This window comes from Promicromonospora sp. NPDC057138 (genome assembly GCF_042670845.1).
Taxonomy (GTDB): domain Bacteria; phylum Actinomycetota; class Actinomycetes; order Actinomycetales; family Cellulomonadaceae; genus Promicromonospora.
This window is the reverse complement of sequence record NZ_JBHUUX010000004.1, coordinates 1-115,343: the sequence shown is the minus strand read 5'-3', so window position 1 is coordinate 115,343 and position 115,343 is coordinate 1. Positions and strand designations below refer to the sequence as shown.

Here is a 115,343-nt window from a genome sequence, read left to right as displayed (position 1 = left end):
CGTACGTTGAGCATCGTTGAGCTCACAGAGCGTGCCGAGAACGCAAGGCACCCGGCGGTAGAACTGAGGGCAAGACAGGAGCTGTATGAGAGGTGCCACGCTAACCTCGCTCCCGAGTGCGTTCCGTTCCGGTCTCCGTCTCCGTCTCCGACAGCAAGTAGAGAAGGCTAGAGCGCGGGAGCACCTAGGGCTGGGGTACCCCAGGAACGGATCTACGACTAGCGGGGAGCTGCTGGTCCTGCTCAGCGGCTCGGTGGAGTACAGCTCACCCGCCTCGCCAACGGACTGGTACCGCAAGGCCACGCGGATTGCCTGGGGCAGTGCCTCGTCGAGCCGGGCCCGATGGCCGCTCCCCCAGCCCTGCGGTCCGGCGCCGCCTGGTGCTGGTCAGGCCCGCGCCTGCGCCGTCTCCAGCGCGGAGCGGTACTGCGCCGTCCACGGTGTCTCGCGCTGCTCGTCCGGCAGGCCCTCCAGCCCGGCGCGAAGGTTGTCCACCGCGTCCTGGGCTCGGCCCAGCTCGAGGTGTGCCAGGCCGAGCGGGAACCGCAGCCACGTGCTATTGAGCCAGTAGGCGAACGGGTCCGGCACAGCGCTCTCGGCCGCGGTGGTCAGATCGTCGGCGGCGTGCAGCACGCCCAGCGCACCGGCACGGTCGCCGAGCAGTGCAAGACCGTGCGCGTGTCGCAGCCCGGCGTCGATCCGGTGCAGGATCCCGGCCCCCGGGGTCTGCGCGGCGTGCTGGTAATGCGCCACCATCTGCGCCGGTCGGCCCTGCTGCCACGCGAGCGACCCGCGGAACCGGCGCGACTGCGACGCGAGCCCGCCGGCGCCCAGATCCTCGGCCCTGTCCGCGGACTGTGCGTACAACCGGTCGGCAGCCTCGTGCCGCCCGAGCTGCGCGCTCAACCACCCCACGAACTGCAGTGACTCGGCCACCACGAGCTCCAGCGCCGCTACATGCGGGCCGCGTGCCTCCCGTGCCACCCGCGCCAGCATCTGATGATGCGCGCTCGCGATCGGCCACAGCACCTCGGCGGGGACGGCGTCGTCCAGGTGTCGATGAGCGGCCAGCACACTGCCCAGAGATGCCACGGCCCCACCGTCCAGCGAACGTGGCGCGCGCCCGGCGTGAGCGGCCCGCTCCAGTTCGCCCGGTGTCGCACTGTCGTCCGGCATCGCCTCCGATGTCAGGGACGCCAGGCGCCCACCGGCGTCTAGGAGCGTGTCGAGGTGGGCGGCGTTCTCGGGCGACGGGTCCCGGCCCGCGTTCTCGTACAGCGACAGGAGCGACTTGGACAGGTGCGAGGCGGCGGACAGGTCACGCAGCGATATCGCGTGTGCCTCGCGGAGCCTTCGCAGCTCGGCACCGAACCGCGGATCGACGGGCGGCTTCATGCGGCGGCCTCGGCTCGGACTAGGGCGTCGCGGTACTCGGTGGCCCACTCCGCTCCCTGCCAGCGAGCGGGCAACGCCTCCAGTCCTGCGCGCAGGTTCTGCGCCGCATCGCCGGCGCGGTCCAGACCGAGATACGCCATACCCATCGGGATCCGCAGCCATGTCGGGGTCAGCCAGTAGGACGCCGGGTCGACCTCGTCCGCACCTGCGTTCGTGGTCATGTCGTTGGCCTGACCTAGCAGGTCGAGTGCCTGACGCTTCTCGCCCATGAGACCCAGCCCGTGGACCGTGTTGAGCATCGCGTCGACACGGTGCAGACGCGAAGCCCCGGGGACCTCGGCGGCGGTCTGGAACGCTCTGGTGATCCGAGCCGGTACACCACGCTGGCGTTCGAGGTATCCGCGAAAACCCCAGGCCTGGCAGGCGAGGTTCGGCACCCCGAGCTGGACGGCCTGGCTGGCGGACTCGGTCAGCAACCGCACCGCCTCGGCGTCGTGCCGGGCCTGGGCATGCAACCACCCGGTGAACTGGGTCCACTCAGCCGCCACGACCCGCAGCGCACGTGCGTGCTGTCCACGCGCCTCGGTCGCCAGACGCTGGACCTGGGCCAGGCCGGCGCTCACCGCAGGAAGCAGCAGTACCGGGTCGGCGTCGTCGTCGGCTCGCCGGTGCGCGGCCAGGGCTGCGGCGAGCGCGTCGACCGCCCGGGCATCGATCTGCCGAGGCGCCCGCACCGCGTGCCCGACCCGGTCCGCCGCTTCACCGCCTTCCTCGGCGGTTGTCGCGTGGGGTGTCTCGACCACCATGGCGGCGAGCCGCCCGCTGGCGTCCAGGGCGAGGTCGAGGGTCCGGGCCATCTCCGCGGACGGTCGCCGGCGCCCGGTCTCGTACTCCGACAGTGCCGACACCGACACGTGCGCGACCCGGTACAAGCCCTTCAAGGACAGCCCACGGGCATGGCGGAGCATGCGCATTCGCTCAGGAAACTGCGGGTCTACATACCGTGCCATCCAGCTCACCCCCCGTCGATGGCCGCCTTGCCCATCATTCCCTGATCATCGAACGACGTCACGCGTCCGCGCTGTTATCGGGCTGCCCATATGGCGTACCGGATGTGCGGGTCTCGGCCGCGATCCACGCCAGGTAGCGGTCCGACCCGGCCAGCACCGGAACCGCGAGCACCTCCGGCAAGTCGTACGGGTGGTGCTCCTTGGTGTTGATCAATGCTTCGATCTCGTCGTAGCGGTCCATGGTGGTCTTGCAGGTCACCCGCCACTCCTCGACGGTCTGAACAGCGCCGTCCCACCAGAATCGAGCCGTGACGGGACCCTCGACGTGCACGCTCGCCGCCAGACGCCGAGCAACCAGCAACTCGGCCAGCGCGTCGGCCAAGTCGCGCTCGTGGTACATCGTGACGACCTGGCAGAACTCCATATCAGCAGTCATGAACGCGACCCTACGGTTGGACTGGATCTGTCGGCGACGATGAACGACGCGAGCGGCGCCGCACTGAGTTTGTGGCTGAGATTCTCGCGGAATGACATCTAGTTGGCGGGTAGGAACAGCACGCTCAAGGTGTGGCCGCTGGCATGGCCGATCCGGTGCAACATCGAGATGGTGGGCTCCTGGGTGCCGCCTTCGAACGCTGAGATCGTGGACTGCTGTGTCCTCAGCGGTCGACGCCGATGTTCATCATGCGCCAGCCGTCGGGCAGTCGGGCGATGAGCTGTGCCTTGCCCTCTTCGTAGGTGTCGGCCATGACCTGGATCTCCTTGGCCGGCCCGGGAGAGGGCTGGCCGGACTCCAAGGGGATCGGTTCGATCCACGCGCTCATTCTCACGACAGCGCCTCTCCCCTCGCTGGCGACAGGACGGGCCGTGCCGGGTCATCGCTCGCCCAGAATATGCGCTCCGGGACTCCATCAGCCCGGGCTGCGGACAGGTACATGATCAAGCATAGAACATGTGTTCTACTGGTGATGTGCAAGGCGAGCGTCAGCGGGGAGAACTACTGGAGGCCGCGGACCGGTTCTGGCCGGGCGGGGTCATCCCCAGGAATCTGGGGCGCCCGCGACTGGCGCCAGCTCCGGTCGATACGCAGAGTGGGCTGCCGGTGATCGCTCGTATGGTCTGGGGCCGGGCCGAGGAGCTGATGCCGGCGCGGGCGGTCCGCTGGACGCCGACGGCGGTGCTGGTCAGGATCCAGGCTCCCGGTGCTGAGCCGGGGCAGCCGGAGGTGGTGGGTTGGCTCCGCGTTCCGGACGTGGCCAGCAGCATCCCGCCACGCCCGGCCGGGGGCTGGTACCACGGCAATGTGAACAGCCTGAACCTGCTTGAGGTCAAGCAGGAACGATGGCCGGCGTCCGGCCCGCTCAATGAGCGGCAACCCCGCCACGTCCCCGTCAAGCCGCAGGGGGACGTCCCGGTGATCGTGCGCCTGCTCTGGCACGAGCACGAGGAGCTTCTACCGGCCCAGGCGATCCGCTGGAGCGGCCAGTCGCTGGACGACTCCGCGATGGTGGTGATCAAGCCCCCACGCGGGCCCGCGGTCGCGGAGCTCGTCTGCTGGCTCGCACTGCGCGACGCATCCACCACGATCCCGAGACGCGCCCGAACGCCACTGCTGCACGGCCTGGGACGAGACGCGAGCCCGCAGGTGGCACAGAGCCGGCTAGCGGCTCAGTCGTGACCGGCGCAGCGCGGTCGCAGCGTGGACCCCGCGTCGAATCCGAACCCGGACCGTCTGACCACGGGCGCATCATCGGCGCCGGTCGCGAACGCTTCATGCGACAGGCCGCAGTCGCAGCACCCGTGTCGAAGTTGATCCCCAGGGCGCGTGGGCTCATGCGGCGGATGGTGCGCCGATCGGCAACTGACCACCCGGGACGGCGGAGCATCTTCGACAAGAAGATCATCGACCACCGTCTGTTAAGCCTCGTGGTGGAGGGTGATCAATCGGGCCGGGAGTTCTTCGATCGCGATCAGTTCTTGCTGCTGGTGGGCTAGGTCGCGGAGCACGACCCGGCGGTCCTGCCACTCTTCGTCGCCCACGATCACGGCGAACCGGGCCCCGCTGCGGTCCGCGCGGGTTAGCTCCTTGCCGAGCTTGCGCAGCTCCAGTGGGGTCGAGACGCGCACCGACGACTGCCGCAGGAGCCAAGCCACCTCGCGTGCGGCCGGGAACAGCTCCTCGGTGACCGGGATGACCGCAGCGTCGACCTGGGTGCGCGGCTCGGGCAGCAGGCCGTGGGTCTCCAGGAAGTCAGCGAGGGTCACGTCACCCATGCCGAACCCGATGCCGGGGATGCGCTGGGTCGTGAACAGGCCTGCGAGGTCGCTGTAGCGGCCGCCGCCGAACAGCGAGCGGTTGTTCTCCGGCGACAGGTCGAAGACCTCGAACACCGTGGACGTGTAGTACTGCAGTCCGCGCACGATGAGCGGGTCGAACACGAACAGGTCCTTCGCGTCGCCGTCCATCATCTGCACCAGAGGGGAACCCTCGCGCACGTCCTCAGGCAGGCGCGACAGGACCTCCGACCCCGACGCCAGGATCTCGGCGAGCTCGTCGAAACGAGGTCCCTCCATGCCAAACTCCTCGGCCTCGGCACGCAGCTTCTCCCGGGGCATCTTTTCCCACCGGTCGATCAGCGACATCGTCCGTGGCACCAGGTCTTGCGGGATCTTGGCGACGTCGCGCAGGATGCTGTCGAGCACCGCGCGATCGCCGGCGCGGAGTACCCACATGTCGCGGGTCGCGCCAAGCGACGACATGACCTCGTGGATCACCTCGAAGATCTCGATCTCGCAGGCGACGTTGTCGGAGCCGAAGATGTCGACGTTGAGCTGCCAGTGCTCCCGCAGGCGGCCGCGCTGGGGCCGCTCGTAGCGGTGGCAGTTGACGTGGCTGTACCACCGGACGGGCAACTGCAGGCTGTTGACGTTGCCGGCGATCATGCGGGCCACGGAGGGCGTCATCTCGGGGCGCAATGCCAGCCGGCGTCCGCCTCGGTCGGTCAGTGAATACAGTTGCTGATCGGCGATCTCCTGGCCCGATTTGGCCTCGTAGATCTCCGCGGATTCGAGGATCGGGCCGTCATATCGGGTGTATCCGTACCGCTCGACGGCGTCGAACATCGTGCCGAATATTTGCTGCCGGACGGACATCTCCGGAGGCAAAAAATCCCGCGTCCCGCGGTAGGGAGTGGTTGGCAGCATCTGGCTCACTAAACAGCCTTTCGTGACTATTCATAACGGCCCATCATCGTATCGAGGGTCCGGTGGGCAGTGTGGGACAACTCGGAATCTTCAACAACCCGGTATGAACACATCGGCGTGTACGACAGAAGACCGCTCGGGCCGAAGGCATGTGGTACCGCGCGTTCTTCGCCAGGGTGGTCCAGCCGGGCTTCTGCCGCGTGATCCTGCAAACGAAGGCCTCAGGCCGGTGCAGCTTCGGCCTCCCCGACTACGCCGAGATCACAGCCGGAAGCCACGACGGAGCCTTCGAGACGGTATCCGCGACGGCGACCGCGAGTTCCACGAAGAACTCGGGCCGGCGTTTTCATGCGGTTGGTGCGCCTATTCGCTCCTGACCACCCAGGTACGGCGAGAGTCAACGCGAGCGGCGGCGGTCTCCGGCCAACCTGGACCGTGCTGCTGACGACGGCCCCCGCAGTCAATGCTCCGCTCCTTCGGGTTGATCGGGCTGATCGATTCCAAAGAGCTCACGGACTGGTGAGAGGCCGTCGAGCGTGATCTCGGGGCGTAGTGCGCTGGGGCGCGCGTCCCAGAGCTCGCGGGTCATGCGGTAGTTGTTCTCGACGACGGGGCGCTCCTCGCGGGCGGTGATCCGGGACCCGTTCGTCGCGTACCCGAGGCGGCGGGAGACGGCGTTCGAGGCGGGGTTGTCGGTGTAGGCCTCGCTGACCATCTCGGCGGCATCGAGGCCTTCGAAGGCCAGATACAACGCCATGAGCCGCATCCTGGTGCCGATGCCTTGCCCGTGGTGTCGGAGCCCGAGCCAGGACCCGGTGTGTGCGGACCGGGTGACGTGGAAGTTCTTCGCCGAGATCTGTTGTTCTCCGACGATCTCGCCCTTGCGGAACACGGCCAGCGAGAGTACCCAGTCATCGGCTGCGGTTCGGCCCCGGTTCTTCCACTGGTGTGCGAGGACGTTTCGCTTGACTTCCTCGCCTGTGCCACGGGTCCAGGGCCACGAGAACGGCGTGGCGTCGGGGTCGTGCACACCGCCAGCGGCGAGGTCGGCTAATGCGAGCAGTTCGACATCGTCGGGCAGGCGCAGCTCCAGGTCATCCCACCGGACCCGCAGCCCGAACGTCGGAATGACGGCTTCCAGAGCGGGCCGGATCGAGTACATCCGCCAAGGCTAGGGACCGCGCGCGTTCCGCGGCGAGCGATTTGAGCCGCAGCGCGTTGCATGCGAGGCCGTTGGCAGGGCGCCGTACGTTGCGGGAGTGATCAAGGCGCCGTGCCGGGAGGATTGCGGTGGACGGCGTCGATAGCGTTAGGGCCTCGCCCTCCGCCGACCAGACTTCCACGTTGGAGCACCGAGATGACCCGCCTGAGCCAGTCCGTCGAACGCGCCATCCGCCTCTTGAACGAAGCGGACCTCAGCGACGACACGATCGTGCTCCAACTCCTCACCGAGACCTGCGATCGCCGGGCACTGGACCTGTCGGACCTTGCCCCAGAAGCGCAGGCCGAACTCATCCGCGAGCGTTCGAAGGAACTGCAGCCGTCCGCTGAAGCACTCGTGAGCCGAATCAACGAAGCACGGGACGAGGGCCGGCCTTTCGTCGCAAAGTTCGGCATCGACCCGACGGGCGCCGAGGTCCACCTCGGTCACGCCGTGCCGATGATGATACTGAGCCGGTTCCAGCGTATGGGGCACCAGGTCGTCTTCATCGTCGGCGACATGACTGCGAAGATCGGCGACCCCTCGGGCCGTTCAGACGAGCGGCCCGAACTGACCGACGAGATGATCGCGGCCAACCTGGTCACGTACCGCGAACAGGTGACTCCGTTCTTCGACTTCAGCCGGGCTCAGTTCAGGCACAACGGAGACTGGCTGCGCAAGGTCACGCTCGCGGAGATCATCGAGCTCACCGCGAAGATCCCCGTTGCGATGCCTCTGCAGCGCGAGGACTTCCGCAAGCGGCTCGACTCGGGCCAGGGCCTGTCCCTGGCTGAGCTCATGTACTCCGTCGTGATGGCTCTCGACTCGGTCGAGATCAACTGTGACCTCGAGATCGGTGGCATCGACCAGTTCCTCAATATGCAGATGGGGCGCAAGGTCATGGAAATCTCCGGCCAGAAGCCCGAACTGGTGGTGGCTACACCGCTCATCGAGGGCACGGACGGCACCGGGGCGAAGATGAGCAAGTCGAAGGGGAACTACGTCCCCCTGACGGCGACGGCCGAGGAGATCTTCGGAAAGATCATGTCCATCCCGGACCACCTGGTCGAGCCATACTTCCGCTCGCTCTCGGAGTGGAGTGACCGCGAGCTCACGATCGTCGCTGACAGGCTCGCTGCTGGGACGCTGCACCCGATGGACCTGAAGAAGGTCCTTGCAGGCGAGGTCGCCGCAGCGATCCACGGGGGCGACGCCGCGATGAAGGCACGTGCGGAGTTTGTCGCCCGGTTCTCCAAGCGAACGTTCGCAGAGGTCGACGAACTGCCGGTCGTGAGCGATGCGAGCCGGTCCGTTCTCGACGTGGTCAGGGGTCTTGGGTTCGCCAAGAGCAACTCGGATGTTCGCCGTGTGGCCGAGCAGAAGGGCCTACGGCTGGTCATCGAAGACGCCAATGAGCAGCGTCAGACCGTGCTAACGAGTTACGACATTCATGACCCTCTGGCGGTTGTAATCGGCCGGAGCGCGGAATCCAGTGAGGACTTGTACCTCAAGGTGGGGCGCAAGCTGGCCCGGATCACGCTCTGAAAGCCACCGATAGCGACGATTTACACCTGGCTGCCTGGGATGGGCGGCCCGCCTGATCGTTCGGCGGGACGCCGATGTCGTCAGTTACGCATGAAGCGCCAGCAAGCCTTTCGAAGTCAATTGGAACGAAGGAGCGACACGCGGCTAACTAGTGCCCGGACTCGCATCGATCAGGCTCTCCCGTAACTGATACAGAACACCAGGGCTGACGCCAATGGCGATGAGGTATGCCTCTATCGATCCAAACCGAGCCCGCAAGCTATGCAGGACCGCCGAGGCGGTCCCCGGCGGCGAGGACGTCGCTGCAGCTTCGCGGACGGCCGCTTGCGGGTCGTGTCCCCGGCTGGCGCAGAAGCGCGCGTACGCAGTGTTGCTCAGCGCGTAGTCGGCGTCGACGTCGTCGTCGCCGACGCCAAGCAGCGCCAGCAGAACCGCGGCGAGCACGCCGGTGCGGTCTTTACCCGCGCGGCAGTGGAAGACCATCGGCCGGCGTTGGGGGTCGGCGAGCAGGTCCAGCGTCTCGCGGATGCCGTTGCGACCGATATCGGCGATCTCCAGGTAGCGCTCGGTGAGAAACGCCTGGACGGTCGCGGCGGAGGTCGCCGCATCGTCCCATGGGTTGTAGGCCACCGGGCAGTGCGCGTAGGTGACGGCGGCGGCTGACTGGAACCTTCCGTGACCGCTTACCTCGGCGTCCGATCGCAGGTCCACGACGGTGCGGATGCCCATACCGGCGAGCGTGGTGGCCGGGACGCTGGCGAGCGAGTCGGCCCGGTAGATGAGGCCGGTGCGGACCCGGCCACGTGCGGTGGTGTACGCCCCGATGTCGCGGAAGTTGAAGACGGCTCCGGCCGTGTCGATCCAGCGGTCCCAGGCCGGAGGCTGGCTGTCTGCTGGCGGTGTGGTGCCTGTCATCGTGGCTCGGTGTAGAGGCGGTGGTGTGCGGCAAGTGTGGCGTCATGCTCGGCGGAGCGGATGTCGCGCAAGGCGTCGCGGTCGGTGGGCCATTCGTGCTGGCGCTGGGTGGCGTCCTGGAGCGCGGTGAGGATGCGGGCGCCTTGCTGGTAGTCGTCGACCCAGTCGAACCAGATCGGTTCTGGGACGACGCCTTCGTAGCGTCGCCACTGTTCGCGCAGGTGACCTACGTCGGCAGCGACGGGGACGATGCCGAGGTCGAAGGCGAGTTCGAGCTGGCCGGAATGGGTGCCCCAGCGGTAGGGCAGCACGAGCACGTCGGCCGACAGCAGGAAGTCGGCGATCTCGTCGTCGTGCGGAAACGGCGACAGGTGAAGACCGACTCGTTCGGGTCGGGTCAGGGCGGCGTTGACAACCGCGCCGAGGTCCCGGTTGGTGTCGAGTTCGATGGGGCTGACGGCCCTGGTCAGGATGCTGACCGTGGTCGGGCCGCTCAGGTTGCCGAACAGCAGGTTCGCCACGACGGGGAACATTGAACGGTTGGGCCGGAAGCCGCCGTACATGGCGAACCGGGTCGTCCCGATTGGTTCTTCGCGTCGGCTTGGTGTTTGCCAGCGTGGATCGCCCAAGGGCAGGACGTGCCCGTGCGGCAGGACGTTGACGTGCTGCTGCGATCCCAGCATCTGCCGGAGATCGGCCGCAGCGCCTTCGGTCAGGGTGATCAGGGCGATCTTGCGTTCGGTGAGCATGCGGAGCTGTCGGGCGTACGCGGCCTTGTCCGGGCTGAACATCGGCGTCACGTCGTGGATCGTGCACACGACCTGCTTGCCGTCACGCTCGCACCGGTCAAGGACGGCCTCGATGTCGGGCTCGGCGGCCAGCTCGAGAGAGTGGATGTGCAGGACGTCGAAGAAGTCGAAGGACGGCTGCTCGCGTAGCCACTGGAACGACATGTCCTGCGGCACGCGGCCTCCTTGAGCGGCGGTGGTGTTGTTGACGATGGCGATGCTCCCGCCGGCCAGCTTGCGCGCATAAGGCGTGCGGGCCGGCAGGTGCGTCACGCGAAGGTCGCCTGTGTTCAGGACCGGATCTCCACTCGTCCCACGGCCTCGCGTACCCGGGCCAGCAGTTCGATGGCGTCCGGGCGGGCCTTATCGGCACCTTCGACCAGAATGCGGTTGATCTTCGACTTGTCGGCCATCAGCTCGCGGTAGCGTTCCCGAGGCTCGGCGAGGAAGGCGTCGAGGGTCTCGAAGACGGTCTCCTTCAGTTCGCCCCAGGTCATCTCGCCGGCCGAAAGCGCCTTGTGTACGAGCCGGGTGTCGGCCGGGTCGGCGATCTCGCGGTAGATCTGGAACAGGCCCGAGGTCTCGGGGTCCTTGGGGTCGTGCGGGCCGCTCGAATCGGTGACATAGCGGCGGATCAGCTTGTGCAGCGGAGCACTCTCGGCGAACAGCGGCAGTGTGTTGCCGTAGGACTTGCTCATCTTGCGGCCGTCGCTGCCCGCGATCGACGCGGCCGTGGGGCTGAGCAGCAACTCCGGCACCTTCAGCACAGGGCCGTAGGTTCCGTTGAACTTCTGCGCGATGTCGCGGGTGGCCTCCACATGCTGTGACTGGTCCTTGCCGACCGGGACGACGTCGGAGGAGAACAGCAGGATGTCCGCGGCCATCAGCACCGGGTAGCCGTACAGGCCCATGTTGATCCCGGCGTCGACGTCGGTCTTGCCTTGGGCCTCCGCATCGGCGACGGCCGCCTTGTATGCGTGGGCGCGGTTCATCTGCCCCTTCGGGGTGACGCAGCTGAGCAGCCAATTCAGCTCGAACGTCTCGGGCAGGTCGGACTGACGGTAGATCGTGGATTTCTGTGGGTCCAGGCCCATCGCCAGCCACGCCGCGGCCACCTCGTAGGTGAGGCTGCGCAGCTCGGCGGGGTCCTTGATGACCGTCAGCGCGTGGTAGTCGGCGATGAAGTAGAACGAGTCGTACTCCTCGGTCAGCGCCAGTGCGGGCCGGATCGCGCCGATGTAGTTGGCGACGTGCGGGATGCCGGTCGGCTTGATGCCGGTGAGTGCGCGCTTCCTGGTCACAGTGAACTCCGCGTTGATGATCGGCGCTTTCGAGATCGTTTCGTGCGTGCGCCGCATGGCTGATTTGTCACCCGGATACTATCGGCTGAGACTGTCTCGGCATTGTCCGAAAGGCGAAGGCGCCTCATGCTGTCGTCGCCCACAGCTCGGCGTACGTCAGCAGGGTTTCGGCGTACCGCTGGCGGGCCTTTTGCCATGGTCGCGGGTCGCTGTCGCGGGCCTGGAAGCTGCGTCGGGCCTCGCTGACGGCGTCGGCGGTCCAGTCGCTGGCCAGCTCCATCATCTTGAGCAGGACGCCAGGGTGGGTGCGGTCGTCGCCGACGATCTTGTGCCGGATCGCGTCCAGGGGTTCGCCGAGGTTGATCGCGGAGTCGGGGATGCTCTTGGACATCTTCGGATAGCCGGCCAGGCCGGGAACTACGTCGAGGAAGACGGCGGCTGCTGCGGTGTCCGCCGGGAACAGCTGGCCGGGGTAGCGTTCGGCCGCCCGGGAGAGGACGAGCCGCGCAAGATCGGCGAAGTAATGCTCCTCGACGCCGGCGACCATGAGGACCCGGCTGTATCCCGCGCGGAGCGGGCCGAGGATGTCTGCGATGGTGTACAGGCCGTCGACCATGATGCCGAGCATCGATCCGCGCAGGCCGAGGTCCTGGTACAGCTCGTCGAGCGATTCGCGGTTGGCGCGAAAGTCGGCCTCGGTGAGCAGCTTGGCGATGAGCCCGGCCAGCACGAGGTTGTCGTGGTCCTGGTGGCCGCGCAGGGTGGTCGTGTCGCCGTTGAAGCCGACCGCCGTCAGGAAGCGCAGGATGCGGTCGCGAAGATGCTCAAGTGTGGGCCAGTCGACGTTGCGAGAGTTCCACGCGCCCAGGTCGGACACGATCAGCGTGGCGGGTAGCCGTGTGCGGTTCTGGAGCTGTTTGGTGGCCAGCATCGCGGACAGGGTGCCCACGGTGGGCGCGTTAGTGGGGCCGTACCCGGTGACGATCATGCTCTGCGTCGGCGGAACCTCGCTGAGCCGGTCGGCGGCGACGTGGCCGACGAACCGGGCCTGCAGGAAGTCGGTGTCTGCGCAGGCGGCTACGCGCAGATCTGCGCCGATGGGCGCAGTTCCTTCGGGGAGGAACCCGTCGAAGGTGGCCGGGTGGCTGGTGCCGGTGGCGGGGTTCATCAGGCGTGGGCCTCCATGCTGGCGTGGCGGATGTCGTTCAGGCGGTGCGTCGCGTCGCCGGATGCGATGTATTCGCGGCAGGCCGTCTCGGCGTCGGCCATTGCCATGCCGGTCAGCGAGAGCATCAGCGCGGCGTTGGCGACGACCAGGTCCACCGCGAGCTCCGGCGCGTCGTCGGCGAGGACGGCTTCGACGAATGTCGCAGCCGCCGTGGGGCTGGGCGGCTGGCGCAGGCGGGCGAGGTCATCGGGCAGGCCGTGGTCGGTGACTGCCGTTTCGGTGTCGGGGCCGTTGACGGTGGTGACGTGCGTGATGCCGAATGGCGCGTGTTCGTCGATGTTTCCCAGGGCCCCGACCTGTGTGCAGGCCACGGCAGCGCGGGCCGGGCCGATCATGCTGATGATGGAGGCTGCCAGAGCGGTGTTTGGCTCGGCGATGCCGAAGACGAGCGCGTCGAGTGCGACCGGCACGAACAGCCAGGGTGTGACGTGGCTGAGCGGGTGCAGGTGATGAAACCGTCCTTCGTAGCGTGGACCGTAGCTCTGGGCGACGAGGTGGTAGTCGAACACGCAGAACCCGGTCCGGTCGGCGTGCTCGGCCATCTCGTCGAAGGATCGGGGCAGGCGGATACCCAGGTGCTCTAGGACTTCGGCTGCGCCGGTGTTTGCCGACGTGGCACGACCGGCGGGTTTGACGACGGCGACTCCGGGGTGGCAGGCCGCCACCAGCGCCGCGGCGGTGCTGACGTTGAACGTCTTGAAGGTCTCCTTGCCGCTGCCGGTGATGGCGACCACCTGGTCGACGTTTGCCAGCTGGATCGGAGTTGAGAGCTGCCTGGCCAGCGCCGGGTCGTAGGACAGGATGGCGTCGATCAAGCCGAGCACTTCGTCGGGCTGAGGGCCGCCGGCGTGGGTGTGCACGCCAGCCAGCAGCGCTCCCCACGCGACGTCCGCGCCCGTGTAGTCCCCGGCCAGGATTGGCAGGAAGGCGTCGCGTGCCTCGGTCCGGGTCAGGTGGCCGCCGGCCTGTACGCGCATGATGGCCTCGGCGGTGAAGGCGGCAGAGGATCTAGACAAGGGTGGCCCGCCGATCGGCGATGTCGGCGGGCACGAGCCACCAGGAGCCCAGTTCGTCGTCGTTGTGGCGTGCGACGAGCTGCCCCGGCGTGGACGCGGCGAGATAGGAGCTGCTGGGAATGGCCGCCGCGTAGTGCTCGATGACGGTCGAGCCAAGTGCGGCCTTGGCCAATGACACCGCCCGCCCGCCCAGCATCTTGCCCGCTGTCGGTGCCGCGATCAGTGCCCGAGCTGTGTGGTCACCCAGCGTCCCGGCCCGGTTCCGGGTTCCGAGCACCTGGCCCAGTGGTTGCTCGCAGGCGGCCAGGACCATGTGTCTGCCCGCAGCGGTGCCGTCACTCAGTAATGACGCCAACGTGTGCGCGAAGATTTCCCCGGCGGTGACGGGGATCGGCTGAGCTGCGATGCACGGCGACAACCGGCAGAGCATGCGTAGGGTTCGATCGGCTTTGGCTCCGACGGCGCGTGGCACGATCGCTACGGTGAGCACGGTCACTCTCCCGTCCGCGTTCGCCGCCCGGCGGGCGGCGATCTTCCCGGCTACATACGCCGACAGCGGTGGTCTGCTTGCTTCGCCAATGCTGCCCAGATGAACCATGAGCGGTTCGCCGCCGATCGCCTCGGTGACTGCTCGCATGACCTCGACGCCGGCGCGGGAGCTTGCTTCGGCTTGCCGTGCCTCCGGTTCGCGGCCGGTGACTAGATTGATCACGGCGGTGATCGGGGGCCATCCGGCGGTGACCGAGCGCCAGGAGGCGGGCTTCGACCAGCGTGGGTCGGTGACGTCGACAGCGGCTGCACACTGGGGAGTGCCTGTGCGGGTGATGCCGAGAGTCGGGAACCCGAGCCGGGGCAGCGTGTCGGTCAGTATGTGGCCGAGCCGTCCGGCTGCGCCGAGAACCACGATGCTCGGTGCCGCGTTCGTGGCGTGGACGGTCGCGCTCATCAACGGGCTCCGGGGATGCTGAATTGGTCGCGGCCGAGCGGCGAGAAGTCGTACTGCTCGATCGGGCTGTGCCGGCGGTCCGGCAGCTCACGGTTGGTCTGCTCGACGCGGGTTAGCACGGCCTGGCTGGCGAACAGTGAGCTGATCGTGTCGACGCAGTACGCGCCGATCGCCGTGGTCGTCCACACTCCGGCCGCCAGCTCCAGCAGGCCTCGGTCGCGAAGCTCGTGCAGGACCGGGAACCGGTGTTCGGGCAGCTGCCCGAACCGCGTTTGGAATGCCTGGCGGTCGACGCCGGCCGAACGCAGCCCGAACATGACCGCCCGCCGGGACAGCTCGTCGTCGTCGAGCGTTGTGCCGCGCCAGACCGGCATCTGTCCGTCCTCGACGGCGGCGATGTAGCTGTCGATGTCGCAGAGGTTGTAGTACTGGGTGGAGCCCAGGTACCCGAATGCGCTGACGCCCAGCCCCAGCAGGTTGACGTCGTCGATCGCGTCGAACTTCAACTCCTGCTGCTGCGAATGGTGCTCGGCGCGCGAGTAGTACAAGACCGGCCCGCGGTGAAAGCCCTTCGCGCTCAGCAGTGCTTCGGCATGTACGTGCGCGGCCAGCCGCTGCCGCGCGTCGGGGAAGCGTTCGGGATGGCGTTCGTACAGCCGACTGATCGGATCGGTGATCTTGAAGAAGAGGGGGAAGATGTTGAACTTGCTGACTCCCGCGTCGAGCAGCCGGGTCAACGTCTGCGACCAGCTGGCAAGGGTCTCGTCGGGCAGCCCGTACATCAGGTCGACCGACACGTTGGTCATGCCCTCGTCGCGCAGAAGCTGGAGAAGATCAAAGACCTGTTGCCCGTCGTGTCCCCGGTTGAGGATCTTCAGCACGCCGTCGTCGAGGCTCTGCACGCCGAACGCGATCCGGTTGACCCCCGCCTCGCGCATCGCCGCGAGCTTGTCACGGGCCAAGTCGGGGTCCCGCACGATTTGCGGGTGCAGCTCGAAGGTGAACTCGGTGGCGGCGTCGATGACGAAGTTGTCGTGCAGCGCGGCGAACAGCATCCGCATCTCCGCCGCAGTCAGTGTCGATGGCGTCCCGCCACCGAAGTACACCGAGCGAGCCCGCCGCCGCGCGCCGAGCACGGACGCTGCCTGGCGCATCTCGGCCACGAGAGCCTGCAGGTAGGCGGCCACCCGGTCCTGTCCGGGCTTGATCTCCTTGGCGAAGTGGCAGAACGTGCACTTCTGCCGACAGAACGGGATGTGGACGTAGACGTTCAGCTCGTCGGTGACGTCGGCGAACACCGCTGCGGCCTCGACGGGCTGCATCGCCTTCAGCGGCGGGTAGGTGCCCGTCAGATAGGTCCCGGTGGGCGAGGGCAGGTACTCCGCCAGGCCCGAGGAGAGGGCCACGTCTGCATACTGCTCGGCGTCGTCCCGCGACAACGAGCGCGTCAAGGTCTCAAGATCCAGGTCGGTCATTTATCGCTCCCATCGGTGCCGCGACCGTGTCCACTTCAGCCAGCAACGGCTTGACTTCCGCCGCGAACCGCCGCATCGACTGGCGGGTCATCTCCAATGGCGCAGCGCCCAGACCGAAAACACCCACCACCTCTGTCGCGCCGGCTGTCTGCGCGAGCGAGGTCAGTTCCTGCAGGCACACCTCCGGCGGGCCGAACACGCAAAAGCCCGCCAGAACCTCGTCCACCGGCCTCACTGGCTGCTCTGGTTGCAGCGCCGCAGCCTGATCGCGGTACCAGGTGACATAGGGCAGCATCTCCGCCCGTGCCTGCTCGACCGTGTCGGCGACATGGACCGCGCGGAACACGGCTATCGGCTGCTGACCGGCATGCTGTGCCTGCCACAGGAGCCGCGACTGGGAGCCGATATCGGTCAGCCGGCCGCCCGAGCCCGCCAGCAGCAGCCCCCAGCCGTGATCGGCGGCGAACTGGAGAGTGGCCGGGTTGCCGGTCGTAGCCAGCCACAGCCCTTGCCTGTCTGGAAGCAGTTGTGTCGCATGCGTCCCGAACTGTTCGAGGTTGCGGTCGAAGACCTGTGCCGCCGAGTCCTTTGGCACACCGAACAACGCAAGGTCGCTGGCCGCAAAACCGCGACCGATGCCGAGTTGGAGCCGCCCCCCTGACAGCTGCGCGACCAGAGCACCGCGTTCGGCCACCGCGACCGGATGCTGAACCGTCAGGTTCGACACGGCGGTCCCGAGACCGATCGATCGGGTCACCCCGGCGGCGTACGCGGCCAGCGTCAGCGGATCGGTGCACAGATTCCACGGTGTGCCGTGGTGCTCTGCGAACCAGACCGCATCGAAGGCAAGCTCGTCGGCGAGCTGCGTGAGTTCCATGGTCTTCTCAATGACGCCGGCGGGCGCCTCACCTTCGCGGCGCGAGGCGAAAAGCTGCACGCTGACCTTCATCGCCGTACCCCGCAGCGGCTCGCCCCGGCGAAGGACGACCGCGCCCGAGATCGAGTCGAGTGTGCGACGCAACGGACCGGCGCCGCGCCTATGTCGCCCGCTTCATCCATCAGTGCTGGTCGTCGTACCTTGATCAGAGTCATGAGCCTATTTGCGCAATTTGTGCAGCGCCAGTCCATGACATCGATACAGACAGCCCTCGCTGTCTCATTCACCGGACTGACCGGCGGATTCACTGTGGGCCAGGCTCGATCTGGAACGGTGCGGCAACACCGACAGGCTGACCGGCGCGCCCTTACGACCCCGCGGACACAGCAGGGAGAGACCCCTACACCGATGACGAACGCCGACGAGGAAGCCCTTCAGCAAGCCCTGAGCCTCACCCGACGCACCGGCCTCATCCTCCGCGACCCGACCCCTCTGGACGGCGGTGCCACCGCACAATGCTGGACTGCGGCGATCACGTCCACCCAGCGCGTCGTGCTGAAGATCCAGGCGGGCGTCGACGACTTCCCCACCGTCGCCGAGAACATGGAAACGTTACGCGCACTGGCGCCGGACCTGCTGCCGCTCCCGAGACTGCTGGATTACGGCCTGCTGCCCGATTACGGGTGGTACACGGTGGCGCACGTCCTCCCCGGTAAACGTGCGCCGTCCCTGACACCTGCCCGGCTCGAAAGCGTGCTGTCGCTCAACCGGCGTCAAACACACCAGCGGCCAGCACGCGGCGTGGACTGGCCCGCACGGCTGCGCGATGCCCTCGACCCCGATGGCAGAGCCTGGACCAGGCTGGCCGCGTCCGGCAGCCACGGACAGGCGCTGCGCGATCTGGTCTTCGCCCGCCCGCCAGGGCCATGGGAGCTCGAGACGCGCGATCTCGTGTTGGGCGATCTCAACCTGCGCAACGTCCTGTTCGACGAAAACGGCGGCGATGCGGTCTCCGGGCTGGTCGACGTCGAGACGACGCTCGGCTTCGGCTGTCGATCCGTCGATCTTGCACCGCTGCTAGTGGACTGGCACCGCGCAGACATTCGCGCACGAGTCGACCCCGCGGCACCATTGCCCTGTCCGGCAGTTGCCGAACTGCTCAGACGAGAGATCGAGTCCATCGGTGGGCGGGCGCTGCTCACATGCGTGGTGACCCACCGCCTGGCGGAGGGAGCCAACTGGGCCCTCGATCATGGCCTGGTGTGGCAAATGCCGTACTGGTGCGCAGCTGCCCAGGATGTGCTCAGGCCGGAGGGCGACCGAACATCCCAGCCGTCCCCTGGCGGCGCAACAACGAGGTCAGGGCACACTCTCGCGGGGCCGGCGGCGAGGAGCACTGTGTGGCCCGACGCGTGCAGATGGTAGATGTTCTTCGAGTGAGTCTTCAGGGTCCGCTTGGTGGCCCCGCGGTAGCGAGCACGAAGTCGATCCGGTCGAGCACGTCCGGCATTAGCTCGCTCGTCTCGGTGGGTACTTGAGTAATCTCTGCGGTCAACAGTCGGCGCAGCGCTCGGGCTTCCGGCTCACTGAGGATGACCGGTCGATCTACCGGTGTCTCGTGTCGTGTCCGCTCCGCCAACGCCAACTGGTATAGCCGAGTAAGCGCGCCGTCCGTATTCAGCACGTCATCACAGCGCCTGGCGAAGTCGGCCGACGGAAAACGCCGTGCCAGCTCCACCTTGTTCACCATGCTCACGGTGGCGAAGATCTTCTGCCCCAACTGCTCCTGCGAAAGCCCGACGGCGAGCCGGCGCACACGCAACTCCGCGCCGAAGAAGTGACGCGCAGAGGCATATGGACTCAGTTCCGACAGCGGGGCGGCCACTAGCGCGCCCCGAGCGCAAGGGCCGGGCTGCGCATGAACTGCGCAAACCCGAACCAGCCGGATGAGTACGGCACCTGTGCTCCGATCGCCGCTGCTGGCCCATCGCAGCCGACGCAACGGCTGCGGGCATTGGGGTTGAGCGTCGCGGCAGCGCCGCCATTACGGAAGTAGCCGCCGACGGCGTCGTCCGCGTCGATCCGCTCCATGCCTGCGACGTGCACACTGTTGAGGAAGAGGTCTTCGCTCAGTGTGAACGGAAAGTCGGTCACGTTGAGCGAGACGATCGCCATACACGCCGGGTCCGGCGCACTGTCGAGCCGGACCCGAGCGCGGTGCCGCGGGACGGTGCTGGAGATGCCGAACAGGTTGACCGCGATCAGGACCACGTCCTCACGTGGGACACCTGTCGTGTCGGACAGTCTCTCGACGGCGCCGATGGTGAGGCGCTGCGCCTCGACGCCCTGCTTAGTGGTGTGCAAAGTACTCGCCCTTCGGTTCGGGTGGAACGGATGTGAGCGGCGCTTGCTGGACGACCTTTCGTGTGGCGGTTTCCGAGCCCGGCATTACGGTGCAGGACCCTCTGACTTCCCCGTCGCTGGTCCCACGACAACGCATGCGGCTCCGAGCGGCGTTCGTTGAGCAGGTTGCGGGCTACGGCCGTCGCGGCCTCGGCGGGTACGAGGACGAGCTTCGCCTCAAGCCGACGGACCGCATCGATGACCTGGCTGATGGTGAGTGCCTCACGGTCATCCGGCAGCACCTCAGCTAGGGCGAGCCCTTCCGCCTTGGCGTGGCTCGCCACGGTTTCCTCTTGCCGGGCAAGTGCACTCTTGTTGGCAGCAGCGAGGTAGCCGATGTCGACCGGGGCAGGAACGTTCACCTCGTCGCGCCTGACTGACGTCGAAAGACGTAGACGCGGACGCCCACGACCGTGTCTTCGGGCTGTGATCCGATCCTCGTCATCGGTCCCCCTGATCTTGTGGGCAGAACAGCCTGCCTGGTCGCGGCCTGCCGGTGCCGGCCCGCAACAAACGATCGTCGCCACGGTGTGCCCAGGAGTGACACATTCATGTGTCACCTGGGAAAAGACCCGTCGAACGGAGCGAGCGTCGTGACGTCTCCGACCCCCGTATGCGATGTCGAGGCGGCCTCGGCTCACATGCCCGTGACCCGATAAGGTCGCCACTATGAGCGCCGGTGTGTTGTACCTGGTGGTGTGTGCGGCCGGGGCGACTCGGCAGGTACCCTCGCGCTTCCTCCCGCTGATTGCGGAACGGGGTTGGGACGTCCACGTGCTCGCGACCGAGCGAGCTGCGTCGGCGTTTCCGGTGACCATGGCGGAGATCGCCGATGTGACCGGCCGGCCCGTGCGGACGGAATTCCATACTGCGGTCGGATACTCGCTGCCCGATCCCGACGCCGTGATCGTGGCGCCGGCGACGTACAACACGATCACGAAGTGGGCGCTCGGCATTGCCGACACCTACGTCCTGACCCGGCTCATCGAGCAGACCGGGCGCGGGGTGCCGATCGCCGTCGGCCCGTACATCAACGTCGCCTTCGCGAAGCACCCGACCTACGACGGATCGCTTGAAACGCTACGCCGTTGGGGCACTCAGGTCGTCATCGGTCCTGACGAACCGCACCAGTCCGGCGTCGGCGCCGCGAACACGTTCCCTTGGATCAGTCTGCTGGACGCTGTCGACCCCGGCGAGAACTGATCGGTGTCAGTTCACGGTCATCCAGGCGGTGAACCGAGCCAAGGGTTCGTTCGTGTGCCGGTGGGCACGCACGAGCATGCGAGTCACCTCACGTGTCGTCGGGTGGTGGCGAGTCTGCTGGGGCGCCAGCTCCCGGGAGCGCTGGAGGCACGCAAGCGACGCGTCGTACCTCCCTTGCCAGAGGTAAGCGCGCGCGAGGTCCATGAAGTGGTGAGCCGTCCGAGTGCGTGCGAACGTTGCGGGCACATCGAGGCCCTCGGCGAGCGTCAAGGCCCGTGGCCCGTCGCCGAGCTCGATGGCGGTCGCGACGTCGTGGAAGCCGGTGTTGGTCGGTCCGAACGCCAGGTTGCGCCACAGGTGGTCCGTGTCCTGTGGGAGCCGGTCGGTGATGGCACGGGCCTCAGTGATGTGCTGCGCGGCCAGGTCTGCATCGCCAGCGCGTGCGGCAAGGATCGCCGAGCGGAGGTGGAGGGATCCGGTCATCCGTAGCGCGTCAGCGTCGGTGCCCTCGGTGGCGAGGTCCGCTCGAGCACGTTCGGTCAGACGAAGCCCGACGTCGTAGGTGCCGTACCGGAGCATTGAGGAGGTCCGGGTGTGCACGGCGAGCGCCGCGACGAGCGGGCTGCCCCATCTGTCCCCCACCCAGGTGATCCGGGCCGCGGTGATTGTGGCAAGGTCGTCGTACCCGGTCGCGTGCAGGATGGACAGGGCCGGGTGAAGGACTGTCGCGGCTGCGTCGTGGAGGGTCTCCTGTTCGCTCGGAACGTCGGTCGCGTACAGGGCCGCGGTGATCTCCAGCAGCACAGCGGGGATCCGGCTCAGGGCTTCGACGTTCCGGTCTGCCTGGCGCAGGTGGGCGATCGCGACGGCCTCGATTATCAGCTGGTCCGCGGGTCTTGTCGGGGTCTCCAGATCGGGCGGCAGGTCCCAGTAGTTCAGCATGGCGCGCACCGCTGGAATCAGTTCGTGGATACGGTCGCGTCCAGGCCCCTCGCGGTCGTACGGCTGACCGTTCAGCACCGTGACGTCGACCCCGAGCGGTTTGGCGACCGCGGCGACCAGAACCGGTGTCGCGTCGCGAGCTCCCTGCTCGATCTTGCGCAGCAACGACACGGAAACCGACGCCTTCTGCGCCAGGGCTATCTGCGTCAGACCGCGCTGCTTGCGGTAGAACGCGATCCTCCGGCCGATCGAGTCCTCGTCTTCCATGCTTTCCGTCCTCATCGGGTGCCCTTACCCCTCCGAGTCTCGACCCACTGCACGACGCCGAGTGACACGCTTCTGTGTCACGTGCGGTCGCGCGATCCGGTCACACGACGCCGATCCAGGTGGAGAACCGTGCCAGGGGCTCGTTCGTGTGGCGGTGGGCGCGCACGAGCATGCGCGTGACTTCGTGGGTCGTGGGGTGGTGGCGGGTCTGCTGGGGCGCAAGCTCGCGGGCCTTGTTCAAGCTCGCGAGCGATCTGTCGTATTGGCCCTGCCAGAGGAACGCACGCGACAGGTCCATGTAGTGGTGTCCGGCACGGATCGCGGGTACGGCACCGGCCAGTCTGAGGGGCTCGGCACGCTGCAGGGCAGTTGGGCCGTCACCGAGCTCGACTGCGGCGGCGACGTCGTGGATGCCAGTGTTTCCCGGTCCGAAGGAGAGCTGGTGCCAACCGCCGTTGCTATCTGTCCCGAGCCGGGCCGATAGGTCTCGCGCCTCGACCAGGTGGGCTTCAACCTTCGCGGCGTCACCTGCTCTGGCCGCGAGAATCGATGAACGCAGGTGGAGGGCGCCAGCGACCGTGGTTGCGTCCGGCTGGGCCGGGTCGATGCCGTCCAGGTGCGGGGCGAGCAGGTGCAGGCCGATGTCGTAGGCCCCGCTGCGCAACATTGACGTGGTCCGGGCCCAGGCTGCGAGTGCGGCCATCAGCGGGTCGCTGGATTGCTGGGCAGCCCAGGCCAGACGGTCCTCCACCACTGTCGACAGGTCCTCGTAGCCCGTCTTGTAAGTCACCGAGTGCGCCGCGAACAGCAGGACGGTCAGCGCCTCGAAATACCGCTCGCGGACCGTTCCTTCGGCGTCGTGCAGGCCGACCGTCGCTTCCTGGAGCAGCCGCGGCAGCAGGGTCGCGACTTGGAGATGCTTCCCCGCTTGGCGGAGCCGCGAGACCTCACGCGCGTCGCGGGCGAGTGCTTCCCATGAGCGTGGTGCGTACTCCGGCGTCGGGGGCAGGTCCCAGTAGGCCAGCGCTCGCCGCAACGGCGGTATCAGCGCATGAATCCTGTCTGGACGCTTCCCATCGCGGTCGTACGGCTGGCCGGTGAGCATGGTGACGTCGATCTCGAGGACGTTGGCGATCGCGGCAACCAGCACAGGCGTCGCGTCGCGTGAACCTTGTTCGACCTTTCGCAGGAGGGAGGTGCTGACAGCGGCGCGCTGGGCGAGCGCAACCTGTGTCAGCCCACGAGCCTTGCGATGGTCGGCGATCCGGTCGCCGATTGTCGTCTCGTCCATGGCGGCTTACCTCGATCCAAGGATTCTGGCTGTCGGAGAGCCTACGCGGTCGCGCCCGGCATTCGGAACAGCTCGGGCCACCTTCGTTCGGCCTCGGCCCGGATGCACCCGGCGAGGTCCTCCCCTGGGAGTTCCGTGAGGATGCCGGCGACGCGGGCCGGCGTCGAGTCGATGCGGTAGTCGAGTGGGTCGTCCCCGGCGCCGGGGACGACGGCGGCGCCGAAGAGTTCTGCCGCCGGTCGGACCGCGCTAGTGAATGTGGCGTCCGAAGACGACACATTGAAGGTTCCGAGATGACGCTCGGCGGCAGCCGCATAAAGTGCGCGACCGGCTTGGTCACGGTGGAGCCAGCCGCGCCAGTGCGTCGGGTGCGGCACCGTGATCTGGGCTTGGTCGCTGGCCTCGTTCAGCCAGGTGGTCACCCTATCCTTGCGCAGCCCGCGCGGGTCCGGTCCATAGAGGGCACCAAACCGCAGCACCGCGGTCGCCACCCCGGCTGCCCCCAGGGCATCTTCACCGGCGGCCTTGATCCGCGCGTGCGGAGTGATGAGGCTCAGCGGCGTCCGTTCGGTGCATACATCGCCGCCCACGTTCCCGTACACCGTGCACGTGGAGACGTACGCGACGTGCGCCCTCGCCGGCAGAGCCGTGATCAGCTCGGTCAGACGAGCCGACTCATCGTGCTTCGCGCCGTCGAGAAGCCACACCACGCTCGGCTCGAATTCGCCCGGCAGCAGTGCAAGGAAATCCTGCCACGGGAGCGTGCCGGCGGAGCCGTCGCGAGACACGGTGACAGCGTCAGCCGCAATGGCCGTGACCGCCGAGCCGATGTAGCCCTGACCTCCGACGACGAACGTCGTCTCGCGCCGATTCACTCGCGATCGCACCCTCTCTTGGTCCGGACGCTCTTAGCCAGGTGTTCGGCACCGTAGCACCAACCTATCGGCTCGGTAGCGCTGTCCACGGTGTCACAGGACTGTGTCACTTTGCTCACGACCTGGCGCGATTGTCTAGGTAGCGGACCTCAGCGCGACGCATGGTCCTACGGATTTGGCACGAGGAGTAGCCCCTATGGCAATTGACCGCAACGCGACGCTGACGGCCGGTGGACTGAGCACGAAGCCGCCGCGTCAGGAGGCGACCAGGAGCCAGCCAGGCCCGCAAATGGTCGGGGCGAAGCCCGCTCGTCTCAGCTGCCGTGCGGGATGCCCGTTGGCACAGGTCGCGCCCTAGATCGCCCGACCGGTGACGTGCTGGAGAAACCGTCACCGGTCGGGTTCCCAGAAATCATGCAAGGAGGCCCGAGATGGGCACGCCAGAACCTCGACCCCCCGCTGCTATACCCGATCCGGTACCCGACCCGCGGCTACCACGCCGACCAGTATCCGGGCGACGTCCACCGCCGACGACCGATCGATTTGGTGACCTGGAGACGGGACCGACCAGCTCCTGGCGGAGACCGTTCTGGAGCAGATCTTGGTGGCGCTCGGACCCGGGCGTATCGCGCGTGCGGCGGTCGTCTGGGCGACCATGCTGGAGCTCGGTGACCTCCAGGACGGGGCGCGAGTCGCCCGCGGGCTCGGGCTGGGCCACGCGGTGGACCACTCGGCCCGAGCACGAGGCCACGGTCTGGTCGGGGCGCCCACCTGGGCGTGGAGGCCCAGGTCCAAGCCAGCCCGCGGAGCACTGCCGGGATTGTCCCGTTGCCGGCGGTCTTGCGCGCCGTGGACGAGGTCCTCGCAGGTACCGCGCCTTCGGGCGCTCAACAGCATGTGCGTCTCAGGTCAGGAGCATCGCGTGACTACACCCAGACCGACCGCCGTCGGCTACGTCAGCGCTCCCACCACCGGTGGCCTGCAGCAGCAGCGTGAACTCCTTGCTGGGTACGCCGCGCGTGAGGGCTTTGCGTTGTTACACGTTGTTGCGGACGCACGCGATGGCGTGACGCTCAGCGAACTGGTAGATCTTGCCGAGCGGCACGACGCCGTCCACGTCCTGGTGCCAGCGAGTAACCTTATGGCGGCGAGGCACCAGGCGGTCACCGATCTCCTGAAGCGGACCGACGCTGTCTGCACGGTCGTCTCCGGGTTGGCTGCCGGATTCGGCACCGTGCCTGGTCCGAGGCACGTGCGTCTGATGATCGCCCTCGACGTCGACGGGACCCTCACCGCCGAGGGTCGTCATGACGTCCCTGGCGAGACGGCGGAAGCGGTCGCGCAGGTCCGGGCCGCCGGACACGAGATCGTGATCGCCTCAGGCCGCTCTCTGGTCGGCCTCGTACCGATCATCCGCGCCCTTGAGCTGGAGACCGGCTGGATCGTGGCATCCAACGGTGCCGTCACTGCCCGTCTCGACCCACAAGCGCCCGGCGGGTACATCGTGCAGGACGCGCGCACGTTCGACATCGAGCCCGTGGCCCGGCTCGCGCTCGACCTGGTCCCCGAGGCGCGGCTCGGCGCGGAGGAGATCGGGGTGGGTTACCGCGTAACGGCGCGGTTCGGGCGCGGCCAGGTCAGCGGGGCGCAGCGGGTTGTCGGGCTCGATGAGCTGTTCGCCAAGCCCACGCCCCGTCTGATCCTCGCGGCTCCCGGCCTGGTCACTACGCTCGTGGAGCCGGTGCGTGCCCTAGGCCTGACCGCTAACACGGTCGGTGCCGACTGGATAGACGCGACGCCACCGGGCCTGTCCAAAGCGTCCGCCTTGGAGGAGATCCGCCAACGCCTGGATGTGTCGCCGGAGCGGACGGTGGCGGTGGGTGATGGTGGGAACGATCGGCCGATGTTCGAGTGGGCAGCTCGCGCCGTGGCGATGGGCAACGCGCCGGCGGCCGTCCGTGAGGCAGCCGACGAGACCACCGGGACGGTCGAAGAACAGGGCGTAGTCGACGTCCTGCAGTCCCTGCTGAATCCCCAGCTGGTAGCCCCTATCCCCGCCGAGGCGACGTCGTGAGCACCACCACCACAGCCCTGCCCGCCGCGTGCCCGGCTCGAAAGCTGGGGTAGGGGATGGCTAGGGATTCAGCGGCAGCACGTGAGCAGATCCGCGCCGAGCTCCAGGCGGTGAACGCGAGCGTGCCGCACGTCGTGGCGGAGTTACGCCGGCGTCTGGACCTGCGACCTCGGGTGGCGTGGCGGGCCGCGCTGAGCTGGCAGCAGTGGCGCCTGGTGATGGAGTACTTGGTCGCGAACCCGGGCGCCAAGCTGACCGAGTCGCGCGTGTCGGCGTTCGAGTCGTGGCCCTTTGCCGGAGCCAAGCCGCCGCTGGAGTACCTGTCCGGCCTGGCATTGACGTTCGGGCACGGGTGCACGCCCGCCGACCTGGTCGACGCCGCCGACCTGGCCCAGATGGAGCCCGCCGAACGTCACGCCGTGGCGCTGATGTCACGGGCTGGCGCGGCAGAACGAGCGGCCGAGCCTGACACGGGGCCGACGGCGGTCCTTGATCCAGAAGTGGCCGAGATCGAGCAGCAGCGGGCGTGGCTGTCCTCGATGCACGCCGACCGTCCGAAGCTCGACTACCTGGCTGACGCCGTCGGGCAGATCATCGGCCAGGTCGACCTGACCCCGGTCGCGCAGCTCGACGTGCGGGCGCGAACCTTGCGCCCCCACCTCCACCGGATGCTGCGCGAACCGCACCACCCGCCAGTTGCCCGCAGCCTCTACACGACGGCGACGTTCCTGTCCGGGGTGCAGGCGACCCTCGCGCTAGACCTCGGACACCTGGACTCGGGCCGCGCCTACGCGCGCGAGGCCTTCGACCTGGCCGAAGCGACCGGCGACCTCGACCTGATCGCATGGGCGCGGGCGGCGCAGAGCCTCGTGGAGTACTACGACGGGCAGTACCTGGACGCGCTAGCCCTGGCCGACGACGGACTTGCTCGCGCCCCGCGGGGTGTGCACGCGGTGCGGCTGGCGGTCAACGGGCGTGCGCGGGCTTTGGCGCGGATGGGCGATCGCGAAGGGGTGGAGCGCGCCGTCGACCACGGGTGGGCGGTGATCGAGGAGCATGCGAGGCCGGGGGTGGACCTGAGCGCGAGCATGGACGAGGGGATCTACTGCGAGGCGCGTACCGCTGGCAACGCGGCAACCGCCTATCTCGCCCTCGGCGACGCCGAGCGGGTTGAGCAGTACGCGACCCGCGCGTTGAAGACGTTCGACCGGCTTGGAGTGCGTTCCACGCAGGCGATGACCCGTCTCGACATCGCCACCGTTCTGCTGCAGCCGGGTTCCCGGGACCTGGAACGTGCCACCAAGCTGGTGACCGAGGTCGTGGAGATCACCGCGGCAGAGCGGAAATACCCGGTCGAGAAACGTACAGGGGAGTGGTTGGAGGCCGCTCAGCCGTGGCACGCTCTGCCTGCGGTCCGTGAAGTGCGCGAGCTCGTCGCGGCCCGCGCGCAGCCACATCGGACCGACTGAGGAGACGCATGACCGCCACGCCTGAGCAGACCAGCTTCGAGATCCGGTGGGCACGGTTCCAGGAGCTCGACAAGCTCACCGACCACTGGTGGTGGCGGCCGGGCTGGCACGTTGGGCGCAAGGCGTACACCTGGCACATCACCTTCGACAACGCGACCGCAGGCCCGCTTCACGACCTGGTCGACGAGATCCAACCGCACCTCGAGGGGCCAGGCTTGGATCCCATCCCCAAGCGGTGGCTGCACCTGACGATGCAGGGCGTCGGCTTCACCGACGAAGTCAGCGACGAGGACCTCACCGCGATAGCAGACGCCGCCACGGCACGATTGGCTCACGTCCTGGCGTTCGACATGACCCTCGGCCCTGCGGACGCCGACGCCGAGGGCACGGGACTGCTGATCACGCCATGGGCGGCCGTCGCCCAGGTCCGTGACGCGGTCCGTGCGGGCATCGGCGACGTCTGGGCGAACGTTCCCGAGGATGCCGACGGCTTCCGACCACACGTCTCCGTGGCCTACAGCAACGCGGCGCTCGAGGCAGGACTGGTCCGAGATCGGGTCGCCCGGCTGCGGGAGATTACCCCGGTGACCATCCCGATCACTTCGGTGCAGCTCATCCGGCTCAACCGTGACGAGAAGGTCTACGTCTGGGACGTCGTCAGGGACGTCCCGCTTGCCCCGGCCAGCTGACCCCCCCAGGAGGCCCGGCGCCGCTGCCCGCAGTGCGACCGTCGACCCGGGGGAACAGTCCCGGGGGTGAGGGACCACGATACGTGTGCACCACGGCACCTTTTGGTCTGTCCAGCTCCTCGTCCCTAGCGCGGATGAGGCCGGCGGGGTCATCTGGCACAGCCCGCCGGCAGGGACGACGTCGCCAATGCAGCCCGTCTCCGCTGCGCCCTGTAGTCAATGACGCCACGGAACTTCTACCTTACTGAAGCTCCGTGGCGTTCGCGCAGGTCAGAGCGCTTTCATCCCGATGCGCATATCTTCGATCTGCAGGGGGGTAACCGGGGCGGCGCCTGGCTGAGACTGGCGGCACGCAGCGCTATCGGAGCGCGCCGACAGTATCGGGGGAGCCGATCATGGCAGGCACGACAGACCGCGCCTTCCCAGAGCACCTCACTGTAGAGCCCGGCGCCATCGCTATACGCGAGGTGTTGCAGGCCGTGGCACAGATCCTGGAGCTGGGCAACATCGAGCGGGTGGCCAGCCTCTCGATCAAGGGAGACTCCGTTGCGATCCAGCCCTCCAAGCTCGACGACGGCGAGCACATCGCCCGCGCTCTCGGCATGACCGCAGCCCTAGACCACCCCACGGCACTACCCCCGATCACCGACTGGTCTGGCGACGTCGCCGGGCTCGAAGTCCACGTCCGCGCCGCGCTGCGAACCTCGGCCGGGCAGGAATGGTGAGTCCGACCATGAGCCCTGATGACGCGATGGCCGCCCTCGCCGTCCTGGGCGGCGGGACACTGGTCGACCTCGCTGGGGTGATCCTCCTGCCCGGTGCTATCGATCTGGGCGACGGCGACCTCGCCGACGCCCGCGTACTGACCGTGGTGGCCGCAGACGTCATCAGCGCCCGCCTGCTGGCCACCGACCTCAACCTGCGCCGCGGACCAGGCGGGACGACTTGGACCGGATTGGTCCACGGCCCTCGCGGATCGTCCATTCCGATCCAGTGCCGCGTCACCGTCCAGACGCCACCGGAGCTCGCCGCGATCCTTGGCGCTGCCCCAGGCCGTCAAGGAGACCGGTGATGGGGCCCTCTCCCACGAGCACCCTCCAGTTGTCGGACGGGGCGACCGCCACCGGACGTTTCGCGGCCGCGGCGGACGAGACCACGGGGACCATCGACGACCGCTGGGCCCCACCGGTCGTCCCTGCTGACCGGAGACCAGCCTTACCCACTACTTGAGCCGAGACCGGCTCCGAACCCGTACCAATCCATACCGAGGTAGAGCACCATGAACGCCACAGTTCCCGCCGCACACCTTGACCCCTGGGTACCCGGGCCACGCAGTGGCCAGCCGCTGTCGTTGGCGGACGGAGCACTCGGCGAGGCGCTGCTGGAGGTTGAGCTCGCGCTGACCGGCGTCGAGCGCTGGGACAAGATGTTCAAGGTCTACTCGCCGAAGTCGCTCCGAGCTAGAGATCTGCGCGGCGACGGCGCCATACCAGAGGGGCTGTTCTACGGCGCGCCAGCGGCAGCGTTCGTCCTGGACGCAGCCGGTGCCGACGGCGCAGCCCGCTATGTCAACGTGCTCAACGAGCTGGACAAGGTCGTAGACGCGGTGGCCCGGGAGCGCCTGACCGCCGCCCAGCACCGGCGCAAGGCCCAGGTCGCGGCCACGGCCGATGAGTTCGACCTGTTCAACGGCCTGATCGGTCTCGGCGTGCTGCTGTTACGCCGTGCACCGCACAGCCACACCCTGAGCCAGATCCTGACGCACCTCGTCGACCTCACCCAGGACCGGACCCTGGACGGAGTACGGGTACCGGGGTGGTGGAGCAGACCGGACGTTTTGGCACCGCACTACGGGCACGCGGAGCTCGGGATGGCCCGTGGCGCGGCCGGACTGCTGGCACTCCTCGCGCTCGCGGTGCGCGCCGGACGTCAGGCGGCTGTGCCGCAGGGCGCGTTCGAGAGTCTGGTCGGGTGGCTGGACGACTGGCGGCAGGACGGCCCGAACGGGTCGTGGTGGCCACAGCGGCTGACCCTGGACGAACTGCGCACAGGCCGGACGACGCAGACGGAGCCGACGGCTCCGACCTGGGCCGGGACGGTGGGGATCGCACGCGCGCTACAGATGGCCGCGATCGTCACCGGCAAGACGGACTGGCGCACGACAGCCGAGACGGTCATGGCTACTTCATTGAGCCCTCAGTCGCTTGGCCGACTGACCGACCCGGGCCTGCTCACCGGGACGGCAGGGGTGTATCAGACGGCATTCCGCGCCGCCCAGGACGCGTCCTCCTTTCTGCTGAAGCAACGCCTGTCCACTGCCGCCGAAGCCCTGGCCCGGACCGGTCGAGGCTGGGCGGAGAACACTGCGTTCCTGACCGGCCGGTCCGGGACTCGGCTAGCGAACCAGACCCTGCTGGGGCGCTTAGAGCCGGCCTCGGGCTGGGACCGGCTCCTGGTGATCGCATGGACCCACTCATGAACCCGCACGCCACCACGAACGCCATCGCGCTCCCGCGCACGGCAGCGCGCACCGAGACGCCGCCCGTGAACGCCTTGCCGATGAACACCGGGAGCGGCGCAGGGGAGGGTTCACTGCGGCTCGAGATCGTGTTCGCGAAGCCCGAGTCGATTGCCAGCCTTGGCGCGCATGTGGTGGGACCGAATCTCGATGTGGCGTGCGCTCTGGGCCAGGGGTCGTGGTGGTTCCTGCGCCGCGAGGACGGGTGGCATCTGCACTTGGATCGTGCCGGCCGTAGGCACGTGCCGCTAAGTCTGAACAAGCTCGTCGAGCGCGGCGTCGTGCAGTACTGGACGCAGGACACTTCCTGCCAGAGCAGTTCCGGGTCCGAACACGAAGCCCGTCCGGAGCCGGGAACTGGTTTTGGGGCTGTGTCCTGTGCGGGGATCGGGCCGGGGTCGGGGCTGGACCTGCATCGCGCGGACTCGCGTGGCAGCCTCGCCTACCTGCGCCAGCTGCACCCCATGCCGGAGGCCAGCCGTCCGCTGCTGCGCACCAGGCATGTCGTCGGAGTCCTGGCGCGTGCCGTCTGCCGCGCGGCCGGACTCGATCATGCGACGGCCGCCGACGTCTTGGACACCCTGGCACGCCGCAGCGCGGGTGGGCTGGACGAGTCGTCCCGGTTCCGGGCCCACGGCCTGGCCGAGGTCCTGACCTTGCTCTGGCGAGTCCCAGTGTCCAAGGCGCTGGGCAGTTCGATCACCCCGTGGGCCACCGACCTCGCCATGGCTGCCCGGAGCCTCGCCGCTGCCACCCGAGACGGTGACCTGCCCGCCGCTGAACACGCCCCGTATCTGCAAGGCCAGCTCGCCCGCGGCTTGGCGGCTCAGTGGGACCGGCTGGGCCTGCCAGCGACCGACCAGACCATCCTTGCCGTCGCGACCCGCGACGCGCTGCGGACCACGAGGCGGGCCTCATGACCACCACACCCACCACAGGTATCACAACCACCCGCATCACGGAGGCGTCGGCCACCGAAGCAGTGACGCCCGGCACTCAACGCCCAGCACACGTGGCGCGCGGCGAGGTCGCCTTCTGCTTTCCGCTGGTGGCGTGGCCTCGCCCGGCGTGCCCGCCCCTGCGCACTCGCCTCGACCAGGTCGCCAATGCCGCGCGCGCAGCGGTGGCGGCGACTGACCGGCAGGTCGCGGTACGGGAGGCCGGTCGGGCCCTGACGGAAGCCGCGGCGATCGCCCGGGACTGCGGCAAGCCCGACCTCGCGCAGCGGATCGGTGCCCGGCACATTGCGTTGTATACCGACCTGACCCGGCCCTTGACGAGCCAGGAGGCGAAGCAGGTGGTCGGATCGGCGACCAGCCTCGCGCGTGCGCACCTGCATACGGATCCAGATCGGGGTGTGGCGATGCTAGTCAGGATCCTGGACGCCACCCGCGGCAGGCTGGCGATCACGCTGGACAACCTGCCGAAGCCGCTGCCGCTACCGCTCGGCGACGTCGACAGTGCCCTGGACGAGCACCGCAAGCTGGTCGCTCTGGCACAGGCCCAGCTCATGGTCAGCGGCACCGTCGCGCTGGCCCGCGCCGGACGCTGGGCCGGCGCCGCCGAGCTGGCGCGCACCTACGGCGGGATCGGCAACCGCCTCTTGGAAGGACGCCAGGCCCTGATCATCTCCCGCCTCCTGGACCGGGATGGGAACGGCGCCCGCGCGCTGGTGGCCGGGTCCGACACGGTCAGCGACGCGGATCGCGACGTCGCGAGCTGCCTGACCGCGTTGTGCGCCGCCTCCGGGCTTCGGCACGAGGCTGCCAGCGCGATGGTCGACCGGTACCGGGCTGGTGCCGGCCTGGGTGAGCGGTACGCCTCCTACCGGGCCCGGTACGGCGCTGCGGTCGCGGTCATCGCCCGTGCAGACCAGCACCTGGCCGCCCCGGCGATCGCGGCCCAAGCCGCGACGGAAGCCCTGGAGTCGGGCGATGGGTACGCCGCACAGGAGGTCCTGCGCCATTCGGCCGTCACGGACGCGATCTCCGACGACGTCAGGGCTGGTCTGGACCAGGTCGTCAAGGCCGCCGGTCTGAGCGGGAACGCGTTGATCGGCCGCCTGCCGACCCGGCTGGAAGACGCCGTCGACCTCGCCACCCACGCCGTCAGGCCCGACCTATGAACGGCCCCGCGACCGACGATGCCTCCGGTAGCCGACCAAGCCACGAGGCAGGCACTGCCTCGCCCCACGAATCGCGGCTGCTCCAGGTGGGGATCTTTCTGCGGCGCATCGCCGCGATCCGCGACGTCAGTGCGCGCTGCGGCGTCCTCGTGGGCATGACCTCCCTTGAGCCAAGCGGCGTCGAGCAGGGCACGGTCCGGGTCGTCGAAGCGCACCTGCAGGTCCCGGACCCGACGGACGCTCGCTTTCTTGCTGCAGTCCTGTGGCCGGCCGCTGTCGAGCCCAGGATCGCCGAACGCTGGGTCTGGCGTGGGTGGATCGTCGGCGACAGCCCGCATACCCCGCTGTCGATCACCCTGAGCAGCGACTTGGACGCCACGCTGACCACACCGGGCGGTTCCGAGTGATCGGGCGGGGATCCGGCGCCGGGACCGATGACGCACCGGGATCCACTGGGAGCCGGAGCCGGCACGGCCTGCACAGCCGAGCGTTCAGCGACGAAAGGAACCGCTTGGGGCCCGCTGACGATGGACCAGCTCATCCTCGCGGTCGCCCTGCGGGACGCACTCCGCTCAAGGGGCCAGCCGCGATGATCTCGGTCCCGTGCCTGCGTGGCGACCGCGGAGGGCGGAACCGGACGGTGGGTGGTACATGAGAAACGAGCACCTACGGGCGAGGCGCGTGGCGATGCCGTCGCCATCGGGCTCGGGAGAGCCGATGTCGCGATCGGAGCTCGCGGCCCTGGTCAACGAGTACGTCCGTGCCCGGACCGGGCGCCCCGGTGGGCTGCGGGGGGTCGAGGTCGGACGGTACGAACGCGGAGAGGTCCGATGGCCGGGCAAGCTGTACCGCCAGGCGCTTCGGAGCATTCTGGGAGCTGAGTCAGACCAGGAACTCGGATTCGTCCGGACCCAGCGGGGTCCTTCGGCTGCGGTGGTGGAGTCGAACGACGAGCCAGAGGCGCGGCGGAACGACGCATCCGTGGTGGGCATTGCGCGTTTCGGTGAGCTGCTCACTGCTCGGGCGCTGATCCGCAGCAGCGGCCAGATTCTTGTGCTCCGCCCTGACCAGGCGGGATGGTCCTTGCTGCCTGGTGGGCGCATCGAGCCCGGGAACCCCGTCCAGAGCACGCTGGTCGGTCATGTGGCGCAGCAGACCGGTCTGCTGTCCACGATCATCGGGTTCGTCGGCGGCGTCGAGCACCACCACGCGCGGGCTGACGCTGCCGATCATGCGATCACGCTGGTGTTCGAGGCTCGGCTCAGCGACTCCCACAGCGCCGATCACACCGGGAACCGCGAGACAGAATGGGTCGCCGCCGACGACCTGGTCGGTCACGACCTACGTCCCGTCGCACTCAAAGAAGCGCTTATCGAGGGCTCGGGCGGACCGTTCTGGCGTGCCTGGACTCAATGACGCGGATCAGGCGACCCGGCTGCTCGCCACGAGACTCCCGGCCCGGCAGCCGGCCTGCTTTCCCGACCAGGAGACAGGTCGCTTGCATGGAGTCCGCTGCCTGTCGGGAATTCCGGGGGGCGAGCAGCCGACGGCAGGTTGCCGCCGTCGGCCGACCAGGCGCGAGGGGGGCGCCTACCTGTGCGGTGTGGTGACGGTGAAGCCTTGTTCGTTGCCGTAGCCGGCGATCGAGTCCTGCCAGTCGATGAGTCCGTCCGCGAGTGAGGTCGAGCCGGTGTAGGCCTGGCCGACGGTGTCGGGGTAGATGCTGTTGGCGTGGGCCTGGTAGGGCAGGTACTGCCAGCCGGGCAGGACGTGGGTGGCGGAGTCGGCCAGGACCCTGTTGATCTGCTGCCCGCCGAAGTAGTCGGGTTCCTGGGCCAGGAAGGCGGGGTCGGTCAGGTCTCGCATGGTGGCAGGGAATGCTCCGGCGTCCAGGCGGGTGGAGACGCCGTCGCCGATGTTCGCGTAATTCAGGAACGCGTACGCGAGCTCCTTGTTCGCGCTCGCCTCAGTGACCGCGAGGGCGGAGCCGCCGAGCTCGGCGGTCTGGTTGGCGCCTTCCGTCCATTGCGGCATGCGTGCTACGCGCCAGTCGCCGGAGGCTGGGGCGGCGCCGGTGGTGAGGTTGGCCGGCATCCACGCGCCGGTCACCAGCGCGGCGATCGTGCCGTCGCTCAGGCCCTGGAACCATTCGTCCGACCAGTCCGGGGTGCCGGCGACCAGCCCTTGGTCGATGAGCTGCTGCCACATGCCCGCGAACTTCAGTGTGCCGGGATCAGCCAGATCCACGGCTACGTTCGTGCCCTCGACCCGGAAGGAGTGGCCGCCGGCCTGCCAGATCATCGACGTGGTGAAGGTGCTGATCCCGTTGTCCGCCGTGATGTAGGTGTCCGGGTCGTGGGCGTGGATGGCCTTGGCGGCTCTGATGAACCCCTCCCAGGTGGTCGGTACGGCTACGCCGGCCTCGGTGAAGACGCGCTGGTTGTAGAACAGGGCCATCGGCCCGGAGTCCATCGGCAGGGCGTACACCGCCTCAGCGCCCTCCGTGGTGTCGCCGTCCGTGTCGCCCGCATCGGTGTGGCGGCCAGCTGGGGGTGAAGTGACGGCGTCCCAGGTGCCGGGGGAGAAGGTCCGGCTCAGGTCTGCGGCCCGTAGGGGGTCAGGTCGGCGAGCGAGTTCGTGATGGTGAACTGCGGTAGTGCGAAGTACTCGACCTGGGCGATGTCGGGTACGCCGGAGCCGGCAGTGATCGCGTTCTGCAAGGCGATGTAGTGCTCGTTGCCGGTGCCGACGTTGGCCGGCTCGACATCAACGTTCGGGTAGGCGGCCTCGAAGTCCTCGACGACCTGGCTCAGGGTGGGTTCCCAGGCCCACACCAGCAGCCGACCGCCCTCGGTCAGGACCTCGCCTGGCCCGCTGATATCGGCCGACGGGGCGCCGACCCCGCCGTTTCCGTCGAGCCCTGCACTGCACGCGGCCAGCGCCAGGAGCGCGGAGACGGCGGCCGCCGCAGCGGTCGCGGACTGTCGGTGACGAGTGGCGGGCATGGAGGGATTCCTCTCGGAAGTCGGGTGGGGAGGCCGCGCAGGCGGTCGCAGGGGCGTGCTCGTGCGGCCGCCCGTGCTGGGGTGTTCTGGCCTGGACCGGGCGGCATCCGGTCGGTCAGACGCCGACCAGAACGTGGTCGGTACGGTCGGGCAGGTGGGTCGGTTCGAAAGTGACCGGCAGGGTGGCGGCGGAACGGGCCCAGAGGCCGGGCACGAAGGGGAGGTCCTTGACCGGGACGTCCAGCTTCAGTGTGTGCAGCCCTCGCATGACCTCCGCGACGGCGGTCTTGGTGATGATGCGGGAGACGCGCGATGCGGGGCAGCGGTGCACGCCGGTGCCGAAGCCGAGGGTGGCGCGGGAGGTGGAGGCCTCCCACAAGTCGGCGCCTTCGTGCTCGGTCTTGGTGGCGTGCGCGACCGCGCACACGATCGCCTCGCCCTTGTGTAGCGCCCGCCCGCCGAGTTCGGTATCACCCGTGATGAACCTCGCGGGGGTGTGCCAGGTGGGGGACTGGTGGACCATGACGGTGTTCAGGGCCTCGTCCACACCGAGGCGGCCTCTGAGGGTGCGGGTGCCGAAGTCGCGGTCGCCTAGCAGGTGGACCAGGGTCATGGTGGTCCAGGCCACGGACATCTCGTGTCCGGCGGACTGAATCATCTGCGCGGTGTCCATAAGCTCGGTGTCGTCCAGGGCGTGCTCGTGGTGCACGATCGCCGAGAGCAGGTCGTCGCCCGGGTCCCTGCGCCGGATGGCGATCAGTTCTGCGAGCATCGTATTCAGGCCCACGAAAGCCGGCACGGCCGCTGGGGTGTTGGAGAAGATATCGGTGGCGTACTGGCGCATTCGGTCGGCCAGGTGAGCCGGCAACCCATACATCGCCGCCACCGCCAGAGACGGGACCGCTGCGGTGTAGGAGGCGACTAGGTCAGCGTGGCCCAGGGGTGCGATCTGGGCGAGCAGTGCCCGGCACGCGGCGCGTACATCGCGGACGAGCTTGGTCTCGTCGATCGCGGCGAACCCGTCGTCCACGACGTTCCGTAACCGCGCGCGCCGGTCGCCCTCGGTGTAGAAGGCGTTCTGGCGCGGGGAGAAGAACGCGTGCAGCCCCGTGCCAGGGGCCACGCGCCCGTCCTGGAAGGCCGCCCACTGCTGCACGTCCCGGCTGAAGATGGACCAGCTCATCAGGACCTGCTTGATGTCCTCGTAGTCGAGCACAAGCCAGGCCAGCACGCCGTCGGACAGCTCGACCGGGACGACCGGCCCCCACTGCGCCCGCCACGTGCGGTAGACCGCGTCAGGGTCGGGGGCCATGGTCGCGGCGGCAAGCATCGGCAGCCCGGGCCTGGGGTTGGCGGCCAGGTCGTCCAGGCGCTCATCAACGGTGCCGTACAACGTAAGTCTCCTCAAGAGCGGGACCAGGGCACACAAGACCCAGGCAGAAAGAAAAAGAGGGGAATTCACCGACCGGAGCCGGTAGCACTACAGGAGTGCCAGTGCACTCCGCCGCGGCGGGCGGCGGCCGTGTCCACCATCGATGGGGGCACGGCCGCCGACGGGGCGGTCAAGACGTGGCGGTGCCCAGTTGGACCGGGAGGCGGCCGTGGCCGTTGGTGATGAACCCCGGGTTGGCAGGGATGGTGCCCGGGTCCTCGGCCAATGCGAGGTCGGGGTATCGGCCGAACAATGCGGGCAGCGCGACTTTGGCTTCCAGGACCGCCAGGGGTGCGCCGAGGCAGTAGTGGGTGCCGTGCCCGAACCCGAGGTGGTCCTTGACTGTCCGGGTCGGGTCGAACGCGTCGGGCTGGTCGTACTTGCGCGGGTCACGGCCGGTGCCGGCGTAGGAGATCAGGATCGCGTCACCCTCGCCGATCTCGGCACCGCCGAGCTCGAAGTCCTTGGCGGCGAACCGCACGGGGAGGTTCGCGGCCGGGCCGGCCCAGCGCAGGGTCTCGTCGATCACGTCGTCCCAGGAGATCTCTCCGGCCAGGACCGCCGCGAGGTGCTGGGGGTGGGTCGACAGGGCCAGGACGGCCTGGTCGATCAGGTTGCCCGTGGTCTCGTAGCCCGCCACGATCATCAGCCGCACCGTCTCCAGCAGGACCTCGCGGGTGTAGGGCTCCTTCTTGTGCAGGCTCTTGACCAGGTCGCTGGTCAGGTCCACGCCCGGGTCGCTCTCCTTGCGGCCGACCATCGTCTCGATCGCCTGCAGCAGTGCCCCGAACCGGGCCTGCGCTTCGACCGGTGTGATGGCGGTGTCGAACAAGGCGTCCGCGCCACGGCGGAAAGTGTTGGCGAGGTCGTCCGGGACGCCCAGCAGCGCACCTATGGCTTCGATCGGTACCGGGAGGCAGAACTCGGCCCGCAGATCGACGACCCGCCCGGCAGCGTGGGCGGGTTCCAGGGTGTCCAGACGGTCGGCGACGATCTGCTCGATCCTCGGGGCCAGACGCGCGATCCTGCGGGGCGCGAACGCCGGCGCAGCCCAGGACTTCAGGTCACGATGCCGCGGCGGGTCGGCAGTGAACATGCCCGCACGCACGGCCCACATGAGCAGCGGCCAGTCCTCGGGGACACGCCCAGCGACGAAGTCGGCCCAGTGCGTCACGTCCTTGGACACCAAAGGGTTCCTGGTCCGGACCTTGAGCAGCTGGACGGCCTCGGGGTAGCCGAGCACCACCCACGCCAGCAGGCCGCCGGGCATCTCGACCCTCACCACCGGGCCCTCGGCCCGGAACCTCTCGATCTCGCCGAACACATCGGCCCCGGTCGGGTCCAGTACGTGGCGTGCCGGTGCAGCAGAAGTCATGGGCGTAACCGCACCAGCAGCCGCAGCGGGCCACAAGAGCGGGGCGTCGCACTCTGGCAATCTGCTGCGACGCATTCTGCAGAATGCGTCGCAGTTGACGCCCGCATTGGTCAATACGCCGACGTAGGGTCACAGACAAGCGAGCCCGGTGCCGCATTCACCTTGCTCAGGAACGGAAGCCAACCGGTTAACCATTGGAGTAAGCAGCGTGACACTGGGTGAGCCCTGGACCGCGGCCGACTATGTCGTAATCGACATTGAAGGCAACGGCGCACAGCCACCGGAGCTGGTCGAGCTCGCCGTCGTGCCCCTCCGAGGCGGTGTCATCGGCGACGTTCAGGCGTGGCTGGTGCAGCCGCCGACACCGATTACGTGGCGCGCCCGCCAGATCCACGGCATCAGCAACGACGACGTCGCGGGTGCACCGAGCATCAACGACATCGTGCCGGAGGTCCTTGGCGCTCTGGGTGATGCGATCCCGGTCGGGCACGCGGTGCATAACGACCTGGCTGTCCTGCGCCGGGTCCTGCCTGGTTGGGAGCCGCCGTTCGCGTTGGACACGCTCAGGCTCGCCCGTCACGCCCTCGGCTTGCCCTCCTACGGTCTAGGCGCGCTGGTCGAGCACTACCACCTGGCCTCCGGGCTGCCGGCCGGGATGAGGGCCCACCGGGCCGATTACGACGCCCTTGTCACCGCCAGGCTCCTGGTCGAGCTCGCGACCGCCCTCAACCCCAGGGGCGCGACTCTGGCTGAGTTCCGGCACGCCGCCGGCACGACGATCGCCACCACCGCCGTCGGCCCGACCCTGTTCGACCTGCTGTAGCCGGCGGGAGACCTGCCACCCCCCAAAGCTCCCGCCACCGCCACCGCCTCCGAGCGAGAGCGTGCTCGCCGTCCGAACGGCACGGAGCGGCGTACTGACCGATGAGCCACCTGCAACCTGACACCGACAAGGGGAACTGAGTGACCACCACCTGTTGCGTCGGCATGCGGACGAGCGTCGGTTGCTCGCGTGCCGCGCGCAGCGATGAGACTTCAGCCCGGCCGGGCGGCGCGTTGTCGAGATGCCGGTGACGCGGCGGTGCTAGAAAGCATCGGTGACCACGTTCCACAACCTGTCCTCAGTAGGCGACTCGCCGATCAGCGCCGCAGAAATCGAGGCAGCCTACGAGCAGCAGCGAGCCGATTTTGAGGTGTGGCGTGAGCGCACGGCCAGGGATCAGCAGGCCGAAGTCGATGCAGCGCTCACGGCTGGTGCTGAATTCCTCTTGAACCGGCCCGACTCCGGCGACAGGCGCGTACACACGTTGACCTGCCCGCATGTGCGGCGAAAGCTCGACCGTATGGCGGAGTGGGCAGAGGCCCGCTGGCACCCGCAAGGCGGCGTCTTTCCGAAGCCAGCCGATATTCAGGTGCTGACCCGGAAGGAACTCGAATCGCTCGGGAAGCGATACAAGCGCTGCCAGATCTGCGGACCTGACGTCGTGGAGGCGCCGAAGCGCAAGCGCCAGGACGCGATCTTGGCGATGAGCCTTGCCGAGCACCACGCTGGCATCCCGATCGAGGGTCCAAACGGCCAGGAGCTCGGTGACTTCATCAGTGCTGAGCCCCAGATCGTCGTGACCACATCGACTGGTACCCATGTGCTTCCCGCCCGTTCGACGGTGCGCTTGCGGTTCAACGACTAGAAGGAGGTCTCGTTGGCAGCCCTCCCACAGATCGTGTGCTTGTGCGGCTCGCCTCGGTTCGCTTAGGAGTTCCGCGCAGTGAATCGTGACCTCGCGCTCGCCGGGAGGATCGTCGTCGCACCCGCTGAGTTCGAGCACGCAAGCGACCAGTGATGGCGCGTCGAGCGATCTGTGCGAGTTGAGAGGCATCTCCCGCGCCCGCGCCCGCGCCCGCGAGTGTCAGTGGCGTACGGCACCATCCTCCTCATGGCTGCTGACTATGACCTCGACCGCCTCGGCGCGACAAAGTTCGAGAAACTTTGCCAGGCGCTCGCTCTGCGTGAGTTCGGGCCAGGTGTCGAGGTCTACGGGGCCGGACCCGATGGTGGGCGCGATGCCACGGTGCATGGCCTGACGAACTTCCCCTCGCCAGATGCGCCGTGGTCGGGCTACACGGTGATACAGGTGAAGTTCCGGGAGCATCCGCGCAACAACCCCGACGACGCGAACTGGTTGATTGAACAACTCGGCAGGGAGCTGAGGATGTGGGCTGACCCTGAAGCCAGCCGTGTTCGCCTGGGGGCGCCTCCCGACCACTTCATCATTGCGACCAACGTCGCGCTCACGCCCGCGTCGGGAGTAGGTGGAATCGACAAGGTCGATACAGCGATGACGAGACTCGTTGCAGACCTAGACCTACCGATCAGAGACTGGCAGGTCTGGCACCGAGACAAAATCTGGCGACTGCTGGACATCAACGCAGATGCGCGCAAGGTGCACCTACCTGACCTGCTACCCGGGGACGCACTGGCTGGCCTCTACGACCGGCTGTCCCAGCATGGGGCGCTCGGTGACACCGGCGCGGGCGGACTCCCGCGCGAGGTGAGGGATCTGTTCGGCAGGGATGCCGAGATCTTGGCGGGACGACATACCCTTGAGGATGACGGCGGCTCTGCGGGGCGGGCGATCGTAGTGACGGGGCCTCCAGGTATCGGGAAGAGCGCGGTTGCCCTGCGGATCTCGCGGCTCGCAGCCGACCGGTTTCCGGACGGCCAGTTCCACGTCGATCTCGCACTGATACGGGCCAGCGGTGGAACCGGAGATCTGACGCAGGCACTGCTGAGCACCTTGCGTCCCGAAGCTGAGATACTTGCGAACGATCGCGTTCAACAGGCCCACGCGCTGCGCAAGGTCCTGTCAACGAGCAGGGTCCTCATCCTCGTTGACGGCATCGCTTCAGAGGACGCCTTGCTGGACGTTCTCCGGATGGAGGGCCCATTCGCCCTGGTGTGCACCAGCCAGGCCCGGCTCGGTGGTCTGACCGCCTCGGTGCGTGCTATCGAGCTGGGCGCACTGCCAGTGGAGCATGGGCGAGAACTGGTCAGGTCGATCGTCGGTAATGGACGGCTGACCGACGCGCAGACCTCCGCGTTGGCTGAAGCATGCGGCGGGCATCCGCTTGCCCTGCAAGTCGCGGCGTCCCATCTCGTGCGCCGTCCGAAAGTCGACGCTGATCGCTATCTGCGCGAGATCACGACACCCGAGCGTGGTGTGCGGGTGTTGAGAGCGGGCCAGATGGCATTACAGCCCGTTCTCGAGCGCGCACTGGAATCGCTGCCTCCAGAACAGGAGCAGATGCTCCTCCAGCTCGGTGTCCTGCCACACATGTCAATCACCACGGACATCGCTGCAGCCGCGAGCGTCCCGCCCGACGAGCTCAAGCACTCCGACATCGATGACGCAGCAGAAGTCCTGGACTCGCTGTTCGAGTTAAGCCTCATCGAGCAGACAGCCGATGACCGGTACGTTCTTCATTCCATCCTGCACAGCTTCGCCAGGCTGAAGTCGGCAGGCCTCGAACAGGGGCAACAAGAGGCGATCGTTCGGCGATCATGCGTCATGCTCGCTGCCCGTGCGGACTGGCTAACTCGGTCGATCGGATTCCTGGACGCGCAGGCCACGGTTCCAGCGAGTGGCAACGCGACGGCCCTGCGCGAACTGGAAGCCGACCGCCCGGGAATGGTTGCCATGGTCCAGCGGGCATACGAGTTCAGGCTGTGGGGCGAATTGGTTCGTCTCGCGTCGAACGTGACAGCGTACCTGTGGAATGCCGGCGATCTGACCGCCCTGGATGCTGTCTACCAGCGCGTCCTTGAGGCTGGTGACCAGTTCGACAACCCCGAATGGAAGGCGACGGCACTTCATAACCTCGGCAATTTCGCGGCCCATCGCGGCGACAGCGCAACCGCGGCGGACTTGTATCAACAGTGTGCTGACGTGGCACGAGCAGCAGACGACCTGTACTTCCTATATCTGGCTCACACATCGGCAGGAACTCTCGCCGCCAACCTGGGTCGGCCGCACGAAGCGATCGAGTCATTACGCCAAGACCTGCCGTTCTGGCGGATCACCAAGAACGACTCGATGCTCGCGACCGTTCTAGGAAACATCGGGCGGTGCTACTTAAGGCTCGGGAGAATCAGCCAGGCGAGGGAGTACCTAGACAACAGCGCCCGGCTAGCACAGAAGGTCGCCCGCGCCGACATCGGGTCATCCAGTGCCTTGCTGATCCGCGTCGGGCGCACGGCCGAGGCAACCGAAGCAGTCCTACAAGACCTACAGCGAGCACGAGCCCTCGGGAACACGCTGCGGGAAGCAGAGGCCCTGACGGCGTTGTCGGATCTGGGGCCGGCCAACCAGCGCGGCACCGAATCGTCCCGGGCGCTGGAGGATGCGCTGACGATCTATCGCGACGCCGGCGACGTGCAAGGCCAGGTGGATGTCTTGATGCGGCTCGGTCAACAAGCATCGGCTCGTGGGAACCCGCAAGCGGCCATTGCACACCTTCTCGAGTCCGCAGACCTGGCACATCGGATCGGGAACGATGAAAGCGCCGCACTCATCCGGGCCCGCCTGGTCAAGTACCTCGGAGGCGCAAAGCACCACGACGAAGCAGAGCACCACATCACCCAGGCGCAACACATGGCCCGGAGCACCGGCAACCCACTGGTCGTTGCCGACGTTCAGCAGGTGAGCGCCGAATACCTCGGACACCTAGGCCAGCACCAGAAGGCCGTGGCCCTCTTGACCGAAGGTCTCGACCAGTTGGAAGCCGTCGACGACCAACGCGCCATCAACAGTCTCAAGGTCTCGCTTGCCGCGGCTCTGGTCGACGCCGGGCAGTGGCGCGAGAGTGAAGAACTCCTCACCGCGGTGACCGGGGCAGACCTGGATGCCACATCACCGAGCACCCGGATCGGGGCGCTACGCGCACGCGGCATCCTCTATTCGCGGCGCGCCCTCCACGTCGAAGCCGCCACCATCCTCAAGGCAGCGCTTGACGAAGCAGAGAGATCCGGAGACGAGCACAACACCTTCCACTGCCGGACAGCGCTCGCCGGTGCGCACGCGCGCAACAAAGAATGGGCCAAAGCACTGACGACCTACTCTGCCGCGGCCGAACTCGCCGCCGAGCTAGGGGACGTGCACGTGCTGACCACGACTCAGGGCATGGCCGCCATCTGCAGGATCAAGACGGGCACCGACGAGCACGCGACCCAGGACGCCATCCGCATCCTGAGCGTTGCCACCGACCTGAAAATGCGGCCGCTGGAACTGAGCCTGCACAACGCTCTCGGCGTCTATCACTCCCAGAAAGACGAACATGAAAAGGCGATCCCGAAGTACATGGAAGCAGCTGCCCTCGCACGCGAGCTCGACGACCCGAACGCACTCGCAGCAGCGACCCTGAACCTCGCACGATCCTACGCATTGGTGACAGACCACAGTGAGGCCATCAAGCACGCAAGAGAGGGCTTCCGGAGGCACCACGATCTCGGCAACTGGACGTCAGCCGCCCACGCGCTCCGGCTACTCGACGCGGTTCACCGTGACCTGTTCCCAGGGCGCGGAAACCCCGGGATCGCCGACCTGATGGGCACAGAACTGACCATCGACCCGCGTGTGGGAATCGCAGCGGACGCTCTCGCTCGATCAGGTGGTAGTGGTCCGCTGGACGAGGGCCCACTGCCCAGTTCAACCGTCGTTGGTGTGAGGAGAATCAATATCTCGGCGAGCGTCCGTGCGGCCATGCGCGGGGTCGATTTCGAGGTGATGATCGCAAGCCTGGCGCAGTCCCGGCAGCGCTGCGTGGTCTGCGGACTCCTGATCGACGAGCAAGGTGAGGGTGAGATCATCGTGATGAGCGACGCCACGTCCGAGGACCTGATCGTCCGCCTGTCACACCCCTCGTGCGCCGGTTCCCACGTCGTTCAGGTCGACGACGTCCACGGCGAACCGCTCACGTGGTGGCTTGAGGCGGAGTGCCTTTTCTTCGAGACCGACGAAGGAGAGGTAGCAGGCGTGGTCATCGATGCGCACAACGGCTTCGGTTCGCTCGACGGTGGACCCATCGAAGATCTCCTCCTCGGCCGCCTGCGGGAAGCCGGATTCATCAACCTTCGGTTCCAGGAGGACGAAGAGGCCGATCGATCACTGCCGTTGACGGGCCTGCCCACCTTCGATGAGGGTGAGGTCTGGGCTGAACTCAACGACAACGAACTTGTGGTCAGCAACTCGGCCGGTGACCTTCTGCCGAGCACGCCGCTCAACTTCACCCCCGACTGGTACGAGACGGCGGCTCGCGGGGAACTCATGCTGATGGTCGGGCGCAATCTACAGGGGATGGTCCAGCAGGACAGCACGTACCTGCGACGGGCGATCCGCGCCGACAACGTCGTTGGCGGCGTCTTATCGCTGAACGTCGTGCGGCCCAGGAGGAACGGACCCTGTCCCTGTGAAATGCGTCAGGGGAGCAAGTACAAGCACTGCTGTGAGAAGCGGACGACCGCAACTTCCGGCGTGGAATCCCGCGCCGTGCAGCACGACGGGACCCGGCGGGTACGCGAAGATAGCGCATTCACGGCTGGGTGATCAGGTTTCCTGATGAGGGCGAGTAGTCTTCGGCTCGGCCGTTCTGGTCGAGGATGCTTCAAGCGAAGCATTGGTCGAAGGCCTTGCACGGTCGCCCGAGCATGTCGAGCACGCTCGCCAGATGGAGTAGCTGCGCTCACGCCTGGGTTCGGCAACCCGGCGAGCCGTGCTGTCCCTGTGCCAGGACGCTCTCATTTGCAGGGGCAGGCGGGTCGACGGGCGTGATGATTGCCCGAGCGCTTGCTTGCCACTCGTCTTCGCAGGGCGGGCCCCCGGCGTCACGCCCGTACGGTGGTGAGCTCTGCCCAGTGAGTTGTGGCCCGGGGTGTGAGCATGGCGCGTTTCATCTGCCATGACGGGCCGGGCCGGAAGCCAGCGTAGCCGAGCCCGAGCGAGTCCTTGCCAGTCTTCTTCTGCACTCGGTCGATGAGGGTCGCGATGCCGGCGTCCTCGTGCGGGGAGCGGAAGATCTCGAAGGGGGGCTGAGCACCGGCGGGTGTGAGGTCGGTGAGGAGCAGTCCGGCACGTGCGTACCGGGCGCCCTCCACGATCTGGGGCAAGAGCCGGTGTGCCGCCCGGGTCAGCTCGACGGGGTCGGCGGTCGGGAACGGGAGGCGGACCGCGACCGTGGGGTGGTGCTTGTCTTGAGCCCAGTGGCTGGTGCCGGCGAACGAGGTCAGGGTGTGGGCGACCTGGGCGTGCTTGACCAGGCGGGTTGCGGCCTGCTGGGCGTAGATGCTCAGTGCCTGCCGCATGGTCACGGTGGAGGTGACTTTCTCGGAGAACGAGCGGGACACGATGATCTGCTGCTTCTTCCCGGTGTGGTCCTCCTCGGGCCCGATGCACGCGACCCCGCGCAGCTCCAAGGCGGTGCGCATGACGACGACGTTGAGTAATGCGCGGATGTGCGCCGGGTCGACGGTGGCCAGGTCCCAGACCGTCAGGACGCCGTGCCCGCCCAAGCGTCGCTCGAGGCGCGAGGCGATGCCCCAGACCTGAGAGACCGGCAGTGCCCGCATCAATCTCTCGCGCCAGGCAGGGTCGATGGCCGGCCACACGCACACGCCATCGAAGTCGTCGATCTTCTTCGCAGCCCGGTTCGCGAGCTTCGCCAGCGTGCGCGTCTCGGCGATCCCAACGCACACCGGCAAGCCGAGCAGGCTGCGCATCGCGTCCTTGATGTCGTGTCCGAGCCGGGTCATCGCGTCGGGGTCGGCTGCGGTGCGCCGGTCGACCGTGAGGAAGGCTTCGTCGATCGAGTACACGTCGAGGTCGTGGGTGAAGCGCTCCAGGACCTCCATCACGCGTCGGGACATGTCGCCGTAGAGCTCGTAGTTGCTCGACACCGCGACGACGCCCGACCGGGCCGCGGTGGGTCGCAGTTCGAACCAGGGCTTGCCCAGGTCGAGGCCGAGTGCCTTGGCCTCGCGGGAGGCCGCGACGACCATGCCGTCGTTGTTGGACAGCACGACCAGGGGCACGGCCTCCAGGGCGGGGTTGAAGACCCGCTCGAAGGACGCATAAGCGCTGTTGACGTCGACGTGCGCGATCATCTGCGCCCCCGCAGGTGGTGGATGCAGTAGGTGACCACTCCCCAGAGCTGCAGGTCGGACAGCTCGGGCATGGTGATGTCGGGGTGGTGGGCGTTCTCGGCACGGAGTACGACGCCTCGCGGGCCTAGTTCGAGGCGCTTGACGGTCAGCTCGCCGTCCAGGACGGCGACGACGACGTCGCCGTGGCGGGGTGTCTTGGACCGGTCGACGAGGAGCTCGTCGCCGTCGCTGATGCCGGCCTCGGTCATGGAGTCGCCGGCGGCGCGCACGATAAAGGTGGCGGCGCGGTCTTCCACGAGCATGTCGGTGAGGTCGATCGGGCCGTCGTAGTAGTCCTGGGCGGGGGAGGGGAATCCGCACGAGACGGAGACTGGCGCGACCCGGAGTGCGTTGGTGCTGGTGGGGCTGATGGTGGCGGTGCTGGTGGGGCGTGGCGAGAGGGCGTACATCACGCCTCCCAGACCGCACGACGGTAGTACATGTGTTCGATTGTATGTCGGGGGAGCCGAACGGTGGCAACGATGCTGGTCAGCGCCTGGCGTGCGGCGTGGTCGGCGCCGGGCGACGGTTGGACTATGTCGGCAACGTTGCCTCCCGGACTTGCGGGTCCGGTTCAGGTGGCCCTTGCTCGCGCCGTCGAGCAGATTCCGCATGCGGGCGCGCTGCCTGGCGGGTGCAGGTTCGAGCCCAAGTGGGACGGCTTTCGCCTGATTGTCACGTGCGACCAGCGTGGCGCGAACCTGTGGTCACGCCGCGGCACCAACCTGTCGACAACGTTTCCGGAGATCAGGTCGGCATGCGTCGACCAGCTCGCGCCCGGGACGGTGCTCGACGGCGAGGTGGTGATCTGGTCCTCCGGCCGTCTCGACTTCTCGTCTCTCCAGACACGCATGGGACGTGGTCCTCGCAGCGCCGCTGCGCACGCCGTCGGCCACCCCGCGTCCTATGCCGCGTTCGACGTCCTGGCGTGCGCCGGCCGTGACGTTCGGCCCTTACGGTTCGACGACCGTCGCGAGCTCCTGGAGCAGCTCGCCGCCATCTGGCGGCCGCCATTGAACCTCTCACCGGTCACTGGGGATCGGGAGGTCGCTATCGAGTGGTTCGAGACCTACTCGGTCGTGGGCATCGAAGGCCTCCTGGTCAAGGGCGGAGCCCAGCCCTACCCGGCTGGCCAGCGCGGCTGGCTCAAGATCAAGCATCGCGAGACTGTCGACGTCGTCTGTGGTGCGGTGATCGGCACACGATCAGCCCCGCAGGAGGTTGTCGCGGGGCTTTCGATCGACGGACGCCTGCGGATCGTGGGAAGGACCACGCCGCTGTCGCCGTCAGCCCGCCGTGCCCTAGCGCCGTGGCTCAGGCCGCCGGCTGGTGAGCATCCATGGCCGGCGCAGGTGCCACGGACCGCGCTGTCCCGCTTCAATGCCGCTCGGGGCGACGTCGTCGACATGACCCTGGTCGAGCCGATCGTGGTCGAGGTGAGCGCCGACGTGGGCTGGGACGGACAAAGCTTCCGCCACCTCCTGCGATTCGTGCGTGTCCGTCCTGACACCGAGGTGGGGAGCGTGGAACCGCCAGCGCCCTAGATCTTCCCGAACATGCGCTCGGCGTCGTGCTCGGGACGACGCTCGCGGCTGCTCTCGTTGCTGCGGACTACCGTGCGGTCTTCAGCCGCCACTCAACGCGTCCGGAGCACGATGTGGGCGTGCGGGCGCGGGTGCGTGGTGTTGGCGACGATCCCCTGGACGCGCTTAAGCGCAGTGCCCATAGGGCAGAAGCACTTGCTTCGGGTTCCGGAGCAATACCGGGTGATTGGCGTCGTTTACCTGGCGGATTGGTGAACTGCGGTGCGACGATCACAGTATGGACCGAGGGGGACCCCGCCAGGCTGCGGCGCGGCGTAGATCGAGAGCAGCCGCGTGACGAGCTATGACCAATGGTGCGAGCCGGTCAGGACGACGTTGGTCGGGTCCCACACTATTGGCGTTCTCGTGTCTGTCGACGATGCGGTCGGCGTCGGCTCTATCGCCGCAGACTTGCCTAGCCGCTACGCCGAGTCCGCGTCCCTGTCGCGTATCGCCGAGCGGCTCGGAAAGCCGCAGGTGTCGGAGTTCCTGAGGAAGAAGTTTCCCCAGAAACCAGGCGCACGCTCGGGTGACCTGGGCGAGATCCTCGCCAGCGCCTATCTCGAAGAGGACTGCGGGTACGTCGTTGGTCCCAGTCGTCTGATACACCGCGACCATCAGGATTGGGCGATGCGGGGTGACGACGTGCTGGGCGCCAGACTTGACTCCGGGACACGCGTACTGATCGTCAAGGGTGAGGCCAAGAGCCGCGCGCAAGCCCGAGCCTCAGTCGTCGCGGAAGCCCGACAGAGCCTTCAGCGGGAGGAAGGGCTGCCGTCGGCGCATTCGCTGACGCAGTTCGCAGAACGACTGCTGCACACGGTTGACGAGGAACTGGGCGATGCAATCCTCCAGGCTCTGCTCACGGAGGGTGTAAGGCCCGAAAGCGTCACCCATCTGATGTTCCTGTTCGCTGGCAACGACCCGAGCAACCATGTGGTGGCGGATCTAGCCGGCTACTCGGGAGAGATCCTGCAACGAGCAGTGATCCTGCGGGTGCAGGGTCATCAGGAGTTCATCCGCGCTGCATTCGAGCAGGCGATCGCCAATGGTGCGTGATCTCAGAGCGCTGTCGGAGGAACTCGGGGCGGCGGTCGCTCCCCAGTTCCGAGGCCGACTTCTCGCCAGGGGCCAGGCGCAGTCGATGATCCGCCGTGACGGGCTGCTGCCGCAGGGGGCGCCGTCATTCGACACTTTTCTGGACAACGACCTCCTTAACTACGGCTACTCCTTGATCTCGACCAGCCTGCGGATCCTCGAGGCCCCCGAACTGCAAGCACCGCTGCAGGCTGTCCTGGGCGACGGGGATAGCGACCACGTACGTGAAGGCCTTATCCACGCCTCATACGCGCTTGAGGCGGCAACCAGGAACGTCTCGGGTGCTGAGGAGTTCGCGTTTCATCGCTTGATAGCAGGTGTCGCCAGCCACTTGGCGGGCTATGCGGCACGCGCCTACTCGCTCGTTCAGACCGGCCGGCAGTCCGGCCGGCTGACGCCGATGGAGCAGACGCTCGCGGATCTGGTGATGCGCTCCCTGGACGACGTCGAGGAACGGACTCGACGGCTGAGGACGTCACCTGCGCTGACTGACGATGCGGTGCTGGCCGCACTCCTCGAACCCGCCGAGACCGCCCACGTGGCTGGTGGGGAGGACGACGATCCCGCGGAAGGCCTGGGTCCGGTCTCGCTCCTGCTGAGCGAGAACTACATGTCAGCGGTCTCTGCTGCCATGTTCGCGTTGGCACATCGCCAGTCGGAATTGTTGACGACGGCACTGAGCGATCTGGCGATAGGTGAGCGCGCGGCCTACGACATGAGAATGCCGGGACCATGGTGGGTCTACCGGCTCACTCGGCGGTTGCTGGGTGATCTGGCGCAGACCAGTATTGCTGCGCATCTGCCGACTCAGCCACCACCGGTGGCAGGGACGCCGATGGATATCGCAGACACCAGACGGGAAGGCCGGTGGCGCTATCTGCGCCGCACTTTCATTGCAAACCTGCTCGCCCGCAGTCGTTCGGAGATCGACCTGTGGCCTTCCCAGCTGCACGTGGTCGACCGGGTATTTGCCGGAAACGACGACCTCGTCGTTGCGCTACCGACGAGCGCGGGCAAGACACGGATCGCCGAATTATGCATCCTGTCGTGCCTGGCCCAGGGCCGACGTGTCGTGTACGTGACGCCGCTCCGGGCTCTGTCGGCCCAGACCGAGCAGGTGCTAGACCGTACGTTTGGGCCGCTCGGGGCCCGGGTTTCGTCGTTGTACGGGAGCATGGGCGTCAGCCACGTCGATGAGGATGTTCTCCTGTCGAGCCAGATCGTCGTTGCGACCCCGGAAAAGCTCGACTTCGCCCTCAGGACCGACCCAACCATCCTGGACGACGTCGGGTTGATCGTGCTCGACGAGGGCCACATGATCGGACCGACCGAGCGCGAAGTCCGATACGAAGCCCAGATCCAGCGACTACTGCGCCGCTCAGACGCCGCCTCCCGCCGAATCGTGTGTTTGTCGGCGGTGTTCCCCTCTGGCGATGACCTGGACGACTTCGTCGCCTGGATCACCGACGACGCCGCGGGCGGCCTGCATCGCGAACAGTGGCGTCCCACGCAACAACGGTTCGGTCTGGTGGAGTGGCGTGGTGATCACGCTCGGCTGTCGATCACTCTTGGCGAGGATCGGCCGTTCATCCCTCGGTACCTGGAAGCAGCAGCCGCTTCCCGCCCCCGACAGAAGCCCTTCCCCTCCGACCAGCGCGAGCTCGTCATCGCGACTGCGTGGCGCCTGGTCGGGGAGGGGCAGACGGTTCTGGTCTTCTGCCCCCAACGAAACTCGGTCGAGCCCTACGCTCGCGAGGTCCTCAAGCTCCATCGACAGGGTTTCATTGACTCGGTTCTGCCAGATGGAGTCGATCTATCCACCGCCCTGGTGGTTGGCGCTGAGTGGTTCGGGGCGGATCATCCGATCTTGAAATGTCTTGAGCTGGGTGTCGCGATTCATCATGGCGCATTGCCCGGACCATTCCGCCGTGAGGTCGAACGACTCCTGCACGAGGGGTTCGTCAAGGTCACGGTCGCCTCGCCGACTCTTGCGCAAGGCCTGAATCTCTCGGCCTCCGCGGTGCTGTTCCACGGGCTGCGCCGCGGCCGGACGATGTTGACTGGCTCGGAGTTCGCCAACGTGATTGGCCGGGCTGGCCGTGCCTTCGTCGACACTGAAGGACTCGTGCTGTATCCCCTGTTCGAGCCCAACAGACGTCGACGAGAAGGCCGACGGAGCGATTGGCTACAGCTATCCAATGGAGACGCCGGAAAAACGCTGCGGTCAGGGCTGATCGAGGTGAGCATCGCCCTCATCCAGCGTGTTGTCGCCACGCTCGGATCCAATCAAGTGCAGCACTTCCTCGACTATCTCACCGGCGGCTGGGACTGGACGCTGCCCGTGGTGCAGGGTGAGGCGCCGGCGCTGCAACAGGAGGCAGCCGCAGACTGGCAATCGAACCTGGCCCTGCTCGACGCAGGCATCCTCAGCATCGTCGGTGACGACGATGCCGACCCGGACGAGATCACTCAGCTGATCGCCGACGTACTCAAGGACTCCTTGTGGGAACGGCAACTCCGACGCCTTGACGCGGACCTCGCTAGCGCACTGCGAGAGACAGCTACCACCCGGGCCCGGTTCATCTGGGCTTCCTCGACAGCAGCACAGCGACGCGGCTGGTATTTGGCAGGCCTGGGCGCTAACGCCGGCCGAGAACTCGGCGGAGTGTCTAGCATTATCGTTGAACTGACCGACCAGGCCGAAACAGCAATCGCCGAAGGAGACGACGCGACCGCGACCGTCCGTCTTGAGCAGATCGCCTCCACGGTCTTCTCTCTAGCTACCTTCCAGCCCGAGTCCCCATTGGAAAACTGGCGAGACGTGCTCGCGCATTGGGTCAACGGCGGACCACTGGGGGAATTGGAATCGGATGGGCCGGGTGCTCGGGTCGCCGTTGCCCAATTCATCGAGTCGAATCTGATCTACAAGTTGGTGTGGGGAATGGAAGCGGCTCGCGTCTATGAGACGGCACAGGGCAACCTTGTGGCCGCGGACCTGGATGGATCGGCAACGACAGCGGTCGAAACCGGCACTCTGATGGCCCCAGCCTCGATCTTGATCCGTGCTGGATTCGATCACCGTGTCGCTGCCATCGTCGCTGTTCAGGAGACCGCGGTGGAGTTCGACTCGGTGGCGTCAATGCGGGAGTGGATCGCTCAGCTCAGTCCTGTGCTAACGAGTCTGCCGAGCTGGCCAACTCCTGGGTCTCACGAGGCGTGGTTGCAGTTCACCCGCCGCACCGCCCGAACCTTGCGCCGTCGATGGCGACAGCAGAAGGTGCAGCTCCACAACGTCGTCTGGACCGCTGCCGGACCACCGGTCGACAGCTGGCTGCGGGTGACGGACGGCTCGAGCGGAACAGTCGATCTCTGGTCTCCGAGCAACGACTTTCTGGGCACCGCTGGGATTGCGCTCAACCCAGCCAGGGTGGGCATACTTCACGCGCGATGGCTCCCTGACGGACCAGGCGTCGAGTTGAGCTACCGAGGGCCGGGCGATCTCTTCCTCGATTGACATACGGTTGACATGGCGCTGCGCCTGTCGGGTGTATGGCTGGTGGTGGTGGATCGAGGACTTGACCCGCACCCGTTTTTACCCTCCTTTGCGTACACGGCGCTGGCGCCGTGGCTCAGGCCGCCGGCTCGTGAGCATCCATGGCCGGCGCAGGTGCCACGGGCTGCGCTGTCCCGCTTCAATGCCGCTCGGGGCGAGGTCGTCGACCTGACCCTGGTCGAGCCGATCGTGGTCGAGGTGAGCGCTGACGTGGGCTGGGACGGACAAAGCTTTCGCCACCTCCTGCGATTCGTGCGTGCACGTCCTGAGTTGCATCCGATGGAGGTCTCGCCGCCCTCAAGGACCACCTGAAACACCCTGTGCAGACCGAGCCTCCCGGCCACTGGAGCGATTCCCGATGCTCCGTTGACACCACTCGGGCGGCCCTCGCCGCGTCGGCCGTCCTCGGCCGGCGATTTCGAACCCCATCTGGTCTGGCGTTGCTCGGGTATGTCGCTCCGCTGGTCGAGCGTGACGATCTGCGAGCTCGTGTTGCTGATGCTGCATGTGGTGAAGAGTCCGGAGTGTCCGCGATCGGGGGTGTCTTTCGCATAGGCTCCATGCGGGCGAAAAGCGCTCATGTCGGACAGGTGGGGGTGGGGCGTGATGAGGCCGTCTGATTGGTCGCCGGTGGGGTTGGACTCGGATCCGACGCCGGGGGATCCGGTGCTGGTCCTCTCGGGTGGGCAGGAGTATCTGGAGGTCGCTGATTCGATCGACAACGCCGCCTCGGCGATGTCGCGTCTTGATGTGGCGGGGACGATCTCGCAGGCTGTGGATTCGCTGATGGAGGCCAAGGAAGACACCATCGGTGAGATCCGTAAGGCGCATTCGCGGTATCTGGCCGCGGGTGAGGCACTTGTCGGGTACGCCAGCTCTCTGGAGCGGGCGCAGTCCGAGACGCTGGCCGCCCTGGAGCAGGCCAGGACGGCGCAGGACGAGGCGCAGTCGGCGTCGGGATCACAGAGCAGGTGGCAGGAGCTGGCCGATTCGGCGAAGGACGATGCGGAGAAGGCGGAGTACCAGCGGCAGGCTGATCAGGCCGGCAATGACGCCGAACAGGCGTCCTCCACGATCAGCACGGCGCGGGGCACGGTGGAGTCGGCTGTGTCGGACCGGGACCGGGCCGCAGAACATGCGGTCGACCGGATCGAGGACATCACCAGCTCGGATGATCTGAATGATGGTTGGTGGGACAACTGGGGTTCCAAGCTCGTTGCCGCGATCGCCGATATCGCGGACATGATCTCCACCATCGCGGGGATCCTGGCGATCATCGTGGCGTTCATCCCGGTCGTGGGCGCGGCGCTGGCGGGGGTGCTGATCGTCATAGCGGCGGTGGCGGCGATAGTCAGTGCGGTCGCGAATATCACGCTGGCCGCGACGGGTGAGCGGTCCTGGGCCGAGGCGGGGATCGCGATCGCCGGTGCCGCGTTGTCGGTGATCGGGCTGGGTGGTGCGGCGAAGGCTGCGATGGGGTTGTCGAAGGGGTTGGCGAAGGGTGCGTTCAAGCAGGGGTTGAAGAAGGGGTGGTGCAAGTTCGGGTTCGGCCAGTGCTTCGTCGCCGGGACCCTGATCCACACCCCGGACGGCGAGCGTCCGATCGAGGACATCCGGGTGGGGGACAAGGTCTGGGCCCGGAACCTGGATACCGGGATGGACGAGCTGCAAATAGTTGAGCAGACGTTCGTAAGGCAGACCAACGCGCTGTTCCACCTCACGATCAACGGTTCGGTTGTGTCCACGACCGCGGAGCACCCGTTCATGGTCGAGGGCCGTGGCTGGCTCGACGCAGCGTTCCTCCACGTGGGTGACACCCTCGTCACCCCGGACGGGACGGTGACCGTCGATGCGATCGAGGTCGAGACCCGTGCCGAGGTGGACGTGGAGACGGTCTACAACTTCCACGTCGAGACCCACCACAACTACTTCGTCTATGCCGGCGACACACCCGTTCTCGTCCACAACGCGGTGCACGCGAAGGCCCTGAAGCCGAACAGTACGTACAAGATCAATGGCGGGACCTACAAGGTTGACGACCTCGGCCGGCCCTCCGGGATCGATGCAAAGCTCACCAAGAGTTCTATCGGCGGCAAGACCGATCCTCAGGTCGACCCGTTGGGGTACGTCAGTGGCACGCACCAGAGAGGTCACCTGCACGGGGCACAGCTCGGAGGGCCGAACGACCACGCTGCCAACTTCGTGTCGCAGTTCGACCGGTCGAACAGCCCGTGGCAGCGCGCCATCGAACGCGAGGTACGGAAGGTCGTCGAGGGTGGGGAAGACGTGGCCTACAAGGTCACACCTCAGTACGATGGCGACGCCGTGGTCCCATCGCAGATCCACTTCGGCGCCGATGGTTCCAACGGCTACAAGCTGGACTACACCCTCGACAATCTGCCGGACATGCCGCTGCTCTCCGACGAGGTGGCAGCGGGCAACCTCCCGAAGAACGCGGACGGTTTTCGGTTCGGGAACAGGAGCTGACCATGAGCCTCGAAGACCTGATCGACGCCGGACGCCTCACCCCTCGCGAAGAGCCCTTCGACTGGAACGGTGCCGAGAGCCGGCTCCAGATCCAGATCCCCGAGGACTACCGCAGACTGGTCGACGCCGGAGGAAGCGGGCTGTGGTTCGACTACATCCGGGTGTTCGCGCCAGACGAGCGCTACCTGAGCCGGAACCTGCTCGACTCGGACGGCGTCTTCCGGGATCTCCTGATCTTCTGGGAGGACGATCCCGACACCAGGCCCGCCGACCTGCCGGAGGGCGACGCGCGACTGACCGCGTGGGCGAACACAGCGAACGGCGAGATGCTGTTCTGGCGCACCGAGCCCGGCGCCAGTCCTGATGCATATCCGATCTACGTCGAGAACGCGGACGGCGAGGAATGGGAGCGGTTCGACATGACGACCACCGACTTCCTCACGGGGGTGCTCAACGGAGACATCAGTAGCGAACACTTCTCTGACACCTTCCTGCGCGTCGACCAGGTGTTCCAGCCGTACCCGGACCTGTAACCGAACGACGCCGGCCCGTGTGGCGCCGCCCAACGGCCCCCGGGGTCGTGGGTTCACGGCCCGGCGGCATCCCCAGATCGCAACAGTTGTCGAGCACGGCAGGACTCGTAGCCGCTGCCGGGCGTCGGATCGATCGCCTTCGCCGGGTGACACTCCGCACAACCTCGGCTGGGGGGCTCTCGTTCTGGACGTTGCCCACGGCCGTGCTCAACCGTGATGGGCGCGAGGCGCGGTTCGTTCACGTGCAGGCGTTCTTCACCCCACCGATGATGCGGTCCGCGACCGAGATGGAGCGCACGAGCGCCAGCCGAGGCCCTGGCCCTGAGCCCTCGCGCTCACCGGGCACGGCTCGCCATGTGCTCACGTCGGCCCAGCTGGTGCACTCGAGGAGCGCCGACCGACGTCGCCGGCAACGTCGGGAATCGCACGGTTCTGCGGTTCTCGTCGCAAAGTGCGCACCCGCCTGGATTATTCGGGTGTCATGTTTGTGGGGCCGTTTCGCGGTGGCGCGAGGTCGGGACCGGGGCCTGAAAACCGCCCCGGTGAGGAACTCCTGGCGGCGGTGGCGGGGCGTACCGTTCCCGTATGGACAGTTCGCCATTGCGAGGGGTCGTGAGCGTTGTCGTCGCCGCTGCCGCCTTGGCGCTGTTCGCTGCCTGCGGATTCGGATCGCCAACCGCCGTGACGACAGACGACGTACGAGAGCAATGCTCGGATACGGAAGGCTGGGACGAATTCGTTACCGTGACCGAGTCGTCGGTCACGATCAGCGCGACCGACGCCGAGATGGAAGCCCATATGGCCGAGAAAGTCGATGCGTGCGTTGGCTACGCGACGGGAGCCCCGAAAGACGAGATCGTTGATGCGTTCAGTTCGGAACCCGGTCCCACCTTCGAGTACGAGTGGGACGGGCGCACCGTGCAGGGCGCCGGCTGGAAACTCAACATGAGCAGGGATGCAAGCGGCATGATCATCAGGTACTCCCCGACCGCGCGTTGATGAGGCAGCCGACTGGGGCATGACCCGCGCGCCGAAATCCGCAGGGATCGCCAGCGCCGCGCGACGGCTTCAGGACGACAAGGGCCCGTGAGCTCGCGGCCGCCGTGTACGGGGTGCAGTGGCGCTCCTGGCCCACGCCCGCACGTGGACCAGATCGCGAAGGTCGTCGAGCAGGTCGAGGCCTTGGAGGGGCGTTCGGCGTGAACAAGCAGCGCCAGGCGGCCGCCGAGACGTGCACGGAACGTCGACGACTTCGTTCACCGCTGCAGGAAAGGCGAGCAATTCGCGGGAGCTGGCGGGTTACCCGAACGACACGCCGCACGACACACCGTTGACTCAGATCACTTGACGGACGTGTTCACCGGGCCCAGACGCACGATTCGCCGCTCTGGTGGACCGAATGGCCGGGATTCAACACGGTCAGCCTCAACCACAGCGGGGCGATTATCGACTATTGCCCTGAGCCTGACCTGGATCGTTCGCATGTTGGTAGCGACCTCTACCGCGGCCAGGTCTTTCGCCGTAGAGGTCGGCGCCGTCCAGGCGTGCACGTTCGTGCGTCGTCAGAAGGGGCAAGAGTCCGGCAGCCGGCAGCACGTCCCGAGGCGATTCCGGCAGGCGCGTCTTCAACGACGAGGCAAGCGGCAGGGTCGACGCCGAGCTGTCGCCCGTCACGCTGGGAACCTGAGGGATCTGCGAGCTGCCCTTCAGCATCCCAGGTTCGACGTCGAGGACGTATGCGATCCGTAACAGGACCGCATACCAGCCTCTACCCCAGGCTCTCCGGCGAGCACCACGCGGCCACGCGGATGTGGCTACGGTGAAGAGAGCGGATGGATGTCGCCCAAGGCGTCATCCAGCGCTCAACTCCACCTCAAGGTCGTGCTGGATATGCAAGTTGATCCAGAACTGCGCACTCCCCCAAAGCAGCGGCCAAGACGGAACGAGTGAGCTTACCGGTCAATCGTCGTCGTCATTGGCCAAAATGTGAATGAGCTCATCAGCCGATAAGGTTCCGCTCTTGAAGTTCTCACGATTGGCAAGAACTTCGCTTAGCGGGATTACCCCATCATTCACGGCGTCCTCCAGCCGGCTGTACTCATACTCTGTCATTCCCCAATCGTCATGGACGTTGGTCATCTCTTTCCTCTCGTGTTACATGCGGTCCTTGATGCAAGTGAGACTTGGTACCTACTACGCGGCCTTGCCACCTGATGTTGTCTGAAAGCGGAGTTCGGCAGAGTTGCGATCCAACGGAATAGCGTCCCGCTCGACCTTGGAGACCCAGCTTGACGAAGGGCCGACAAGGCCGGCGAAGGCCTGCTGGCTGATCCCGCGAGCCACCCGAGCCCGCGCGACTCGCTCACCGATCGTCAACTCTGTAGGGATGTCCATCGGGACCGTCCCCTCTCTCCTGCGACTGGCACACCTCGACCACAGGGCCTGACGTCGATGCCGAACTGGCAGAAAAATCCCACCTCTGGCGTCCCACGGTATCTAGCGTTATCGCCGCTGACCAGGGACACCACAACAGGGATCGAGTCAGGAGGCTCGCATGACGCTGAGTACCCGTACCGCTCAGGTCCGACGAGACCATCTGGCGGCACGCCGTCGGACGGTCGTACTCAGCCAGGAAGCGCTGGCCGCGCGGCTCGGAGTCCAGCGCACCACGGTCACTCGATGGGAGAGCGGCGCCACGACGCCGATGGCCTGGGTGCGACCGGGGCTTGCCGAGGCGCTTGGCGTCTCCTCGCTGACCCTCGATGCCATGTTCACTGCTCAGCCGTCGCCGCCACCAGCCACGGGCCTAGCGAACGTCATCGCCACGATCGACTCGATCTTTGCAACAGGAGCGCCAGGTGTCAGCCAGGTGGCCGTGGGGCACGGCGGAGTATGGATCGAGCCGGGCAACGGGCGAATCCGACATCGTGTCGTGAACGGCCCGGCGCCGTAGTCAGTCCCGATCGGCCTCCGCACGCATTCACCAGGTAGTCCGCCGAGTTGGCGGTGCCTCAGCCGTTTGTGTGACTGCCTGAGCGCGGCAGAATGGGTCGTCTCTTCGACACAGGCACCGGCTTCCGCTGCCGAGCGGTCTGGCCCGGGTCTCCTCCCAAGGGCGTTCAGCGGCCACGGCCGAACGGGTCATGCGCCAGAACCTCCGTTTGCCGTGTGCAACCGACAACCTGTCGGAGAGGAAATGGAACGTCGGTGGCAATGCCCGAGGTCGATCCGTCTTCAAAGGGCACACCCAGAAGACCAACAAGGACAGGATCTCCAGACGATGGTGGACTCCGACCCGGATCGTACGGGGACGGTCGTTTCCGGAATCGGCCGGGCCGTAGTGGGAGATGCCGTGACGCGGGTCGATGTGCCTGCCGCCGCCGGCGAACTCGCGACTCGAGCGGACGCTGGGGCTCGTGGGGGTCAGCGAGAATTGCCGTTCGCCTTCCACATCGCTCGCTCCGGACCGCGGTAGACGATTGTGAATCCGAGGTCGGCGGCGAGCGAGGCCCACTTCTTCGATGCGGCAAGCTGTTGGACGCGATCAATGCGAGTGCCGTTGACGAGGGCATCGAGGAGGACGGTTTCGAAGGCGGCGGCTTCGACAAACTTCACGGATTTGGTGAAGCCGCACAGCAGCTCAGCTCCGGTGGTGTCGAGGAACTTGCGGAGCCGTGGCTCCCCGACATCGAGCACCCTGCAGCCGCCGAAATAGATCTTGCGTCCGGTGCATCGCCCCGCGAGAAGCTGGGCAAGTTCGTCGACCGTGAGCTCGTGCCCCTCACCGAGGTGGAGCCTCTGGGAGCTGCCGTGCGTGGCGAAGTAACCCACGGAGTACGACGCGAACCGTCGACCTCGCCAGCGTTCGATGTAGTACCGGAACTCCTCGGCCGTCGCGACGTCGCGGTGGACGTATCGAATCAGCTCCAGGCCTAGGAGCTCGAGGATGTTCTTGACCGACGCGTTCACGCGCAGGTCGCCGTCCCATTGGCCCTCGATGCAGAAGATCCCGCCTGGTTGTCCTGCCAAGAGTCCTCCTCGATCGGCGCCAGGACGATCCTGCCGGGTCGAGGTGCACGGTGGGAGCGTCTCGAGGGTGATCTTGCGCGGGATACGGGGTGTGCAACGTCGCCAACGTGTAGCCAAAGACCGTGCAGATAGAGCCGCGCCGAGCGCACCGCCGCAATGGGGTTGGGCTGCTCTCTCCGACATCACCCAGGTGACATTCCGACCCACCGCCGCGCCAGCCACCGATCCCCGTGATCAGGTCCGATATCCTCACGTTCGAAGCCGTTGCAGATCGCGCCAGCCTCCAGACGGCGGTAGACCTGGGAGGACGCCGCAAGCAGGGGTTGCAGGACGGAGTACGACGCCTAGGGGGCCGCAGCGAAGCATGAGGACGTCTCACAATGTCGCCTGACTCCCCGAATTGGATCCCGCTGGGCCCGTCAGCGACTCCCAAGGAGCAGGAGGCGCTCGATCGCCTCCGGGAGACGCTGCCCGACGACGGCCTCACGACCGCCTGGACCAACCTCACCTTCATCGACGACTCCGGCCGCATCGCCGAGGTCGATGCCCTGATCCTCACCCCGGCTGGCTTCTTTGTGGCCGAGCTGAAGGGCTGGCACGGAACCATCCGCGGCACGTCTCAGCGTTGGCAGCACGGTCCGCGCAACGTGGAGAACCCGCTGCTCCTGACGGACCGCAAGGCCAAGCGCCTGGCGAGCCTGCTCAAGTCGTACGCTCCGGCGGCGCAGAAGAAGTATGTGCCCTTCGCGCAGCCGCTCGTGATCCTGCATGGCGAGGGCTCGACGGTTGACCTGGACCAGTACGGACGCACCGGCGTTGTCGTGCTTGACACGTACAAGGTGAGGGCCAAGCCGCCCCTGCCCAGGTTGTCCGAGTACCTCGCGGCACAGCCGAGCCATCACATCCTGGACCTCCAGCGCATCAAGACCGTTCGAACACTGTGCAAGAAGGCGGACTTCCAGAAGGCACAGAAGACCCGGATGGTGGGCGACTTTGCGGTCGAGGACTCCACTCCGATCGCGCAGGGCCCGGACTGGCAGGATGTCCTGGTCAATCTGCCCGAGCCCTTGAACCTAAAGCGCCGCCTCCGCCTGTTCGACGTCGTACCGAAGGCGCCCAAGTCGGAGCGGCAGCGCGTCGAACAACTCGCCCTGCGCGAGTTCCAGCTCACCCAGGGCCTCAAGCACCCGGGCATCACTGTCCCCACCGACTTCAAGAAGACCGACGACGGTCCTGCCCTGGTCTTCGAGTACGACGAGAACGAGATCCCGCTTGAGGAGTACCTCGCCGGGCCGGGCAAGGAACTCACCCTGGACCAGCGCGTCGCCCTGACCGACAAGCTCGGCGAGATCCTCCGCTACGCCCACGGCCGTCGCCTGCTGCACCGTGCGCTGTCCCCGCAGCGGGTTTGGGTCCGTGAGACCAAGGGCGAGCCAAACCTCACGGTTCGCGACTGGTATGCAGGGCAGAGGGATCGCGATACCTCCGGTACCTCTCGCTGGACGACCATCGGCGGTGGTGTCGCCGACATCATGGGCATTCAGAACCAGGACGACTGGATCTGGCTCGCCCCCGAGGCACGCGGCTCCGTCCAGGAGGTGCCCGGCCTTCCGTTGGATGTCTATGGATACGGCGCCCTTACCTTCCTCATCCTGACGGGGAAGCCGCCCGCCACCACCTTCCAGGCACTCGAAGAGGTGCACGCCACGGGCGCGCTCGACCCGCGCCGTGTCACCACTGGCCTGCCCGACCTGCTGGCCGACGTCGTCGTCCATGCCACACAGGTCGTCGAGACCGAACGCCCGGCGAGCATCGAGGACGTACTCCTCGAACTGCGGATCGCCTGGGACGACGTCCGAAAGCCGGAAACGCAGGTCGAGCCCACCGCTGCGGATGCTCTGGACGCCCAGGCCGGGGATCTGGTCGCCGACCGTTTCGAGGTCGTCGCCCGCCGTGGCGAGGGGTCCTCCGGGGTGGCGCTCGGAGTCCGCGACTACGACGCCGACGATGGCACCCCCGAACGCATCCTCAAGGTCGCCCGCAACGACGGCGCTGGCCGTCGCCTCCAGGTCGAGGCGGAGGTGCTGGGCGCCCTGGACCACCCGCGGGTGGTCCGCCTCGTCGAGAGCCTGACGATCGACGGCCGCCGCGCGCTCCTGCTGTCCGACGCCGGCCGGGAGACCCTCGCAGGTCGTCTCGCAGCCGAAGGGCGCGCGACCCTGGGCGAGCTGCAGCAGTTCGGCGGCGACCTGATCGAGGCGATGGCGTACCTGGACGGCAAGGGTCTTTCGCACCGCGACATCAAGCCCGCCAACCTGGGCATCTCGCAGGACCCGAGCACCCGCAAGCGTCGCATCACACTGTTCGACTTCTCGCTCGCCCAGGAGCCCGCCGAGAACCTCACTGCCGGCACGCCCGGATACCTCGACCCCTATCTGGGCGCCGGTCGCCGCAGGCGCTTCGACCGCGCTGCCGAGATGTGGGCGGTCTCGGCCACTCTGTTCGAGATGGCAACGGGTGTGCCGCCCTGGTGGGGCGCCGGCCTGAGCGTTCCGGCTACGGCGTCCGAGCGGCCAGTGGTGGAGCCCACCAGCTTCGAGCCCGCGGTCGCGAACCAGCTGGCCGAGTTCTTCTCCTGTGTCCTGTCGCCGGATGCCAAGGAGCGGTTCGCTACGTTTGACGAGCTGGACCAGGCGTGGCAGGACGTCTTTGACTCCCTGCCTGATGCCGAGGACGCCCGCGAGCAGGACGACGCCCGCGCGTCGTCGGCTACCTTGACTACCCAGCTGGCCGAGGCCGGGCTGAGTGCCCGTGCTCTGTCCGGCCTGGCTCGTCTCGATGTGGTCACAGTAGGCGACCTGCTGGGCAAGCACCCCGTGGAGATCAACCAGGTCCGCGGCCTGGGGGAGCGGTACCGCAAGGAGATCCAGCGACGGGTGAAGCAGTGGCGTGTCACGCTTCGTCCGGCTAGCGGGGTGTCCGATGACGACCACCTGGGCGTTGAGCGCGTTGTCCGCACCCTGGTGGGCATGCTCGACACCGACGTGCAGCCCCTGGTCCGATCGGGCCTCGGGCTCGGCACCGGTGAGAGCGCGAGGCCTGGTCGTTGGCCGCAGACCCGTGAGCTTGGCGTGGCGGTGGCTCAGGTCGCGCGTGTTCTGACCGACGCTGCGGCCGTCTGGGCGGGCAACACCGCCCTACGAGAGGCCGAGCGCGAGGTCGGCGAGATCCTTGCCGCAAACGCCCGCGTTATGACCGTCCCTGAGCTGGCCCAGGCGCTGGTCGCGCGCCGCGGGTCCACACTTTCCGACGATGCCGAGCGACTCCGCTACGGCACCGCCCTCGTAGCGGCAGTACACGTGCTGGACGAGCGCAGCCCCGACCCGTGCTTGGACCTGCGCCGCCGGACGTCCGGAACCCGTACCTCGGAGAGCCCCGGGTTCAAGTCCCGTCGCCCAGACCTCCTCATGCTCATCGATACAGCCGACCCGCTCGACTCGGGTGACCAGTACCCACCTGTCGACGCCCTATTCGAGGTGGTCAGCGACCTGTCTCGCGCGGCGGAAGACATGGTCGGCAAGGGCAACGGGACGGGCGTCGTGCCGCAGGTCCGAGCCGCTACCACCTTGCGGGAGATCGCGGCCGAGCTGCCCGACTGGGACATCAGCACCCAGCGCCTGCTGCGCCTTTCTGCTGAGGCCGGCTCCCAGGTTGGCATTTCAGGATTTGAGGAGCTCTACCCCAGGGCGATGGAGCCACTGGAGGCGGTTCGCCTGGTGCTGCGCGGCAAGCCCGGCCGCGCGTTCCGCGCCGAATCCGTCCGCGCCGCAGTCCGAGCCCGCTTCCCGCAACTCACCACCGACCTGCCGCGCAACCTCGACCCCTTGATCCACGATGTCTTCCCCGACCTGGTGCTGCGCGACGGCGTCTACGAACCCCGCAGCACCGTGTTCGGTGCCTCCCCGACAGCCACGCCGCTCGGCGGCGGCATCGGTTCCGCCGCCGCGGAGCAGCTCCGCCAGCGGCTCGTCGACTCCCTCGCCGCACATCGCGCCCTCACCCTCGGCGTGCCGCGCAAGCACTATGGTGACGCGGCCCGCGCACTCGCCGATGGGTTCGGCGTCGAGGTGGTCGACGTCGCCGACCTGGTGGTCCGCGCCGGTCGCGACCTGGCCCAGCAGATGGGCGCCCAGTGGCCGGGGCTGCTCGGCGTTGACGCCGCCGAGAAGGGTTCGCCGCAGCGTGAACGCCTAGCCCGCTTCGTTGCACAGGCCACCACGCCCGCTTGGGAGCAGACTATCGCCAGACCCGAGCCGTTGCTGCTGGTCAACGCAGGCCCGCTGCAGCGCTACGGCCTGGGCAGGCTGCTCTCGTTGCTGCTCGACATCGGCACCCGACGGCCCGCAGCACGGTGGCTGCTGGTCGCGTCACCGGACGCGGACGGCCTTCCGCATGGACCCGGCGGAGTGCTCGACCTGCCACGCGACCTGAAACTTCTGACCCCGACGACCTCCGGAGCACGCCAGTGATCAGCTCGACCGCGCTGCTGAAGGACCTCAAGGCCCAGCTCAAGGCAGTGCAGGAGGACCTGCAGCACGGGGCAGGCGACAGCACCACAACCTGGGGTGGCCGCCTGCAGCGGCAGTACCACGAGGCGTTCAAGCGGGAGCGCACCGGCCTGACATGGGCCGAATGGAGCCGCAACGAAGTGGAACAGGCAGCCGTCGCGTGGATCCTGACGACCACGTTCGTACGGTTCTGCGAGGACAACGACCTCCTGGTCGGCGCCACGCTGGACGGGCTGCCGGTAGCGGTGGGCTGGATTGCCGGGCCCGGCGACCGCACCGACCGGGCAGCCGAGAACCAGACCGCGTTCTTCCGTACTAACCCCACTCTGAACCTTCGGTACTGGCTGCAGGAAGCCTTCGGTGTGCTCGCCGCCCAGCCCGCCGGAGCCGCGCTGGTGGACCGGAAGCACAACGCGGTGTGGAGCGCCGAAATCAGCCAGTGGGCTGCGTCAGGCCTGATCGACTTCTGGCGCCGCACCGACACAGCCGGGAACCTGGTGCATGACTTCACCGATCCTGACCTGGACACCCGCTTCCTGGGCGACCTATACCAGGACCTGTCCGACCACGCGCGTGACACCTACGCTCTGCTACAGACCCCCGACTTTATCGAGGGGTTCATCCTCGACCGCACCCTCACACCCGCACTGCGGGAGGTGTCGCTGGGCGAACTGCGCCTCATCGACCCGACCTGCGGCTCAGGCCACTTCCTCCTCGGGGCGTTCCGCCGGCTCGACGAGGCGTGGGCCGCGGACGCGCCCGGCCTCGACGCCAAAGAACGTGTGCGCCGTGCCATGGACTCGCTTCACGGCGTGGACCTCAACCCGTTCGCCATAGCCATCGCCCGCTTCCGGCTCACCGTGGCGGGCATGCTCACCCAGGGCGAACGCAGCCTTGTCGGCCTCGCGCCCATGGGCTTTCACCTGGCCATCGGCGACTCGCTGCTCGGCGAGCAGGGCGGCGCACCCGAGGGCCAGCGCCTGTTCGACCACGGCACGCTCGACCTGGGCATCGACGGCACGCTGGACGACGCCGCCAAGGACCGCGACGTGGCAGACGCGGAGGCCGGGTACCAGTACGACGCCGAGGACCTCGGCGAGTACACCGGCATCCTGACCCCGGGGCGCTATCACGTAGTGGTGGGGAACCCGCCGTACATCACAGTCAAGGACAAGGTGCTCAACGCGGCGTACCGCAAGGCCTACAAGACAGCGCACATGAAGTATCAGCTCACTGTCCCGTTCATGGAGCTGTTCTTCCGGCTCGCGGTGAAAGGGCAGCCCGGCCGGTCGGCCGGGCACGTGGGCCAGATCACCGGCAACGGGTTCATGAAGCGTGAGTTCGGCAAGAAGCTTGTCGAAGACCTATTTGCCGGCTACCACCAGGACAACCCCGTGGACCTTACTGAGGTGATCGATACCGCAGGTGTTCCCGTGCCAGGCCATAACACGCCAACGGTGATCCTGGTTGGCCGACGGCGGAACCCGGTCGGAGGTACCGTGCGCGCCGTGCTCGGCGTGCGCGGCGAGCCTGGCCAGCCCGTCGACCCGGCTGAGGGGTTGGTTTGGTCGGAGATCTCTGGTCACGTTGACGACAGCGAGTACGACGGCACGTATGTGACGGTCACTGACCTCAGGCGCGACGCCCTCAAGAAGCATCCGTGGTCGCTGAGCGGAGGAGGCGCAGGTGCGGCGATGGAAGCTCTCGCCGCTTCGAGCGATAACTCACTTGGCCTAGGCGTCGTCCGGATCGGCTTCTTTGGAGTCATGGGGGCCGACGATGCCTTTACGATGGTTCCGGGAGTCCCGGAACGCTTGGGTGCGGACGACTCGTTTCGAGACCTGACAATCGGAGATGAGGTTCGCGATTTCGTCATCCTGCCCGGTGATCGAGCGTTCTTTCCGTACACGAGCGATCATGACCTCGAAGGGCTCGATTCATACCCAGAAATGGCACAACGTTTGTGGAGTCTGCGAACTGAACTCGGCAATCGAGCTACGTTCTCGAAGCAGACATACTTCGCCGAGGGTCGGCCATGGTACGAATGGCACCAGCTCCCTAAAGATGAGGGTGCTAATCCTTGGGCGATCACGTTTGCAGAGGTTGCTACCCACAACCACTTTGCGGTGGACCGGGGTGGGAAGGTGTTCAAGCAGACGGCGCCGGTGATCAAGTTGTCAGAGTCGGCAAACGAGCAGGACCACCTTGAGCTGTTGGGAGTGCTGAACAGTTCGACGGCGTGCTTCTGGCTCAAGCAGGTGAGCCACAACAAGGGCAGTGGAGCCGATGCAAGGGGAGGGCGTCAGACCTCGGCACCGTGGGAGGATTTCTACCAGTTCGGGTCGACCAAACTTCTGCAGTTCCCGCTTCCATCCACGTTGCCCGGCGCTCGTGGTCACCTGCTGGACACGCTGGGCCAGAGCCTGACTGTTTCGGCCCCGCGAACTGTGGTCACGGAGGTGACAGCGGACGACCCCACCTGGTCTGGAGACCCGGGCTGGCTCGAGTCCCGCTTGGACAAAGCGCGTGAGGAGTGGCAATCGCTCCGAGAGCGGATGGTATTCGAGCAGGAGGAACTGGACTGGGAGGTCTATCGCCTCTACGGGCTGATCGACGAGGATCTGACTTACGTGGGCGCTCGGTCTGAGGCAGATCGTCGGTTGGTCCTTGGCCAGCGGGCCTTCGAGATCGCGCTCGCGCGGAAAGTCGAGGCAGGCGAGGATGAGATCGCCTGGTTCGACCGTCATGGCTCGGTGCCGATCGCGGATCTGCCCTTGCATTGGCCGGTGGATTACAGGGCGCTGGTGGAGCGCCGTCTGGCCCTGATCGAGTCCGACCCGACGATCCGCCTGCTGGAGAAGCCAGAGTTCAAGCGGCGTTGGGCTACGACTCCGTGGGCCAAGCAGCGCGACGAGGCGCTCCGGACGGCGATCCTGGATCGGCTGGAAGGTCGGGACCTGTGGCGGGACGCGGATGGTCAGCCGGTCACGCGGTCGGTGGCGGAGCTGACCGACCTAGTGGCCGGCGACGGTGTGCTGCGTGAGCTGGCGATTGCCCTGACCGGCGCGGCGACGCAGGACCTGGCGAAGCTGTTGACCGCGCTCGCCCCGGGTGAGGCGGTGCCGTACCTGGCCGCATATCGCTACAAGCCGTCGGGCCTCGTGAAGTTCCGGGCGTGGCAGCAGGTATGGGACCTGCAGCGGCGCGAGGACGCGGGCGCGCAGGTGGAGATCCCGGTGCCGCCCAAGTACGTGTCGGCTGACTTCAGGCCTGGCGTGTGGACCCACCGGGGCAAGTTGGACGTGCCCAAGGAGCGGTTCGTCCTGTACCCGGGCGTCGGGCGTCGGGGTGACACCACGCCGGTCCTGGGCTGGGCTGGGTGGGACCACCGTGACCAGGCGTTCGCCCTGGGCGGGGAGATCGCCCGGCAGCACGAGCTCGGCGTCGGCGATGAGGAACTCTTGCCGCTGCTGGGCGGGCTGGTCGAGCTGGAGCCATGGTTGCGGCAGTGGCACAGCGAGGTGGACCCGGTGTTCAACGCGAGCCCTGCCGACCTGGTCGCTGGCCTGCTGGACGAGGAGCTGGCCCGCCTGGAGACCACCCGCGAAGCGGTCACCGCCTGGGCGCCGCCCGTCGGATCGCGCGGACGTAAGAAGGCCTGACCCATGAACATCCGCCAGGGAGAGAGTCCTGTGACCGCCACGACCATGCTGCGCGACGCCATCCACATTCCGGAGACTGTGCAGGACTCGGACTTCGTGATGAAGATCCACGAGGGCGTGCCGGCCGCTGAGCAGACGCTGCGCGACTACGTGGTGACGTCGGCAATCGCCGACAAGTTCCACGACGGGCTCACACTCGTCGAGTCGGCGCTGGCCAAGGGCACTTCGCAGGGAGCGTTCGTGCACGGCTCGTTCGGTGCCGGCAAATCGCACTACATGGCGGTGATGCACCTGCTGCTCACTGGGAACCCGACGGCCCGGGCGAAGGAAGAGCTAGGCGACGTCGTTGGACGGCACGGGGATCTGCTGGGCAAGAAGCTGTTCGCCGTCGACTACCACCTGGTGGGGGCGGACACCTTGGAGGGCGCGCTGTTCTCCGGGTACAGGGATGCGATGGTGGCACGGCACCCGGAGGCGGAGGTGCCGCAGTTGCAGGTGTCGGACGCCCTATTCACAGACGCCGACCGCCTGCGCGTGCAACTTGGTGACGAGGCGTTCTTCGCGCCGCTCGGGCTCGAGGCGACGGTCACGGCACAGGCGGCGCCCGCCCCCGACCCGTTCGGCGCGTTCGAGGCGACCACGGACCCAGCCGCCACGTATGAGGCGGCGAGAACGGCACCGCCGGCGGACAGCACACGGCAGATGGTTGTGGCGCGGCTGGTGGAGTACTACTTCACGGGGTACGCCACGGCCGGTGCGTGGCTGGACATGTCCAGTGGGCTCAGGGTCATGACCCAGCATGCCAAGAACCTGGGGTACGACGGCGTCGTCCTGTTCCTGGACGAGCTGGTGCTGTGGCTGGCCGGGCACCTGCGCAACACGGAGAAGATCCAGAACGAGACGTCCAAAGTCGCCAAGCTGGTGGAGACAGGGACGGGCAGCCTTCCGGTGCCGGTGGTGTCGTTCGTGGCACGGCAGCGGGCGCTGAAGGACTTCCTGGGTGGCGGCGCTGTCGGCGCGGAGCAGGTGGCGCTAGACGACCACTTCCAATGGTGGGAGGACCGGTTCACCAAGATCGAGCTGCCGGCCGCGGCATTGCCGCAGATCATTCACAAGCGCCTATTACTGCCGACGAGTGACGCGGGCCGTGACGCCTTAAGCGCAGCACTGAGCGCGGTGAAAGCGAACCGGCGGGCATGGAACCACCTGCTCACGGACGAGGCGGGGTCGCAGGGCGGCGACTTCGAGATGGTGTACCCGTTCTCGCCGGCGATCGTGGACGCGATGGTGGCTCTGTCCGCGATCATGCGGCGGGAGCGCACGGCAATCAAGATCATGGTGCAGCTGCTGCAGCGCAACCGTGACCAGCTGACCGTGGGCGACGTGATTCCGCTGGGCGACCTATTCGACGTGGTCGTGATGGCCGGTGAGGACCCGCTGACCCCGGACATGAAGAAGCTGTTCACAGCGGCACGGTCGTACTACAAGGACAAGGTGCTGCCCTACCTGATGGCCAAGCACCAGGTTGCGGACGAGGCGGCGCTCCAGAGGCTCGGGCGGGACGAGCCGTTCCGCCGCGACGATCGCATTGCGAAGTCCTTGCTGGTGGCGGCGCTTGCGCCTGGGGCGGCGTCGCTCAAGGATCTGACCGCGAGCCGCATCGCGGCGCTCAACCACGGGACCATCCGGTCGCCGTTCCCGGGCCGAGAAGGTGCGCAGGTCGCCGGCCTGGTGCGGGAGTGGAGTGCCCAGTGGGGCGGCATAACTGTGGGAGAGACGGACGACCCGGTGATTTCGCTCCAGCTGTCGGGCGTGGACGTCGACGCGCTGCTCAGCTACGTGGAGACGCAGGACGGGTTCGGAGCCCGGCAGAACCTCCTGCGGGACATGATCGTGGCCGAAATCGGAGCCAAGGAGTCCGCGACGCTGGGCGGGGGCCAGTACTCGCTGTCGCACGTGTGGCGCGGGCAGCGTCGCGAGGTGGACGTGGTTTTCGGCAACATCCGCGATGCCAAGGACCTCACCACCGAGGCGTTCCGAGCCGTGGACGGTCGATGGAAGCTGGTGGTCGACTTCCCGTACGACCGGGACGAGAACCAGAGCCCTGCGTCGGACGAGGAGCGGCTCTACACACTGCGGAGCGACGACTTGGTCACCGACACCATCGCGTGGTTGCCGCATTTCCTGACCCAGGCCAAGCAAAACGACCTGGGCAAGCTGGTACAGCTCAAGTACATCCTGACCGGCAGCCGGTTCGACCAGTACTCCACGAGCCTGGCCGTGCCCGAGCGGGAGCCCGCGCGGAGGCAGATGGTCGTCCAGCAGAACGCGCTCTGCGAGAACATCCGGGCCGCGTTGCGGCAGGCGTACGGCATCGACAAGGCCGACACCGCGGTGCGGCAGCACAACTCGGGTGGCAAGTTCGCCACGCTGGCAGAAGGGTTCGACCCGACCAAGCCCGCGGCGGCGACGCTGCTGCAGGCGGTCAACGGCGTGCTCGGTGCGGCATTGACCGCCCGGTATCCGACCCACCCGCAGATCGACCGGCCCGAGGAGGAGGTGCGACGCCCGGAGCTGGCAACGGTGCTTGAGCTGGCGCGACGCGCCGTCGCCTCGTCCGACGGTCGGGTGGACCCCGTCGACAAGGCCACGCTGACCAAGGTGCGGCGGGTGGTCGGGGCGTTCGGTGTGGGCAACCTGAACGAGTCCACGTACGTGCTGAATCGGCAGCACTTCCACTGGTCTGACGAATTCACCAAGGCCGCGAGCGGCGAGGCCACCGTGGCGGGCCTGCGCGCTGCGCTAGCCGGGCACGGCATGACCTCCGACACGCAGGACTTGCTGATCCTCGCGTGGGCAGCATTGGAGGACCGGGAGTGGTTCCGCTACGGGAACAGGCTCCCCGAACCGACGCTCGGCACGCTCGCGGGCGACCTGGAACTGCGCGAGCCCGTGCTGCCCACGCAGGGCGAGTGGGAAACGGCGCTGCGGCGCGCCAAGGCGCTGTTCGATGTCGGTGCCGACGAGTACCACCTGTCCAGTGCCGCAGTGGGTCGACTCGCGAAGGCCGTCGGGGCCAAGGCCGTTGGGCTGAAGGAGGGTGCAGACCTGCTGGTCGCCCAGCTGACCGCGCACCGGGACGTGCTGGGTCTGGATGACGTCGCGCCTCGCTGGGCGTCCGCGGTGCGAGGGCGCGACCTGCTGGCCGCCTTGGTGTCGGACTCGAACCCAGTGGGGTTGGTGCAGACGCTCGCGGAGTTCTCGCTGCCCGACGAGCTAGGCGCGCTGGCGAGATCTACCGCGACCGCCGGGCAGGTCGGTCACGCGGTGCGCGGAGCCAACTGGGGACTTCTTGACCAGCTGCCCCAGCTCGGGGGTTCTGACGGCGATGCGGCGTGGACCGCGCTTCAGACCGTCGCCCGTTCCGACCAGTCGCAGAATGACCTGACCACCGCCCTCACCCAGGCGCAGGCGGCCGTGACCACAACCCTTGTGCACCGCAAGCCACAGGTGGACCCCGACGAGATCGAGCGGAAGCGCCGCGAGGCAGAAACGCGAGCTCAGGAGCACACGGCGCGCGAGGCAGAGGCTCAGCGCCTGCGACAAGAGGAGGCCGAGCAGCGACGCCTGCGCCAGGACGCCGAACTCAAGCAGCGTGCGGCAGAGGCGGCGGCCTCGGCCGCGACAGCCGAGCTGGAGAAGCTGCGTCAGAAGCACGAGGAACGAGAGCGTCATGCTGCCGACGACGTCGCGCGGCGTTCTTCCGACAAGTCCGTGGCGCTGACCAAGGTGGTCCACGTGCAGGAGCTCAGCCAGAAGCTGGTCGACGAGGTCACCAAGCCCGTCGCCGGCAAGACGCTGCGCGTCACCTGGCGGTGGGAGTGAGCACGGGGCGTACGGCGGGCGCGGCCCCGCGTGCCGTCGTCGTCTCCAAGGCCCTGGTCCAGGCCCGGGCCAACGCACTGGTTCGCCGGGGAGGCGGCGCACGGGTCCTGGTGCTGCGCGCCCTGCCTGAGTGGGAGCACGGAGATCTCGAGGCGGACGGCAGAACCATCCGGGTACTGGCTGGCGTGTCCCAGCTGGCGATCCTGGACGCCTACGAGTCGCTGCCGCAAGACCAGAACCTGATCGTCCTGACAGACCGCCCCACAGAGGACCTGGGCGACGTCGTCTTTGCCCGCGCCCTGACCCACGACATCCTCATGCCCGACGAATGGGCCGCGATCCCCGGCCTGTTCCCGGGCGCCAAGGAAGTCAGCCTCGACCTTCGCCGCTACGAATGGGCGGCGAGCGCCCTGCTGGACCATGAGCCGCCCGGGGGCTGGCCGGCGGCGTCGGGCAAGATCGCCGTCTCCGCCGAGCACGCCCTGAGCGCACTGCTCGCCCGCCTGGTGCGTCTCGATCCAGGAACGCCCCTGGACGAGGTGCTGCTCCTGATGACGCTGGGCTCCAAGGAATCGCGGGCGTCGTGGGCCGCCGTCGACGGAAAGATCCGCAAGGGTCTGACCCGATGGGCCCAGACCGAGCTCGGTACCGCGGCGGCCTTCGCCCTGCGCGTGGCGGCGGCGTCCGAGTTGGTGGCGCCGGCCGCTGTCGCGCTCGCTGTCGACGTGCTCTGGCCGGAAGAGGACGGTGCGGCCGCGCAGGAGCAGGTCGCCGCCCGGGCACGGGTTGAGAAGTACCTCGGCGGGTACGCGCTCAGCGCTGCCGAGGCGCGCGCCGTGGTGCAGGTGGCGCACACCGCCGTGCTCCGGCTGTCGCTCGACGACCACCGCGCGGCCCGCGACCTCCCGGTGCTGCTCGAGATGGCGCAGGCGCTGCTCGGCGACTTGCGGTGGCCGGCGGGTGCCGAACGCTCCACTGTGCTGCCCGCCGGGTACGCCGCCCGTGCTCGACACTTGGCCGCAGCTCTGGAGGGCACGGCCTCGGCACCTGTCGAGGCAGCGCTCGCGGATCTCCTGGCCCACCGCGACGCCGAGAACGGCCGCGCTGAGGCGCCCCGCATGGCGGTGCGGCTGCACCGCTGGCTGGCCACCAAGGAAGTCGCGACCGACAGCCTCGGTGCGGACCTGCGCCGCCAAATGGACGATGGCGCGTGGGTTGACGCCGCGTTGGGGGTTGTCTGGTCGGCGTCGGACGATCCCGAGGTGCGCGACGCGTACCGCAGGTTGATCGAGAACGTGCGCACCCGCCGCCGGGCACGGGACGAGCTGGCGGCACGACGACTTGACGAGACGGACGTGGAGCTCGCCTTGGGCGCCGGGCTGACCGGGGCTGTACCGGTGGAGCGTCTTCTGCGCGCAGTGGTTGCGCCGTGGCGTGCCACGAACCGCGTGCTGCTGGTGGTGCTGGACGGGATGAGTGCTGCGATCGCTGCCGACCTGGCCGACGAGGTGACGCGCTACCGCCTTGCCGAGTGGGTGCCGACCACGAGCCGACGGCGAGTACCTGCGCTAGCCGCGCTGCCATCGTCGACCGGTGTCTCGCGGACGAGCCTGTTCACCGGGCAGGTGCGGTCGGGGGACGGGGCGGTGGAGAAGGCGGGTCTGGCCAAGTCCTTCCCGGGATCGGTCCTGTTCCACAAGGGGGACTTGCGGGCCGAGGGCGGCGCGCGACTTCCCGAACCCGTCATAACCGCGATGGGAAACACGAAGGTTCCCGTGGTGGGCGTGGTGATCAACGCGATCGACGACGCGACACACAAGAACGACACCTCGGCCGAGTCGTGGACGATCGCGCGACTGGCGCCGCTCGCGGCCCTGCTGGAGCTTGCGGCGCTGCACGGTCGCGCTGTGGTTCTGACGTCGGATCACGGCCACGTGGTTGAGAGGGCGACCGTGAACGCGCCACCGACGGGTGCTGAGTCGCGGTGGCGGCCCATGGCGAACGGGACCGCGGTCGGGCCGGGGGAGGTGATGGTGTCAGGGCGGCGCGTCGTGGCCGGCGACGACGGCGAGGCTGGCGACCAGGCGATCCTGCTCTGGCGAGACGACCTGCGGCACGGGCGGGTTCAGGCCGGCTACCACGGAGGGGCGTCGCTCGCCGAGATCACGATTCCAGCGCTGGTGTTCCAAGGCGTGTCCCGGACCGATGGGCCCGAAGGGTGGAGCATGGCGCCACCGCAGGTGCCTGTGTGGTGGAACGACCCAGTAACTGAGCCTTCCCAGCCCAAGTCCGCCGTTAAGCCGAAGTCGCGGGCGACGAGGAAGCGCGTCACGGGTGACGCGGTGCACGCGAATGGGCTCGGGCAGGACGCGTTGTTCGAGGTAGCCCCCGACGCGATTCATATTCCGCCAGCGCGCGCCGGCGAGGACCTGGCCACCGCTGTGCTGTCGAGCCCGGTGTATGTCGAGGAGCGGCGGATTGCCGGCAAAGCAGCAGCGGACGACGCCATCGTGGGCGCCATGCTGCGCGCTCTGCTCGAGCGGGATGGGCGGGCCCACCGAGACACGCTCGCCGCCGCGGTCGGCATCGCTGCCGCTGAGATCGCGGGTGTCCTGGCGGCCGTACGGCGGGTGCTGAACGTGGACGGCTATGCGGTGCTCGCCACCGACGACGGTGGCGAGACGGTGCGACTCGACGAGTTGCTGCTGCGGGATCAGTTCGAGGTGTGAGTTACGGGTGGGCAATTAGCTGAGGGCGCGTTGCGCGAAGGGGAGCTGGCCTGGCCGCACGTGGCGGCGCTACAGGGTGGGCCTCGGCCCAGCTGCGCGAGGCATTGGGCTCTGCCCCTGGGCTTGAGGGGCCTGCTCACGATCGCCCGAGCGCGCTGTCCGGTGTGCGAGCTGCACCTGTCCGCCGAACAGGTCGACGTACTGAACTTGAAGGGCATGACGACGCTCAAGAGGCGGCCGCGGAGGCGTACGTCCCTGACCGCTTGGACGAGTGGTAGAAGTCTCTAGAGGGAAGCGGGGCAGTGCAGTCGCATCTTGCAGATGGTAACTCTGCAATTGTGACCCATCACGTGGGGGCGGGTGCGGTGCGGGAAGCAGAGTTCAGCTAGTTCGGTGGACTATGGCGTGTCAAATGCGGTGAGGATCGTCTCGATGATTGCACGGACACCGGTCCAGTCCTGGTTGGTCGCAGCGCGCGGGTTGTTGAGTGCAAGTGTGACCTTTTTCCGAAATGCGGTTTGGATGCGACGTTTGATCTGATCATCGATTGCGCCTTGGTAGGCCTTTAGGCTCTTTACGTATCCGGTCCACTGAACTGGCGCCAGCCGTCCGTGTTCCTCAAGAAGCTCGCGGCCCAGGTACATCTCAAGTATTCCTGCCTTGCGGTTGACGTCCATGAAAACCGGGTCGTTGCTCTGTGGCCCAAGAGTTGGATAGTCGGAAAGCAGGGGAAGATCTGGGTAGTGGCGGACGCGGTAGCTGTTTGGAAGTCGACCCGTCTTGAGCTTTTTTAATGCGTCGTGGGCGGCGGTGTCGTTATCGGCCAGTGCCAGGACTCGATTCGCGACCCCGGCGGCTTCGAACGACGTCACAAGTTTGGCGAGACTTGCAGCGCCTCCTTCAGGGCGATTTGAAAAGTCCATGAAGCGGACGAACCCCACAAGATGAGGATGTGTCACTGAAAGCGCGAGGCTGAGCAGGGACGCATCAGTTGACCCCTCTGTGAGGACGATCAGTGGTGCATCGGTGGCCACGCGAGCTGTCCGGTCCTGACGTTCGAGGTCCGTGATCGGCGTGGTTGGGTCTAGGAGTCCCCAGGTCTTAAGGTCGCTGAGTTCGTAACGGATCTCCATAGAGTCGTCGTCGACAGCGTCGAGGGCCAACCGCATTACAATCCAAGCATCGAGGCGGATAAATGGATCGGGCTCTTCGTATAGCTCGAACTCTGGCAGATCGGTGCTGTTGGCGAATCTGCGTAGTTCCTCAGTGATCGCTTCTGTGCTATACGGGTCTGACTGCATGTCTGGATCGCTGTTATGTGCGTGGACGGCCCCTTCCAGTTCGGTCAGGGCACGAGCCTTGGTGACGCCGTGAACTTGGAGCCGGTCCAGAATTGCCCGTACAGAAGATGCAAAGTGGAACTCGCTCTCAGCATCGGAGTGGACTTCGTTCTGAGTAAATAACGCTGCGGCCGCGGGTAAGTAGCTCTCCCGGACGGTCAGGAGATTGAGGTGGTCGTTGATGGCGATCCAGGTGTGTGCCGACACGGGACCATTATCAGCGTGCGAGGGGCTTCGGGGGAGACGATCGCATCTGGTGCGTCTGTGCGACGTCGTGGACCTTGGAGGGCCACCCTGAAGTGCCGAAAGCCGTGGCACCACACGTCGACACACTGGGAGCACTCCAAACGCTCCAGCGCGCTGAGGTTGCGCGATGCGAGGTCCAGTCGGGCTTCGTGATCGCGGCAGTCTAGGAGGTCACCTAGTACGGAGCGGATGAGATCACTCAGGTTCTGGCCGCGGCCGCGCAAGAGCCGCACGCTGATCCTTGGTGATGTCGTCGAGCGTGGGTAGGAGGGCGCCACTAGGTTCGGCACGTGACGACTCCTGAAGGGGCTGAGCCCGTACAGCCACCCGTTGGCCCCGAAGGCGTGCTGGTCATCGAGGGTTCACAACTACAACTCCGCGACATCGTGCTCAACCTCGACGGCAGCCCACCTCCGGCACTGCGCGTCCTGCTCTCTTGGGAGATCTGGCCGATGTGGCTCCGCGTCGCAATCGAGCACGAGGCTGCCGCGCGCAGGTTCCGGGCGAAGCTTCTCCAAGCAGATGGCCCTGATAGCGACCAGTTGCGCGCTGACTTGCTCGCTTCCGAGACACGAGCGTGCATGGTTGCGATCACGGCTTCGGCGTTCGCTTTCGAGGCGATGGCGCTGTCGGCGGCTGCGAAGGCGGGGCTAGCCAGCGGAATTGGCAGTCGGACGAGCGCTGCCAAGCGTGTCGCCGAGATGCTAAAGCAGTGCTTCGCCATTCCGCCCGACCAGTTCAAGGCTTGGCGCGCGGGGCTTCAGCAGCTGTTCACAGCGCGGAACCAGGCGGTGCATGCAGACACTGGCTTCCATGAACCACTCCGACACCCGGCGCTCCGTGCAGGCGTACCCCGCCCTGCCCACGTGTACCGGCTTGAGAACGCCCAAACTGCGGTGGAGGGCGCTCTGGCTTGCGCGCTGGCGTTTAGTAAGGTTCCGCGAACTACGCGAGGCAAGGCGTTCCGCCGGGCGGTAGCGGCGTGGACAGGAATGGCCGATGAGCTTCGCGACCTGCGCGACTCACTGAAGTAGTCCGCCGCGGGCGACGGCGGGTCCGGCATCGGCATGTGAACCGGGGCGTTCGGCAGCGGGTCAGGCCGGCGTCTCGGGCAGGGTCGCGCCGTAGAGCCTGGTCATGCGCTCCGCGAGGGGCAGGGCGAGCAGAGCGACTGTGTCCGAGTGCTCGTCGTCGGTGCGCCGGAGCCGGTCGGCCCCGACGTCGGTGTACCAGTCGGACATGACCTGCACGGCCGGTGCCGGCCCATCGCGCAGCAGGAGGTCGAGCGGGTCGTCGTCGTGCACGAGGTCGTGCAGCCAGAAGGTGCTCGCTGTCGCGAGATGTCGGTTCGCGACCGGGTGATCGGGCCAGGCAGCCAAGGCCGCGCCGATGTCACCGGTCAGGGCGGCGAACGTTGCGAAGGCGTTGGTGACGCTGTGATGCGGATCGGGTGTGGTGATCAGGTCCGCCCACCAGGCGGCGATGAACTCTGCGATCACCTCCGGTTGCGGCGCAGGCCAACCGCGCCAGTCAAAGCGTGCCAGGCAGTGTTGATCCGCCCAGAAGGTGTGGACCGTCCCGTCGGCCATGGCGCGCGCGAGCTGGGGCAGGATTCGACGGACCATCGCCTCGTGGTCCTCGAGGATGCCCAGTGACTCGTACGCCAGCAAACCGAGCGTGACTGGGTCGATCTGCGCACCGGAGACTTCTAGCTCCGGCACGCCGTCGTCGCCGTAGCAGTGCGTGCATGGGTTGTCCGCGGCGCAGGTGAAGGCGCCGAACACGCGGTCGACGTCGTCCAGCGCTCTCTGAAGACGCGGTGTCATGGCGCGAATCCTGCCAGGCGCTCACGGCTAACACTGCCCCGGAGGGATTGCTGCACGGACATGTGACAGGTCGACCAGTCACCTGTCCGTGCAGCAGTCCCGTGCGCTCACCGGATGAGTCAAAGGAGGTACTCGAGTGCTTGGGCGAGCGGCTCGTCGCCCAGTTCGGGAGTCCACGTGACGACCCGGACGCGCCTTTGATGACTGCTGCCTTCGCCAATCTCCATCCATTGAGGCACGTCGGTGTTGGTCACGACCAGCAGGTACTCGAGTCCGTCGACCGTTCCGACAGGGCCGAAGAGGCGAGACGCGAGGCGGTCGATCGATTCCAGCAGGAACCCCGGCTCGACGATGCCACCACGGATGTATCGCGTGTCGACAGCAATGGTTCCGTTCACAACCACATCAACGACTTCGTGCCCCACGACGACGCTTCTCGTGAGCCGGCGAAGGGCCGCGACAGCTGACTGCTCGAACCGGTATCCCTTCGTGATAGTCACGACCCGCCGCGGAACACGTGGTGATTCGCTCGCGGCCTCTTCGAGGATGCCGGCAGCAACATCCGTCATGTGACCACCCTGAGCGGACGCCGAATCGGTGCCTGCATTGCGCATCACTACTCGGAAGACGGCCTTGCTGAACTCTGCCTCGTTGTCGCCAACTTTCAGTCGGTGGAGGGTCTGCCCGCTGACCGCCAGGTAGGCGAAGACCGCTCCGGTCAGGATGAGTGCCGCACTTCCAACACCGTTCGTGTTGACGAAGACTGACCATGAACCGGCAGCGAGGCAGGTGCCAGCGACAACGCCTGCCAGAGTTCGGGATCGCGCACCCAGGCCCTCACGCGGGCTTTCATCAGCACTCATCGGCCGCATTTTGCCGCAGAAGTCGGATCGGAGCGAGGAATGTGTACGTCACGGCTACCGTCGGTTCGGCACGCTCTGACCTGCGGGTCCGCGTGCGCGACGCTAGGGTGGGTGACGATCCAGCAGGGTGTGCTTTCCATTGGGCGCTGATGGGAATCGAAGCGCTACATGGGTCATTTCAGCGCTGAGCGGCAGGGTATGACTTATTCGTGCAGCAGTCCTGAGGCGTTGACCTGCGCCTTCACGTGACTGCCTGTCGACGGCTGCCCGCAAGGTGGTCGCTTGGCCACTCGGCACTGACCGAAGTAGGTTGCCGAGCGTTTGGCTGGTCGCGGCTAGCGTTCAGGGTCTCGGGGACATGTCGGCGAGCATCGCGTCGAGTCGCTCCTCTTCGTATGTGCCGTCCTCACCGGGCAGCCATGGGGCCACCATGCCGGGTCCGAATCCCTGCTTGATCTCGGTGACGATCTCGCCGGCGATCTGCTTGCCGGCGCCGTCGCGATCGGTGCTCAGAAGCATGCGGGATCCGCTGGCCGCGATGGCGGCCAGCACGGCCCACGCCGCGGTCGAGGGCCGCCCGTACAGACAGACCAAGGGCGGGGAGTAGACGCCGAGGCGGTCGGCGGCGGCCTCAATCACCGACGGGTTCTCGAACACCCGCACCACCGTGAGCTCGTGCCGCAAGGCGGGAGGCAGGCGACACCCGTCGCGTGTCAGCCGCGCGGTGATCCACACCGGTTCACCGGCGACGCCGGTGATGTGGGCGAGGTTCGGGTTGGGTCCCTCCAGCGGCAGGTTGAGCACCAAGACAGTCGAGGAGACTTGGTCGCACAAGACACCGGCGCGCTCCCATGCGGCCCGCCACGGGCGAGCGCGTAGTGCACCCTTGGCCGCCGCTACCGCGGCAGCGACACGGCCCGAACCGGTGGGGTCGTCCTGGTCGTCGGCTCGGTGGTTGTCGCCGCGAATATTGTCGTCGCCGTTGTTGTCGAGGTAGGCGAGCGTCGCGGCCAGGATCCGTGCGGCCGCTCGCCCGGTGGCACGGTCTCGGTCGAGCGCGTGCGGGTCGCCCAGTTCCTTGCCCGCCAGTTCGGCCAGGCCGATCGTCCCGATCCGGGTCGCTGGCAGACCGGGCGGGTGCGGCATCATGCGCCATGCCGTGGCCACGGCACGGGCCACAGGGAGCCGGTCGGTGCCCAGCCAACGGTTCCCGACGGCATGGTCGGCTACGGGACGGGGGATGCCTGCCTGGGTTAGGAGATCGCTCGCGTCGGCGCGCACCTGTTGCCGCGTCTCGGCTGCCTGTCGGTTCTCGGCGGGCCGGTTGCGCAGGGGTCCGCCGACCGCGACGAGCAGCGCGTCCAGGTCGACGCCCGCGTCGGCCAGCTTGGCCCGCAGGAGGCCGAGCTTCACTGGGTCGTCGGTGGCTTCCCAGTTCAGGCCGAGCATCCGGCCGACGTCGGTACGGTGCTCGGGTGCCACTGGAAGCACGCTGCGGCCACCAGTCTTGCCGGACTCGACCTTCTTGCGTGCTCCGGCCAGGAGTGCCGCGGCTCCGGGCAGCCGCGACCAGTCCATGATCGAGCTTGGCACGGTCACGTCGGCCGTCGGCAGGCCGTTGGTCTCATGGTTCACGTCCACAGGGCCTCACCCTCCATCACGCCGTCGTGCCGGTCGTCGTTCGCGATGTGGTTTCCCGTCTGACCGTCCAGGTCCGTGGTGGACCAGGTTTGTTCGGCCATCTCGATCCGCTCGGTGGTGCCGCCGGCGAAGAGCCACAGACCCAGGTCCACGCCGGGTATCGGTGCGGGGGCACGGTTGACAGTCCAGACCGCAGCGCACGGGACCTCGCGGGAGGCCACCAGGGCCTTGGGCCCGGCCAGGACGAAGTCGAACTCGAACTCGACCAGCATGGCCAGCAGGCTGGAGCTGTTCTCCTGGTCGAGACCGTCGAAGGCCTCGTCGAGCCAGAGCGGGCGCGGCGCGATGCGTGAGGTCTGGAAGAGCGTTGCCAGGGTGGCCAGCAGTGGTTGGAGCATCGTCATGACTTTGGCGCCCCCGGAGTCCTGGGAGTGCCGGGCAGCGGTCAGCTCATTCCACCGTTGCGATGCGCCTTCCTTCGCGCTGGCCAGGACTCGCCATTCGGTCACGACCGCGAACCAGTTGCGGTAGTCGAGCTTGTCGACCAGGAGTGCCTTCCAGTCCTGTCCGGAGGCGTGACCCTCCTCCTGCGCGGCGCGGATCTGTGTGGCCAGGAACGTCTGGACCTGGTCTTGGACCACGGGGGAGTCGATACCGTCGTTCAGGAGCCGCTGCAGGACCTGGAAGCCGCCCACGTGCTCAGGGACGGGCTTGCGCTGCAGACGAACGACCGTACGGGTGGTGCCGGTCGGGTGCTTGTCCAGAACGGTGTTGACGTCGGTGATCAGCCTGGCGGTCTCCTTCACCTTGGCCCGCAGGTGGTCGACGAACGTCGAGGCGAGCAACTCCTGCATCACCTCGTGCATCTTCTCGTCGTGCATCGCGCCCAGCTCGGCGGCCCGGTTCTCCAGCTCACGCACGGCGGCGACCGGTTCGACCGTGGTGCCCGAGGCATCGACACGGACCCGGACCTGAGGCAGGCCGGTTGCCTCGTCGTGATCGACGCTCGCTGACCGGCCCCCGGTGCGGTCCAGGGTGTTGTTCAGCGTCATCAGGCCTGGACCAGACAACCGGTCGCGCAGCACGCCGAGAATCCTCTCGCGATCCTCGCCCCCGGACTGCTTGCCTGAGTCCGGCCAGCCGCGGGGTGCCTTGCGGGAGGTGCGCAGGGCCCGCGCGTGTCCGACGGCACTTGTCAGGGTGCGCGACTCGTCGGCCACATCGATCCCGCGGGCGGCGGCGAGTCCGGCATCGACCGTGACCCACCACCCGGTGAGCTTCTCCGTTCGGGTCTGTTCCGCCGCCAGCCGCCGCTCGTCGACGGCCTCCAGATCCGTGGTCGCTTTCGTCGCGACCCCGGTCAGGTCTCGGATCTTGGTGTTGAGATCGTCGAGTTCCTTCTCGAGCTCGTCGAGGCGGCTGCGGAGCCGGGCTTCCTGGTCGAGCTGCTCCTGGTGGGTGGTGGTCAGGTTGGCCTTGGCCGTGTCCAGCTCGATCTGCAGCATCTCGCACCGTTCAGCATCTTCAACGGCCACGGCCTCCGCCTCCTGGGCGGCCTCCTCGAGCCGGTCGACGGTCGCCTCCCTCTCGGTAACGTCGACCTGTTCCCGTTCCCGGGTCGCGATGCGCTGCAGAAGCCGCTCGACGTGGTGGCGCGTGTCGTTCAACGCGATCTCGGTCTCGCGCAGCCGGTTCACCACGAGGGTGTGCTCGGCGGCGTAGGCCACCAGCGCGGTGTGCGCCTGGTTCATCTCTGCCTCGATCGCTCGCGCCTTCGCTGCCTGGGTGCGCAGCTCTTCGTCGGCCTTGTCCAGCTCGCTAACCGCCGAGGAGAGGTCACGGGCCGCGGTGACCAGATCGACGTCGTCAGGTGCCTGAGCGGTCACGGTCGCGTACTTCTGCGCCAGGGCGCGATGCCGCTCTTCGTCCCGGCCGTGCTGCGCAGCCAGGTTGCGCTCCTGCCCAGCCTGCTCCCGCAGAGCCGCGACCGTGCGTGCGCGGGCCTGTGCTCGTGCCGACGCACCAAGCAGGCTCGCCCCCTCCACCGGGACCGGCGCACGCCCCGAGGTCAGCGGCGTGACCCAGGACCCGTCCACCCCGACAAGAACTCCGGCCCCGGCGCGGGGGGACGACCCCAAGGCGCCAGGTCGGCCGCCCGCGAGGCCGACAGGTCCATAGTCGCCTGAGGCGGGTCGATACCGGACCACGTCCAGGACACTCCGTGCGGTCACGGCCAGCTCCGCGAGCGGCTGCCCGTCGTGCGCCTTCTCGGCGAGCCCGAGCGCATTACCGAGGGTGCTGACGTGCTCGCTACGTTCCTGTGTCGGGTTCGACATCGTGACGACGTGGTCTTCGCCGTCGCGGCCGGGCGCCCAGATACCGTCTGGAGTCACCCACGCGTCCAGGAGCCCTGCGCCGGCCAGCGCCGCTTCGAGGCCGGCCACCTCCTGGTCCGTGAGGTGCGGCAGCGGGTCCAGCAGCTCCCATAGCGGCGCTCCATCCGGCCCGGAAGCGGGCCGGGGCCGCCGCCGCCACAGCCCGGGCTCGACCGGTACCGGTTCGGGCCTGGCTTCCTCGTTGTCGGCCTGCTCGTCCAAGTCTCGGGCCCAGGCCAGAGCCGCCTTGGCGTCGTTGCTCGCCGTGACCGCGGCCGCGTTGACCGGTTCAAGCGCAGGAGTGAGCCACTGGTCGCCGACCAGGTGACGCAGCACCTGGACGGGCCGTGGCCCGGTGCAGGCTGCCTGGACCGCATCGAGCCACCGCTCTCGTACCTCGACCGGTGGGGCCATGATCCCTTGGTGCTCCGCTAGGCCGGTGGCCCAGGCTTCCAGGTCGTCGGAGAGGGACTGTTCTGCGTTCTCGTACTGGTTCTGCGCGGTGGTGTGCTCCGTCTTGCGCTGCGCGAACCGGGCGTCGGACTCGGCCAGGGACGCCTGGGCACGTTCGTGGAGCTCGGTCTTCTTGCCCAGCCTGTCGTCCAGGGCTTGGGCATGGTGAACGTCCCGGAGGCGTTGGTCCACGCCGGCCTCGAGCCGCTCCGTGTCCCGCTGGTCGACCCAGGCGCGCGCATCCGGCAGCCCTGCCTCGAGACCGGTCTCGGCGGTCAGGTCGGCCTGTTCGGCCAAGCGTCGATCGGCCTCGGCCAGCACACCTCTGGCGGTGTCCAGCTCGTCGGCGGACCGTGTTGCTGTCTCCCGGGCCTTGACCGCCGCTGGGCCGGTACGTCTGCTGGCTGTCTGAGCGGTCTGGAGCAGTTCGGTCAGGCTGGTGACGTCCTTGCCGGCGGCGTCCGCGTCCCGGTACTTCGTGCTCTTGATGAGCTGTGTGTGCTGCGCCCGTACCCGTGTTCGTTCGGCCTTGGTGTTGGTCTCGTGGCCCAGTGCGTCGTCGTACTGGCTCCTGGCCTCGTCCGCGGTCTGCTGGGCTCGGTTGCGTTCACGGGTGACGTCGTCGACGGCGGTGACGGCCGCGACCAGTTCGTCGGCGGCCCGTCGAAGCACGGCGTCGGCCCATGGATTCCACACGGCCTGCAGGTAGGCCTTGACCGCCTCCTGAGCTTCCCGGGCGTCGTCCCGGTCCCGGGCGAGCTGACCGAGCTGGTCCCACCCGTCGGCCAGCTCATGGATCTCGGAGGTCTCCAAGGGTGGGAGCGACTCGCGGATCCGGTCCACCACCCAGCCAGGGTCCAGCTGGTTCCCGAGCTTGGGAGTGCGCAGGGTCTTGAGGAGCTCGATCACGATCTTCAGGCGGGAAGGGTCGGAGAATCCGAACAGGGAGGTCGCGACCTTGTTTTTGTAGTCCGTGCCGTCCTTGCATGGGACCAGGCCGGGCATGATCATCGTCGGCTGGACGACCGCCTGTCCCTGCACGAGCGTCAACCCCGCCCGGACTCGTTCAGGTCCCTGGTGGGTGACCCAGGTGGGATCGACCTGCTGGGTGGTCCGGCGGCCCTGGACGAACAGCAGGGTCGTGAAGTACTCCGGGCCGGTTTCCGTCAGGCGCCCGTACTCCACCCAGGTCCAGCCGCGGTTGAGCTGCTGGGTCACGGGCCGGCGGTCCTTGGGGTCCTCGGTCGGGATCAGGTAGTAGCGGAAGGACCGCTTGGAGTTGCCGAACGTGTCGACGTAGCGTGGAGACAGGTCCCCGGTGAGCATCGTCAGCGACGTCATCGCCATCATCGTCGACTTGCCCTGCTCGTTCTTCCCGATGAACTGGGCACGACCGTCGGCGCTCCAGTACTCCGCGACGTCGAACTCCCACATGTTCACCACGCCGGCGCGCAGCTGCTGCCACCGCCGCCTGCCGGGCTCGGGCAGCCCACCGGTCAGAGCTGCCTGGCGCCAGTTGCGTAGGGTCGCCTCGTCCAGGTGCGGGTCGAGGGCCACCGTCGTGCCGTCCTGGGCTGTAAACGTCTCCGCGTGGCCTGCCTGAGTGGGGCTGGTGGTCGATGGGCTGGTCATGCGGGTTCTCCATCAGGCTCGGTCGACGCCGCGTGGTCGGACGAGGCTCGGCGGCTGTCCGGCGTCAGGGAAGCGTCGTAGGCGTCGTCGCCGGTGGCGTCATGGGCGGGGTGGGTGAACAGGTCGTCTTGGTGCGTTGCCGGGCTGGGTTCGATGAGCTCGGGGTCGCGGTAGCGGCCCATGACCGGAGACAGGCGCCACGACCCGTCCGGCCCGGTGCGCAGCATGCCGAGCCATCGCAGGACCTCCTCGGCCGCCGTGCGTGTCTCGGCGGGACGGCCTTGGAGATCTTTGCGGAACAGGTGGCCCTTCCAGTCCAGGAGGTCCTCGACGATGTGGTCGACGTCGCGGGTGTCCAGGTGGACGAACCCGTCCGCGTCGCGGTGCCCATCGCGGCCGGCCTTGTCGGCGATCATGAGTGCGGCCCAGGATTCCGTCTTGTGCGTGGGCCAGTCGACGGTGGCCGGGCAGTCGACTTCGGTGCTGATCCAGACCAGGCCCTCCGACCGGGCCTCGATCGACCCGCCGATCAGGCCCAGGACGGTCTCGGCACGCAGGCCACGCTGCACCCGCGCGAGCTCCGCCTCGTCCGGGAGCAGGTCCCCGTACAGCAGAGCGGGCGTCTCCACCAGGGCCCGCAGATGCCGCACGACACGGGTGGCCTGCCGTTGCGTCTCCCAGATGGCGGCGGGCGACTCCTCATCCTGGCCGGGATCCTCGGCCGGCTCAGACTCTGGTGGCTCTGCCGCATCTAATGCGCTGTTCCAGGCCGTGGTCCCGAAGCGCTGGGCGCGGACCTGGGGGGCCTGTGCGAGCTGGTCCTCCTGGTAGGCCGCGAGCGTGATCGTCCCCGGGGTGACGAACAGCAATAGCGCATCCCGGTCCACGTCATAACCAGCGCCGATCCCGGTACGGCTGTCGGTCCATTCCTGCAGGTCCGCGACCAGCGTGGCCCGCTTGCGCAGGATCCCCCAGTGCTCCAGCTGTTCCGCAGCCTTGGCAAGAGCACGGCGTTCGGTCAGGCGGTCGGGGTCATACGGCGTCAACGCGCGGTCGGTGCTCCGGGTGATCTCGGCGACGATCTCCGACAGGCGCACGAGCGTGACTCCACCCTCGACCTCCTCGCACGCAGCCGCCAGCAACGTGGTCAAGGTGAGCACCCGCCGTGAAGGCAGATCCAGGCGAGGCGGCGGTGCAGAAACCGTCCCCATGACCGGGTTGCGCACCAACCGCACCGCGTCACCCATGCGGGTGCGCTGATAGTCCAGGCGTCTGCAGTAGCCATCGATCTGCTTGGCGTACCGCTGGATGTCACGGAACAACGGACGGTCCACGTGCGCCGACACCAGTGGGCGGACCAGGAACCTCAGGAACGTCAGCCGGGCCGGGATGTCCTCGCTCGATGTCGTCCTGTTCGGTGCGGGGGCATACCCCGTCACCGGTGCGCCAGCGATGTCGTCACTCATCTCCTGCTCCCACCTGGCCCCGACCGCTGCCGACCGTGAGGACCTCCGCCAGCAGACCGTGCAAAGTGGAGTCGGGGCCCGGTGGCGCGTCGTTGGTCAGGCCCAGCGTGTCGATCCGCAGGACCGTGACGATCAGGTCCGGGTAGACCAAGCGGCCCGCGGGGATCTCGATGATCGCGTCAGGTGTCCCAGCGGCCGGGACAGTAGCGACCAGGTCCCACAGGTCGTCGCCGGTACGCGCATGCACCGCGGTCCCCGGAGCAAGGGGTCCCGCGTGCTCCCGGCGTGCGTGGGCCAGGGCGAAGTCGATGTTCTGGATGAACTCCACCAGATACTCCGCGACCCGATCGGACAGGTTCGACCACCGCGACAGGGGCCGCCCCGACAGCTCGAGGAGTTGTTCCACGGCGCGTGCCTCGTCCACGGCTGCCGCCGCGGCAGCTTGCCGCGCGGCCAGCTTGCCGGCAGACCTGTCGAACATCCGCGACGGTGCGCCTCGGGCGGCCCGCGGGCCTTGCCGGCGAAGCCTTGCCTCGATCGGTGAGGGATCGGCGTCCCAGAACGACATCGACTCCGCACCTAGGCCGGGGTGGGGCGTCGAGAACCCGAGGTGACGCGCGGAGAACAGGCCGGTGTAGGTAGTCCACGTCCGCCAGAGATCGTCCTGGTCGACGGCGCCGTCCAACCGCTCGGCCAGATCGAGGAGCTCGGCCCTGCGCGACACGTGGCCCCCGAATCCCGCCAGCACGCGCTTACCGCGTACTAGGGGGACGATGGTGTCGCGGATCTGCCGTCGCAGCGAGGCTCCCTGGCTGGTCGGACCGTCGAACCAGGTCAGTATCCGGCCCAGGCCATTGGCCGTCTCGGCCATCGCCCGCGCGACGGCTTCCTCGGAGGCATCGACGCCGACCAGGTGCAGGGCGACGCGCCGGTGCGCCCGCTCCTCCACCGCGAGCACCGCGGTCGCGTCACGCACGATGTCGCCCGAGTAGATGTCGATCCCCGCGCCCCACATATTCACGTACCCCGAGAGGGTTTCGTCCAGTGCTGCGATCTTCGTCGCGTCCGGAGTCCCGGACAGGGCAGCAGCCAGGCGTGCCTGCCAGCCGGTGGCCGCGTCGGACATGTTCTGCATCGTCGGGAAGATCACAGCCCACGCCTCCGCCGCAGCCTTCGCGTCCGTTCCGATGGACGAGGCCAGGGTCTGAAGCTGTGCTGCGATGACCGGCGGTGCGAGCGTGGCCGCGATGGCCGACGCATTCGTGGTCCCCAGGGCAAGCACCGCCCGGTGCAGCTGGGCTGCCTCCTCCGAGAGCTGGTACCGGCCGCGGTGACGTGTGAAGTCCTCGTCGGACCGCACCCGGTCCTCCCACGCGAGAATGACACCCCACGCTGCCAACCGGGTCAGCCGATCATCCAGCCTCAACACCTCCGGGTCCTGCACAGCAGCGAGGGTTCCTTCGTCACCTGAGAGGTGCTCGGCAAGACGAGCACGCACGAGCGTCTCGAGCTGGTCGTGCGGGATGCCGCTGAGGTACTGCGGTTGGTTCTCCAGCATCACATCGACGATCAGCCGGTAGACCGGCGCCAGGCGTTCCGACGTCAGGTAGCTAGCGACCGTCATCGCACCGGGCAGGCCGATGACGTTCCACAGGTCTTCGAGCGGGCCTGTGGGCGGTTCGACGGAATCTTGAGCTGACATATCGACTCCCTACGGCGTGCGTCTAACGACGGCGTACGTGCCCGGGTTGATGCACGGCATCAAAACACGAGCTACTGACACTCGAACCGGGCCCCGGACGTTGTGGCCCACGTGATCCTCAGAACAGCCGCAGGAGACAGACCGTCTGAATTTCACGAACGTGATATTCGGCCGTGTTCCCAGGGGTCATGACGCGAGGGGCCTGGCTCAGCGCTGCGCGGCGCCCGGCTCCGCAACGGGCAGCACTCCTGCTTCAGGCCACGGCCGGATGACGGTCGGGATGTCGGTGGTGGGCGGCACCATCCGACGCATCCCTGAGGAGCGAAACATCAGGGGATGTGTCGGTGGATGAAGGGCCGCCAGAGGCGGTCACGATCGAGGCGGGACTGCTGCACGGATAGGTGACACCGAACGCGTGGATCCGAGTAGGGTCGATGCGATTGTGTACTACTGCCCGGCACCTGGCAGCGCGGCCCCTCTGGCCTGCGGATCCGCGTGCGCGAGGCTAGGATCGGTGACGATCCAGCAAGGTGTGCTTTCCATTGGGTGCTGATGGGAACCGAAGCGCTACACACCCGGAGTGCCTCGGGGTGTTCGCGACAGGGCGGTCGCGCTGACGCCGACTGCGGCGGCCGATTACCGGCCATGATCGAAGTTCATCCGCTCGGTGAACTGTCGGCGCAGATGCACGCGCTTCTCCTACGCAAGAGTTTGATACGAGCCGTCTGCCCGGTGCTCGGCGCAGGCCCGTTCCTCGCGCATGCCATCGAAGCGCACGCCGGGTGAATTCATGGGCGATCTCTGTCGCGCCCGGTTCAGTCAAGCAGGCCGTGTGGTTGCCGCGTGCCACGATGAGCTCCGCGAGTCCTAACCAGATATTGCCGGCGGAACACACTGTGAGGTGCAGCATCGATGCTTTTCGACCCTCCGAACCAGCCAGGTAGCACACGCGCTGACTTGAGCAGGTCGCGCGATCGCGAGCCGCTCTGCACCACCAAGCAACGCCTAATCGAGTTCGTCGAGGGCTGTTCGCCAGGCGGGCGCGCCCACCGCGACGAGCGCGGCGCAGCACAGCTCGGAGCGGAGGTGTGGCTCTAGTGCGTCTCACTCGTGTCGCTGTGACCAACCACAGTCGCCTCAAGGACCTCCAACTTGAGGTTCGTGAACACATGGTCCTCGTCGGCCCCAACGACGTCGGTAAGTCCTCGCTCCTTCGTTGCATTGACCTGGTCCTCGGCGCGAGCACCGCGCAGCTCTATTCCAAGATCGCTATCGACGACCTTCGCGATCCGGACCAGCCGTTCATCGTCGAAGCCGACCTGGCAAACTTCTCGGCCGACGAGCAAGCACTGTTCGCAGACGAGATCACCGTCGCCACAGGCAATGCCACGAGCCTGACGATCCGCCTCGAAGCCACCTTCGACGCTAATCAGACGCTCTCGATCGACAGGACGGCCCCGGGCGCCGGGACTGGCCGCCAGCTCTCTCGGAATCAACTCCTCGGCATCGGATGGAAGCTGCTCGGAGCAACGGATGGCTCCCGAGACATCCGCAGCGACCGACGAACGGTGCTGGACGACATACTCAAGGAGATCGACCTCGGTGCAGAAAAGGCGACCTTCGACGAACTGATCGCGAAGCTCGGTGAAGGGCTCAAGGACTCGACCATCCTCGACGGAATCCGCGGAGATCTCGCCGGACAGTTGACGAGAGCCCTGCCGGAGGCCGTCGGCAAAGACGATCTGCAGTTCATTCCCAGTGCGTCAGCCGACGACGACGTTCTGAGCGGCGTGCAACTGCAGGTGATGAAGGCTGGCGTATCCCGTGCGTTGAGCGAGCAGTCCGACGGCATGCGTGCCCTCTATGCCATCGCGCTCTACGACCTGGTTTCTGGCACCGCGAACATGGTGGGCATCGACGAGCCCGAGATCCATCTGCATCCCACCAGCCAGCGCAGCCTCGCTCGACTACTTCAAGCAGGCAGGAACCAGAAGCTCCTAGCGACACATTCGTCTGACATCGTCAGCGCCTTCCCGGCAGAGTGCGTCGTGGCAGTCCGAGTCGGCGGCACCGTCGTTCAGCCGGCCAAGCAGTTCCTCAGTGCCGACCAGCGCATGGTGGTGCGCTGGTGGGTACGCGACAAGCTGGAGCCGCTCACGGCCCGAAGGGTAGTCGCTGTCGAGGGCATCTCAGACCGCATCGTGCTGGAACGCGCAGCCGGGCTGACAACACGGGATCTCGACCGCCTGGGCGTCTCTGTCGTCGAAACAGGCGGGTCTGGGGATATGGGGGCGATCTGGCAGCTCTTCGGACCGCAAGGCTTCAACGTCCCCATGTCCCTGCTGATTGACCGCGACGCGGTATCGGACACAGCCACCAAACTCGGGTTTGCCGAGGCTGACCTCAACAGCCACTCAATCTGGATCTCCGAGAGAGACCTGGAGGAGGAGTACACAACCGCCATCGGTCCAGATGTACTGTGGCCGGCGCTTGACCAGTCCGGCCTGTTCACCCCGAACGAGTTGACGAACTGTGCCATGACCGGCCCGTCGGCTACGCGCACCGCCGATGACGTTGCGGCGTTCTGTCGCCGGAACTCGAAGTACAAGGCGCGAGCGGCGATGGTCGTTGCGAAACTTCTCGACGAACCGACCACGCGGAAGATCAAGAGCATCGAGGATCTGCTGGGCGAGATCGAGAAGGCGTGATGATCGAGCCCACTCCCGTTCAGGCGCAGATCCGCGACCACGAGGGCTTGTCGTTGCTTGTTGTTGCACCAGCTGGTTGCGGCAAGACAGAGGCACTCGCCCTGCGGGCACACGGCTTGATAGCGCGCGGCGCGGTGGCGGCGCCACGGCGCGTTCTGGTAACCACCTTCTCGAATCGTGCGCGGGACAATGCTCGCGACCGGCTACGAGCGCACATACCAGGGCAGGCCATGCGCGAGCTCGTCACCGTGTCCAACTTCCACGGATTGGCCGCTCGACTCTTTCGCGCGCACGCCAACGTCATCGGTCTCGACCCTCAGATGACGCTCCCAGAGAGCGACTGGGTCGCGGAGCAATGCCTAGCCAGAAAACTCAGTTTCGACATGACGAGGGACGTCCAGGTCCGACTGCGTGAGGTCAAGCAACGGCCCCTGGATGACGGCGCGGTCGACCAGACCCTCCAGCAAGGTGGCAACACGATCGCCCTTCAGATTGAACGACAGCGCATCGCAGAAGTGCGACTGACCTACGACGATCTGCCGCGTGTCGCCGAACTGATACTGGCCAACGACGAGGTTGCCAATCTGTACCGCAACCACTTCTCGTCGGTGATCGTGGACGAGTTCCAGGACCTCACGCCGCAGCAACTCCGGATCGTCAGCCGCATCGGCTTCGGCAAGACCACCTACGCAGGCGACCTTGCCCAAGGCATCTACAGCTTCGCGGGCGCCAAACCGAACGAGATCCATGCTGCGCTTCTCGCAGAGTGCGCAGACACGGTCGAATTCTCGCAGTCACACCGCTCGTCACCGGCAGTGCTGGCAATGGTCAATTCCTTGAGCAAACTCACCGGTGGGCAGACGCTAACTGCCGCGGATGCGGCCTCATGGCCCGGCGGAGGACTCGCTGGGGGTGTCCGCTTCCCGGACGTGGATGCCGAGGCCGCCTGGGTCCTGTCCTTCTGTGAACGGATCCTGAGCAATGCTCCAGGTCAGCGGATTGGAATCGTAGCCCGGACAAAGGCGAGACGACGGTTCGTCGATGCTGTTGTCGAGTCGAGCCAGCTCCCGTCTCATCGATGGGAGGACGGGGTGCTCGACACCAACACCGCCAGCATCATGAAGACGATGCTCAGGCACCTGTCAGTGGTGGATTACCAGTCGGCAGGCGACCAACTCCAGTACCTCCGCCGAGCGGCCGGACTCGACACCGTGCAGGACCCCGACGACCGCACAGCATTGTTCAACGCCCTCACCTGGTGCGCTGACCTGCTTGGCGAGGGAAATACGCCAACTGCGATCCGTGGGCGCATACGCGTGGGCGACGACTCGACGCTCCTGAACCTTGCCGGAGTGCACCTACTGACCGGGCATGCGGGCAAGGGCCAGCAGTTCGACTGGATCGTGACTGTTGGCCTGGAGGAAGACACACTCCCGGACTTCCGGCAGAAAGGCTCCGCGGAGGCCCTCGCCGAAGAAGCGAGAATCCTCTCCGTGATGATGTCTCGCGCCCGTCACGGTGTGGTGCTGACCGTGAGCAAGACGGTACCAACCTGGAGTGGAGCGATACGCAATCGTGAGTTGTCGCAGTTCTGGACAGCCTTGAATGCTGGCAGCTGGATCAAGAGGGGCGCGATCGACGACTGGCTCGATGCTGCCGACTGGCGAGCAGTGCAGGATCGGTAGGACCCGCCAGGGTCCACTCTGGCCATCGGGTCAGGGGAACCGCGAGCCTCGCATGGCACAGACGGATTCCGCCGTACCTCACCGTCCTACTGCTTGGACGCGGATGTCTTGGTTTCCTTCCGAGCATCGACCAGGACCAGCTTGATACGCCTGCGCTTGTCGTGCTCGATCTGGGCGATCGTCTCCTTGACTCGCTTGATGCGGGGCTCTGCGAAGTCCTCGTCGTAGTGCCCTACGCATAGGTAGACGCCGTGGTCGAGTTGTTCGGTCTTGAGGTACTGGGGTAGCTGTGTCTCGGCGCCCTGGAAGAATCTGCTGCTGCGGATGACTTTGACCTCGAGCAGCGCGCGGTCCTGCCAGCCCTTGGAGAACTTGAAGTCGACCGGACCGCGTCCACGGTTGACCTCTTGACTGATGTCGACGTCGGCAGTCCGGCAGGCTTCGGTCCACATAGCGCCTGCGATGGCCTGGATCACGTTCTCCTTCTGCGGGTTGTTCCCGGCCCATAGAGCTCGCCAGAGGTCGGTGTGCTCTACAGCGTGCTTGAACCGGCTTGCGAGTGTCTCCACGAACTGGGGGAACTCGCCCTTCGAGCCGGGCAGCTCCGAGACGGACATGGGGTCTTGCTTACCCGTGGCTTCGCCGATCTCACGCCAATAGACCAAGCCTTTGGGATCGATCTCGACGTCGTAGGGCAGGTGGGGCATCTGATCGACCAACCGGATGTACTCGGCCGCTTTGTCCGGGTGCCGGCGGGCGAATCTCCTAGCGAGCTCGCGTCGCTCGGTCAGGTTCAGGCCTTGGGCGATCTCGTAGGCGAAGTCTTGACGGAGGAGCTCGGCGTCGTCGGTCTCGGCCCACTTCCAAAAGTCCTCGGGTGTTGCTACGGGGATCTCCTTGAGAAACCGTTCGGGTGCGAGCAGGACTCCGCCGCCCTCAGGTGACTCGGGGAGCAGGATCTTCGCGTTGGGGGACCAACGTGCCCGCTGCTTTTCCCAGCCGGGGTGCTTGACCTTGACGCGGTTCATCGGGATCTCGAGCTCTGTTGCTTCTTGCTGCGTGTAGGTGATGAAGCGGTGCTTGAGGATGTTGCACAGGATGTCGCTGATGTGGTCCAGGCCGATACCGCCGGCGAACAGGTTGAACCCCACGATCGAGGCAAGGTCTGCGACGTGGCCGTGCTGACGGGCAAGGTCGAGCACCTCGACCATCATGCGGGCGACTTTTTTGCCGGTGCCTGAGCCGCGGGGTGTCCCCATTGAAAGTCCCAGGCAGAACTCGTTGGGCTCGGGGAACGTCAGGAGGGAGATGGCCTTGCGGTAGGCGAGCGAGCCTCGGTTTCCGCCGGACTGCTCGACGAGCTGGGCTGCGGTGTCGAAGAAGTCGACGACTTCCTGTCTGGCGTCTGCCCAGTGCGGGTCTCTGTCGTCGAACACAAGGAACGGGTCGACGTACAGAGGCGTGTCCTGGTCCAGGAGCGGGTCGAACCAGGCGCTCGTGGGCGTGTGGGCAACACCGAACTGCTTGCTGAACCTCATCCTGTCCGCCTTCGTCTCGTCAAGCTGGCTTCGTGTGGCCTCGCTGTGAGGTGGAGCAAGCACTCGCTGGTGGGATCTACCTCGCACGGCTGCCCCGAGCGCGCGAAGTGGCCTCTAGCCGTGGCCGATGAGCGGAAGGACTGACCGAGCCCAGTGGGGGTCCTCGATCGGGGCGACCTGCGCGCCGTCGTCGCGGAGCGCTGATGACTGCGTGCCGAACGGGCAACTGTTGGACGTTGTCGATCCGGCGTCTGAACTGATCCTCTTCACCGGTGGGGTGGCTGGCTCGCTGGGCAGCCAGCCACCCGGCCCGACTAGGCCGCGGCCTGATGGATCAGGACGTAGGCGAGGTACATGCCGGCCTGGTCGAGATAGGCGTCGTACGGTGTCAGGTCGCGACCGTGGCTGGAGCGGATGAGCTCAGGGCGGTGGACGTCAACGTAAGTGATGGTTGCCTGGGGGTGACGGCGCTGCAGGACACGCATGACGGCATCGGGCAGCGGGTCGGGCAGCGCAGCGCTGTTCAGGTGGGTGTACACCACCTCGAGCTCACCGTCAGGGTGACGTTCGGCGAAGCTAGCGGGGATCTTCACGCTGAGCCCGCCGATCTCGACGGCCAGTGTCGGCACCGGGACGCACGTCCCGCCATCCCAGCGGGGAATGACCTGCTCCCACCCCCGCGCGACAGCGGCGTAGTGGGCCTTCTTGCTCGCCGTGGCGTTCTCCGCCGCGGCCCAGACTGCCCGCCCGTCCCGGCTGGTGCGCCGGTCGTTGACCAGCGCGGGACGCATGGGCTTCCAGAAGTCAGTGCGCGGGTCGTACTGGGTGCCGACCTGTGCCGCGAGCCGGCGGGCGACGACCCCAGCACGCTGGGGTGGTGCGCCGAGATACTTCGTGAAGCCGCTGATGTACAGCGTGGGTTCGGCCACGTTCGTGGCTCCTTCCGTCGTGGGACGGAGCCGGGTTCAAGAGGCCGTCATGCGGGCAGCCTCAATCATGCGAGGATGGCCGTGAGGGGACTCAAACTCTCCCGGTATCTTCGCGCCGACTCTTCGGTTGTGGGTACCGGTCGGCGGGTCGGATGCTCGAACATCCGGCCCGCCGAACCACTTTGACCTGCAAATAGGTCAACAACACCCTTTGACGAACGCTCATGGAGAGCGTCCGCGAACCAGTGTAGGTCGCACCACCGACACCCACTGGTAGCTCCTCGGGTCAGTCGCGTCGGCCGTGCAACACGGTGCAACACTTTGAATCATTGCCACGCGCGCAAATCGGATTTGCACGGACAAAATGGTGTGTCTGTGTCGGATGAGTGTGACTTGACGTAACGGCGTGTCTCGTCACGTCGGCGTGTCGGATTCGAACCTGTTCAATGGTGCGGGTGGCGCGCGAGCAGACGTTGACGGTGGGACAGCACAAGGTTCTTGAGTGGATCGGAGCCGGGTGCCCGGCCGGCACATATGACGACGATGGATATGCCCATCGGATCAGTGCCCGAGCACTGCAGTCACGTGGCCTGGTCGTTATCAAGGGCCGAGGCGCCACGTGGTCGGCGACGATCACGGACAGCGGCATTGCGTACTTGGCCGCGCCTGAGGTGGCCGAGGTCGCGCCGGTGCGCGCACCGAGGAAGCGGGTGCCGAGACCGGTGAAGGCATCCCGCCCCGCCGCGCCAGGGCCAGCCTGCGAGCCCGATCCCGTCGATACATCCGGTCTCGACGTCTCGACGCCAGAGCCTATGGATCAGGAGCCGGTGCCCGAACCTGGGTTGGACGCGGCAAGTGCCCTGATCGCTCGCGTCATGGCTGAAGGCCGGGTCGAGTATGACGAGAAGAACGACGAGGTCGGTTACGAGCGGCTGGTGGCTGAGTCGATGCGCTCACCAGCCAGACCGTTCGGCAAGAAACTTGAGACGGTTTGGATCGGTGGGTACTGGGACGGTCGGCGGGCGGTCCAGCTGACCGAGCACTTCCCTGACCATGTACAGGCACGTCCGGTGCCGGTCTCGCAGCGGGTGAGCCAATACGACTCCGCGGTGAAGGCGTTTCTGAAGAGCAAGGATTGGCAGTTCGTCTCGGCCGAGCATCTGACTCGTGCCGGGCATGTCTTGCAGGCGATCGCTGTCGAGGCAAAGCGACGCGGGTACCGAGTGCTGTCAACGGGCTCGGCCCGGGGGCGTGGCCAGAGTGGTTGGTCGCCGAGGAAGGCGCGCTTGGTCGTTGAGATCCGTGGCCAGGAGTACGGGATGGATCTGCGGGAGAAGCCTCGCCCGGGTGCGGCGAAGTTGCCGCCGCGCAATTACAGCAAGCCGCCGCGGCTGCCGGAATGGATGGAACGCCGCAGGTATGAGTTCCTACCTTCGGGTGTGTTCGAACTGAACATCGAGGGCGGTTTTGGTGGCGGTCGAACCCAGACCTTCCGGGACGGCAAGAAGGCCCGTTTGGAGGACCTGCTCCCGGAGGTGTTGCGGGAGATGGAGATCCGAGTCCTGGAAACCGAATGGCGCGAGCAGGAGGCTGAACGAGCGAAGCAAGCCCGTAGAGCACGGTGGGAGGCAGCAGTCGAACGGGGCCGTCGGGACTTTCACGAGGCTCAGCGCAGCAAGGTCCTTCTCGACCAGCTGGACGCGTGGCAACGGCATCACGCGCTGGGCGAGTACCTGGCGGCGATGGCTGAGAAGATCGACCAGCTCGAGGGTGAGGAACGCGCCGCAGCTGAAGAATGGCTGGTCTGGTCTCAGCAGCGCGCCCAGCGGCTTGATCCGCTCAACGGCACGCTCGCCGTGCCGAGGTTCCCGGATCCGACGAGCGATGAGCTCAAGCCGTTCCTGAAGGGGTGGAGCCCGTATGGACCCGAGTACTGATCTTCTGAACACCTGACATGACCGTCACTACCAACTCGGTCCCGTCAGGCGACCCCGCACGCCTGCATTCACGAGGTCGTCGCGGTGCAGCGCAGCAGTATCCGGCGTTTCGTTGGACCGGCCCGCAGGAACCGCTGCCCGGTACCCGGGCGGTGTTTCTGTACCTGCGGCTCTCGCGGGCGCACGGGGATGGGCGGGACGCGATCGAGCGGCAGCGCATCGATGTGACCCGCATGCTCGCTGCCGAGGGTGGGTGGACGGTGATGGGGGAGTACGTCGACCGCGACTCGGCCAGCGCCTATGCCCGCAGCGAGCGGCAGGGTTGGCGTGCGCTGAACGCGGGGATCGGGTCGGGCCGGGTGCGGGCGGTCGCCTTCTGGAAGCTGGACCGGACGCTGCGGGTCGCGGCTCGCTGCCTGGAGTGGGTCGCGATGTGCCACCAGCAGGGCGTGCACCTGCACTCGCATCAGGACTCCAGCGACGAGCTCAACAGTGTGACTGCTGCGGCGAAGCTGTCCACGGGGGTCAAAGCGCTGCTGGCCGAGGCGGAGACCGACACGATGAGCGAGCGGCAGCGTGCCGCGAAGCGGCATGCTGCGCAGGCCGGGTTCACCAACGGGGGTCCGCGTCCGTTCGGGTGGCAGCCGGGGCCGCGCGTGGTGGACGGGGCCGGCCGGACCGGGCGGCGGCTGGAACCGCACCCGGTCGAGCACGCTGCCCTCAAGGACGCCGTCGGTCTGGTCCTGGCGGGTGCGGGCCTGCGGCAGATCGCCATGCACTGGCAGGACCGGCACGGCATCACGGGGCGTGACGGTGCGCTGGTCAGTGAGCAGAAAGTGCGCTCAGCGCTGACCTCTGTGCGGATGGTGGGCTACCGGCAGCACCAACTACCTCCCCACCAGCGTGGCGTGCGGATCGACCCACTGGAGCACATCGCCCGCGGGGCCGATGGTGGGCCCGTGATCAGTCAGGAGCCCGTCTGCGATCTGGCAACCTGGCGCCGGGTCCAAGAGACCCTGCGATCCCGAGGCACCGGTACGCACAGCGAGTGGGGCCGGCATGCCTGGCTCCTGACCGGTCTGCTGTTCTGCCCGTGCGGTTCACCGCTGCACGGCATCGCTCAGACCCACCGTGACTCACAAGGTGCACGGGTGACCCGGTACGTTTACCGGTGCAAGGCGAACCGTCGCTACGGGTCTGGTACCTGTACCGGCGGAGCGTCGATCACTGCCGCGGTGGCGGAGCAGTACGTCGCCGACTGGCTGTTCGACTGCCTGTCCGAGGGCCGCCTTGCCGAGTACTACGCCCGGGCGAAGCAGACGCAGGAGGCCGGCGCGACGCGAGTGCGCGTCGAGCTGGAACAAGCGCGTGACGAGCTGGTCGCCTTGCAAGCCCAGCTGGTCCCGCAAGCGTCAGGCGTCTCGATGGCGCAGATCCTGCTCGCGATGGTCACGGCCGCGGAGGAACGCATCAGGATGCTTCAGGACGAACTGATCGCTCTGACCGGCGGTGCTGCCGAGCCCCTGACGCATGAGCGGGTCGTAGCGGCTTGGCCGGAACTGAACAACCAGTCACGCAAGGCCCTTCTGCGACAGGTCATCGACCGGATCGACCTGGTCCCCGGACGCGGTAGCGCTGCGGAACGGCTGCGGGTCCTGACACATGGCGATCAGCGCACGAGCGCGCTCGACCCGATGATGGGCTCGGCTCAGCCGCCGTCGCAGGCGGGAGACCTGCTCCTGGGCGCGACGTAGCTCAAGCCGCGCGTCACGCTCCTTCTGCATCCGTGCCGCGGCCAGGTCCGCGGGTTGCACCGAGCGCACCGGACTGTGTGATCGGCACCCCGGACACGGCAGTCGGAGCATGTCAGGGGCGCGCAGGCTCGCGTGCTGGCGGTAGCTGATCACGTGGCCGCAACCCAGCTCGATCCGCCATGCCCGCAATGGTGGATCGATGGTCGCCGCGGCCTCCAGGAGGGCTTGGACCGACTCGACGACGTGCGCGGTCAGCGGCCGCAAGCCTTTCGGGCGCGGCCCGGTCGGACCCGTGAGCGTCCTTACCGTGGGTATTCCGGTGGTGGTGGGTTTCATGAGGGCTGTTGCGGCTTGCGGGATCGACGAACAGTGGCAGTCGTCGGTGCGACGGCAAGCGCGGTCACGGCAAGGGCGATGGCGGGCTCCTTGCTGACCCAGAACGTCGCGATGAAGAGCGTCCCCACAACAGTTGCGCGGCCTGCCATGGCGACATGCTCGGCGCGTGGTGCGGGGTCGTCGTGCTGGTCGTTGTCGTTGCCAACCACCAGGGCTCCTGTCTTGAGTTGAACGGGGGGCGTGTGACGTGCTGACCCGCCGGGAGTTCCCGGCAGCCCACCACAACCTAGCAAAAGATGACCAGGAAGCAGTATTAGTGCCATTTGATCACGAGTGTCACTGTGAACAACTATTGGCGATGGATGCCTAGAGTGCATGAGGGATGAGCGAACGTCACCGGATCTTCCTAGCCCCTCGCCCCGTGGCCTCTGGGGCGTGACCGAAGCGAGAGGGAAGCGAGCTGGCGCGACCTACGACGGTGCGGCGCGGCTTCGCTTCTGCGGGCTCGGTCCCCGCTGGTTGCGAGGTTCCGATGTTGAACCCCGCTGCTTGCGGGGCGGCTTCAATGCTGGCGTGTGCAAAACCCCAGGTCAAACGGTATTTAGGTCGCTGATAGCGGGGTAATTCATTCTTCTCAGCCGAGTCATGCAGTGGTGCTGGCGGATATATAACGTCAGGAGAGCGGGGTAGCATTGCGTTAACGGCGGGACCCATAAGGAAACCCATGACCCCCGGACCCCCGTCATCCCCGTATCTCCTGTTTCCCCGCTCTCAACGTCACGAAGGTCCGCTATCGATGACTACCTCTTCGCCCGCGCCCGCGGATGACGGCACGTTCGTGGCCCTTGAGCGGCTCCGTGCCTGGCGCCATGCTTCCGGGCGGGTAGGTGGGTCCGTGCCCGTGCCGGCAGTGTTTCTGCGTGATCAGCTCTACGGTGACCCTCCGTTGGCGCGGATGATCCGGGCTGGGCGGGCAGACGTCCGACTCGGCGTCTACCTGTGCTTGCTCGCACGTGCGACTCGCGCGCCATTCGACGTCCGGCACAACCTGACGCCGGCGGCGTGGGCCGAGATGCTCCGCATCAAGGACCCGAAGGGTAAGGGGGCTCGGCGTGTGACCAGCGCATTCAAGTGGCTGGAGAAGGAGCGGCTCGTGACGCTGCAGCGCCGCGCAGGCCGGCCGCCGTTGGTCCAGCTCATGGACCCGGCCGGTTCTGGTGGACCGTTCGAGACCGGAGGCTACTGGGTTCAGGTGCCTCATGAGTTCTGGCTGCGCGGATGGATCTTCAGCCTTCGAGAGACGAGCCAGGCGGTGTTGCTCGCACTCTTGGATCTGCTGTACAAAGCCGACGCTCCACGCTTCGTCACACCAGAGCGCCACGACGAGTACGGACTGTCCGACGACACGTGGACGCGCGGGATTCGAGATCTGAGCGAATGCAAGCTCCTGACCGTCAGGCGGGTTCCGATCGGCGACGACTGGCACTACGACCGACTGCGGAACACGTACTCGATCGACATGCGCAGACTGGGCGACTCGCCCGGCGGACGGAAGAAGCGCCAGCCCCAGCCGACGGAACCACCGAATCCGTTCTCGTGAGGTTCGCGCGGCTGTGCCACTTACCGAACCGGCGATACCGGCACGGCGCCCCCGGATCCAGCACGAGATAGCGCCACAGGATTGCAAGGGCGGTGCCGAGCAGCTACCGCAGTGTTCATGCATACGGCTGGGCGCCGGATCTAGAGCCAGCACGGCGGAGTGGCGGACGTCCCTGTGCGCTCGGTCCCAAGATCGGGTCGCCACGCAGATAGGTCGCCCGCGGCTGGAGTCGTCGACAGCGCCTCGCGCCTGGCTTGTTGTGTACCGCCACGCGCGGTGAGGAGGCGCACTCAAGAGCACACCAGTGACGTCGTGTCCTGCTCAGCGGTCGGCTGCGTGGGGTTGATGATCCTGGCCATGGACTACGCGATCTGGTTCGGAAGCCTCCCGGGCATCGTGCTCGCGGCTCTGACCGCCTATCTCAGCCAGCGCAGGCTGCAGCGCGTCGAACGAGCCTGGAGCCGACGTGCTCAGGCCTACCTTGGACCTGGTTGACGTGCTCAACGCGCACAACCGCCAGATGTGGGAACGCCTGGACAGGCGTGTCCTACCACGGACGCCGTATCCAGATGTCCTGCCCGCCGAGAGCGACGTGGTGCAGCGCGTGCTGATCCTTGCTTCCGAGCCCGTGGAGCTCGCGGTTAGCGAGGTCGTTGGCGCGGTCATCTACTGGCGTGAGACGGACGAGCAGCGTCTGAACGAGGAACCCCGACGCTTCCTCGGGGACGGCGGGATTTTCGGCGACCGGTGGCACACGCCCGAGGACGACTTCATCTTCGCAGGTGAGAGCGTCGAGGATCAGACGAGGGACCTGTGTGCAACGCTCCGTGTGGAGCTGGCCGTCGAACCGCCTCGGCGGCTGGGACGACGTATCCGGCTCAAGGGCACATGAGTCCGGCGGTGCGGGCGTCTCCTGCTGGCAGGCACAGCTATCGCACCGCAGACTCGGATCCGTGCGCACGACCTTGAGGGCCTCTCTGCCGGATCCTGTCTCCCTGGACGGTCTGACAGACCAGTGTCCGCGGGGCACCGTCTGGAGGCTGCGACGGCGCATCCTGCGGACTTTCTGGACAGCGGCCAGGCTGAGCCTGGGGGCTGCTGCACGGACAGGTGACACCGCGCGTGTGGTCCGCATGTCGTCGATGCGAAGTGGTGTGCTCTTGTCCGGTATCGGTCGCGGCGTGCTCTGGCCTGCGGTTCCGCGTAGGCGACGTTAGGATCGGTGACGATCCAGCAGGGTGTGCTTTCCATTGGGTGCTGAGGCCCCCGAATTTCGTGCCGACGTGCTGGACACGTTGCGGCAGCCGCTGGAGCAGGGCGAGCTGGTGATCCACCGGTCGGGCGGCGCGGCGCGCTACCCGGCGCGCTTCCAGCTCGTCCTGGCGGCCAACCCGTGCCCGTGCGGGCTGGCCATCGGCAAGGGGCTGGACTGCACGTGCTCGCCCACGGTCCGGCGCCGGTACTTCGCGCGGCTGTCCGGGCCGCTGCTGGACCGGGTCGACGTGCAGGTGGAGGTGCACCCGGTGGGCCGGGTCGAGCGGGCGGAGGGCACGTCCGAGGCGACGTCGTCGGTGGCGGCCCGGGTGCTCGCCGCGCGGGAGGCCGCCCGGGCGCGGCTCGCCGACACGTCCTGGTCGACCAACGCCGAGATGCCCGGGCGGTTTCTGCGGGACCTGCTCAGACCGCACCCCGGGCTGTTCGCCCCGATCGAGAAGGCGATGACGGACGGCCGGCTCAGCCTGCGCGGCGTGGACCGCGTGCTGCGGATGGCCTGGACCATCGCGGACCTCGCGGGGCGCGCCGCGCCCACGGCGTCCGACGTCGGGAACGCGCTGCTGCTGCGCACGGGAGGCGACCATGGGTGAACCACTCTTCGAGCTGCCCCGCGCCGGCCTCCGGTTCGACGCCGACGACCCGGTGCTGGCCCGAGCCGCGTGGAGCCGGATCGCCGAGCCCGGGGACCCGGTGGCCGGCGCGCTGGTCGGCAACCTCGGGCCTGCCGGGGCGCTCGACTGGCTGGTCGACGCCGCCCGGGCACCCGAGCGGGCCGGCGCAGTGCTCCGGCGGATCGGCGGCGGGACGGCGAACCCCGGCGGCCGGACCGACGCGCCCGGGCACCTGCTCGGGCCGGCCGTCGAGGGGCCCTCCGCCTTCGGGACCCGGGCGGCAGGGCTGGTCGTGGCCGCCGTGCGGCGCTGGGCGCCCCGGCTCGAACGCCTCGATCCCGAGGGCGAGCTCGCGGTGCTCGCCCGGTACGGTGGCACGTTCCTGACCCCGGACGACCCGCGCTGGCCGACGACGTTCGCCGGCCTGGGCGCCGCTGCGCCGCTGTGCCTGTGGGTCCGTGGCGACCCGGACCTGGCGCGGCTGGCGGAGCGTTCGGTGTCGCTGGTGGGCTCGCGCGCCTGCACCGACTACGGCATCCGCGTGACGCGGTCCCTGGCGTGCGGCCTGGCCGATCGTGGGTTCACCATCGTCTCCGGAGGCGCCAACGGCATCGACGCGGAGGCGCACCGCGGTGCGCTGGTGTCGGGGGCGCCGACCATGGCCTTCCTGGCCGGCGGCGTCGACCGGCTCTATCCAGCGAGCAACACCGACCTGCTGCGGCGGACCATCGAGCAGGGCGCCGTGGTGGCGGAGGCTCCGCCGGGGTCGGTGCCGGGCAAGCAGCGGTTCCTGAAGCGCAACCGGCTGATCGCGTCGCTGACGTCCGGCACGGTGGTGGTCGAGGCCTCGGTCCGGTCCGGCGCCCTGTCCACTGCCAACCACGCGGTGGCGCTGCTGCGGCCGCTGGGCGTCGTGCCGGGGCCGGTCACGTCGATGGCGTCGGCGGGCTGCCACGAGCTGCTGCGCCGCGGTGCGGCCGTGTGCGTCACGGACGCGGCCGAGGCCGCGGAGCTCGTCGGGGACGTGGGCGAGACCGCGCCGCAGCGGCGGGGCGAGTCGCGGCCCGGCGACGACCTCGACGCCGCGGGCAAGGCGGTGCTCGACGCCCTGCCCGTGCGCAAGCCGGCGCACGAGCGCTCGATCGCCCGCGCGGCGGGGGTCGCGCTCGGCGACGCGACGGGGGCGCTCGGGCTGCTGGAGCTGATGGGCCTGGCCGAGCAGAAGGACGGAGGGTGGCTCCGGCGCTGAGCTCGTCGTTGCTCGCCGTCGAGATGCCCGAGGCGAACGCGCCAGACCGACGAGCGACAGGGGAACGATCGCGGCCCATTCGGGACGCTTGGGGTTGTTCTCCACCAAACTTCCAAGAGCGCCGAGTCCAAGTTCCTGTGCAGCTACCGCCATAGCTCTCGGCCCCATGACCCCCTTGTAGTAGTGGCTCAACGGGTCCAGAGTATGGGCCACGGGCGGTATTTCGGCCACTGACCCGGATCACACGGGCTGCCCGCAAGGGGAGGGATGTGCGGCCTGTCGAGGGGCGTTCGGGGAGGCTTCGTGCGGGAACGCGACAAGGCGATGACGATGGGGACGGTCGCAGGCTACGGCCGGTACGTGACATTCGCATGCCCCGCCTACACCAACGCGGTCTTCGCCCTCGTGCCGATGGGCGTCCTTATGGGGGCGTTCTCGGCGGCCGGAGTCAAGCGCCTCCTTTCCGGCGGTCACGACTCGCCCGGCATACTGCCCGTCATCGACCTGCTGGTGCTCACCGCGCTGTGCTTCGGCGGCGCAGCGGTGCTTCCCTTTCGTCGGCGGCCGGGTGGTCCCGTGCCTCGTCTGTACTGTTTCGAGGAAGGCGTGGTGGTGGCCCACCGCGGTGTCCTGCGGTCCTTCCGCTGGTCCGAGGTCTCCATCACCAGCAGGAGCTGGCAGTCCGGAAGCGGGGAGTACCTCCGCAACGGAACGCAGGACATCGTAAAGGCACCGGACGGCAGCATGCTCGTGACCTTCTCAGGGGAGGAAGCGAATCGCGCCCACGCCGACGAGATGGAGCGACTGCACCACGAGGCACTCAGGCGTGGTTCCGGGAATTCGTCCCGGGACCACGACACCTGACGGAGCGTCCGAGACCGCTCCCTGTGGACCTGCGAGCGAGAGAGGGGTGGTTGTGCAATCGGAGACCAACGGCACGGAGGCGATCTCCGCCGTGGCCGAGCTGTGGCTGGAATCGCTTTTCGACGATCCGGCGACCCAGGGGCGTGATGTGATCTGCTCGCCTGCCGCTCTGTGGCTGGCACTGACAGCCTTGGAGGCCTGCGCGGACGGGGCTACTCGCGACGAACTGCGGGGAGTCGTCGGTCCGGTCCGTGCGCAGGACGCAGCGGTCCGGGAACTCGGTCGGAGCGATGTGTTCGTCACGGCGGCGAGGGTGCTGAGCCAGGTTCCGGCACGGCCGGAATTTCACACGCGCTCGTACGGCATCACGGTCGGGCAGCCCGGCCTTGACGGCCCGAGTGGGCTGCACCGGTGGGCGCACGGCACGAACGCCCCGCTCGGCGGGGCGCCGCAGTGTGCTGATCCCGCGCGCTGTGCCCTGCTCGTCAGCACGGTCGCGCTGGACGCCGAGTGGGAGCAGCCCTTCGATCCGTGCTTCACGCGTGAGCTCCTGTTCACCGATGTAGGGGGAGTGACTCACCCCGTGCCCGCCATGGTCGCGGAAGTGCCGGTCGAGGACGCCTGGACTCTCGCGCGGCCGCGCGGCCGGGTCACGGTGATCGAACTGCGGGCCCGTGGGGCGGGCGGAGGAGCGGTGCCCGCCGCGGGACTCGTAAGGGTCCGTTTCGCACTGGGTGAGAACCGGCAGGTCCCGCCCGCGGAGGTGCTGGCGGCAGCATGGGCCCCGGCCGCTCACAGGAAGGCGCTTCGTGGGAGTCGGGCTACGGGACGCCCCGAGGCGGTGCTTCTGGAACTGCCGCGTCTCTGGCTGTCCGGCGACATCGATGCGTCGCCCCATCTGACCGCGCTGGGCGTGGAGCGCATCTTCTCGGCATCGGCCGAACTTCCCCGGATGTTCTCCGAGCCCGTCCACTGCGAACGCGTCGTCCAGAGCTGCGTCGTACGGTTCGGCGACGAGGGCATCTCCTCCGGGACCGCGGCCTGCCTGGGCGAGGACCGGTCCTGGGCCAACCGGAACTATTTCGACGGCCCCGGACAGCTGCTGCGGACGGTCCCGGTGCGCCTCGACCGGCCGTTCGCCTTCGCAGTGCTGGACGAGAGCGGCGTGATCCCCCTGCTCGGCGGTTACCAGGCCAGCCGTCCCGGGGCCCGGTCCCCGGCCCACCACTCGAATGACTTTGAAGGGCCGGGGCCCTACAACCCTCGCCTGTGACGTCGGCGGACAGAGGTGCGCGCGGGGACGCACATGGTGAAGAAACGCGCACGCTCCACGGGCAGTTGGAGATCCGCCGCCGTCCTGCTCGCGGGGCTGCTGGGCGCGACGCTCATGCCGGCCGCCCCGGCCGCCGCCGTGCACGGCGGCGTCCCCGGTGACTTCAACAGCGACGGATATCGCGACGCCGTGCTGCCCGCGCCGAGCGCGAAGGTGGCAGGCCAGGAGGCCGCGGGCGCTGTCGTCGTGTCCGGGCTGTCGGCGACCCGGCGCAGGATCATCACGCAGAACACTGCTGGTGCACCCGGGCGAGCGAGTAAAACGACGCTTTCGGCGGCGCGCTCAGGGTCGCTGGTGGGTTCACGCGCCTGCACCGACTACGGCATCCACGTGGCGCGGACCCTGTCCTGCGGCCTGGCCGACCGGGGGTTCACCGTCGTCTCTGGCGGCGCCAGCGGGATCGACGCGCGCCGGGGCGAAAACCGAGCGGCGCGCCTTCTTCACCCTGCGGCGAGCGAGCTGCACACTGGCAAACGTGGACCTTACCGACCTGTCCGGCTTGCCTCGGCTGCCCGAGCCGATGTCCGACGCCGTCTCCCGGTTCGCCAGCTACCTCGACGCGCAGCGCGGGCACTCCGCCCACACGCGGCGCGCCTACGTGGCGGACGTGACCGACCTCCTCCGGTATGCGATGCGGCACGGCAGCACGCGGCTCGATGCCATCGACCTCACCCTGCTGCGCGGCTGGCTCGCGTCGCAGTCCGACCGCGGGCTCGCCCGCTCGACGCTCGCCCGCCGGGGTGCGTCCGCTCGCGCGTTCCTGCGCTGGGCGCACCGCACGGGGCTGGTGCCCATGGACCCCTCGGCCCGGCTCGCGAGCCCCAAGGTGCCCCGCACCCTCCCGACGGTGCTCGACGTCGACGCGGCGAGCCGCCTGCTCGACGGCGCCCGGGCGGCCGCGGACGAGGCCGACGAGGAGGCCCGGCCGGCGGCCCTGCGCTCGTGGGTCGCCGCCGAGCTGCTGTACGGCGCGGGGATCCGCGTCGGTGAGCTGGTGTCGGTGGACGTCGGGCACGTGGACTCGCGCGACCGGCTCGTGCGGGTGCTCGGCAAGGGCGGCAAGGAGCGGGTGGTGCCGTTCGGCATCCCGGCGGCCCGGTCCGTGGAGGCCTGGCTGACCGACGGCCGGCCCGCGCTGGCGACCGCCGTCACCGGCGACGCCCTGCTCGTAGGTGAGCGCGGCGGGCGCTGGGGGCAGCGGCAAGTGCGCGAGGCCGTGCACCGCCTCGCGGCCCAGGCCGGGGTCGACGACGTCGCACCGCACGCGCTCCGGCACTCCGCCGCGACCCACCTGCTGCAGGGCGGCTCCGACCTGCGCGCCGTGCAGGAGGTGCTGGGCCACGCCAACCTGGCAACCACCCAGCGCTACACCCACGTGGACGCCGAACGCCTACGCACCGTCTACGCCCAGGCGTTCCCGCGCGCCTGACCCTCGCCGATCGGCGCGCGGGCCCCGCCGAACCGAAGGCTGCCTGTCCATCGAGCGGCGTATCGACGCGCAAGCTGCGGGTCGGCGACCTTGCCTGCGCGCAAGGTGCGGTTCGGCGGCGGGCGGCAGTGGTGACCCGCGCGTCCGTCAGGGATCGGGGAGGAGGACTATCGGCGGGCGGTCCAGCAGGGACAGCGGGTCGACGTAGCGCTCGCCCCGGCGCACGCCCCAGTGCACGCAGGATCTCGGCGCGCAGTGGTTCGGCGTCGCGCTGTCGCCTTCGCCCGCGCCTTCGTCCGCGCCGCCTTCGCCGCCGCTCGTGTGCCCGCCCTCCACGATGCCGATCTGGGCGCCCGCGGTCACGGCGGTCCCGACCGGCACGGACGCCGCGACCGGCTCCAGGCTGGTGCGCAGGCCGTCCGGATGGGTGACCACCACGACGCCGCGCTCCGCCACCTGCCCGGCGAACGTCACGACACCGGGGCCTGGGGACAGCACGCGGGAGCCTTCCGGGGCCAGCAGGTCCACGCCGCGGTGCCCTGGGCCCCACTCCTCCTCGGGCGGGTCGAACAGGCGCTCCACGCCCGACGGCGGATCGACGCCCGGGACGGGCGGCACGTACCCGGTCGCCGCGGGCGGGACGCCGGCACTCGCCCGGCTGTCAGCGTCCGCCCCGTCATCGACACGGGCCCGGTCATCGAGACCCGCCCGGAAACCGACGTCGGCCCGGAAGGCGGCACCCGCCTGGACGCTGGTACTGGCCCGGATCGCGAGGTCAGGCCCTGACCGCACCGCCGCGGCGGGTGCGCTCGCCGTGAGCGCGAGCAGGACGACCGCAAGCAGCACGGTCAGGAGCGTCGCGGGGATCCGGCCGAGCGCAGGGCCGGGGGAGCGGGTCCGGAGAGTTGTCATGCCGCGAGCATCGCCCGGGGCGCCGGCGTCGGGCGGCCTCCGGAAGGCCGACTGTGCACAAGTAGGCTCAGGCGCCTCCTGTGGTCGCGCTCGCTGCCCGCTGCCGCCGTGGCGAGGGTCTCTCCGGCCTCGCGCGGAGTTCGCGAGAAGGGCCCCGGGAACATGCCGCAACCGGCCCGTCCGAGGGGAGTCCGAGCCCAGCGGGCGACGTCACAGTCGCACGGCGGCGGCGGGGTCCTCGTGGCAAGGGCAGTTCGGGTAGACTTCCACCCGCGACCGGCATGCACTTCCCATCGGGCAGACGGACAGCTTCAGCTGGCAGCCCGCCCACAGGGAGAACGCCCGGTCGACAACGCGCGTCACATCGAGTCGCGTCCGGCAGCGGTCCGGCCCACGGGGTCGGCGTCGGGCACGGCGTGACGCCAGGGGCACCCAGCAACGAGGGTGCCGATCCAACCCGAACCGCGACCCAGGCATCATTCCGGGGTCGCCCTGAAATGCGTGCGGAGTCCCCGAGTCGATCTCGGACCGCACCGAAAGGACGTGTCATGGCCGTCGTGTCCATGCGCCAGCTCCTCGAGAGCGGTGTCCACTTCGGACACCAGACCCGCCGTTGGAACCCGAAGATGAAGCGGTTCATCTTCACGGAGCGCAACGGCATCTACATCGTCGACCTGCAGCAGTCGCTGCACTTCATCGACAGCGCCTACGACTTCGTCAAGGAGACGGTCGCCCACGGCGGCTCGATCCTCTTCGTCGGCACCAAGAAGCAGGCCCAGGAGCCGGTGGCCGAGCAGGCCGCCCGCGTCGGGATGCCCTACGTGAACCACCGCTGGCTCGGCGGCATGCTCACGAACTTCACCACCGTGCACAAGCGCCTCCAGCGCCTCAAGGAGCTCGAGGAGATCGACTTCGACGACGTGGCCGCCTCGGGCCTCACGAAGAAGGAGCTCCTGGTCCTGCGCCGCGAGAAGGACAAGCTCGCGCGCACCCTCGGCGGTATCCGTGACATGGCCAAGGTTCCCTCGGCCGTGTGGATCGTCGACACCAACAAGGAGCACCTCGCGGTGGACGAGGCCCGCAAGCTGGGCATCCCCGTCGTCGCGATCCTCGACACCAACTGCGACCCCGACATGGTCGACTACGCGATCCCGGGCAACGACGACGCGATCCGCTCCGTCACGCTGCTCACCCGCGTGATCGCGGACGCCGCCGCCGAGGGCCTCATGCAGCGCCACTCGGGTGGCAGCAAGACGGGTGCCGAGGCCGAGGCCGCCGCCGAGCCGCTGGCCGAGTGGGAGCGCGAGCTCCTGGCCGGTAGCGAGGGCACCGTCGAGACTCCGGCCGAGACCGGAGCGGGCACCGTTGCCGCGGCGTCCGCCGAGGCCGCTGCGACCGCCACCCCGGCCGCTCCCGCCGAGGTCGTCGAGGCCGTGGAGGCCGTGGAGGCCGCTCCGGCCGCCGCCCCCGAGGTCGCCGAAGCTCCCGCCGAGGTCGCCCCGGAGGCCCCCGAGGCCGACGCCGAGGCCGAGACCGAGAAGTGACGCGCTGCGCTGACCGGGCCGGCACTGCGCCGTCCCGGTCAGCGCGCCGCTCTTGAAGGTCGCACGACCTCCCACGAACACCACGACTGCACGGAGGACCAGAACAATGGCGAACTACACCGCCGCTGACATCAAGGCGCTACGTGAGCGGACCGGCGCCGGCATGCTCGACGTCAAGAAGGCCCTCGACGAGGCTGACGGCAACGCCGAGAAGGCTATCGAGATCATCCGCACCAAGGGCCTGGCCCGCGCGGCCAAGCGCGAGGGCAACGCCACGTCCGAGGGCCTCGTCGCCGTCAAGGTCGAGGACACCGCTTCCGGCCAGGTCGCCACGATGATCGAGCTGAACGCCGAGACCGACTTCGTCGTGAAGAACGAGAAGTTCATCGCGCTGGCCGAGGCCGTTCTCGAGGCCGCTGCCGCCGCGGGCGCCACCGACGAGGTCGCGGCCGGCGCCGCGCCGTCCGCCGAGGGCACCGTCGCCGAGCTCATCGCCGCTCAGGGCGCCACGCTGGGCGAGAAGCTCGTCCTGCGCCGCGTCGCGCGCGTCGAGGGCCCCCGGGTCACGACGTACCTGCACAAGACGGCCAAGGACCTGCCGGCGTCGATCGGCGTCCTCGTCGTCACGGACGAGGCGGGTGCCGCCGTCGGCAAGGACATCGCGCAGCACGTCGCGGCGATGGCCCCGAAGTACCTCACGCGCGAGGACGTCCCGGCGGACGTCGTCGAGAAGGAGCGCGCTATCGCTCTGGAGACCTCGAAGAACGAGGGCAAGCCGGAGGCCGCGCTGCCCAAGATCGTCGAGGGTCGCCTGAACGGCTTCTTCAAGGAGGTCGTGCTCGTCGACCAGCCGCTGGCCAAGGACCCGAAGACCACGGTCGGCAAGCACGTCGCCGCCGTGAACGGTTCCCTGACCGCGTTCGTGCGTTTCCGCGTCGGTTCCTGACGCAGCTCGTTCGGCCCGGTCCGCGCCTCGGCGCGGGCCGGGCCGACGCATACGCGGGCCGGTTCCCACAGGCCGGCCCGGAAGCCTGTGCCCCCGCAGAGGTGTGTTGCCCGCGAGTCGGGCAGTATTCCGGGAGGGCCAGTGTCCCGGCAGTGACGACCGAAGGGTGACGGACCAGTGAGTGACGAGGCGACCCAGGACTTCGCGGTGGACATGGAGGGCAAGCCCGCCCGGCGCGTCCTGCTGAAGCTGTCGGGCGAGGCGTTCGGCGGCGGCAGCGTAGGGCTCGACGCCGACGTCGTCCGGCGCATCGCGAAGGAGATCGGCATGGCCGTGCGCGACGGCGTGCAGGTCGCCATCGTCGTCGGCGGCGGGAACTTCTTCCGCGGCGCCGAGCTGAGCGTGGCCGGGATGGACCGCGCCCGCGCCGACTACATGGGCATGCTGGGCACGGTCATGAACTGCCTCGCCCTCCAGGACTTCCTGGAGCAGGCCGGCGTCAAGACGCGCGTGCAGACCGCCATCACGATGGGCCAGGTCGCCGAGCCGTACATCCCGCTGCGCGCGATCCGGCACATGGAGAAGGGCCGCGTGGTCATCTTCGGCGCGGGCGCGGGCATGCCGTACTTCTCCACCGACACCGTCTCGGTGCAGCGCGCGCTGGAGACGCACTGCGAGCAGGTGGTCATGGGCAAGAACGGCGTCGACGGCGTCTACGACTCGGACCCTCGCCGCAACCCCGACGCGAAGAAGCTCGACCACCTGACCTACACCGACGCCCTCGTGAACCGGCTCGGCGTCATGGACGACACCGCGCTGGCCATGTGCCGCGACAACGACGTCCAGATGCGAGTCTTCGGTATGGAGGGCGAGGGCAACGTCACCCGTGCGCTGAACGGCGAGCCCATCGGCACGCTGATCACCACGCGCTGAACCTCCGCGCGGCCCGGCCGACCCCGGAACGCGCGATCCTTTAAGCAGCCGGGCAAAGTGTCCGTAGAGTGGCCCCGGCACCACCCGTAGACGAATGAAGGAGCAGTGGTGATCGACGAGACCCTCCTCGAAGCCGAGGAAAAGATGGAGAAGGCGATCGAGGTCGCCAAGGAGGACTTCGCGGGTATCCGCACCGGCCGTGCCAACGCGGGGATGTTCAGCAAGATCACCGTCGACTACTACGGCGCGCCGACGCCGCTGCAGCAGCTGGCGTCGTTCAACATCCCGGACGCCCGCACCGTGATGGTCGCCCCGTTCGACAAGACGTCGCTGCCCGCCGTCGAGAAGGCGCTGCGCGACTCCGACCTGGGCGTGAACCCGGCCACCGACGGCAACGTCGTCCGCATCGTGCTGCCCTCCCTCACGGAGGAGCGGCGCCGCGACTACGTGAAGCTCGCCAAGGCGAAGGCCGAGGAGTCGCGCGTCTCGGTGCGCAACATCCGGCGCAAGGCCAAGGAGACGCTCGACCGCATCGTCAAGGACGGTGAGGCGGGCGAGGACGAGGTCTCGCGCGCGGAGAAGGAGCTGGACAAGCTGACCAAGAGCCACGTCGACATCATCGACCAGCTGCTCTCCAGCAAGGAGAGCGAGCTGCTCGAGGTCTGATGTCCGCACCGCCTCGAGAAAGAACAGAACGAGACAATGCGCACACCGCCGTGAGCTCCGAGCCCGAACCGGCAGCGGCCGGCAAACAGTCGCGCGCGGGGCGCAACCTGCCCGCCGCGATCCTCGTCGGCCTCGGCCTGCTCGGCATCGTCGGTGTCTCGCTGTACTGGCGGCCGGAGCCGTTCGTCGGGTTCGTCGTCGCCCTCATGTGGGCGGGCCTGTGGGAGCTGCGTCAGGCGTTCGCGCGCCGCGACCTGCACCTGCCGATGGTCCCGCTGTTCGTGGGGAGCGCGGGCATCATCATCTCCGCCTACCGGGGCGGTCCGGAGGCGCTGTTCGTCGCCTTCGTGCTGACGGTGGCCGCCACCGTGGTGTGGCGGGCCCTCGACGGCTCCGGCCTCGGCGCCGTGCGGGACTCCGCGGCGGCCATCTTCGCCGCCGCCTACCTCCCGTTCCTGGCGGGCTTCGTGGCGCTCATCCTGGCGCAGCCCGACGGCGAGATCCGCGTGGCGCTGTTCATCCTCCTGGCGGTCGCCAACGACACGGGCGGCTACTTCGCCGGCGTCATGCTGGGCCGGCACCCGCTGGCGCCGACCGTGAGCCCCAAGAAGTCGTGGGAGGGCCTGGCCGGCTCGATAGTGCTGGCCACCGCGGTGGGCGTGCTCGGCGCGGTGTACGGGCTGGGCGAGAGCCCGGTGCTCGGCGTCGCGCTCGGCGTCATGACCGCTATCACTGCGACTGTGGGCGATCTCGCTGAATCGCTCCTCAAGCGTGACCTAGAATTGAAGGACATGGGCTCATTGCTCCCGGGGCACGGGGGCGTGCTGGATCGCCTCGACTCGATGATCATCACAGCGCCCTTCGTCTATCTTGTGCTCTCGGTGGTTGCCTGATGAAAACTTCCCTCGCCCAGCCGACGGTTCGGCCCTCGGACGAGACCCCTGCGATCCCGCTGCAGATGGCGCCCAAGCGTCGTGGTAAACCGCCGCGGCACTTCGCCGACCTCACTCCCGAGGAGCGCGTCGCCTCGGTGGTCGAGGCGGGGGAGCCGGCGTTCCGCGCCAAGCAGCTCGCCACGCACTACTTCACGCACTTCACGAGCGACGCGACGAAGATGACGGACCTCCCGGCGAGCTCTCGGGAAGCCCTCGCGACCACGATGTTCCCCGAGCTGATGCGGCCCACCCGCAAGCTCGAGGCCGACGGCGGCACCACGGTCAAGACGCTGTGGCACCTGTTCGACGAGGCCAAGGTCGAGTCCGTCCTCATGCGCTACCCGCAGCGCACCACGCTGTGCGTCTCCAGCCAGGCCGGCTGCGGCATGGCCTGCCCGTTCTGCGCCACCGGCCAGCTCGGCCTGACCCGCAACCTGTCGACGGCGGAGATCCTCGAGCAGGTCCGCGCGGCGTTCCGCTCGCTGGCCGAGGGCGAGATCCCCGGCGGCGTCACCCGGCTGAACAACCTGGTGTTCATGGGCATGGGCGAGCCGCTGGCCAACTACAAGGCAGTGATCGAGACGGTGCGGACCCTGGTGGCGCCGCAGCCGGAGGGCTTCGGCATGTCGGCCCGCAACATCACGGTCTCCACGGTGGGCCTCGTCCCGGCCATGCAGAAGCTCACCAAGGAGGGCATCCCGGTGACGCTCGCGCTGTCGCTGCACGCGCCCGACGACGACCTGCGCTCCGAGCTGGTGCCGATCAACACGCGCTGGAGCGTGGACGAGACGCTGGACACCGCGCGGAACTACTTCGAGGTGACCGGGCGTCGCGTGTCCATCGAGTACGCGCTGATCAAGGACATGAACGACCACGGCTGGCGCGCTGACCTGCTGGGCGAGAAGCTCAACGCGCGCGGCCGCGGCTGGGTGCACGTGAACCCGATCCCGCTCAACCCGACCCCCGGCTCGATCTGGACCGCGAGCGACCGTGAGGTCGAGGACGAGTTTGTGGCACGATTGCGCGGTCACGGGATCCCGACCACGATCCGTGATACCCGCGGGAGCGATATCGACGGAGCCTGCGGGCAGCTTGCGGCTGAGGAGGACGACGAGTGAGCGGTATGTTCAACAGCGTGCCCGCGATGCGCACCGGGTACGACAAGGACGAGGTCGACGAGTTCTTCGAGCACGCCCGGCAGGCGTACGAGGGACGTACCGCGGACCGGCTGACGAGCGCCGACATCCAGGCTTCGACCTTCGACCTGACCCGTGGCGGGTACAACACCCACGAGGTCGACGCGGCGCTCGACCGGCTCGAGGCGGCGTTCATCGCCCGCCAGCGCGCGGAGTACGCGGCAGCGCACGGCCAGCAGGCGTGGATGAACGCGCTCGCCGAGCGTGCGCGTTCCCTGTACGGGCGCCTCGGCCGGCCGGACGGCGAGAAGTTCGCCCCCGCCGACCGCGGTTCGCAGGGCTACGACAAGGACGACGTCGACGACCTGTGCGACCGGCTCATCGGGTACTTCGACCGCCAGGAGCCGCTGACGGCGGGCGACATCCGGTCGGCCACGTTCGGCCGCGCCCGTGGCGCGGACGCCTACGACGAGGCCTCGGTCGACGCGTTCCTGAGCCGCGCGGTGGAGGTCCTCCTCGGAGTCGAGTGACGTAGCTTCCGCGAAGTAGAGCGCCTGTCCGAGGCTCCCCGGCGTCACCGGGAGACTCGGAC

Annotated in this window: 91 protein-coding genes and 2 pseudogenes (1 of these 93 running past the window's edge); 52 read left to right on the top strand and 41 right to left on the bottom strand. The window is 67.7% G+C overall.

All coding sequences use genetic code 11. The features are described from left to right. Positions 1-171: the 3' end of a hypothetical protein gene (locus ACFT2C_RS04490; protein WP_377205804.1), read on the top strand. It extends 393 nt beyond the left edge of the window; the window shows 171 of its 564 coding nt (coding positions 394-564); the start codon falls outside the window, past its left edge; the stop codon is at positions 169-171. A gap of 216 nt (positions 172-387) precedes the next feature. On the opposite strand, the gene ACFT2C_RS04485 is transcribed toward ACFT2C_RS04490, so the two are convergent. The 4 genes from ACFT2C_RS04485 to ACFT2C_RS04470 form a co-directional block, all read right to left on the bottom strand. Continuing rightward, complete coding sequence (locus ACFT2C_RS04485; protein ID WP_377205803.1) at positions 388-1,395, bottom strand: helix-turn-helix domain-containing protein; 1,008 nt, start codon at positions 1,393-1,395, stop codon at positions 388-390. Then, a complete protein-coding gene (locus ACFT2C_RS04480; protein WP_377205802.1) occupies positions 1,392-2,369 on the bottom strand; it encodes a helix-turn-helix domain-containing protein in 978 nt (325 codons plus the stop codon). The genes ACFT2C_RS04485 and ACFT2C_RS04480 overlap by 4 nt, the downstream gene beginning before the upstream one ends. Before the next feature lie 94 nt (positions 2,370-2,463). Then, the gene (cutA, locus tag ACFT2C_RS04475; protein WP_377205801.1) at positions 2,464-2,841 is read right to left on the bottom strand and encodes a divalent-cation tolerance protein CutA; all 378 of its coding nucleotides are present in this window, start codon (positions 2,839-2,841) and stop codon (positions 2,464-2,466) included. A gap of 223 nt (positions 2,842-3,064) precedes the next feature. After that, on the bottom strand, positions 3,065-3,229 hold the full coding sequence (locus ACFT2C_RS04470; RefSeq protein WP_377205800.1) for a hypothetical protein: 165 nt from the start codon (positions 3,227-3,229) through the stop codon (positions 3,065-3,067). Positions 3,230-3,507: 278 nt separating this feature from the next. On the opposite strand from ACFT2C_RS04470, the gene ACFT2C_RS04465 reads away from it, so the two are divergent. Further along, positions 3,508-4,083, top strand: a complete 576-nt coding sequence (locus ACFT2C_RS04465) for a hypothetical protein (RefSeq protein ID WP_377205799.1) — start codon at positions 3,508-3,510, stop codon at positions 4,081-4,083. A gap of 239 nt (positions 4,084-4,322) precedes the next feature. Here the strand turns inward: ACFT2C_RS04465 and hisS are convergent, their stop codons facing one another. Together hisS and ACFT2C_RS04455 are read right to left on the bottom strand one after the other, a co-directional pair. Further along, positions 4,323-5,609: a histidine--tRNA ligase gene (hisS, locus tag ACFT2C_RS04460; protein WP_377205798.1), complete on the bottom strand. Its 1,287-nt coding sequence runs from the start codon at positions 5,607-5,609 to the stop codon at positions 4,323-4,325. 460 nt (positions 5,610-6,069) lie between these two features. Further along, positions 6,070-6,771 carry a GNAT family N-acetyltransferase gene (locus ACFT2C_RS04455; protein WP_377205797.1) on the bottom strand — a complete coding sequence of 234 codons (702 nt, stop codon included), beginning with the start codon at positions 6,769-6,771 and terminating at the stop codon, positions 6,070-6,072. A gap of 195 nt (positions 6,772-6,966) precedes the next feature. Between ACFT2C_RS04455 and tyrS the strand changes: the two genes are divergently transcribed. Continuing rightward, positions 6,967-8,355 (top strand): tyrosine--tRNA ligase, encoded by a 1,389-nt coding sequence (tyrS, locus tag ACFT2C_RS04450; RefSeq protein ID WP_377205796.1) that lies wholly within the window; start codon positions 6,967-6,969, stop codon positions 8,353-8,355. Between the two features lie 144 nt (positions 8,356-8,499). Here the strand turns inward: tyrS and ACFT2C_RS04445 are convergent, their stop codons facing one another. The 8 genes from ACFT2C_RS04445 to ACFT2C_RS04410 all read right to left on the bottom strand — a co-directional run bounded on the left by ACFT2C_RS04445 (position 8,500) and on the right by ACFT2C_RS04410 (position 16,973). Continuing rightward, positions 8,500-9,270, bottom strand: a complete 771-nt coding sequence (locus tag ACFT2C_RS04445) for a tyrosine-protein phosphatase (RefSeq protein WP_377205795.1) — start codon at positions 9,268-9,270, stop codon at positions 8,500-8,502. Beyond that, positions 9,267-10,331, bottom strand: a complete 1,065-nt coding sequence (locus ACFT2C_RS04440) for a hypothetical protein (protein WP_377205794.1) — start codon at positions 10,329-10,331, stop codon at positions 9,267-9,269. The genes ACFT2C_RS04445 and ACFT2C_RS04440 overlap by 4 nt, the downstream gene beginning before the upstream one ends. Before the next feature lie 17 nt (positions 10,332-10,348). After that, positions 10,349-11,416: a tryptophan--tRNA ligase gene (gene trpS, locus ACFT2C_RS04435; RefSeq protein ID WP_377205793.1), complete on the bottom strand. Its 1,068-nt coding sequence runs from the start codon at positions 11,414-11,416 to the stop codon at positions 10,349-10,351. 67 nt (positions 11,417-11,483) lie between these two features. Continuing rightward, complete coding sequence (locus ACFT2C_RS04430; RefSeq protein WP_377205792.1) at positions 11,484-12,527, bottom strand: hypothetical protein; 1,044 nt, start codon at positions 12,525-12,527, stop codon at positions 11,484-11,486. Further along, a complete protein-coding gene (locus ACFT2C_RS04425; protein ID WP_377205791.1) occupies positions 12,527-13,564 on the bottom strand; it encodes a hypothetical protein in 1,038 nt (345 codons plus the stop codon). Before ACFT2C_RS04425 ends, ACFT2C_RS04430 begins: the two co-directional genes overlap by 1 nt. A 31-nt stretch (positions 13,565-13,595) precedes the next feature. Next, positions 13,596-14,549, bottom strand: coding sequence for a hypothetical protein (locus ACFT2C_RS04420; RefSeq protein ID WP_377205790.1), 954 nt, complete (start codon positions 14,547-14,549; stop codon positions 13,596-13,598). Further along, positions 14,549-16,024: a coproporphyrinogen-III oxidase family protein gene (locus tag ACFT2C_RS04415; protein ID WP_377205789.1), complete on the bottom strand. Its 1,476-nt coding sequence runs from the start codon at positions 16,022-16,024 to the stop codon at positions 14,549-14,551. The genes ACFT2C_RS04420 and ACFT2C_RS04415 overlap by 1 nt, the downstream gene beginning before the upstream one ends. Then, positions 16,005-16,973, bottom strand: coding sequence for an LLM class flavin-dependent oxidoreductase (locus ACFT2C_RS04410; protein ID WP_377205788.1), 969 nt, complete (start codon positions 16,971-16,973; stop codon positions 16,005-16,007). Before ACFT2C_RS04410 ends, ACFT2C_RS04415 begins: the two co-directional genes overlap by 20 nt. A gap of 336 nt (positions 16,974-17,309) precedes the next feature. Here ACFT2C_RS04410 and ACFT2C_RS04405 point away from each other — a divergent pair, with 336 nt between their 5' ends. Next, a complete protein-coding gene (locus tag ACFT2C_RS04405; RefSeq protein ID WP_377205787.1) occupies positions 17,310-18,326 on the top strand; it encodes a phosphotransferase in 1,017 nt (338 codons plus the stop codon). A gap of 19 nt (positions 18,327-18,345) precedes the next feature. Here the strand turns inward: ACFT2C_RS04405 and ACFT2C_RS04400 are convergent, their stop codons facing one another. Further along, positions 18,346-18,786 (bottom strand): multiprotein-bridging factor 1 family protein, encoded by a 441-nt coding sequence (locus ACFT2C_RS04400; RefSeq protein ID WP_377205786.1) that lies wholly within the window; start codon positions 18,784-18,786, stop codon positions 18,346-18,348. Then, a complete protein-coding gene (locus ACFT2C_RS04395; protein ID WP_377205785.1) occupies positions 18,786-19,172 on the bottom strand; it encodes a hypothetical protein in 387 nt (128 codons plus the stop codon). The genes ACFT2C_RS04400 and ACFT2C_RS04395 overlap by 1 nt, the downstream gene beginning before the upstream one ends. 227 nt (positions 19,173-19,399) lie before the next feature. On the opposite strand from ACFT2C_RS04395, the gene ACFT2C_RS04390 reads away from it, so the two are divergent. Together ACFT2C_RS04390 and ACFT2C_RS04385 are read left to right on the top strand one after the other, a co-directional pair. Then, positions 19,400-19,555 (top strand): hypothetical protein, encoded by a 156-nt coding sequence (locus ACFT2C_RS04390; RefSeq protein ID WP_377205784.1) that lies wholly within the window; start codon positions 19,400-19,402, stop codon positions 19,553-19,555. A 418-nt stretch (positions 19,556-19,973) separates the two neighbouring features. Further along, complete coding sequence (locus ACFT2C_RS04385; protein ID WP_377205783.1) at positions 19,974-20,507, top strand: flavoprotein; 534 nt, start codon at positions 19,974-19,976, stop codon at positions 20,505-20,507. 6 nt (positions 20,508-20,513) lie between these two features. On the opposite strand, the gene ACFT2C_RS04380 is transcribed toward ACFT2C_RS04385, so the two are convergent. The 3 genes from ACFT2C_RS04380 to ACFT2C_RS04370 form a co-directional block, all read right to left on the bottom strand. Continuing rightward, entirely contained in the window at positions 20,514-21,716 is a 1,203-nt protein-coding gene (locus tag ACFT2C_RS04380; RefSeq protein ID WP_377205782.1) for a helix-turn-helix domain-containing protein, read from the bottom strand. A gap of 100 nt (positions 21,717-21,816) precedes the next feature. Beyond that, positions 21,817-23,007: a helix-turn-helix domain-containing protein gene (locus ACFT2C_RS04375; protein ID WP_377205781.1), complete on the bottom strand. Its 1,191-nt coding sequence runs from the start codon at positions 23,005-23,007 to the stop codon at positions 21,817-21,819. 41 nt (positions 23,008-23,048) lie between these two features. Further along, positions 23,049-23,882 carry an NAD-dependent epimerase/dehydratase family protein gene (locus ACFT2C_RS04370; RefSeq protein ID WP_377205780.1) on the bottom strand — a complete coding sequence of 278 codons (834 nt, stop codon included), beginning with the start codon at positions 23,880-23,882 and terminating at the stop codon, positions 23,049-23,051. Positions 23,883-24,804: 922 nt separating this feature from the next. Here ACFT2C_RS04370 and ACFT2C_RS04365 point away from each other — a divergent pair. The 10 genes from ACFT2C_RS04365 (at position 24,805) to ACFT2C_RS04320 (ending at position 34,173) form a co-directional block, all read left to right on the top strand. Then, a complete protein-coding gene (locus ACFT2C_RS04365; protein ID WP_377205779.1) occupies positions 24,805-25,956 on the top strand; it encodes an HAD family hydrolase in 1,152 nt (383 codons plus the stop codon). 56 nt (positions 25,957-26,012) lie between these two features. Then, positions 26,013-27,425 carry a hypothetical protein gene (locus ACFT2C_RS04360; RefSeq protein ID WP_377205778.1) on the top strand — a complete coding sequence of 471 codons (1,413 nt, stop codon included), beginning with the start codon at positions 26,013-26,015 and terminating at the stop codon, positions 27,423-27,425. Positions 27,426-27,433: 8 nt separating this feature from the next. Beyond that, positions 27,434-28,114, top strand: coding sequence for a 2'-5' RNA ligase family protein (locus ACFT2C_RS04355; RefSeq protein WP_377205777.1), 681 nt, complete (start codon positions 27,434-27,436; stop codon positions 28,112-28,114). A gap of 395 nt (positions 28,115-28,509) precedes the next feature. Then, positions 28,510-28,839 carry a hypothetical protein gene (locus tag ACFT2C_RS04350; RefSeq protein WP_377205776.1) on the top strand — a complete coding sequence of 110 codons (330 nt, stop codon included), beginning with the start codon at positions 28,510-28,512 and terminating at the stop codon, positions 28,837-28,839. A gap of 8 nt (positions 28,840-28,847) precedes the next feature. Next, positions 28,848-29,186: a hypothetical protein gene (locus ACFT2C_RS04345; protein WP_377205775.1), complete on the top strand. Its 339-nt coding sequence runs from the start codon at positions 28,848-28,850 to the stop codon at positions 29,184-29,186. Positions 29,187-29,393: 207 nt separating this feature from the next. Then, on the top strand, positions 29,394-30,593 hold the full coding sequence (locus ACFT2C_RS04340; protein ID WP_377205774.1) for a lanthionine synthetase LanC family protein: 1,200 nt from the start codon (positions 29,394-29,396) through the stop codon (positions 30,591-30,593). Next, positions 30,590-31,552: a hypothetical protein gene (locus ACFT2C_RS04335; protein ID WP_377205773.1), complete on the top strand. Its 963-nt coding sequence runs from the start codon at positions 30,590-30,592 to the stop codon at positions 31,550-31,552. Before ACFT2C_RS04340 ends, ACFT2C_RS04335 begins: the two co-directional genes overlap by 4 nt. Continuing rightward, positions 31,549-32,757 (top strand): hypothetical protein, encoded by a 1,209-nt coding sequence (locus tag ACFT2C_RS04330; RefSeq protein ID WP_377205772.1) that lies wholly within the window; start codon positions 31,549-31,551, stop codon positions 32,755-32,757. Before ACFT2C_RS04335 ends, ACFT2C_RS04330 begins: the two co-directional genes overlap by 4 nt. Then, positions 32,754-33,164 (top strand): hypothetical protein, encoded by a 411-nt coding sequence (locus ACFT2C_RS04325; RefSeq protein ID WP_377205771.1) that lies wholly within the window; start codon positions 32,754-32,756, stop codon positions 33,162-33,164. Before ACFT2C_RS04330 ends, ACFT2C_RS04325 begins: the two co-directional genes overlap by 4 nt. Before the next feature lie 529 nt (positions 33,165-33,693). Beyond that, the gene (locus ACFT2C_RS04320; protein WP_377205770.1) at positions 33,694-34,173 is read left to right on the top strand and encodes an NUDIX domain-containing protein; all 480 of its coding nucleotides are present in this window, start codon (positions 33,694-33,696) and stop codon (positions 34,171-34,173) included. A 174-nt stretch (positions 34,174-34,347) separates the two neighbouring features. On the opposite strand, the gene ACFT2C_RS04315 is transcribed toward ACFT2C_RS04320, so the two are convergent. The 4 genes from ACFT2C_RS04315 to ACFT2C_RS04300 form a co-directional block, all read right to left on the bottom strand. Further along, complete coding sequence (locus ACFT2C_RS04315) at positions 34,348-35,355, bottom strand: extracellular solute-binding protein (RefSeq protein WP_377205894.1); 1,008 nt, start codon at positions 35,353-35,355, stop codon at positions 34,348-34,350. Then, positions 35,352-35,762: an extracellular solute-binding protein gene (locus tag ACFT2C_RS04310; protein ID WP_377205769.1), complete on the bottom strand. Its 411-nt coding sequence runs from the start codon at positions 35,760-35,762 to the stop codon at positions 35,352-35,354. The genes ACFT2C_RS04315 and ACFT2C_RS04310 overlap by 4 nt, the downstream gene beginning before the upstream one ends. Before the next feature lie 115 nt (positions 35,763-35,877). Further along, positions 35,878-37,155 carry a hypothetical protein gene (locus tag ACFT2C_RS04305; RefSeq protein WP_377205768.1) on the bottom strand — a complete coding sequence of 426 codons (1,278 nt, stop codon included), beginning with the start codon at positions 37,153-37,155 and terminating at the stop codon, positions 35,878-35,880. A gap of 169 nt (positions 37,156-37,324) precedes the next feature. Then, a complete protein-coding gene (locus ACFT2C_RS04300; RefSeq protein WP_377205767.1) occupies positions 37,325-38,569 on the bottom strand; it encodes a cytochrome P450 in 1,245 nt (414 codons plus the stop codon). A 208-nt stretch (positions 38,570-38,777) separates the two neighbouring features. On the opposite strand from ACFT2C_RS04300, the gene ACFT2C_RS04295 reads away from it, so the two are divergent. The 3 genes from ACFT2C_RS04295 to ACFT2C_RS04285 all read left to right on the top strand — a co-directional run bounded on the left by ACFT2C_RS04295 (position 38,778) and on the right by ACFT2C_RS04285 (position 45,168). Continuing rightward, positions 38,778-39,392, top strand: a complete 615-nt coding sequence (locus ACFT2C_RS04295) for an exonuclease domain-containing protein (RefSeq protein WP_377205766.1) — start codon at positions 38,778-38,780, stop codon at positions 39,390-39,392. A 274-nt stretch (positions 39,393-39,666) separates the two neighbouring features. Then, complete coding sequence (locus ACFT2C_RS04290; protein ID WP_377205765.1) at positions 39,667-40,257, top strand: hypothetical protein; 591 nt, start codon at positions 39,667-39,669, stop codon at positions 40,255-40,257. Positions 40,258-40,503: 246 nt separating this feature from the next. Continuing rightward, on the top strand, positions 40,504-45,168 hold the full coding sequence (locus ACFT2C_RS04285; protein ID WP_377205764.1) for an NB-ARC domain-containing protein: 4,665 nt from the start codon (positions 40,504-40,506) through the stop codon (positions 45,166-45,168). 278 nt (positions 45,169-45,446) lie between these two features. Here ACFT2C_RS04285 and ACFT2C_RS04280 read toward each other — a convergent pair whose 3' ends face one another. Together ACFT2C_RS04280 and ACFT2C_RS04275 are read right to left on the bottom strand one after the other, a co-directional pair. Continuing rightward, the gene (locus ACFT2C_RS04280; RefSeq protein WP_377205763.1) at positions 45,447-46,721 is read right to left on the bottom strand and encodes a Y-family DNA polymerase; all 1,275 of its coding nucleotides are present in this window, start codon (positions 46,719-46,721) and stop codon (positions 45,447-45,449) included. Beyond that, positions 46,718-47,170 (bottom strand): LexA family protein, encoded by a 453-nt coding sequence (locus ACFT2C_RS04275; protein ID WP_377205762.1) that lies wholly within the window; start codon positions 47,168-47,170, stop codon positions 46,718-46,720. The genes ACFT2C_RS04280 and ACFT2C_RS04275 overlap by 4 nt, the downstream gene beginning before the upstream one ends. Before the next feature lie 72 nt (positions 47,171-47,242). Here ACFT2C_RS04275 and ACFT2C_RS04270 point away from each other — a divergent pair, with 72 nt between their 5' ends. The 6 genes from ACFT2C_RS04270 to ACFT2C_RS04245 all read left to right on the top strand — a co-directional run bounded on the left by ACFT2C_RS04270 (position 47,243) and on the right by ACFT2C_RS04245 (position 56,014). Then, entirely contained in the window at positions 47,243-48,304 is a 1,062-nt protein-coding gene (locus tag ACFT2C_RS04270; protein WP_377205761.1) for an ATP-dependent DNA ligase, read from the top strand. A 333-nt stretch (positions 48,305-48,637) separates the two neighbouring features. Continuing rightward, positions 48,638-49,402: a Hachiman antiphage defense system protein HamA gene (locus tag ACFT2C_RS04265; protein WP_377205760.1), complete on the top strand. Its 765-nt coding sequence runs from the start codon at positions 48,638-48,640 to the stop codon at positions 49,400-49,402. Positions 49,403-49,487: 85 nt separating this feature from the next. Next, the gene (locus ACFT2C_RS04260) at positions 49,488-52,955 is read left to right on the top strand and encodes a DEAD/DEAH box helicase (RefSeq protein WP_377205759.1); all 3,468 of its coding nucleotides are present in this window, start codon (positions 49,488-49,490) and stop codon (positions 52,953-52,955) included. A 12-nt stretch (positions 52,956-52,967) separates the two neighbouring features. Then, on the top strand, positions 52,968-53,306 hold the full coding sequence (locus ACFT2C_RS04255) for a hypothetical protein (protein ID WP_377205758.1): 339 nt from the start codon (positions 52,968-52,970) through the stop codon (positions 53,304-53,306). 267 nt (positions 53,307-53,573) lie between these two features. Next, positions 53,574-55,481, top strand: coding sequence for a polymorphic toxin-type HINT domain-containing protein (locus ACFT2C_RS04250; protein ID WP_377205757.1), 1,908 nt, complete (start codon positions 53,574-53,576; stop codon positions 55,479-55,481). A gap of 2 nt (positions 55,482-55,483) precedes the next feature. Continuing rightward, positions 55,484-56,014 (top strand): hypothetical protein, encoded by a 531-nt coding sequence (locus ACFT2C_RS04245; RefSeq protein WP_377205756.1) that lies wholly within the window; start codon positions 55,484-55,486, stop codon positions 56,012-56,014. Between the two features lie 238 nt (positions 56,015-56,252). Here ACFT2C_RS04245 and ACFT2C_RS04240 read toward each other — a convergent pair whose 3' ends face one another. Continuing rightward, complete coding sequence (locus ACFT2C_RS04240) at positions 56,253-56,378, bottom strand: hypothetical protein (protein ID WP_377205755.1); 126 nt, start codon at positions 56,376-56,378, stop codon at positions 56,253-56,255. Positions 56,379-56,626: 248 nt separating this feature from the next. Between ACFT2C_RS04240 and ACFT2C_RS04235 the strand changes: the two genes are divergently transcribed. After that, positions 56,627-57,013, top strand: coding sequence for a hypothetical protein (locus ACFT2C_RS04235; protein ID WP_377205754.1), 387 nt, complete (start codon positions 56,627-56,629; stop codon positions 57,011-57,013). 499 nt (positions 57,014-57,512) lie between these two features. Here the strand turns inward: ACFT2C_RS04235 and ACFT2C_RS04230 are convergent, their stop codons facing one another. From ACFT2C_RS04230 to ACFT2C_RS04220, 3 genes are all read right to left on the bottom strand, one after another. Further along, entirely contained in the window at positions 57,513-57,752 is a 240-nt protein-coding gene (locus ACFT2C_RS04230) for an HAD-IA family hydrolase (protein WP_377205893.1), read from the bottom strand. A 221-nt stretch (positions 57,753-57,973) separates the two neighbouring features. Next, positions 57,974-58,153 (bottom strand): hypothetical protein, encoded by a 180-nt coding sequence (locus tag ACFT2C_RS04225; protein ID WP_377205753.1) that lies wholly within the window; start codon positions 58,151-58,153, stop codon positions 57,974-57,976. 54 nt (positions 58,154-58,207) lie between these two features. Next, the gene (locus tag ACFT2C_RS04220) at positions 58,208-58,408 is read right to left on the bottom strand and encodes a helix-turn-helix domain-containing protein (RefSeq protein ID WP_377205752.1); all 201 of its coding nucleotides are present in this window, start codon (positions 58,406-58,408) and stop codon (positions 58,208-58,210) included. A gap of 160 nt (positions 58,409-58,568) precedes the next feature. On the opposite strand from ACFT2C_RS04220, the gene ACFT2C_RS04215 reads away from it, so the two are divergent. Then, entirely contained in the window at positions 58,569-58,967 is a 399-nt protein-coding gene (locus tag ACFT2C_RS04215) for a helix-turn-helix domain-containing protein (RefSeq protein ID WP_377205751.1), read from the top strand. Positions 58,968-59,437: 470 nt separating this feature from the next. Here ACFT2C_RS04215 and ACFT2C_RS04210 read toward each other — a convergent pair whose 3' ends face one another. Continuing rightward, complete coding sequence (locus tag ACFT2C_RS04210; RefSeq protein WP_377205750.1) at positions 59,438-60,043, bottom strand: DUF6642 family protein; 606 nt, start codon at positions 60,041-60,043, stop codon at positions 59,438-59,440. A 380-nt stretch (positions 60,044-60,423) separates the two neighbouring features. Here ACFT2C_RS04210 and pglW point away from each other — a divergent pair, with 380 nt between their 5' ends. From pglW to pglZ, 4 genes are read left to right on the top strand one after another with little or no spacing between them, the layout of a single operon-like run. Further along, positions 60,424-64,572 (top strand): BREX system serine/threonine kinase PglW, encoded by a 4,149-nt coding sequence (gene pglW, locus ACFT2C_RS04205; protein ID WP_377205749.1) that lies wholly within the window; start codon positions 60,424-60,426, stop codon positions 64,570-64,572. Further along, positions 64,569-68,273, top strand: coding sequence for a BREX-2 system adenine-specific DNA-methyltransferase PglX (pglX, locus tag ACFT2C_RS04200; protein ID WP_377205748.1), 3,705 nt, complete (start codon positions 64,569-64,571; stop codon positions 68,271-68,273). Before pglW ends, pglX begins: the two co-directional genes overlap by 4 nt. Before the next feature lie 30 nt (positions 68,274-68,303). After that, a complete protein-coding gene (locus ACFT2C_RS04195; RefSeq protein WP_377205747.1) occupies positions 68,304-72,158 on the top strand; it encodes a hypothetical protein in 3,855 nt (1,284 codons plus the stop codon). After that, complete coding sequence (gene pglZ, locus ACFT2C_RS04190; protein WP_377205746.1) at positions 72,155-74,887, top strand: BREX-2 system phosphatase PglZ; 2,733 nt, start codon at positions 72,155-72,157, stop codon at positions 74,885-74,887. Before ACFT2C_RS04195 ends, pglZ begins: the two co-directional genes overlap by 4 nt. Before the next feature lie 398 nt (positions 74,888-75,285). Here pglZ and ACFT2C_RS04185 read toward each other — a convergent pair whose 3' ends face one another. Continuing rightward, on the bottom strand, positions 75,286-76,434 hold the full coding sequence (locus ACFT2C_RS04185; protein WP_377205745.1) for a hypothetical protein: 1,149 nt from the start codon (positions 76,432-76,434) through the stop codon (positions 75,286-75,288). A gap of 329 nt (positions 76,435-76,763) precedes the next feature. Here ACFT2C_RS04185 and ACFT2C_RS04180 point away from each other — a divergent pair, with 329 nt between their 5' ends. Then, positions 76,764-77,507 (top strand): hypothetical protein, encoded by a 744-nt coding sequence (locus ACFT2C_RS04180; protein WP_377205744.1) that lies wholly within the window; start codon positions 76,764-76,766, stop codon positions 77,505-77,507. A 60-nt stretch (positions 77,508-77,567) separates the two neighbouring features. On the opposite strand, the gene ACFT2C_RS04175 is transcribed toward ACFT2C_RS04180, so the two are convergent. The 5 genes from ACFT2C_RS04175 to ACFT2C_RS04155 all read right to left on the bottom strand — a co-directional run bounded on the left by ACFT2C_RS04175 (position 77,568) and on the right by ACFT2C_RS04155 (position 86,729). Continuing rightward, positions 77,568-78,299, bottom strand: coding sequence for a hypothetical protein (locus tag ACFT2C_RS04175; RefSeq protein WP_377205743.1), 732 nt, complete (start codon positions 78,297-78,299; stop codon positions 77,568-77,570). Between the two features lie 119 nt (positions 78,300-78,418). Next, on the bottom strand, positions 78,419-79,162 hold the full coding sequence (locus tag ACFT2C_RS04170; RefSeq protein ID WP_377205742.1) for a hypothetical protein: 744 nt from the start codon (positions 79,160-79,162) through the stop codon (positions 78,419-78,421). 342 nt (positions 79,163-79,504) lie between these two features. After that, positions 79,505-80,803 carry a TIGR02679 domain-containing protein gene (locus ACFT2C_RS04165; RefSeq protein WP_377205741.1) on the bottom strand — a complete coding sequence of 433 codons (1,299 nt, stop codon included), beginning with the start codon at positions 80,801-80,803 and terminating at the stop codon, positions 79,505-79,507. After that, entirely contained in the window at positions 80,794-85,263 is a 4,470-nt protein-coding gene (locus tag ACFT2C_RS04160) for an SbcC/MukB-like Walker B domain-containing protein (protein ID WP_377205740.1), read from the bottom strand. Before ACFT2C_RS04160 ends, ACFT2C_RS04165 begins: the two co-directional genes overlap by 10 nt. Continuing rightward, a complete protein-coding gene (locus ACFT2C_RS04155; protein WP_377205739.1) occupies positions 85,260-86,729 on the bottom strand; it encodes a DUF2398 family protein in 1,470 nt (489 codons plus the stop codon). The genes ACFT2C_RS04160 and ACFT2C_RS04155 overlap by 4 nt, the downstream gene beginning before the upstream one ends. Here ACFT2C_RS04155 and ACFT2C_RS04150 point away from each other — a divergent pair. Next, entirely contained in the window at positions 86,666-86,875 is a 210-nt protein-coding gene (locus ACFT2C_RS04150; RefSeq protein ID WP_377205892.1) for an EspF repeat-containing protein, read from the top strand. The genes ACFT2C_RS04155 and ACFT2C_RS04150 overlap by 64 nt on opposite strands. Here the strand turns inward: ACFT2C_RS04150 and ACFT2C_RS04145 are convergent. Beyond that, positions 86,875-88,353: pseudogene (locus ACFT2C_RS04145) on the bottom strand (DUF2397 domain-containing protein); the annotation flags it as partial. The gene ACFT2C_RS04150 and the pseudogene ACFT2C_RS04145 overlap by 1 nt on opposite strands. A 1,166-nt stretch (positions 88,354-89,519) precedes the next feature. On the opposite strand from ACFT2C_RS04145, the gene ACFT2C_RS04140 reads away from it, so the two are divergent. Together ACFT2C_RS04140 and ACFT2C_RS04135 are read left to right on the top strand one after the other, a co-directional pair. Continuing rightward, a complete protein-coding gene (locus ACFT2C_RS04140; protein ID WP_377205738.1) occupies positions 89,520-91,139 on the top strand; it encodes an ATP-dependent endonuclease in 1,620 nt (539 codons plus the stop codon). Beyond that, positions 91,139-92,824 carry a UvrD-helicase domain-containing protein gene (locus ACFT2C_RS04135; RefSeq protein WP_377205737.1) on the top strand — a complete coding sequence of 562 codons (1,686 nt, stop codon included), beginning with the start codon at positions 91,139-91,141 and terminating at the stop codon, positions 92,822-92,824. Before ACFT2C_RS04140 ends, ACFT2C_RS04135 begins: the two co-directional genes overlap by 1 nt. An 86-nt stretch (positions 92,825-92,910) precedes the next feature. Here ACFT2C_RS04135 and ACFT2C_RS04130 read toward each other — a convergent pair whose 3' ends face one another. Both ACFT2C_RS04130 and ACFT2C_RS04125 read right to left on the bottom strand, forming a co-directional pair. Then, positions 92,911-94,362 carry a hypothetical protein gene (locus ACFT2C_RS04130; protein ID WP_377205736.1) on the bottom strand — a complete coding sequence of 484 codons (1,452 nt, stop codon included), beginning with the start codon at positions 94,360-94,362 and terminating at the stop codon, positions 92,911-92,913. A gap of 314 nt (positions 94,363-94,676) precedes the next feature. Next, a complete protein-coding gene (locus tag ACFT2C_RS04125) occupies positions 94,677-95,291 on the bottom strand; it encodes a hypothetical protein (RefSeq protein ID WP_377205735.1) in 615 nt (204 codons plus the stop codon). Positions 95,292-95,746: 455 nt separating this feature from the next. Between ACFT2C_RS04125 and ACFT2C_RS04120 the strand changes: the two genes are divergently transcribed. Beyond that, entirely contained in the window at positions 95,747-97,228 is a 1,482-nt protein-coding gene (locus tag ACFT2C_RS04120) for a hypothetical protein (protein ID WP_377205734.1), read from the top strand. Positions 97,229-97,380: 152 nt separating this feature from the next. Beyond that, the gene (locus ACFT2C_RS04115; protein ID WP_377205733.1) at positions 97,381-98,982 is read left to right on the top strand and encodes a recombinase family protein; all 1,602 of its coding nucleotides are present in this window, start codon (positions 97,381-97,383) and stop codon (positions 98,980-98,982) included. A 332-nt stretch (positions 98,983-99,314) separates the two neighbouring features. Here ACFT2C_RS04115 and ACFT2C_RS04110 read toward each other — a convergent pair whose 3' ends face one another. Beyond that, positions 99,315-99,527, bottom strand: a complete 213-nt coding sequence (locus ACFT2C_RS04110) for a hypothetical protein (RefSeq protein WP_377205732.1) — start codon at positions 99,525-99,527, stop codon at positions 99,315-99,317. Positions 99,528-100,213: 686 nt separating this feature from the next. Between ACFT2C_RS04110 and ACFT2C_RS04105 the strand changes: the two genes are divergently transcribed. The 8 genes and pseudogenes from ACFT2C_RS04105 to ACFT2C_RS04070 all read left to right on the top strand — a co-directional run bounded on the left by ACFT2C_RS04105 (position 100,214) and on the right by ACFT2C_RS04070 (position 107,679). Next, a complete protein-coding gene (locus tag ACFT2C_RS04105) occupies positions 100,214-100,918 on the top strand; it encodes a hypothetical protein (RefSeq protein WP_377205731.1) in 705 nt (234 codons plus the stop codon). A 466-nt stretch (positions 100,919-101,384) separates the two neighbouring features. Then, positions 101,385-101,810 carry a hypothetical protein gene (locus ACFT2C_RS04100; protein ID WP_377205730.1) on the top strand — a complete coding sequence of 142 codons (426 nt, stop codon included), beginning with the start codon at positions 101,385-101,387 and terminating at the stop codon, positions 101,808-101,810. Between the two features lie 346 nt (positions 101,811-102,156). After that, positions 102,157-102,783: an ATP-binding protein gene (locus ACFT2C_RS04095; protein ID WP_377205729.1), complete on the top strand. Its 627-nt coding sequence runs from the start codon at positions 102,157-102,159 to the stop codon at positions 102,781-102,783. Then, positions 102,776-104,053 (top strand): DNA-processing protein DprA, encoded by a 1,278-nt coding sequence (dprA, locus tag ACFT2C_RS04090; RefSeq protein ID WP_377205728.1) that lies wholly within the window; start codon positions 102,776-102,778, stop codon positions 104,051-104,053. Before ACFT2C_RS04095 ends, dprA begins: the two co-directional genes overlap by 8 nt. Before the next feature lie 303 nt (positions 104,054-104,356). Beyond that, entirely contained in the window at positions 104,357-104,917 is a 561-nt protein-coding gene (locus ACFT2C_RS04085; RefSeq protein ID WP_377205727.1) for a hypothetical protein, read from the top strand. A gap of 52 nt (positions 104,918-104,969) precedes the next feature. Then, positions 104,970-106,190 (top strand): serpin family protein, encoded by a 1,221-nt coding sequence (locus tag ACFT2C_RS04080; protein ID WP_377205726.1) that lies wholly within the window; start codon positions 104,970-104,972, stop codon positions 106,188-106,190. A gap of 33 nt (positions 106,191-106,223) precedes the next feature. Next, positions 106,224-106,646: pseudogene (locus ACFT2C_RS04075) on the top strand (DNA-processing protein DprA); the annotation flags it as partial. A gap of 124 nt (positions 106,647-106,770) precedes the next feature. Next, positions 106,771-107,679, top strand: a complete 909-nt coding sequence (locus ACFT2C_RS04070) for a tyrosine recombinase XerC (protein WP_377205891.1) — start codon at positions 106,771-106,773, stop codon at positions 107,677-107,679. Between the two features lie 147 nt (positions 107,680-107,826). Here the strand turns inward: ACFT2C_RS04070 and ACFT2C_RS04065 are convergent, their stop codons facing one another. Then, entirely contained in the window at positions 107,827-108,591 is a 765-nt protein-coding gene (locus ACFT2C_RS04065; protein ID WP_377205725.1) for a M23 family metallopeptidase, read from the bottom strand. Between the two features lie 548 nt (positions 108,592-109,139). Here ACFT2C_RS04065 and rpsB point away from each other — a divergent pair. The 7 genes from rpsB to ACFT2C_RS04030 all read left to right on the top strand — a co-directional run bounded on the left by rpsB (position 109,140) and on the right by ACFT2C_RS04030 (position 115,281). Continuing rightward, entirely contained in the window at positions 109,140-110,135 is a 996-nt protein-coding gene (gene rpsB / locus ACFT2C_RS04060; protein ID WP_377205724.1) for a 30S ribosomal protein S2, read from the top strand. Positions 110,136-110,241: 106 nt separating this feature from the next. Then, complete coding sequence (tsf, locus tag ACFT2C_RS04055; protein WP_377205723.1) at positions 110,242-111,081, top strand: translation elongation factor Ts; 840 nt, start codon at positions 110,242-110,244, stop codon at positions 111,079-111,081. A 213-nt stretch (positions 111,082-111,294) separates the two neighbouring features. Next, a complete protein-coding gene (pyrH, locus tag ACFT2C_RS04050; protein ID WP_377205890.1) occupies positions 111,295-112,014 on the top strand; it encodes a UMP kinase in 720 nt (239 codons plus the stop codon). Positions 112,015-112,122: 108 nt separating this feature from the next. Next, a complete protein-coding gene (gene frr, locus ACFT2C_RS04045) occupies positions 112,123-112,680 on the top strand; it encodes a ribosome recycling factor (protein WP_377205722.1) in 558 nt (185 codons plus the stop codon). A gap of 50 nt (positions 112,681-112,730) precedes the next feature. Continuing rightward, positions 112,731-113,573: a phosphatidate cytidylyltransferase gene (locus ACFT2C_RS04040; protein ID WP_377205721.1), complete on the top strand. Its 843-nt coding sequence runs from the start codon at positions 112,731-112,733 to the stop codon at positions 113,571-113,573. Between the two features lie 65 nt (positions 113,574-113,638). Next, entirely contained in the window at positions 113,639-114,733 is a 1,095-nt protein-coding gene (rlmN, locus tag ACFT2C_RS04035; protein WP_377205889.1) for a 23S rRNA (adenine(2503)-C(2))-methyltransferase RlmN, read from the top strand. A gap of 5 nt (positions 114,734-114,738) precedes the next feature. Then, a complete protein-coding gene (locus tag ACFT2C_RS04030) occupies positions 114,739-115,281 on the top strand; it encodes a DivIVA domain-containing protein (RefSeq protein ID WP_116674497.1) in 543 nt (180 codons plus the stop codon). Positions 115,282-115,343: the final 62 nt, after the last annotated feature.

Excerpts from the sequence above, each read along its gene's own strand:
- ACFT2C_RS04445 (WP_377205795.1), bottom strand. The coding sequence starts at position 9,270 with ATGACAGGCACCACACCGCCAGCAGACAGCCAGCCTCCGGCCTGGGAC.
- ACFT2C_RS04160 (WP_377205740.1), bottom strand. The coding sequence starts at position 85,263 with ATGACCAGCCCATCGACCACCAGCCCCACTCAGGCAGGCCACGCGGAG.
- rlmN (WP_377205889.1), top strand. The coding sequence starts at position 113,639 with ATGGCGCCCAAGCGTCGTGGTAAACCGCCGCGGCACTTCGCCGACCTC.
- rpsB (WP_377205724.1), top strand. The coding sequence starts at position 109,140 with ATGGCCGTCGTGTCCATGCGCCAGCTCCTCGAGAGCGGTGTCCACTTC.
- ACFT2C_RS04255 (WP_377205758.1), top strand. The coding sequence starts at position 52,968 with ATGGCGCTGCGCCTGTCGGGTGTATGGCTGGTGGTGGTGGATCGAGGA.
- ACFT2C_RS04425 (WP_377205791.1), bottom strand. The coding sequence starts at position 13,564 with ATGCGCGTACAGGCCGGCGGCCACCTGACCCGGACCGAGGCACGCGAC.
- ACFT2C_RS04150 (WP_377205892.1), top strand. The coding sequence starts at position 86,666 with ATGTCGTCCTGTTCGGTGCGGGGGCATACCCCGTCACCGGTGCGCCAG.
- hisS (WP_377205798.1), bottom strand. The coding sequence starts at position 5,609 with ATGCTGCCAACCACTCCCTACCGCGGGACGCGGGATTTTTTGCCTCCG.
- dprA (WP_377205728.1), top strand. The coding sequence starts at position 102,776 with ATGGGTGAACCACTCTTCGAGCTGCCCCGCGCCGGCCTCCGGTTCGAC.
- ACFT2C_RS04380 (WP_377205782.1), bottom strand. The coding sequence starts at position 21,716 with ATGGAAGACGAGGACTCGATCGGCCGGAGGATCGCGTTCTACCGCAAG.
- ACFT2C_RS04270 (WP_377205761.1), top strand. The coding sequence starts at position 47,243 with ATGCTGGTCAGCGCCTGGCGTGCGGCGTGGTCGGCGCCGGGCGACGGT.
- ACFT2C_RS04325 (WP_377205771.1), top strand. The coding sequence starts at position 32,754 with ATGAACGGCCCCGCGACCGACGATGCCTCCGGTAGCCGACCAAGCCAC.
- ACFT2C_RS04340 (WP_377205774.1), top strand. The coding sequence starts at position 29,394 with ATGAACGCCACAGTTCCCGCCGCACACCTTGACCCCTGGGTACCCGGG.
- ACFT2C_RS04070 (WP_377205891.1), top strand. The coding sequence starts at position 106,771 with ATGTCCGACGCCGTCTCCCGGTTCGCCAGCTACCTCGACGCGCAGCGC.
- ACFT2C_RS04135 (WP_377205737.1), top strand. The coding sequence starts at position 91,139 with ATGATCGAGCCCACTCCCGTTCAGGCGCAGATCCGCGACCACGAGGGC.
- ACFT2C_RS04335 (WP_377205773.1), top strand. The coding sequence starts at position 30,590 with ATGAACCCGCACGCCACCACGAACGCCATCGCGCTCCCGCGCACGGCA.
- ACFT2C_RS04245 (WP_377205756.1), top strand. The coding sequence starts at position 55,484 with ATGAGCCTCGAAGACCTGATCGACGCCGGACGCCTCACCCCTCGCGAA.
- ACFT2C_RS04285 (WP_377205764.1), top strand. The coding sequence starts at position 40,504 with ATGGCTGCTGACTATGACCTCGACCGCCTCGGCGCGACAAAGTTCGAG.
- ACFT2C_RS04275 (WP_377205762.1), bottom strand. The coding sequence starts at position 47,170 with ATGTACGCCCTCTCGCCACGCCCCACCAGCACCGCCACCATCAGCCCC.
- ACFT2C_RS04225 (WP_377205753.1), bottom strand. The coding sequence starts at position 58,153 with ATGACCAACGTCCATGACGATTGGGGAATGACAGAGTATGAGTACAGC.
- ACFT2C_RS04330 (WP_377205772.1), top strand. The coding sequence starts at position 31,549 with ATGACCACCACACCCACCACAGGTATCACAACCACCCGCATCACGGAG.
- ACFT2C_RS04405 (WP_377205787.1), top strand. The coding sequence starts at position 17,310 with ATGACGAACGCCGACGAGGAAGCCCTTCAGCAAGCCCTGAGCCTCACC.
- ACFT2C_RS04350 (WP_377205776.1), top strand. The coding sequence starts at position 28,510 with ATGGCAGGCACGACAGACCGCGCCTTCCCAGAGCACCTCACTGTAGAG.
- ACFT2C_RS04280 (WP_377205763.1), bottom strand. The coding sequence starts at position 46,721 with ATGATCGCGCACGTCGACGTCAACAGCGCTTATGCGTCCTTCGAGCGG.
- ACFT2C_RS04175 (WP_377205743.1), bottom strand. The coding sequence starts at position 78,299 with ATGACACCGCGTCTTCAGAGAGCGCTGGACGACGTCGACCGCGTGTTC.
- ACFT2C_RS04385 (WP_377205783.1), top strand. The coding sequence starts at position 19,974 with ATGAGCGCCGGTGTGTTGTACCTGGTGGTGTGTGCGGCCGGGGCGACT.
- ACFT2C_RS04155 (WP_377205739.1), bottom strand. The coding sequence starts at position 86,729 with ATGAGTGACGACATCGCTGGCGCACCGGTGACGGGGTATGCCCCCGCA.
- ACFT2C_RS04345 (WP_377205775.1), top strand. The coding sequence starts at position 28,848 with ATGAGCCCTGATGACGCGATGGCCGCCCTCGCCGTCCTGGGCGGCGGG.
- ACFT2C_RS04410 (WP_377205788.1), bottom strand. The coding sequence starts at position 16,973 with ATGAAGGTCAGCGTGCAGCTTTTCGCCTCGCGCCGCGAAGGTGAGGCG.
- ACFT2C_RS04420 (WP_377205790.1), bottom strand. The coding sequence starts at position 14,549 with ATGAGCGCGACCGTCCACGCCACGAACGCGGCACCGAGCATCGTGGTT.
- ACFT2C_RS04250 (WP_377205757.1), top strand. The coding sequence starts at position 53,574 with ATGTCGGACAGGTGGGGGTGGGGCGTGATGAGGCCGTCTGATTGGTCG.
- ACFT2C_RS04130 (WP_377205736.1), bottom strand. The coding sequence starts at position 94,362 with ATGAGGTTCAGCAAGCAGTTCGGTGTTGCCCACACGCCCACGAGCGCC.
- ACFT2C_RS04415 (WP_377205789.1), bottom strand. The coding sequence starts at position 16,024 with ATGACCGACCTGGATCTTGAGACCTTGACGCGCTCGTTGTCGCGGGAC.
- trpS (WP_377205793.1), bottom strand. The coding sequence starts at position 11,416 with ATGCGGCGCACGCACGAAACGATCTCGAAAGCGCCGATCATCAACGCG.
- ACFT2C_RS04480 (WP_377205802.1), bottom strand. The coding sequence starts at position 2,369 with ATGCGCATGCTCCGCCATGCCCGTGGGCTGTCCTTGAAGGGCTTGTAC.
- ACFT2C_RS04485 (WP_377205803.1), bottom strand. The coding sequence starts at position 1,395 with ATGAAGCCGCCCGTCGATCCGCGGTTCGGTGCCGAGCTGCGAAGGCTC.
- ACFT2C_RS04430 (WP_377205792.1), bottom strand. The coding sequence starts at position 12,527 with ATGAACCCCGCCACCGGCACCAGCCACCCGGCCACCTTCGACGGGTTC.
- ACFT2C_RS04360 (WP_377205778.1), top strand. The coding sequence starts at position 26,013 with ATGGCTAGGGATTCAGCGGCAGCACGTGAGCAGATCCGCGCCGAGCTC.
- tsf (WP_377205723.1), top strand. The coding sequence starts at position 110,242 with ATGGCGAACTACACCGCCGCTGACATCAAGGCGCTACGTGAGCGGACC.
- pglW (WP_377205749.1), top strand. The coding sequence starts at position 60,424 with ATGTCGCCTGACTCCCCGAATTGGATCCCGCTGGGCCCGTCAGCGACT.
- ACFT2C_RS04355 (WP_377205777.1), top strand. The coding sequence starts at position 27,434 with ATGACCGCCACGCCTGAGCAGACCAGCTTCGAGATCCGGTGGGCACGG.
- ACFT2C_RS04170 (WP_377205742.1), bottom strand. The coding sequence starts at position 79,162 with ATGAGTGCTGATGAAAGCCCGCGTGAGGGCCTGGGTGCGCGATCCCGA.
- ACFT2C_RS04390 (WP_377205784.1), top strand. The coding sequence starts at position 19,400 with ATGCGGCTCCGAGCGGCGTTCGTTGAGCAGGTTGCGGGCTACGGCCGT.
- ACFT2C_RS04455 (WP_377205797.1), bottom strand. The coding sequence starts at position 6,771 with ATGTACTCGATCCGGCCCGCTCTGGAAGCCGTCATTCCGACGTTCGGG.
- ACFT2C_RS04220 (WP_377205752.1), bottom strand. The coding sequence starts at position 58,408 with ATGGACATCCCTACAGAGTTGACGATCGGTGAGCGAGTCGCGCGGGCT.
- pyrH (WP_377205890.1), top strand. The coding sequence starts at position 111,295 with ATGGAGGGCAAGCCCGCCCGGCGCGTCCTGCTGAAGCTGTCGGGCGAG.
- tyrS (WP_377205796.1), top strand. The coding sequence starts at position 6,967 with ATGACCCGCCTGAGCCAGTCCGTCGAACGCGCCATCCGCCTCTTGAAC.
- ACFT2C_RS04065 (WP_377205725.1), bottom strand. The coding sequence starts at position 108,591 with ATGACAACTCTCCGGACCCGCTCCCCCGGCCCTGCGCTCGGCCGGATC.
- ACFT2C_RS04030 (WP_116674497.1), top strand. The coding sequence starts at position 114,739 with ATGTTCAACAGCGTGCCCGCGATGCGCACCGGGTACGACAAGGACGAG.
- ACFT2C_RS04260 (WP_377205759.1), top strand. The coding sequence starts at position 49,488 with ATGATCCGCCGTGACGGGCTGCTGCCGCAGGGGGCGCCGTCATTCGAC.
- ACFT2C_RS04375 (WP_377205781.1), bottom strand. The coding sequence starts at position 23,007 with ATGGACGAGACGACAATCGGCGACCGGATCGCCGACCATCGCAAGGCT.
- ACFT2C_RS04310 (WP_377205769.1), bottom strand. The coding sequence starts at position 35,762 with ATGCCCGCCACTCGTCACCGACAGTCCGCGACCGCTGCGGCGGCCGCC.
- ACFT2C_RS04300 (WP_377205767.1), bottom strand. The coding sequence starts at position 38,569 with ATGACTTCTGCTGCACCGGCACGCCACGTACTGGACCCGACCGGGGCC.
- ACFT2C_RS04470 (WP_377205800.1), bottom strand. The coding sequence starts at position 3,229 with ATGAGCGCGTGGATCGAACCGATCCCCTTGGAGTCCGGCCAGCCCTCT.
- cutA (WP_377205801.1), bottom strand. The coding sequence starts at position 2,841 with ATGACTGCTGATATGGAGTTCTGCCAGGTCGTCACGATGTACCACGAG.
- ACFT2C_RS04215 (WP_377205751.1), top strand. The coding sequence starts at position 58,569 with ATGACGCTGAGTACCCGTACCGCTCAGGTCCGACGAGACCATCTGGCG.